A 109,459-nucleotide genomic window follows, 5' to 3' on the forward strand; every position below is an offset into this window, starting at 1 on the left:
TCCCGTCCCGGCCGCGCAGGGGAAAGGTCATCTCGAACGGCTCCCCCGTCGCGAGGGAGCGGTTCCAGCGGCTCAGCACCTCCGGCAGGATCGCCGGGTCGTGCGCGATGGTCCAGCCCCACCCGAGGAGGGAGCCCGGCTCCGCGCCTGTGTAGTCGTACCAGCGGCGGCTACACCAATGGACGTGCCCGTCCGCCCGGCTCATCCAGCACAGGATCGGGATGTTGTCGGCCAGGACCTCGAACTCGAAGGCCTGCTCGCGCAGGGCCGCGCGCACCCGGTCGCGCTCCTGCACGAGGGTGCGGCGCTCATCGAGGTCGATCAGGACGCCGGGGAAGGCGAGGGGCTTGCCGTCCGGCGCGCAATCGACCCGGCCGTTGGCCTCCAGCCAGTAGTAGTTCCCGTCGGCGCGGCGGACGCGATACTGGTGCGCGTAGCTGCCGCCCCGCGCGATGGCCTCCTCGATGGCTTCGGCGAGGGCCGGCTTGTCGTCGGGATGAACGGTGTCGATCACCTGCGCGAGGCTCAGGCCGGTGCGGCCCAAGGCCGGGTCGAGCCCGAAGCTGCGGGCGAAGCCCTCGTCCACGGTGAAGCGGTCGGCGCTCAGGTCCCAGAACCACGTCCCGATGATCGCCCCCGCCGAGAGGGCGATCTGGATACGGTCGGCATTCTCCCGCGCCAGGGCCTCGCTCGCCCGTAGACGCTCCTGCTGCGCCACGCGGGCGGTGATGTCGCGGTAGAACAGGGCGAGCCCGTCGCCCACCGGATAGGCGCGGATGTCGATCCAGGTGATGCGCCCGTCCCCGGCCGGGGCGGCGTGCTCCATCGTGAACGGCTTCCCGTCGCTGAGCGCCTTGCGGTAGGCCGCTTCGAGGACGGGGTCGGCGTCCGGATAGGCCTCGCGGTAGGGTCGCCCGACGATCTCGTCGGGGCCGCGCCCGTCCATGCGCAGGCCCTCGGCGTTGATATCCGCGATCGTCATGTCGCGGCCGAGGAGGGCGAAGGCCTCGCCCATGTTGTCGAGCACGTCGTGCGCCCGGTCGCGCTCGGCGCGCAGGGCATCCTCGAAGTCGCGCTGGCGGCGCTCCGCCTTCACGCGCTCCGTGGTCTCGTTGGTGAGGATGAACAGGCCGGCGATCTGCCCGTCCGCGTCGAGGATGCGCGAGTACGAGAAGCTCCACCACGTCATCGCGTCGCCGCGATCCGTGTCGAGGGTCCAGGGCAGGTCGTTGAAGCGCGTGGAGCGTCCGGCGAAGGCGTCGTCGATGATCGGCTTCGCCTGATCCCAGCCGTCCGCCCAGACCTTGTCGAACCGCTCGCCCATCGCCCAGGGCAGGCGCGGCCCGAGCAGCGGGAAATAGGTCTCGTTGAAGAAGAAGATGAGGTCCCGCCCCCAGGCGAGGATCATGCTCTCGGGCGAATTGAGCACGAGGCTGAGCGCCGTGCGCAGTTCCGGCGGCCAGGTTTCAGGGGCCCCGAGGGGGTGGCCGGTCCAATCCCGCTCGCGGATCAACCGCGTGGCCTCGCCGCCCCCGGCGAGGAAGGCGAGGGGATCAGACAACGGATTCGTCCCGCGCGGACGGCATCCACACCGGCGGATAGACGGATCCTGGTATCGTGAGCCGCATAGGGGGGCCTATGACCAAGGCCGGAGCCGCGCGCAAGGGCGCGAAAGCCTCACACGCAGGCCGCGAATGCGACCAGCGGCTTCGCGCCTCAGGAGATACCGAGGAAGCGGATCAGCGCAAGGCTGATCGCGACCAGAACCACGAGGGAGCCCGTCACCGCCAGCGTCACCCGGCCGCCGACGCGGGCGAGGACGCGGACATCCACGCCGAGCCCGAGGGCAGCCATCGAGAGCACGGTGAGGAAGCCCGCGAACTGGGTCAGCGGCTTCACCGCCGCATCCGGGATGAGACCGAGGGAGCGCAGGGAGGCGAGGACGAGGAAGCCGAGGATGAACCACGGCACCAGCTTGGTGAAGCCGAGCCGCCCGCCCTTGCGCGGCAGCGCGCCGCCATCCTCGGCGGGCAGGCGCGGGGCGATGAGCGAGAAGGCGACGACCACCGGGCCGAGCATCAGCACGCGCACCAGCTTCACCAGGGTGCCGACCTGGGTGGCGAGCAGGCTCACCGGCACGGTGGCGGCCAGCACCTGCGGCACCGCGTAGACGGTGAGGCCGGCGAGCACGCCGTACTGGTTGTCGCTCATGCCGGCGAGCGGCACGAAGAGCGGCAGGCCGAGAACCATCAGCACGCCGAGCACGGCGGTGAAGGCGATGGAGGCGGCGATGTCCTTCGGCTCGGCGCCGATCACCGGGGCCACGGCGGCGATGGCCGAGTTGCCGCAGATGGCGTTGCCGCAGGCGACGAGGATCGCCATCCGCGCGGGCAGGCCGAGGAGCCGGCAGATGCCGTAGCTGGCGGTGATGCCGATGGCGACGGTGCCGACGATGCCGGCGATCAGCGCCGGGCCGGAGGCGAGGATCGCCCCGAGGCTCAGCGAGGCGCCGAGCAGGGTGACGGCCACTTCCAGCAATTGCTTGGCCGAGAAGGCGATGCCGGTGCGGAAGCGCGCGCCGGGCGTCCAGACCGTGCGCACGGCGATGCCGAGGAGGATCGCGAGGACCAGGGCCTCGACGTAGGGATGGGAGAAGATCCTTTCCTCGATCGTCTGCCCCGACACGGCGATGAGGGTGATGGCGAGGCATACCCCGATGCCGGGAAGGATCGAGGGGGACCGGACGGCCTCGCCCCGCGCGGGCGCCTGTGAGGATGCTTGCGAACTCACGATCTGCCTTCCCAGCCCCCGGAAAAGAAAATGTTCGTCGGGCGCCCGCTGGAGAGAAGGACACTCTCTCAAGCGCCGCAAGTTCGGAATACGCCTCCATTGCACGAAAGGGGTCCGAGCGCGACATTTCCCAACATGCGCAACACGTCCGCCATGGCGACTTCCTCTCAGGCCGAGACCGCCTTCGACCCGTTCGGTGAGCCCGTCACCGAGGGCGTCGCGTCCGCATGCACGAGCAATGCCGGCGACCGGACCGCGCGGCGGATCGGCGGGGCGGTGTTCTGGAGCCTCGCCCTCGCGATCCTCGCGGGTCGCGTCTACGCCTACGACCTGCCGGTGTCGCAGACCGTCGTGGCCTACGCGACGCAGCTGGTCTCGATCCACTAAGCGCGCTTTTCCGGTCAACGCCGCGCGCGATGCCGTAAGGCTGTCGCGAGCCAGCGGTGAGCCATGTGCAATCTCTATAGTCTCGGGCGGCAGGGTCCCGCAGCCCTGCGCGCGTATTTCGGCGCCGAGCGCGATGAGACCGGCAACATGCCGGAACTGCCCGCGATCTTCCCCGACCAGATGGCGCCGGTCGTCGTGGCGGGGGAGGGGGGCCGCACCCTCACGATGATGCGGTGGGGCATTCCCGGCCCGAAGGCATTCGGTGAACGGCCCGTCACGAACGTGCGCAACGTGGCCTCGCCGCATTGGCGGCCCTGGCTGAAGCCGGCCTATCGTTGCCTCGTGCCCGTGACCGCCTTCTCGGAATACGCCGACACCAAGCCGCGCAAGACGCCCGTCTGGTTCGCTCTCAACGAGGAACGCCCGCCCTTCGCCTTCGCCGGCATCTGGCGCCCCTGGACGGGGGTGCGCGGCACAAAGGCCGAGAACCCCGACCGGGTGGAGGAGGAGCACCGGCTCTTCTCCTTCCTCACCACCGAGGCGAACGGCGTCGTCGGCCCGGTGCATCCGAAGGCGATGCCGGTCCTGCTGACGAAGCCGGAGGAATGGGCGGCCTGGCTCGAAGCGCCGACCGCCGAGGCGATGACGCTTCAGCGTCCGCTGCCCGACGACGAGATGGTCGAGGTGGCGAGGGGTGCGCGCAAGGACCCCTGATCTGCGAGATCAGGGGTCGCGTCCGCGTCAGGACGCCAGGCGCGTGGCGCTCGGCGAGCCGAGCCCGTTCGCCTTGGCGAGGCTCGAACGCCGCTCGCTATAGGCCGCAGCCACCATCGGATAATCGGCCGGGAGGCCGAATCGCTCGCGGTAGGTTTCCGGGGTCAGACCGTTCGCCGTGAGATGGCGCTTGAGGGTCTTGTACGACCGGCCGTCGATGAAGCTGATGAGCCGGTCATGCTGCACCGACTTGCGGATCTGCGCCGCGGTGATCGTGGGCGCGGGCTCCTCCACCGAGGAGGCGCGGCCCTCGGCCAAGGCCACGAGGGCTGCGTGAACCTTGTCGATCAGGGCCGGCAAGTCGGCGATGGCGACATGGTTGTGTGCGACGTATGCGACGACGACGTCGCTGGCCATATCAATGTAAGCGGAGCCCTGCTCCATCGCGTCCTCGGTCGTTTGTTGATGTTCGGCGTTCCCCTTACATGATGTGTCAGAGCGCCGCACAACTCAAGTTGGATTTATTGTGCATGGGGACATCGCATAAAAGGCAACTCCACTTGCCAGTGTTTCCCGTTCAGCAGCCGTTGCAGATCGGCGAGCCCGCTGACTTGCCTCCCTTGATCAGGTTTTGCATGGCGGCCTCGCGGTCGTAGTTCGCGCCTGAGGCGGGCGCTGCGGCCGAGGCGGCGGCCGGGGTGCTCGGCCCCCCGACGCCCTTGGACCCGGAACCGATAGCCGGCACATTCGCCTTGGCCATGCCGGGCTTCAGCTTCTCCCAGTGATCGCGCGCCCGCGCCGATTCGCTCAACGCGGAGAGGGGGTTCACATGCGCGGCGGCGCCCTCGGAGATCGAGCGCGTGGGATCGCCCGGCATCCGGGCGGGGACCTCTTCGAAATCCGGAGGGATCGCGGCGACGCGCGCCACCTCGGGTGCACCGACCGGGGCGGCGGTCACATCCGGCTGAAGGGAGCTGTAGGTGCTGGAGCCTGTCGGCGAGCGCAGCGAACAGCCCCCGGTCGCCAAGGCAAGACCGGCGACGGCGATAAGCGTCATTCTCATGGCTTTGCGCGTGTGCCCCTTGCAGCGGAAAACTACTGAGCTTGGCCTTAACACTTCGGTAGGGATCGGTGCAATTTCCGCTCCAGGCATCATCCCGGACCTAAACCGTGGGGATGATTGGCGAACCGATCCGGGGCTACCGTCCTGCTGTCTGGCCAGCCGTGACGGGCACAACCGCTAGCGTCGAAATGCGACAGTTATGAGCCCAGTGCGGCACGCACGCCGCGCCGGTTTGTCCGAACCGGAACCGGTACTATTGTACCAGTGACAACGAATAACTTTGCGGTGACGGCAAGCAGGTATAAGTTCTGCCAGTGACGCTATCGGAAGGTTTGGCCGTGGCAAACCGAGAAAGCTGCGCATTGGCCGAGTTGCCGCCGACCACAACACTTCAGAAGATTGCGGACGTGCTTGGCTGCACGATCGACGAGTTCGCGGGGGACCGGGGCGCGTCGCGTCCGCCGTCCGGTGCCGAGTTGCTTAAATTGTGGGACCGTCTGCCCGACGAGGCCGCGCGGCGGCGGGTGCTGGCCGTCGCGCGCGCCCTGGCGAAGTAGCGGCCGGTCAGACCGGCAGGCGGCCGTCCGGCGAGTAGCGGTCGATAGCCGTGGGCAATTCCCGCGAGAGCCGGGAGAGCAGCGCGGCGCGGCTCAGGCCGGTCTGGCGGGTCAGATGGTCCAGCGTCTCCGGGCCGATGACGCGCTCCAATTCCGCTTCGGGGATGTCGCGATTCGGGCCGTGGTTGACCCAGGAATGGGCGGCCTCGCCGTGGCCGCTCTTGGTGAAATGGTCCACCAGTTCGCTGAGGCCGCTGGCGATCAGCCCGCCGACACCCGCCGATCCCACGCCGCCGAGGATGCTCGACAGGTTGGAGGGGGCATGGGAGTCGCGCACCGCGGGCGGAACCTGACGCTGCGGCTCGGTCGAATGATGGCCGAGCCATTCCGCGATCTTGTCGCGGTTCTGGAAGCCTGCCACGGCCAAAAGGCCCAGCAGAGCGGTCATCGAGGGATATCCCTTGCTCATCCTATGCTCCTTCGCCCGGGGAGAATGACGGCGCGGCGGAGCCGGTGGGCCCCGCCGCCTGTCCGAACGCTCAGCGGCCGGTGATCTTGTCCGCGACGTTCTTGGCGCCGTCCTTGACGTCGCCGACGGTCTTCTGCGCTTCGCCCTTCAGCTCCTGCGCCTTGCCCTCGGCCACGAGCTTGTCGTTGCCGGTCACGTTGCCCACGCCCTGCTTGACGTTGCCGACGGCCTCGTTGGCCAGGCCCTTGAGCTTGTCGGTGGTGCTGCTCATCGTGTGCGCTCCTGCTTGGTGGGGAAGGCCGGAGGTTCCGGCCGGGGATGACCCCCGCCCTGCGGCGGGGGCCGGTGGAAGGGGATCAGACGCGGCGGGCGTCGTAGGTCGAGAGCAGCGTCGCGGGCTTCGGGGCGCCGAGGCGGCCGCCGAGGAACGCGGCCAGCGCGCCGAGGACCAGGGCGATGGCGGCGTAGAAGGCGCCCTGCGTGGCGGCCGACTTCGCCGTGACGGCAGCGGCCTCGGCCTTCTGCTTGGCGGTGGCGACGGCCTGATCGTACTGCTTCTCGTAGTCGTTGATCTGCGTTTTGGCCTGATCGGGGGAGATGCCCTGGGCCTTGGCCAGCGCGTCGGCGGCGCGGTTCTTGGCCTGCTCCTTCTGGGCCGGATCGCCGGTCAGCACGGCGCGCACGGCCGCCACGGCGGCGTCCTTGGCGGCCTGCGGGTCCTGGCCGGCGGCCTGCTGGCGAACCGTCTGCTCGATGCCGTCGATCGGGTTCGAGATCTTCGACAGCGAGGGCGCAGCGGCCTGCGCGGCGGTCTGGACGGTGCCGCCGACGAGGTTGCCCGCGCCGCCCAGCGCGCCCGAGACGGTGCTCAGGGTGCCGCCGACGAGGCCGCTGGCGGCGGAGGTGAGGAGGTAGAGGACGACCAGCGTCGTCACCGCCCAGGAGACGAGGCCGTGCAGTGCGGCGGTGCCCGGCAGGGGCTTGCCGGAGAGACGGCCGGCGATGAGGCCGCCGATCAGCGAGGCGACGATACCCGAGGCCACGAACCAGATCCCGGCGCCGGCCGAGACGGTCGAGGCGGCCGGGTTGTCGGTGGCGTTGACCCCGACACTGGCGAGACCCACCCCGACGCCGACGAGGTTGATGACGGCCTGCGACACGAGGGCGATGGCGGCGCCGGCGAAGATGGCCCCCCAGGACACTTGGTTGAGGAGGACGGCACGCGTATCTGCGTGGGCCTCCGTACCGAGGGGGGAAACGCTCGTCTGAATGGTCACGCTGTCACTCCGGGTCGTTCGTGTGGTCGGCAATCGGGGTTTGGGGGATCAGTCGCGGGTCGCGTTGACGAGCAGGCCCAGGCCGAAGCCGACGGCACCCGCGATCAGCAGCGAGGCGAGGGGGTACTCGGCGACCTGATGGCTTACCTCGCGGGAGCCCCGGCGCAGGTAATGGCCACCGCGCTCGTAGGCGTCCTCGGCGTACTCGTAGGCGTCGTCGGCGAAGTCGCGGGCGGTGTCCTTGGCCTGGCCGTAGAGGTTCTCGGCCCGGCCGCCGGCCTCGCGCAGGCGGCCCTCGGCGGACTCGCGGTGAGAGCCGGTGACGTCGCCGATGGCGCCTTGAACCTTGCCGCCGAGTTCCTTCGCGGCGCCGGTGATCCGATCGGTATCCACCATGTCGATCTCCTTATTCTGTTGGGTGTTCGGCCTTTGCCGCCCGGCATTCACGGTGCCGGGCCAAAGACAATCTCGTGATTTTACCAAGCAGCGTTGCAGTCCCCCGCACCGCCACCGGGACAGGGGGCAGATGATCGTTGCGCCCCGCGGTTCAATGGTAGAAAAATACCGGTATCCTGAAATTCATGTACCGGAGAGGTGGACGGGGAAACCGTTCTCGCGGCCCCAGACCACGGCCTCGGTGCGCTTGTGAACGCCGAGCTTGCGATAGAGGGCGGCACCGTGATTGCGCACGGTGTTGCGGGACAGGCCGAGCTTGCGGGCGATCGCCCCGTCATCCAGGCCCGAGCAGATGAGGTTGAGGATCTGCCGCTCGCGGGCCGTGAGGTCGGGAACGGAGGGATCGAAATCCGGCCGGCTCGGTCGGCGCAGGTTGGCGAGCTTTTCGATCAGCCCCCGGCTGAACCAGGACGTGTCGGCCATCACCGTCTCGATGGCCTCGAACAGCTCCCGCTCCGTATGCTTCCGGTCGGTGATGTCCTGCATCACCAGCAGCACGAAGGCCGTGTCGTTGATCTCGACCCGCTCCGCCGAGACGAGACAATCGAGATTGTGCCCGGTCTCGTGGTGCAGGCATACCTCGACGCCGAGGACGTAACCCTGGCGTTCGAGGGCGGTCTCAAAGTTCACGCGCTGGGTGTCGTTCACCCACAGCCCGGTCTCGACGAGGGTGCGGCCGAGCATCCGGTCCTCGCCTAAGCCGAACACCCGGCTGAACGCCTCGTTGATGCTCGTGACCTGCAGGTCGTTCGCCCGCGCCAGCACCGTCGGGACAGGCGTGAGGCGGAACGCCTTGGCGAAGCGCTCCTCGCTCTGGCGGAGCGCCGTCTCCGCCTTCCGGCGCAGTTCGAGGTCGGCGAAGGTGAAGAGCATGCACGGCTCGTCGCCCATCTCGATGGGCTGGCCGGCGACGATGACGAAGCGGTTGCCCCCATCGGGCAGATCGAGGCACGCCTCCATCTGCGGAACGGTCACGCCCTCGTTCAGCCGGGAGACTGCGAGGTCGCGGTTGCGGGCGCCCGCCAGCACGTCGATTTCGTAGACGCTGCGTCCGATCACGTCTTCGCGGGTATGCCCGGTCATCTCCAGGAAACCGTGGTTCACCTTCACGTGACGCAGATCCGACAATCGCGTGATCACGGCCGGGGCCGGATTGGCGGCGAACGTCTTCTCGAACCGGTCCTCCGCCTCGAACTGATCGGTGACATCCTTCAGGATCAGCGCGAGGCAGCTCGGCTTGCCCTCGTGGTCGGTGGCCACGAGGCTGCGCAGGGAGTGCACGAAATCGAGGTCGGGCTTGTCCGTCCGCGTCACCTCCACGATCACGTCGTGGAAGCGCTCGCCCGCCACGACCCGCTCGATCGGGTAGCTCTCGGGAGCCCGCTTGTTGCGGTACCGTAAGGCGAATTTCTCGCGGTAGGCGTCGATGGTCTCGCCGAGTTCGTCCAGGCTCTCGGCGCCGTGCATCGCGAGCGCGGCCTCGTTGGCATAGGCGATGGTCTGGTCTGGCTCGACCAGGATCACGCCCTCGCTGAGGCCGGCGATGATCTGCCGAAGTTCATGCCTGTCGACGCCCGACGTCACGGTTCGCCACGCCCTTCTTCGCTTCCGACTGCCATTTCGGCAGCGGGGCAAAAACGGGTTGCGCACGACCCGGTTCCATTAAAATGTGCTTGTTCACTGGTATCGCCGTATCATTGACGGCGGGAAGAGCGATCAAAAATAAGTCGTCTCCCGGCCACCCCCGCCCTGTAGCGGTGCAGGCGGCTGTCCCTCGACACAACGAGTGGTGCATCCTTGCAGCCAACAGTCGAAGATCACGATCCGGTGTCAGCATCGGACGACGTGCTAACGTTCGTTCACGCGCAGTTGGGCCGTCGCCTCCGCGAATACTACCCACAGGTTGTGGCAATCGAACCAGATTCGCGTCTTGGGCGAGTTCTGGGAAGGCTCACCGAGGTCCTGCTCAAGGCCGATGGCGGCCGCATCCCGACGGCGTTCCGGGACGACCTGATCGCCATGGTGCCGCGCCTGCGCCGCTATGCCATCTCGCTCACACACGATGCCATCGAGGCGGACGACCTCGTGCAGCTGACGCTGCTCAAGGCGTGGGAATTCCGTGACCGGTTCGAGCCGGGCAGCAACCTCGTGGCGTGGCTGTTCACGATCCTGCGCAACGGCCACATCAACAGCCGGCGCAAATACTGGCGCGAGGTGGCGGACCCGGACGGCGCCCATGCCGGCACATTGTCCGAACCGGCGGCGCAGGAACACACGATCGGCCTGCGCGATCTGCAACTCGCCCTCGACCGGCTCGATGCCGCCCACCGCGAGGCGCTGACGCTTGTGGCGGTGGAAGGGCTGACCTACGAGGCGGCCGCCGCGATCATCGGGTGCCCGCCGGGCACCGTGAAGAGCCGGGTCAGCCGCGCCCGCGATCGTCTTTCGCAAGATCTCGGGCAGGTGTGATTCCGTACTTGCCCTAAATCGCGTCGGTGGAAATCGTCTCGTACCAGTAGATCTGTCTCAGGCGGGTCGTCCGGACGCACCCACATAGCGTCCGACACAGTTCACGAGGTTGTGCCGGGCCCTCGACCCCTTCGGGGCCCGGCACGGCCGCGGAGCCGGGCGCTTGAGCCGCTCCGGGTGTGCGCCCGGCCCGTTGCCTTTTCCGCCGCACCGCGTTCAAGCGGCGCGGATCATTACGAGGAGCTTATGAAGACCATTCGGCTCGCGGCCTTGGCGCCGCTCGCATTCATCGCCACCGCCACCCTCCCAGCGGAAGCGGCCGGGCGTTTCGACGGCGCATGGTCCGTCGTGGCGACGAGCAGCGAGTCGTCCTGCACGGGACCGTACAATTACCCGATCGTGATCCGCGACGGGCAGGTGGACGATGCCGGCAGCAACGACGTGGACGCGAGCGGCCGGGCCGGAGCCGATGGCGGGATCACCGGCACCATCCGCAAGGGCCTCGCGGTGGTGACGGTGAGCGGCAGGCTGAAGGGCAAGGCCGGCAGCGGGCGCTGGACGCTCAGCGGCCTCGCGTCCTGCTCCGGCCGCTGGACGGCCCGCCGGACGGGCTGACGCCCTCCGCTACTTCTTGCCGGCGCGGCCGAAGCCGAGTTCCTTGGCGAGCGCCGAGCGGCGCTGCGCGTAGCTCGGGGCCACCATCGGATAATCCGCCGGCAGCGAGAAGCGCTCGCGGTAGCTGTCCGGCGTGAAGCCGTGCTTCGTCAGGTGGCGCTTCAGGGTCTTGTAGGTCCGGCCGTCGAGGAAGCTCACGAGCCCCGCCGCCTGGATCGACTGGCGGATCTCCGAGGCGGACACCTTCTCCCGCGCCGGCTTCGGCTCAGTTTGGCGCGGCCCGTGAAGGGCGCGGACAGCCTTGTGCATCGTGGCGATGAGGCTCGGCAGGTCGCCCGGGCGGACGGCGTTGTTGCTCACATAGGCGGCCACCATTTCGGCTGTGCGGCCGATGGAGGCGATGGCGGTGTCGTCGGTCGTCATGGGTCTGCCATGGGGTTTTGACAGCCTCCGAAACCGGTCAGGCGGGTTTGCCCGGCCGGCGATGAAGGGCTGTGGTTCACTACCCACGACTGTATGAATCGGCGCGCTACGCGCTTGCCTATAAGCGCGGTATCGTTTGTCTTACCGCGCGGTAGGCCGATTCGGGACAGATGAATCCATGCGAACGGTGTTCTCGACCGATGGAATTGCAGAAAGTAGGAAGTTCGACCGGTGGAGTGAAACCATTCACGATCGGCTAGTGCCGGTTGAGCAGTCACAAATAGGTGATGAACCTTTTCGAGGCATCATCGAAGCCGCCGACGTCGGGCCCCTGGCGATCTCGCGGATCACGCAGGGCGCGCTGCGGACGGAGGCGACGCCGGACACGATCCGGCGGCACACCAAGCACGACACGCTCTCGGTGGCGATCAAGCTGGAAGGTGTTTCGAGCGTGACCCAGGATGGGCGCCACGCCGTCCAGCGGCCCGGCGACCTCGTGGTGATCGAGCGCCGCCCGACCGTCCTTCATTCCAGCGCCGGCAGCTGCTGCTACCTCCTCGAAGTGCCCCGGCGGCGCCTCGAAGGCGCGCTGGGCTCCGCCCGGCTCTACACCGCCATGACCGTGGACGGTGCCCTGCCGGGTGCATCCCTGGTGCGGACCTTCATCGAGGAACTGGTGCGGGTCCACGCGACGCTGACCCCGGACATGGCCGAGCGCATGGCCTCGATCGGCATCGACCTGATCGCCGCGAGCCTCGCCGAGGGGCTGGCGCGGGAGACGCCGAAGCCCCTCCAGGGCGACGTGCTCGTGCAGCGGGCCAAGGCGCATATCGAGAGCCGCTTCGGCGATCCGGATCTCGACCCCGCCGCCGTCGCCGCCGGAATCGGCGTCTCCCTCAGGCGGCTTCAGGAGGTGTTCCAGGGGCGGGAGCGCTGCGTCTCGGAATGGATCTGGGACCGGCGCCTCGACAGCGCGGCCAAGCAACTCGCCGACCCGGCCTGCGCCCATATCCCCATCGGGACGCTGGCCTACGATTGCGGCTTCTCGAACCAAGCCCATTTCTCGCGCCGCTTCCGCGCGCAGTTCGGCCGCTCGCCGAGCGAGTTCCGTCGGGAGAGCCTTGTCGGATCGGCCGGGGCGATCTAGCCGGGGCGGGCCGTCCGGCCCCCCGCTCACCGTACCGCTCCCATGTCCGCGTCCCCGGCCCCCATCCCCGATTCACCGCGCCGCGCGCCGAGCACCCTCGGCAACGCCGCCCTCGGCCTGACGCAGATCATCCTGTGGGGCGGCTCTTTCTTCCTCGTCGCGGTGATCGTCGCGCCGGTGGTGGACTCGACCGGATGGCCGCAGGGGGCGGTGATCGGTGCGCTCTCGCTGGCCATCCTCATCTCCGGCCTGCTCTCGCCCTGGGTCGGCCGGCAGATCCGGCGGATCGGGGGCCGCCCGGTCCTCGTCGCCGGCACCCTCATCATGGCCGCCGGCCTCGTGCTGATGGCGGTGGCCGGAAGCCTGCCGGTCTTCCTCGCCGCCTGGGCGGTGATGGGCGTGGGCATGGCGGGCGCGCTCTACGACCCGCTCTTCGCGGCGATCGGACAGGCTTACGGCGCCTCCGCACGGGGTGCGATGACCCAGATCGCCATCGCCTCCGGTTTCGCCATCACCCTCTGCTGGCCGGCGTCGAGCTTCCTCGTGGCACATGTCGGCTGGCGGGGGGCCTGCCTCGCCTACGCGGCGCTGGCGGCCTTCGTGGTGGCGCCGATCTTCGCCCTCGCGCTGCCGGGCGGGAAGGTCGCCGCGTCGGCCAGGATCGCGGTCGCGCCCGGCATCAAGGCGCCGCGCCTGCCGGGGGAGGGGATCCTGGCGCTCACCTTCACCACCGCCGCCATCCTCATGACGGCGATGTCGGTGGAATTGCTGCTGCTCCTGCAATCCCACGGCATCCCGGCCGCCTCCGCCGTGGCGCTCGCCGCCCTCATCGGCCCGTCTCAGGTCGGCGCCCGCGTGCTCGAACTGGCCTTCGGCCAGCGCGCCCACCCGATCCACCTGCTGCTGATCTCGGCGGGGAGCGTGGCCCTCGGGCTGTTCCTCCTCGTGGTGGCGCCAAGCTTCGCGTGGCTCGCGATCCTGCTCTACGGCGCCGGCAACGGGATGCGCACGGTGGTTCGGGGGACGCTGCCCCTGGCCCTGTACGGACAGGGCGAATACGCGGCGGTGATCGGTCGCCTCGCGCGGCCGCCGCTTCTCGGGCAGGCGGCGACGCCGCTCGCCTGCGGCTACGCGATGGAATGGTTCGGCATCGAGACGCTGGCCGTCATCATGGTGGCGGTCGCCATCCTGAACCTCGGTTTATCACTTCTCGTCGCCCGACAGGTCGCGCAACAGACGAACAAAAGTGCTTAGCAATCACGCGGATGCCGCGTTTCCGCTCACTAGAGCCACTAAAGTAGGATAGATTCCGCATGTTTTCTTAAAGCGGCTCGGCGAAATTGCGGGACCGATACCGCGAGAGATCGCCAAGTCCCAAGCACCCGCGACGAGGTGGTGACTTGCTCAGTATCGGCTTTCCGATCGCCCCGGGCTCTCCGGTGCCGAGCGGCGCAAAAGGCCGGAAGACTGAGACCATGGATGCGCTGCTCGTCGACGACAGTTCCACGATCCTGATGCGCTTCCAGCTGCTGCTTGAGCGGCAGCACGGTGTGAACGTCGCCGCCTTCTCGCATCCCGGCGCGGCCCTTCTCCGGGCGCAGATGCAAGCGTTCGATCTCGTGCTGGTGGACCAGCACATGCCGGGCATGGACGGCACGGAGTTCATCCGCTGCCTCTGCGAGATCCCGCATTATGCGCAGGTGCCGGTGGTGATGATCACCTCCGACACCTCGGAGCGGGTCAAGCTCGCGGCCCTGGAAGCGGGGGCCACGGACTTCCTCGACAAACAGACGGACGGCATGGAATTCCATGTGCGCCTGCGCAACCAGATCCGCCTCGCCGCGGCCATGCGCCGGCTGGACGATCAGGCGGCGGAACTCGCCGGAAAGGTGCGGACCGCCGAGTTCCACGTCCACGAGCGCGAGGAGGAGATCATCTTCCGCCTCGCCCTGGCGGTGGAATATCGCGACAACGACACCGGCCACCATACGTGGCGCGTCGCCCGCTACAGTCAGATCATGGCGCAGGCGTTCGGCCTCGATGCCGACCTGTGCCACCGCATCTACCTCGCCTCGCCCCTGCACGATGTCGGCAAGGTCGCCATTCCCGACGAGGTCCTGCTCAAGAAGGAGCGGCTGACCGACGAGGAGATGGCGACGGTGCGCACCCACGCCGCCATCGGCGAGCGGATCCTGGGCGAGAGCTCGTCCGAGCTGATCCGCCTCGCCGCCGAGATCGCGGGTGGGCATCACGAGCGCTGGGACGGCACCGGTTATCCGCGCGGCATCGCCGGGCTCGCCATCCCGCTTGCGGCGCGGATCGTGGCGGTGGCCGACGTATTCGACGCCCTGACCACCGTGCGCCCCTACAAGGACGCGATGCCGCCCGAGGACGCCCTGCGCCTGATCGAAGGCGAAGCCGGCCGGCATTTCGACCCGGCCTGCGTCGCGGCCTTCATCTCCCGCTGGGACGAAATCCTCGACATCTGCGCGACCAGCGCACGGGGCCAGGGCTTCCGGGGCGAACCGCGCCTCCACGACCGGGACGTGCCGCTGCCGGCGGCGGCCCAGTAAGGCCCATCCTCGGCCGGAATGCCCTCGGCGGTGTCGATGGCCTGCGGGCGGAGCGGAGGCTCCGGCCCGGCGAGCCCCGCCGAGAGTACTCCGCCCAGAACGGCCTGCCTGGCGAGCGCATGCTCCGGCTAAGGTCGCCCCGGCGGGGAGGTCAAGAAGCCTGAGGCGGCGCGCGGACCTTTTTCGAACGCTGTGGCCTTGCCGCCCCCCACGACGCCCATGAAGGCGGTGCGCGCAGGGCAGCCATGACGTGACACGACGCACGCCTCGTATGGGAATAAAAATAGTTCTCCCTCGTCATGAAGAGAGTAGGCGGGTAAATCCGCCTAAATGCGAGAACGAGGGGCCATGGAATTAGAGGAAAGCGAAGGACACAATTGGTTTGTGACCCATATGGTCGACATCATTCAACGGATCAGGGATCTGTATGTCGTCTGCCAGGGAAACGACATGGTGGGCGACAATCCGGACCTGGACGATAACTGGATCAGGATCCATGACCTGCTCATCCAGCTTCACGAGCACGTGAACGCGGATGCCGGCCGGGAAATCCTGTCGCCTTTGGTCCTGCGGCTCGGCGTGGAACTCTCGGCGATCGAAGGGCTGGTCGGAGCCTTGTCGTCGTCCCGGCGCTGCCGATCTCTGCATTGAGGTCGCGGCCGTCATGCCGCGACGGGACAGCAGGCGAGAAAGCAATGATCCGCAAGGCGACGCGTAGCACCGAGGACGCCATCGAGTCCGGCCGGTTCACCGCCAGGGCCTACTTCCCCGGGCACCTCCTGCCGGGCCATGCGGACCATGGGCTCGGCCCCCTCGCGACGATCATGGAATCGTTTCTGGCGCCGGGCACGCACATCAAGCTGCACGAGCATGTGCAGGACGAGATCGTGTCCTGGGTGCCGGCCGGCGTGATGCGCCACGACGATCCCCAGGGCGAGCATCTGGTCATCGACGGCGACCACCTGATGGTCATGAACGCCGGGTCCGGTTTCCAACACGAGGAGCGGACGCGCGACGACGACCCACCCCTTCGGATGCTGCAGATCTTCGTCCGCCCCCATTCCCGCGATCTGGAGCCCGGTATCCAGTTCGGCCGCCTGCCGGCCCCCGTGCCGAATACGTGGCGGCCCGTGTTCGGGCCGCCTGGCGGCGACGCACCGTTCCATGTGCGCAATGCGGTCTCCTGCTACGACCTCCGCCTCGGGGCAGGGGAGGAGGCGGCGCTGCCGACGCGACCTGACCGGCACACGTACTTCTTCGTGTTCACGGGTTGCGTCACGGCCGGCGGAGAGCGGTTCGGCGAGGCCGAGACCGGATTGGTCTCGGGCGAGGCCGACGTCACGCTGCGCGCCACCGAGGCCTCCCTCGTGGTGGCCTTCGTGGTGGACCGCGACGCGGCGGTCTGCCGTGAGGGCTCCGTGGGCGACGGCGAGACCGTGCACCGGATGGCCGCCCGCACGCGGACGGCGTGACGGACGATGATCGGAACGGCCTGGCGGAAGGGGTGAGATTCGAACTCACGGTGGAGTTGCCCCCACGGCGGTTTTCAAGACCGCTGCCTTAAACCACTCGGCCACCCTTCCCGGCGCAGGCGTGCTGATCTACGGCCGCGCCGGAAGCGCCGTCAACCGGGACGAGGCCGGACAAGATTCTTGAAACGGCGCTTGCCAAGTTCGGCGCGACCCACTAGAAGCGCGTCAACCCCGGCGCGCACCGCTCGCTGCCGCGGTTTAGGCGCCCGTAGCTCAGCTGGATAGAGCACCAGACTACGAATCTGGGGGTCAGAGGTTCGAATCCTTTCGGGCGCGCCAACATACTTCTTCCAAATCTTCAGCCGATAGCCGCAAGAGCTTCACTGCTCTTGGTCGCGGCGCGTCTGAGCTTCGCTACAGATGCTTCAGGCCGAAGCTCTCCAGCAGCGGCAGCAACTCGTCCCGTGCCCTGAGCCGGTGATCGTGTAGCCGGTCGTGGGCCGCCGCCGGGTCGCCCCGGTGGATCGCGTCGATGAGGGCGCGGTGCTCGGCGACCGAGGCACCCAGTTCGCGACGCAACTTCAGCGTCAGCATTCGAGCCCGGTGCGATTGGTCGTTGATGGTCTGGATGATCCGGGTCATCCGGCCGTTCCCCGCACGCTCCACCAGCGTCCGGTGGAACAGCGCGTCGGCCTGCCCCCAGGCGGGGAGGTCCCCCGCGCACCACGCCGCCTCCATCGCGTCCGTATGCACCGCGAGGTCGCCCGCCACGGCGTTGCGGTCGGCAGCGGGGAGGGCAGCCAGCAGCTCGGCGGCACGGCCCTCGATGGCGACGATCACGTCGTAGATCTCGCGCATGTCCGCAGGCGCGAGGGCGCAGATCAGCACGCCCTTCCGGGATAGCACCCGGACCAGACCCTCCTCCTGCAAGCGAATCACCGCCTCGTGGACGGGGGTGCGGCTCATGCCGAGCCGGTCGGCGATCTCCTGCTCGGAAGCTTGGTAGCCGGGCGCGAAGCTCGAATCCTGGATCGCCCGCTTCATCGCGGCATAGGCGTCGTCCACCATCGAGGGACGGCGATCAACCTCCTGCACCGGCGCCGCTTTCGCGGCTCTGCGCCTCGTCGCCATCTCATCCCCCGACCGATCGAAACGTCGTACCAACTTCCATGCAAGGTGCAATGCAGGATTGACACGGCGACCCGCCCCAATGCAGAAAACGCCATCTTGCATGCAAGCTGGCGCACAAAGACCGGCGCATCGGGTTCTTGGAGGAAACGATGGATCACTCGCTTGAGCGGGCGACCATGCGCAGGGTCGCGTGGCGCCTGATCCCTTTCATATGCCTTCTGTACTTCATCGCCTTCATCGACCGCGTGAATATCGGCTTCGCGGCGTTGACGATGAACAAGGACCTCGGCTTCTCCTCGGCCGTGTTCGGCTTCGGGGCCGGCGTCTTCTTCTTCGGCTACTTCCTGTTCGAGGTGCCGTCGAACATCATCCTCGACAAGGTCGGCGCGCGGATCTGGATCGCGCGGGTGATGATCACCTGGGGGCTGATCTCGGCGGCCTTCGCCTTCATCAAGGGCGAGTACAGCTTCTACGCCCTGCGCTTCCTGCTCGGCGCCGCCGAGGCGGGGTTCTTCCCCGGCATCATCCTCTACCTCACCTTCTGGTTTCCGGCGCGGTACCGGGCGGGGGTCGTCTCGCTGTTCATGGCGGCGGCGCCCATCTCGGTGGTGCTGGGTTCGCCGCTCTCCGGCGCGCTCCTCGAACTGGAGGGCGTGATGGGCCTGCACGGCTGGCAGTGGATGTTCCTCGTGGAGGCGGTGCCCGCCGTGCTGCTCGGCATCGTCGTGCTGTTCTACCTGACCGACCGGCCGGAAAAGGCGACGTGGCTCGCCCCCGACCAGCGCGACTGGCTCATCGCCGAGATGGAGGCCGAGCGCGCCGCGCGGGGGAGTGTCGCCAAGCACGGCATCCTCGCCGGCATGGCGGATCCGCGCGTGCTGGCCCTGGCGCTCGTGTATTTCGGGACCTCGGCGGGGCTCTACACCCTCGGCATCTGGGCGCCGCAGATCATCCGCGGCTTCGGCCTCTCGCCGATGGCGGTGGGCTTCCTCAATGCGATCCCGCCGACCATCGCGGTGGTGGCGATGATCCTGTGGGCCCGCCATTCCGACCGGACGGGCGAGCGCACATGGCATGTGGTCATCGCGTGCCTCGTCGCGTCGGCGGGGCTGATGCTCGCCGGGGCGGCCTCCTCCGTCGTCGCGGTGATCGCCGCCCTCAGCCTCGTCAACATCGGGATCAGCGCGGCCAAGCCTCCGCTCTGGGCCATGCCGACGATGTTCCTCTCGGGCCCGGCCGCCGCCGTCGGCATCGCCACCATCAACGCCATCGGCAATCTCGGCGGCTTCGTCGGGCCCTGGGTGATCGGCTGGATCAAGGACAGCACCGGCAGCTTCGCCGGCGGGCTCGTCTTCGTCGCCGCGCTCCTCGTCCTGTCGGCGGTGCTGAGCCTCGTCGTCGCCCGGGTCGGGCGGCGCCCCGAACCGGCCGGCGCCGTCGCCCGCTGATTCTTCTCACGTCATTCGGAGACACACCATGAAGACCTACAGGATCGCCGCCATCCCCGCCGACGGCATCGGCATCGAAGTTATCGCCGCCGGCGTCGAAGTGCTGAACGTCCTCGCCGAGAAGACCGGCAGCTTCGGCTTCCACTTCGATCACTTCGATTGGGGCTCGGACTACTACAAGACGCACGGCGTGATGATGCCCGCCGACGGGCGCGAGCAGATCCGCCACCACGATGCGATCTTCTTCGGCGCGGTCGGTGCGCCGGACGTGCCGGACCACATCAGCCTGTGGGGCCTGCGCCTCGCGATCTGCCAGCCCTTCGACCAATACGCGAACGTGCGCCCGACGCGGATCCTGCCCGGCATCACCAGCCCGCTGCGTCACGTCTCGGGGCCTGAGCTCGATTGGGTGATCGTGCGCGAGAACTCCGAGGGCGAGTATGCCGGCGTCGGCGGGCGCGTGCACCAGGGCCATCCGAACGAGGTCGCCACCGATGTCTCGATGATGACCCGCTCCGGCGTCGAGCGGATCATCCGCTACGCGTTCGAGCTGGCGCGCTCGCGCCCGCGCAAGCTCCTCACCGTCGTCACCAAGTCGAACGCCCAGCGCCACGCCATGGTGATGTGGGACGAGATCGCCGCCGAGGTCGCCGCCGGCTTCCCCGACGTGACCTGGGACAAGATGCTGGTCGATGCGATGACGATGCGCATGACGATGAAGCCGCAGACGCTGGACACCATCGTCGCCACGAACCTGCACGCGGACATCCTGTCGGACCTCGCGGCGGCGCTCGCCGGCTCGCTCGGCATCGCGCCGACCGCCAACATCAACCCGGAGCGGACCTATCCCTCGATGTTCGAGCCGATCCACGGCTCGGCCTTCGACATCGCCGGCAAGGGCATCGCCAACCCGGTGGCGACCTTCTGGACCGCCTGCCAGATGCTGGAACATCTCGGCGAGACACCCGCCGCCGACCGGCTGATGCACGCGGTGGAGCGCGTCACCGCCGATCCGAGCCTGCACACGCCGGACCTCGGCGGCAAGGCGACGACCCGGCAGGTGACGGATGCGGTGATCGCCGCGATCCAGGGCGACAACGAGTAGGACCGGCCTCAAAGGTTTCCCTGCGGCGCCGGGCGGTGCCATCATCGCCCGGCGGAACATCCGCTCCGACGGGCGATTCTCCGCGCGATCCGATCCCTCCTGCCGAGGTTGCCATGCGCCGACACCGCTATGCCAAGATCGTCGCCACCGTCGGGCCGGCGAGCCATTCGCCGGAGATGCTGAAGGCCCTGTTCCTGGCGGGTGTCGACACGTTTCGGCTGAACTTCAGCCACGGCACGCAGGACGACCACGCCAAGGTCCACGCCGCCATCCGCGCGCTGGAGGAGGAGGTCGGGCGGCCCATCGGCATCCTGCAGGATCTGCAGGGACCGAAGATCCGCGTCGGCACGGTACGGGACGGGCGCCTCGATCTCGCGGCTGGGGAGCGCGTGCGCTTCGTCCTCGAAGGGGCCGAGGGCGGCAAGGACGCGATTCCCCTGCACCACCCGGAGATCTTCGCTGCCGTGGTGCCGGGGCAGGACCTCCTGATCGATGACGGCCGCGTGCGGGTGCGCGTCGTCGGATTGGAGGCCGACAGCATCGAGGCCGAGGTGATCACGGCGGGGGTGATCTCGAACCGCAAGGGCGTGAACCTGCCGGGCACGCTCCTCGACCTCTCGCCGCTCACGGCCAAGGACCGCGCCGACCTCGCCTTCGGGCTGGAACTCGGCGTCGATTGGGTGGCGCTGTCCTTCGTGCAGAAGCCCTCGGACGTGATCGAGGCGCGCGGCCTCATCGGCGAGCGCGCCGGGCTCATGACCAAGGTCGAGAAGCCCCAGGCCCTGGAGCGGATCGACGACATCATCCGCCTGTCGGACGCCGTGATGGTGGCGCGGGGCGATCTCGGCGTCGAGATCCCGCACGAGGACGTGCCCGGCCGCCAGAAGGAGCTGATCCGCGCCTGCCGGCTTCAGGTGAAGCCGGTCGTGGTGGCGACGCAGATGCTCGATTCGATGGTGAACGCCCCGGCGCCCACCCGCGCCGAAGCCTCCGACGTCGCCACCGCGATCTACGACGGCGCCGACGCGGTGATGCTTTCGGCGGAATCCGCGACGGGGCGCTATCCCGTCGAGGCCGTGGGGATGATGGACCGCATCATCCGCTCGGTGGAGCGGCACAAGCTCTACCACTCGATCATCGCCGCCTCGGAGCCGGGGGAGGAGGAGACCCCGCCCCACGCCGTGGCCACCGCCACCGCGACCCTCGCGGAGGCGGTCCACGCCGCCGCCATCGTGGCCTTCACGTCGAGCGGCACCACCGCCGCCCGCGTGGCGCGCAAGCGGCCCGCCGTGCCGATCCTGGCGTTGACGCCCGATCTCAACACGTCGCGCCGCCTGAGCCTGCTCTGGGGCGCCCACAGCGTGCGGACGGACGATGTCGATTCCTACGAGGAGATGACCACCGCCGCCTGCCGGCACGCGCGGGACGAGGGCTTCGCCAAGCCCCACGACATCATCGTCACCGCCGCCGGCATCCCGTTCCACACCACGGGCAACACCAACAACATCCGGGTCATTCAGGTCTGAGTGCGCCCGGCGGGCAGGGGCGTCTGCCGTCCGCGCCGGTAGATCGCCAGCGTCGCGCCGAGGCCGCAGAGCCCGCCGAAGGCCATCCACATGCCCGGCGCCGCCTTGTTGCCGGTGGTCTCGATCAGCCAGGTCGAGACCAGGGGCGTGAAGCCGCCGAGCAGGGCGGTCGCCAGCGAATAGGCCAGCGAGAAGCCCGACGTGCGCACGTTCGCCGGCACGATCTCCGTCAGCGCCACCACCATCGCGCCGTTGTAGCTGCCGTAGAGGAACGACAGCCACAGCAGCACGGCGAGCATGTTGCCGAAGCTCGCATTCACCACCAGCCACGCCAGCGCCGGATAGGCGGTCAGCACGGTCAGGGCGGAGAAAGTCAGCAGGATCGGCCGGCGCCCGACCCGGTCGGACAGGGCTCCCATCACCGGCAGCCAGAACAGGTTCGACAGGGCCGTACAGAAGGTGACGAGCAGGCTGTCCCGGTCGGAGAGCTTCAGCACGCTCTTGCCGAAGGTCGGGGTGTAGACGGTGATCGTGTAGAACGAGATCGTCGTCATGCCGACGAGGAGCATGCCGAGCAGGACGATGGACCAGTTCTGCGTCAGCGAGCCGAAGACCTCTTTCATGTTCGGCCGGTGCTTGCGCTTCAGGAACTCCTCCGTCTCCTCAAGCGAGCGCCGGATGTAGAACAGGAACGGGACGATGGCGCAGCCGATGAAGAACGGGATGCGCCAGCCCCATGCGTTCATGTCGGCGGGGGTCAGCACGCTGTTGAGGACGAAGCCGATCAGCGCCGCGACCATGATCGCGACCTGCTGGCTGCCCGATTGCCAGGAGACGTAGAAGCCCTTGTTGCCCGGCGTCGCCATCTCCGCGAGGTAGACCGACACGCCGCCGAGTTCGACGCCCGCCGAGAAGCCCTGCAGCAGCCGCCCGACGAGCACGAGGAAGGGGGCGAGCAGGCCGATGGACGCGTAGCCCGGCACGAAGGCGATGAGGATCGTGCCCGTCGCCATGATGCCGAGGGTGACGATGAGGCCCTTCCGCCGGCCGATGCTGTCGACATAGGCGCCGAGCAGAACGGCGCCCAAGGGCCGCATGAGGAAGCCGGCGCCGAAGGTCATGAAGGTCAGCATCAGCGAGGCGAACTCGTTGCCGACCGGGAAGAACGTCTTTGAAATGTAGGTCGCGTAGAAACCGAACAGAAAGAAATCGAACATTTCGAGAAAGTTGCCGCTGGTCACGCGCAGGACCGTGGCGACTTTAGAACCTTGGGGCGTCGTCGGACTCATTCTGTCCTCCCTTGTCGCGCTTCTCGTTAGGCGCCCATTGGGCAAAACGGAAGCGCGGCCGGAACACAGTCTGGAATGGCGTAAGCGTGCGAATCCGCACGGGAAATAGGCGATGGCTGTTGGCGAAAGAGGCAGCGCTGCCCACTTGAGGTTCATAATGAGCGCTTGCCATGCGGCGACGCCGGAACCTACCTCGGGATGCCCGCCATGTCCGTCCGTCTTCTCGCTGGGGCCGCCCTCGGCGTCCTCGTCTCGTCCACCGCTTTCGCGCAGAGCTACACCGCCCCCGCCGGTACCCCGGCCGTCACCGCTCCCGGCGGTCTCGAAGGCCGCGCCGCCGGCCAAAACCTCTACGACGGGCGCAATGTCGGCCGGGCCGGCGTGCTGTTCGGCGACCAGGACGGCGTGGCGACCACCGGCTCGATCCACCACCAGGCGGCGCCCTACGGCGCCTACCGCCTGCGCTAAGGAACGGTTGCCCCGAGGAGCCGCGAGACCGTCGCGGCGCCCCGGCGCACATGCTCGCCGATCTCGCGCACCCTGTCGTCGGACAGCCGGTGCGTGGGACCGGAGACCGAAATGCCCGCCACCGCCTCACCGTGGACGTTGAGGATCGGCGCGGCCACGCAGCGCATCCCCGTCGTGCGCTCCTCGTCGTCGATGGCGTAGCCCCGCGCGCGGGTGGCCTCGATGTCCTGGCCGAGTTCGGCCAGCGATCCGATCGTCTTGGTCGTGAAGCGCTCGAACGCCCGGCCCCGGAACAGGTGCTCGATCCGTTTCGGCTCGAAGGTGCTGAGCAGGGCTTTGCCGATCCCCGACGCGTGCAGCGGCGAGAGCGAGCCCGGCGGGAAGAACGCGCGGATCGTTTCGTGCGTCTCGACCTGGCTGACGAACAGCACGCTCCCGTCCTTCTCGACGCCGAGATTCGACGTCTCGCCAGTCTCCTGCATCAGCGTCCACATAGCCGAGCGGCTGCGCTCCACCACGTTGCCCCGCCGCAGGAAGGCCGCGCCCAGGCGGTAAGCCTCCGCGCCCACGTGCCATTCCTGCTTGTCGGCGCTGATCTCCACGAAGGCGCGGCGTTCCAGGGTCGCCAGAACCCGGTGCATCGTCGCCACCGATTGCCCGAGCTTGCCCGACAGTTCCGAGAGCGTGAGCCCGTCCGCATCCGCCAGTACTTCGAGCACGTCGAGGGCGCGGTCGAGGGCCTGGATCGTGCCCGCCGGCTTCGCCCCGCCGAACCCCTTCGGCCGCCCGCGCCGACGATTCCCCGCCTCCATGCGCGCCTCCCACCCCTACACCGCGCACCGGCTTAGGGTGAAAAAATTTTTCGTTCAACGGAAAAACATAACGTGCTGCTGGCACGTGGCTTTCGTCGTCGAACGCCTAAATGAAAAACTTTTTCAAAAAAATATCAAACGGTGGGCCGCGGTGCTAGCCTCTCCGGCAGCGGAGGAGATCGCCCGACCATGTTTACGCAGAACCCTGTCTTCATCCCCGGCCCCACCAACATGCCGGAAGTGCTCCGCCGGGCGGCGGACATGCCGACCCTCGATCACCGCTCATCGCTGTTCGGGCAGATCCTCCAGCCGGCGCTGGCCGGCGTGAAGGCGGTGCTGAAGACGGCCGACGCGCAGGTCTTCGTGTTTCCCTCCACCGCGACCGGCGGCTGGGAGACTACCCTGGCGAATACCCTGAGCGAGGGCGATGCGGTGCTTGCCGCCCGCTACGGCATGTTCAGCCATCGCTGGATCGACATGGCCCGACGCCACCGGCTCGATGTCCGCGTGATCGAGGCGCCGTGGGGCGAGGGCCTGCCGGCCGAAGGCTTCGCCGAAGCGCTGGCCGCCGACAGGGAGCGTGCGATCAAGGCGGTGCTCGTCACCCACAACGAGACCGCGACGGGGGTGAAGTCGGATGTCGCCGCCGTGCGCCGCGCCCTCGACGCCACCGGCCATCCTGCGCTGCTGCTCGTGGACGGGGTCAGCTCCATCGCCTCCATGGATTTCCGCATGGACGAGTGGGGGGTCGATGTCGCCGTCACGGGCTCGCAGAAGGGCTTCATGCTCCCCGCCGGCCTCGCCATCGTCGGCTTCTCGCCGAAGGCCATGGAGGCCACGGCCCGTGCCGACCTGCCCCGGACCTATTTCGACATCCGCGACATGGCGAAGGGCTACGCGAACAACGCCTATCCCTACACGCCGGCCGTCGGCCTGCTGAACGGGCTTAAGCTCTCCACGGAGTTGCTGCTGGCCGAGGGCCTTGAGAACGTCTTCGCCCGTCACCGGCGCATCGCGGAGGGCATCCGCGCGGCCGTCGCCGCCTGGGGGATGCCCCTCTGCGCTGCCCGGCCGGACCTCTACTCCGACACCGTGAGCGCCATCCGCACGCCGGAGGGGTTCGACGCGACGCAGATCGTCACGCACGCAGCCCGGAAGTACGACGTCGCCTTCGGCGTCGGCTTGGGTGAGGTCGCGGGCAAGGTCTTCCGCATCGGCCATCTCGGCAGCCTCACGGACGTGATGGCACTCTCCGGGATCGCCGCCGCCGAGATGGCGATGGCCGATTGCGGCCTGCGCATCGAGCTCGGCTCCGGCGTGGCGGCGGCCCAGGCGATCTATCGCGGCGAGGCCTCGGCCTCCCTGCGGGCGGCGGCGTGAGGGGGGCGGACAGGATGCTCGCTCCCTCCCTCGACGATGTGCTCGCCGCGCACGAGCGCATCCGGCCGCATATTCATCTCACCCCGGTCCTGACCTCGCGGATCATCGACGAGGCAGCCGGCGCCCGGCTCTTCTTCAAGTGCGAGAACCTGCAGAAGGCCGGGGCCTTCAAGGCGCGGGGCGCCTCCAACGCCGTGTTCAGCCTCACCGAGGCGCAGGCGGCCAAGGGCGTGGCGACCCATTCCTCCGGCAACCACGGCACCTGCCTGTCCTATGCGGCGAGCCGGCGGGGCATTCCCTGCACGGTGGTGATGCCCCGCACCGCCCCTCAGGCGAAGAAGGACGCCGTGCGCGGCTATGGCGGGCGCGTGGTGGAATGCGAGCCCTCCACCTCCTCCCGTGAGGCGGTGTTCGCGGAAATCGTCGCGCAGACCGGGGCCGAGTTCGTCCATCCCTACAACGACCCGCGCGTCATCGCGGGCCAAGCGACCTGCGCGCGGGAATTGATCGAGCAGGTGGACGACCTCGACGCGGTCATCGCCCCCATCGGCGGCGGCGGCATGGTGTCGGGCACCTGCCTGACGCTGGCGGGCCTCGCGCCGCACATCGCAGTCTACGCCGCCGAGCCGGAGCAGGCCGACGACGCCCATCGCAGCCTGAAGGCGGGCCGCATCATCGCCGACGACGCCCCCGTCACCGTGGCGGACGGGCTGAAGGTGCCGCTCAAGGACCTGACGTGGCACTTCGTGCGCAACCACGTCGCGGACATCCTCACCGTGTCGGAGGCCGAGATCGTCGCGGCCATGCAGCTGATCTGGAAGCGACTGAAGATCGTCATGGAGCCGTCGAGCGCGGTGGCGCTGGCGGCGGTGCTCAGGAACCGACCCGTCTTCGCCGGCAAGCGCGTCGGCGTGATCATCACCGGCGGCAACGTCGATCTCGACAAACTGCCTTGGCAATAAGAGGAGAGACACCATGAACGCCCACGCCCGGATCGCCGACCTCGAAGTCGGCTACGATGTGCCCGCGCTGCCCGGCATGCGCGAGGACGAGATCCAGACCCCGTGCCTGATCCTCGATCTCGACGCCCTCGAATCCAACATCCGCAAGATGGGCGATTACGCCCGGGCGCACGGGATGCGCCACCGCGCCCACGGCAAGATGCACAAGTCCATCGATGTGCTGAAGCTTCAGCAGGAACTGGGCGGCGCCTGCGGCGTCTGCTGCCAGAAGGTCTCGGAGGCGGAAGTCTTCGCCCGCGCCGGCATCACGGACATCTTGGTCTCGAACCAAGTGCGCGATCCGGCCAAGATCGACCGGCTCGCCCGGCTGCCGCGCTTCGGCGCGCGGATCATCGTCTGCCTCGATGACGTCGCCAACGTCGTCGACCTTTCGGCCGCCGCGCAGAGGCACGGCACGCAACTCGATTGCTTCGTGGAGATCGATTGCGGCGCGGGCCGCTGCGGCGTGAAGACGACGCCGGAGGTCGTGGCCATCGCCAAGGCGGTCGCGGCCGCGCCGAACCTGCGCTTTGCCGGCATCCAGGCCTATCAGGGCGCCATGCAGCACATCGACGGGTTCGCCGAGCGCCGCGCCAAGCTCGACGCCGCCATCGCCCAGGTGAAGGACGCCGTCGAGGGGCTGACACGCGAGGGGCTGGAGCCCGAACTCGTGAGCGGCGGCGGCACCGGCAGCTACCCCTTCGAGAGCGGATCGGGCGTCTACAACGAGCTGCAATGCGGCAGCTACGCCTTCATGGACGCCGATTACGGCCGGATCCTCGATGAGGAGGGCAAGCGCATCGATGCCGGCGAGTGGAAGAACGCGCTGTTCATCCTCACCAGCGTGATGAGCCACGCCAAGGCCGACAAGGCGATCTGCGATGCCGGCCTGAAGGCGCAATCTGTCGATTCCGGCCTGCCCTTCGTCTATGGGCGCGACGACGTGAAATACATCAAGTGCTCCGACGAGCATGGGGTGATCGAGGATGTGCAGGGCAAGTTGAAGGTCAACGACAAGCTTCGCCTCGTGCCGGGCCATTGCGACCCGACCTGCAACGTCCACGATTGGTACGTCGGCGTGCGCAACGGCAAGGTCGAGGCGCTGTGGCCGGTCTCGGCGCGCGGCAAGGCCTATTGAGGCGGGTGAGGCAGCAATGATCATCGTCCCCGAGAACCGGATCGACGGCCTCCTCACCGAAGCGGATTGCTTCGACGCGGTGGAGAAGGTCTTCGCATCGATGGCCCGGCGCAAAGCCGGCAACTTCCCCGTGGTGCGCGAGGCCATCGGCCATGCCGACGCGCTCTACGGCTTCAAGTCCGGCTTCGACCGGGAGAGCTTGGCGCTCGGCCTCAAGGCCGGCGGCTTCTGGCCGGGCAACGCCGCGAAGGGGCTCACGAACCACCAATCGACGGTGTTCCTGTTCGACGCGGATACCGGCCGCTGCCGGGCGGTGGTGGGGGGCAACCTCCTCACCGCGCTGCGCACGGCGGCGGCCTCCGCGATCTCGATCCGCCATCTCGCGCGGACGGATACGCGGGTGCTCGGCATGATCGGCGCCGGCCACCAATCGGCGTTCCAGCTGCGCGCCGCCCTGGCTCAGCGCCCGTTCGAGCGGGTGCTGGCCTGGAACCTCCATCCCGGCATGTTCGGCCGGATGGAGGCGGTGGCCAGGGAACACGGCGTGCCGTTCGAGGCGGTGGAACTCGACCGGCTCGGGGCCGAGGCGGACGTGATCGTGACGATCACCTCCTCCTTCGCGCCGATCCTGAAGGCGTCGCAGGTGAAGCCGGGCACCCATGTGGCGTGCATGGGCACCGACACGAAGGGCAAGCAGGAGGTCGAGGCCGAACTCCTCGCCGCCGCCACGATCTTCACCGACGAGGTCGCGCAATCGACCGGCATCGGCGAGGCGCAGCATGCGGTCGCGCGGGGCCTGATCGCCCCGGAGGCCATCGTGGAGATCGGCGCGGTGATCAACGGCGACCATCCCGGCCGCACCTCGGACACGGAGATCACCCTGTTCGACGGCACGGGCGTCGGCCTTCAGGACCTCGCGGTCGCCTCGGCGGCGGTGGAGCTTGCCGTGGCGAAGGGTTTGGCGATCGAGGTGGAGTTCTGAGAGAGGACGCGCCGTCCTCTCTCAGAAGACGTGGAAGGCGAAGTTCAGGCCGCCGACCACGTCGCGCTTCTTCGAGCCGAAGGCGTCGTTCTGCGCGTTGGCGTCGAAGCCGAAGGCCAGCGACACGTCCTTGACGAGGCCGGGGATGGCGAACGCCTTCGTGTTGGTGAGTGCGTTCAGGCTGAGCGTGCCGCGATAGAGACCGTAGGCTTCGGTGTTGCCGTAATCGGCGAAGAACGGGTTGGCGATGGTGCCGGGCGGGTTGGTGGTGCCGGCGGGGAATTGCGAGCCGGATTTTAGGATGTCGAGGGAGAAGAAGTTGGTGCCGTAGGCCCAGGCGTCGGCGTGGGAGATGTTGAGGATCTGCTTCGGGGCCTCGCGGGAGACGAAGCTGCCGTCGCCGCGCTGGATCTGCACGCCGGGGGAGACCGTCGGGAACTGGTAGCGATAGCCGACCTGCGTGTCCGCGAAGAGGAAGAACGGCGCCTCCGTCTTCACTGTGGCGATGTCGGCGGCCTGCGCCCCGCACGCCATCCCGAGCGGCAGCAGAGCCGCCGCGACCCGACCGAGTGTCTTCATGTCCGCCCCCAATCCCGATTTGTGCTCGATCCGCTCGTTGTCGGGGAAGCGCTGCGCCGGCAGCCCGTGCAGCGTCGCCCGGATCAGGTCGCTCGTGCCGGAGACGCGCATCGGCGCGTTGCTGCGGAGAGGCACCGACACGTGGGGTGGGTGCGGCCGGGGGCGGCCAAGGCCGGTCCGTCCGAGGGTCCGACCTTGAGGACGTTGCGCCGCGAGAGCGGGGCGTGATGCGAAGCGGGCATGGATGTCCCCTCAGGCGCGGTCGAGGGCGGCGTGCGGGAAGGCGGGTTCCGGGTCGGCCGGATGGGGCTCGACCCCTTCGCCGAGGCGATCCGAGTTGAGCAGCAGGTTGAGGACGATGGCGCCGATGGCGCCCAGCGTGATCCCGCTGTGCAGGATGGGCCCGGCCCAAGCGGGTGCGGTGGCGGCGAACAGCTTCGGCGCGGCCATGGGGATGAGGCTCAGCCCGATGCTCACCGCCACGACGATCTGGTTGCGCCGGTCGCCGAGGTCGGCGCCACCGACGATCTTGAGGCCCGCCGCCGCGACCATGCCGAATATCACGATGCCGGCGCCGCCGAGGACGGCGGGCGGGATCGAGGCGACCACGAAGGCCACCTTCGGCAGCAGGCTGACGGCGAGGATGATGCACCCCGCCGCGACGGTGACGTAGCGGCTGCGGACCCGCGTCATGTTCACGAGGCCGACGTTCTGGGAGAACGAGGTGTGCGGGAAGGTGTTGAGGCAGCCCGCGATCAGCGTGGAGAGCGAATCCGCCATCAGGCCGCGCGTCAGGGTGCGCTTGTCCACCGGCTTGCCGACGATGTCGCCGACCGCGAGGAACATGCCGGTCGACTCGACCAGCGTGACCATCATCACGATGCACATGGCGGCCACCGCCGTGACGTGGAAGGTCGGCCAGCCGAAGTGGAACGGCGTGACGAGGGCGATGAGCGGGCGGTCGCCGAGGCCGTCGAGGCGGAACAGGCCCAGCGGCCATGCGAGGCACAGCCCGGCGATCAGGCCGATCAGCACCGCGATGTTGGCCACGAACCCGGTAGCGAAGCGGCTGATCACGAGGATCACCGCCAGCACGAAGGCCGCGACGCCGAGATGAACCGGGGCGCCGAAATCGGGGGCGCCGAAGCCGCCGCCGGCCCAATTGATGCCGACCGGCAGAAGCGTCACCCCGATGATGAGGATCACCGTGCCGGTCACGAGCGGCGGGAAGAAGTTCGCGAGCCGCGCGAAGAACGGCCGCAGCAGCAGGCCGAAGATCCCGGCGCCGATCGTGGCGCCGAAGATGCCGGGCAGGCCGATGGTCGGGTCCTGCGCCATCGCCACCATCGGGCCCACCGCCGCGAAGCTGACGCCCATGATGACCGGAAGGCGGACACCGAACATGCCGATGCCCAGCGACTGGATGAGGATCGCGAGGCCCGTCACCAGCAGGTCGCAATTGATGAGGTAGGCGACCGTCTCGGCCGGCAGGTTCATCGCCGCGCCGAGGATCAGCGGCGGCGCCACCGCGCCCGCGCTCATCACCAGCACATGCTGCATCCCGTAGGCGAGGAGCTTCGGAAGCGGCGGAATGGCATCGACCGCGTCGACCTCGCGCGGTGTCCTCAAGGGATCGGTCATCGGCGTAACCTCCGGGGGGGCCGCGCCGGGCCGGACCTCTGGCGGGTCCGTGTCGTCCGGTGCGGGATCGCGGCCCGCCGGGGTGGGGCGAGGCCAAGCATGCGCCGCCGAAATGGCTGGCCCCTGAAAGTTGCATGACGGCTAAGGAATGCTACGCGCGAATTTCGGAAGCACTTTGCGAAAAATCGCCAAGGTCCCGCCGGGCCCGCTCCCGTATGCTCGGCCCCGCTGACGGCCCCGAGAGGGCGCGCCCGGAGAGTGACGCGATGACTTCCCTGCTCCTGAGGAACGCCGACATCCTCGTGACGATGGACGAGGCCCGGCGCGAGATTCGCGGCGGCGCGGTCTATGTCGAGGACAACCGCATCGTCGCGGTGGGTCCCGCAGCCGAGGTGCCGGCCCAGGCCGACACGGTGCTCGACTTGGCGGGCCACGTGGTCATGCCCGGCCTCGTGAACACCCACCACCACATGTACCAGTCGCTCACCCGCGCGGTGCCCGCCGCGCAGGATGCCGAATTGTTCGGCTGGCTGAAGGCGCTCTACCCGATCTGGGCGCGGCTGACGCCGGAGATGGTCCGCGTCTCGACGCAGACCGCCATGGCCGAACTGATCCTGTCCGGCTGCACCACGTCGAGCGACCACCTCTACATCTACCCGAACGGCTGCCGCCTCGACGATTCCATCGAGGGCGCCGAGGAGATCGGGATGCGCTTCCACGCCGCCCGGGGCGCCATGAGCGTCGGCGAGAGCGACGGCGGCCTGCCGCCCGATGCGGTGGTGGAGAACGAGGCCGCGATCCTGAAGGACACGCAGCGCCTCATCGAGCGCTGGCACGACCCGTGCCGCCTCGCCATGCGGCGGATCGTGGTGGCGCCGTGCTCGCCCTTCACGGTGAGCCGGGGGCTGATGCGCGAATCGGCCGAACTCGCCCGCCGCTACGGCGTCTCGCTCCACACCCACTTGGCCGAGAACGACAACGACGTCAGCTACAGCCTCGAAAAGTTCGGGATGACGCCGGCCGAATACGCCGCCGACCTCGGCTGGACCGGCCCCGACGTCTGGCACGCCCACTGCGTGAAGCTCGACGCGGCGGGCATCGCCCTGTTCGGCCGCACCGGCACGGGCGTCGCCCATTGCCCTTGTTCGAACATGCGCCTCGCCTCCGGCATCGCGTCGATCCGGCAGATGCGCTGCGAGGGCGTGCCGGTGGGCCTCGGCGTCGATGGCTCGGCCTCGAACGACGGCTCGCACATGCTGGGCGAGGCCCGTCAGGCCATGCTCCTCGCCCGCGTCGGCTTCGGCCCGGCGGCGATGACCGCGCGGGAGGCCCTGGAGATCGGCACCCTCGGCGGCGCCAAGGTGCTGAACCGGGACGACATCGGCGCGCTCGCGCCCGGCATGGCCGCCGACATCGTGGCCTTCGACCTGCGCGGCCTCGACATGGCCGGCGCCCTGCACGATCCGGTGGCGGCTTTGGCCTTCTGCGCGCCGCAGAAGGTGGCGTGGAGCATCATCAACGGCCGGATCGTGGTGCGCGAGGGCCGGCTCACGACCCTCGACACGCGGACGCTCGCCGCCCGCCACAACGCGCTCGCCGCCAAGCTGGTGAACGGCGAGGCGTGAGACGTCTCAGGCGGTCGCCTCCGGCGGGGCGACCGTCCAAGGTTCCGGGAAGGTGAACTCTTCGAGGTTCACCCCGGCGCCGGCGCGGTCCACGACCACGAAGTCCTGCGCCTGCCCGAAGGGCGTCAGCAGCCCGTGCCACGTGTTCCGGGCGTAGCAGACGCCCTGCCATGGGGTCGTGACGAAGGCCTGCGGACGGCCCGGCCGTCCGTCCTCGTTGGGGCAGACGATGACGAGGAACGGCGCGTCGGTGAGCGGGATGAAGGCTTGGGCGCCGAACGGGTGCCGCTCCACCAGCCGGAACACCAGCGGCAGCGGATAAGCCTCCGCCTCCACGAGCCCAACCACTACGCGGGACGCCTCGCCGGAGACGAGGATATCCGCGAGGTCGTGGAAGCGCCGGGCCTTGCCGGCATTCATCGGGCGCGGCTGCGTCACCGCCTTGTCGATGACCTGCCCGAACGGCGCGAAGGCCTCGGCCGTCAGGGGCCGGGCGACGAGGGTCCGCTCGCTCACCGGCCGCCTCCCAAGGCGCGGAGGGACGGATGACGGTTCACGTCCTTGTACAGGAGGTAGCGGAAGGGGCCGGGCCCGCCCGCGTAGCAGGCCTGCGGGCAGAAGGCGCGCAGCCATAGGAAGTCGCCGGCCTCGACCTCGACCCAGTCGCGGTTGAGCCGGTAGACCGCCTTGCCTTCCAGCACGAACAGGCCGTGCTCCATCACATGGGTCTCCTCGAAGGGGATCGAGGCGCCCGGCCGAAGGGTCACGATGTTCACGTGCATGTCGTGGCGCAGGTCGTCGGGGGAGACGAACCGCGTCGTCGCCCAGGCGCCGTCCGTGCCGGGCATGCTCGCGGGCTCCACGGCGGATTCGTGCGTGACGAAGGAGGTCGGCCGGTCGAGGCCTTGCACCGGCTCGAACGCCTTGCGCACCCAATGGAAGCGCACGCTCTCGCCGGCCTCGTTGCGCAGCGACCACGCGGCGCCGGGGGCGAGATAGGCGTAGCTGCCCGGCCGCAGGGCATGGGTGTCGCCGTCGAGGGTGAGGCGGGCCTGCCCCTCGACCACGAAGAGGACGCCCTGCGCCTGCGGGTCCGGCTCCGGCTGCTCGCTGCCGCCACCGGGGGCGACCTCCATCAGGTATTGCGCGAAGGTCTCGGCAAAGCCCGAGAGCGGGCGGGCGACGATCCAGGCGCGGGTGCCGTCCCAGAAGGGCAGGGCGCTCGTCACGATGTCCCGCATCACCCCGTGCGGGATCACCGCATAGGCTTCCGTGAAGACGGCGCGGCCGGTCATCAGCGCGGTCTGGCCGGGATGACCGCCGCTCGGTGGGTTGTAATGGGAATGCGTCATCGCCCGATCCGACACTGGTTCCGGCCGCCCCGAACGGGAGGCGCCCTCGGCGGCAGCTTAGCGGGCTCGCCCCAGGAGAGCCCGGGGGAAATTTCGTTGACAGTTTCAAACGGCTTCTGAAGATCCCACCGCATGATCTCGCTCGAGAGCATCCGCATCTTCATGCGCTCAGCGGAGAGCGGCAGCTTCTCGGCGGCGGGGCGCTCGCTGCGCCTCTCGCCCTCGGTCATCAACTACCGCATCCAGACGCTGGAGGAGCATCTCGGCTGTCTCCTCCTCACGCGCACCACACGGCGCATGAGCCTGACGGAAGCGGGGCGCCTGTTCTACGACCGCTGCCTCGACATCACCGCCGCCGTCGAGCAGGCCGAGAAGAGCGTCGAGCAGGCGGGCGCCGCGCCGCGTGGTGCCTTGAAGATCACGGCGCCGATCGGCCTCGGCCGGCGGGTGATTGCGCCGCTGGTGCCGCACTTCCGCGCCCGCCACGGCGAGACGGACGTGCGGCTGCGCCTGTCGGAACACCTGCTCGACCTCGTGCAAGAGGCGGTGGACGTGGCGATCCGCCTGTCGCAGATGCGCGATTCCACCTTCACCCTGCGCAAGGTGGCCGAGATCGAGCGGGTGCTCTGCGCCGCGCCGTCCTATCTCGACCGCAACCCGGCGCCCACCGAGCCGGCCGACCTGCTGACGCACGATTGCCTGCTGCTGCGCTTCCCCGGCTCCGAGCAGTTCCGCTGGACGCTGGTGGACGGCGAGGAAACGGTGACGCTGCCCGTCACCGGGCACATGGATTCGGACGACGGCGACACCCTCACCGATTGGGCGCTCGCCGGGGAGGGGATCGTCCTGAAGCCGCTGTTCGAGGTGGCGGCGCCTATCGCCGAAGGGCGGCTCGTTCCCATCCTCGAACACACGCCGCCGACCTCGGCGACGCTCGGCCTGCTCTATCCCTCGCGAAAAATGCTCTCGGCCCGCACCAAGACCTTCGTGGACATGGCCCACGAGGCCCTGCGCGCCCATGTCGGCGAAGGCCTCGCGCGCCTCGGCAAGCAGGTGGCCTAATCGGCGATCAGGGCTTCGAGCCTGAGCGCCCCGATGCGGCCGACCTGCCGCAGGGCTTCCTGCCGCTCGGCCTCGGGTGTGTTGCCGAGGCGCGCTTCGAGCCGGGCGAAGATCGTATCGCGGTCGAGGCCCTTCACGGCGATGATGAAGGGGAAGCCAAATTTCTCGGAATAGGCGGCGTTCAGCGCCTGCATCCGCTCGACGGAGGAGGCGGGCGCCTCCAACAGGCCGCTGCCGCCCTGCTCGCTCATCGAATGGGCGGTCAGCTCGCCCCGGAGGGCGGCGCGACTCGCGAGTTCCGGGTGGGCGCGCAGCAGGGCGAGGCGATGCCCCTCATCGGCGCCCGCCACCGCCGCCTCCATCGCCGCGTGCAGGGCGGCGCGGGAGGCGAAGGGGCGATGCGCATACGCTGCTTCCGCGACCCAGGGCGAGTGCTCGTAGATCTCGGCGAGGCGGGCGACGAACTCGCCCCGAGGCAGGTCGTTCAGCGCGGCGATGGCGATCACGGCGTTTCGTCCTTCTCAGGCCCCGGCGGGGTGGTGCTCGGCCCAGTGGCGGGCGATGTCGATCCGCCGCGTCACCCACACGTCGGGGTGGCTCAGCACGTGGTCGAGGAAGCGGGCCAGGGACGGAAGCCGCGCCGGCCGCCCGACGAGGCGGCAATGCAGCCCGATGGAGAGCATCTTCGGCGCGGTGGCGCCTTCCGCGTAGAGGCAATCGAAGGCGTCGCGCAGGTGCGCGAAGAACTGCTCGCCCGTGGGGAAGCCGCCCGGCACCGAGAAGCGCATGTCGTTGGTGTCGAGGGTGTAGGGCACCACGAGGTGTTCCTTGCCGCCGATGCGCACCCAGTAGGGCAGATCGTCGGCGTAGCTGTCCGAATCGTAGAGGAAGCCGCCCTGGTCCACGACGAGCCGCCGCGTGTTCGGGCTGTCGCGGCCGGTGTACCAGCCGAGCAGCTTCTGGCCGGTCAGGCCCTGGATCGTCTCCACCGCGCGGGCCAGATGCTCGCGCTCGATCTCCTCCGGCACGTCCTGGTAGGACAGCCAGCGCCAGCCATGGCCGGCGATCTCGTGGTCGTCGCGCAGGAAGGCTTCCACCACGGCCGGGTTGCGGGCCAGCGCCTGCGCCACGCCGAAGATCGTGAGCGGCACGCCCCGCTCGCGGAACAGCCGCAGGATGCGCCACACCCCCGCGCGGGCGCCGTACTCGTACAGGCTCTCCATGCTCATATGGCGGTTGGGGAAGGGCAGGGCGCCCGCGATCTCCGAGAGGAAGACCTCCGCATGGGGGTCGCCGTCGAGCACGGAGCGTTCGCCGCCCTCCTCGTAGTTCAGCACGAACTGCACCGCGACGCGGGCGCCGTTGGGCCAGCGCGGGTCGGGCGGGGTCGGGCCGTAGCCGATGAAGTCGCGGGGGGCGTCGTCGCCGGGGAGGGGAGCGGTCACGGGAGAGGATCCTGCGAAGGGTGCGGAAAAGTTAGCGCGCGGCGAGCCAGCGTGCGAGTTCCGCCCGCTCCTCGGGCTGCATGTCGGTGATGTTGTTCGGCGGCATGGCGTGGGTCAGCACCGCCTGCATGCGGATCGCCGAGGCGAAGCGCGCCACATGCTCGGGGGTGTCGAGGAGCACGCCCTTGGGCGGGCTCGCCATGTCCGGCCATTGCGGCTCGGCGGCGTGGCACATGGCGCAGCGGGTGCCGATGACGTTCATCACGCTCTCGTCCACGGGCGGGTGCGCGGCCAAGGCGAGGCTCACCGGCTGGACCGGGGCGGCCTCGGCGGCGGCGGTCCAGCCGATCCGCTCGCGGGCGACGGGGGAGGAGGCGATGCTGATCGCCGCCGCGATGGCGACGCAGGCGGTGGCCACGCCCCAGGTCCACCAGCGGTCGCCGCCCCCGGCGTTGCGGACGTTGAAGAAGTGGCGGACCACGCCGCCCGCGATCACCACGAGTCCGACGATCATCCAGCTATAGGGTGAGGACCACGCCAGCGGGTAATGGCCCGACAGCATGAAGAACAGCACCGGCAGGGTGAGGTAGTTGTTGTGCGAGGAGCGGTTCTTCGCCTGCTTGCCCCAGGCGGAGTTCGGCACGCGGCCCGCGACCAGTTCCGCGATGGCCTTGCGCTGGTTCGGCATGATGACGAAGAACACGTTGCCGGTCATCCAGGTGGCGATCACGGCGCCCGTGTGCAGCATCGCCGCCCGGCCGGAGAAGACCTGCTGGAAGCCGAAGGCGAAGGCGACGACCGTCAGGAACACCGCCGTGGCCAAGAGCGGCGGCCGGTTGGCCAGGGGCGAGCGGTTCAGCCCGTCATAGATCAGCCAGCCGAGCGCCAGGGCGCCGATGCCGATGAACGCGCCGGTCATCGGCGCGATGACCCGCACCGCCGGGTCGATCAGGTAGAGGTCGGCCTGCCCGTAATAGACCCAGCACAGCAGGAAGAAGCCCGACAGCCACGTCGAGTAGGATTGCCATTTGTGCCAGATCAGGTGCTCCGGCATCCGGTCGGGCGCGACGAGATACTTGCGCACCTGATAGAAGCCGCCGCCATGCACCTCCCAGGCCTCGCCGCCCTTGCCGGCGGGGATCGCGGGGATGGCGCGCAGGCTGGCGTCGAGGTGCATGAAGTAGAACGAGGCGCCGATCCAGGCGATCGCCGCAACGACATGGGTCCAGCGAATGAGGAAGCCGCCCCATTCATGCAGGATCGGGTACATGGGACGGGTCCCTCTCAGGCGGGTGATGCCGGCCGGTCTCGGCGCGGGATCGCAGCAAGAGGTGTGCCCCGAAGCCGGGCCGGCGGCGACCCGTCCGGCGGGTAAGGTCTTTCAAAACGCTTCGAAAGATGGCGGGCGGTTTTCGGGTTGCGCCGCCGCCGCGCCGCGTGCTCGTCTCGCGCATCCTCCGCGAGACCTTCCCCATGGGCCACCTGTCCACCCACGTCCTCGACACCACCGCAGGCCGCCCGGCCGCCGGGGTCGCCATCGAATTGCGCCGCCTCGGCGACGACGGATCGAGCGAGCGCGTCGCCGCCACGATCACCAACACGGACGGACGCACGGACGGGCCGCTCCTCGAAGGCGCGTCCCTGCGGGCGGGCACCTACGAGCTGCTGTTCCATGTCGGCGCGTATTTCGCCCGGACGGGGGCGGGGCCGGAACAGCCGTTCCTCGATGTGGTGCCCGTCCGGTTCGGCGTGACCGATCCGGCGGCGCGCTATCACGTCCCCCTCGTCGTCACCCCGTGGAGCTATTCAACCTATCGGGGAAGCTGACGCCTCGATTGCGCGACGGGGCGTTTCGCGCGAGACTCGGGTCAGCCGCAGGAGACGCGACCATGCGCGCCCTCACATCCGCAGCCGTCCCGTCCGCCGAGATCCGGCCGGTGCGGACGATCCTCGTCCTGGCGACGATCCTCGCGCTCCTGGTCGCGGGCGCGGCGGCGTTGCGGGCTCCCGCCGCGATCCCCGACCCCGACCTCGCGCGGCTTCTCCGCTTCATGGCGGCGATGAAGGGCGTCTTCGCCCTCGCGGCGTTCGCCGCCTGCCAATGGCGCCTCGCACGGCCCGCCTCCGCGTGGCGGGTCGCCGTCTACGTCGCCGGGCCGCCGGCCATGGCGGGCGGGGCGCTCGCCCTGTTCACCTTCCAGAATGTCGCCCTGGCGGCGGCGGGCCTGCATCTCGGCCTGTTCGCGGTGCTGGCCGCCGCGCTCACCGACCGCGACTTTCTGCCCAACTTCCCCCGCCGCTGAAAGCGGCCCGTCGATTTGGAATAAATCGACTTTTAGTGCACGTTCCGCGCGTACCGAGCTGCTGCCATGCCTCCCTAAGAAGGCACGACGCTCGGGCGCGGAGGAAACATGAACGAAATCGTCAAGCCGGACTCGCTGATCGTCGCCCAGGCCGAGAGCCTGACGGAGACCTTCTTCGGAGGCTGCCCGCACGATTGCCCCGACACCTGCTCCATGCTGTTCGACGTCAAGGACGGCCAATTGCAGGGCGTCCGCGGCAACCCCGACCACCCGATGACTCGCGGTGGCCTCTGCGTGAAGCTCAAGGATTACGAGAAGCGCCACTATCACCCGGATCGGCTGCTCTACCCGATGAAGCGGGTCGGCCCGAAGGGCTCGAAGCAGTTCGAGCGGATCTCCTGGGACGAGGCGCTGGACACCATCGTCACCCGCTGGAAGGCGATCATCGACAGCCACGGTCCGCAGGCCATCGCGCCCTACAGCTACCTCGGCAACCAGGGCCTCGTGCACGGGCTGAACGGCGGCGACGCCTTCTTCAACCGCATGGGCGCCACCGTCACCGAGCGGACCTTCTGCGGCGAGGGCTCCTGCACCGCGTGGCTGCTCACGGTCGGCCCGACCGCCGGCCTCGACCCGGACAGCTACATCCACTCCAAGTACATCGTGATCTGGGCCTGCAACTCGGTCAGCACGAACCTTCACCATTGGGCCATCGTGAAGGACGCCCAGAAGAAGGGCGCCAAGGTCGTCGTCATAGACGCCTACGCCTCCCGCACCGCCAAGGCCGCCGACTGGCACATCGCCCCGAAGCCGGGCACGGACGGCGCGCTCGCCATGGCGCTGATCAACTCGATCATCGAACAGGGCCTCGTCGATCAGGATTACGTCGACAACTACACCGTCGGCTTCGAGGAGTTGAAGGAGCGCGCCGCCGAGCGCACGCCGGACTGGGCCGCCGAGATCACCGGGGTCTCCGCCGACGACATCCGCAAGCTCGCCCGGGAGATGGCGACCGAACAGCCGGTGGGCATCCGCATCGGTGTGGCCCTGGAGCGGCATTACGGCGGCGGCCAGACCATCCGGGCGGTCGCCTGCATCCCGGCGCTGACCGGCGCGTGGCGCCATGTCGGCGGCGGCATCACGCAGTTCGGCGTCTGGGAGCACCCCTACAAGTTCGACGTCATCTGCCGCCCCGACTTGATCCCGGAGGGCACCCGCGTCGTCTCGAACCTGCAGATCGGCCGGGCGCTCACCGGCGAGATGAGGCTCGATCCGCCCATCATGTCCATGATGTGCTGGAACTCGAACCCCGTGACGCAGGCCCCCGAGACCGACAAGATCGTCGAGGGGCTGATGCGCGAGGACCTGTTCATGGTCTCGGCCGAGCACTTCATCTCGGACACGGCCTCCTACGCCGACATCCTGCTGCCCGCCACGATGGGCGCCGAGATGGAGGACATGATCCTCTCCTGGGGCCACCTCTACCTGACCTACAACACCAAGTGCGCCGAGGCGCCGGGCGAGGCGATCCCGAACAACGAGATCTTCCGCCGCCTTGCCGCCCGGCTCGGCTTCGAGGAGGAGAACTTCAAGTGGACCGACGCCGAGTGCCTTGAGCACTACGTCGATTGGAACGCCCCGGCCTGCGAGGGCATCGACCTCGCCTACATGCGCGAGCACGGCTTCGCCCGCCTGAAGGTCGGCACCCCCGACGACCGCGCCCCCCACCGCGAGGGCAACTTCCCGACGCCGACCGGCAAGTGCATGCTGAAGGTCGAGGGCGCCACGAACTTCGTCGCGCCGCCGTTCCGCCAGATGTACGAGGGGTTCCAGCCCGGCGAAGCCCTCGATCCGCTGCCGGATTACCTCGGCCCGCGTGAATCCCACACGAACGACCCGGAACTCGCCAAGCGTTTCCCGCTCAACATCGTCTCGCCCAAGAGCCACTACTTCCTGAACTCCTGCTACGCGAACATGGAGGACAAGCAAAAGGGCCAGGGCGAGCAGTTCGTGATGATCAGCGCCGAGGATGCGCGGGCGCGGGGCATCCTGGACGGGGACCGGGTGAAGGTCGCCAACGACCGCGGCGCCTTCAAGGGCGTGGCGCGGATCACCGACGACGTGAAGTCCGGCATCGTCGTGGCGACGCTGGGCTACTGGCGCCAGCTCAACGAGGGCACGGTGAACAGCATCTCGTCGGGCGCCTTCACCGACATGGGCCACGCGCCGTCCTTCTCGGACAACCTCGTCGAGGTCTCGCGCGCCAACTGAGGGGCAGTGACGGGCAGGAAACCGCCCGTCAGCCCGCCGGCACGCTCATCTCGAAGCGCAGCCCGTCGCCGTCGATCGTGCGCGAGAAACGGCCCCGCAGGCTGCGTTCGATGGTCTGCTTCAGCAGCCGCGAGCCGAAGCCCGTTCCCTCGCCCTTCACCGCCCCCGGCTCGGCCCCGCCCTCGCGCCATGCGAGCCGGATCGTGTCGCCGGTCATGCTGCCCTCGACCCGCACCGCACCGGAGCCGGACAGCGCCCCGTACTTCGCCGAGTTGGTCGCGAGTTCGTGGAAGATCATCGCGTAGTCGTTGGTGTATTCGGACCCGACCACGACGCCCTCGTCGATGGCGACGGCGATGTTGTGGCCCTGGTGGTAGGGCGACAGGATCCGCTGCGCGAGGTCCTTCAGGTGCACGTGGCCCTGGTCGAACTTCTGTGAGCGCGTCGCCAGGGTCGTGGCCTCGTGGAGCACGCCGAAGCGGCGGGCGAGGTCTTCCGCGAAGGCGGGCATCGAGGTCGCCTCCCGCGCCACGATGGAGGTCAGGGCGCGGGCCACGCTGAACATGTTCGAGACCCGGTGCGCCAGTTCGGCGGTGAGGAGCCGTTCGGCCTCCTCCGCGCGCTTGTGCTCGGTCACGTCCATGAAGATGGCCTGGAGCCATTCGCCGACGCGCCCGGCCTCGCCGCCGACGCCCCGCGCGGAGATCCACCGCGCCTCCGGCCCCACGCCGACACGGAAATCGAAGCTGTAGGGCTGCGGGTCGGTGGCGCTGGCCTCCCATTCCCGGATCATCCCCAGGCGGTCTTCGAGGTTCACCTTCGCGAACAGCTCATCGATGCCGATGACCGTCTGCGTGGTGCCCCAGAATTCCTGGCAGAGGCTGTCGAGCCGCGCGAGGCGCCGCACGGGCGACCACGCCCACAGGGCGACCCCGCCGCGATGGATCGTGTCGCTGAAGCTCGCCAGCGTCCACACCTCGTCGGCCGTTCCACCCCGCTCGGTCATGGCTGTCCGGGTTTGCTCTGTCAGGTCGGAGGGATCGAGACCCATGGGCGGGATTCTGTCTCCATGGCCCCCCGCGAGATGGAGGGAGCCGGGGCTTCGGCAAGGGGATCACGGTGATGCCTCACCGGGCGCCCGTGTCAAACACGGCGGATTGCCGCCCGCCGGCCGGTTAGTCACTTTCGTTCACGCTGTGGCGAAGAAACCGCTAGTTGCGCAGAATCTCGCAATGCTCGCGTCTTAAACCATGTGCCATACGAACGTCGACAACCAGTCGTCGCATCTTGCCGTTGGCACGAATGAAGATCATCACCCTTGCATCCGCCCTGATCCTGGCGGGCATAGGCCTCATCACCGGCCGGGCGACGGCCGAGACCGGCCCGAGCGATCTGGGAAACCTGATTTGGCGGGCGGGAGCGACCTCCCGCCGGGACGTGCAGGGCAGGGACGTCTCGCCCGGCGACCTCCGGGACCGCCTGACCGTCGTGTCCTTCGCGAGTTCGGGCTGCGCCATCCTCTGCGTCACCCGCACGATGGACCTCGACAAGCTCGCCCGCGACCTGCCCGCGTCGCTGCGGGAGCGTGTCCGCTTCCTCGTGATCGGCACCGACCCCGCCGCCGACGACGCCGCCCGGTTCCGGACCTTCGCGGACGGGCTCCTCGGGCCCGACCGGCGCCTGCGCTTCCTGGCCTCCGATGCCGAGGAGACCCGGGCGCTCGCCGAGCGGCTGCGCTACCCGGCCGACCGCCTGCCGGAGCCGCCCCCGACGATCCTGCTGTTCGACCGCCGGGGCGGTCTCGCCATGACCTATGGCGGCGACCCCGTGGACGCGCCCCGCCTGCAGCGGGACCTCGCGATCCTCGACACCTTCACCCAGGGAATTGGCCAGCCGGCCGCGCCCGCCTCTCGCTGACCCCGAACCCCCGCCTCGGCGACGGTTGGCTGGACTGGCAACGGCGCGGCCGACCAGCTCTTCACCTCAACTGCCTCGAAGCTCTGAGATCGTCAGCGCCGCGCGGATCGCGGCGCAGGCGGGATGATCGGCGCCGGGCGTGGCGGACAGGGCCACGCCCGGTTGCCAGACGAGGAAGTCGGTCCCTGTCCGGGTGCCGCCGAGGGCATAGACCCCGACACGCCCGGCCCGCGCCGTCCCCTGCGCGAGGGTGACGGACATGCGGAAATACTGGCGCGGGGAGGGGGTGCGCCTCCCATCCTGCGGCGGCACCGGGCCCGAAGGCTGCAACCGCCGCACCAGGGACGCGAGGTCGAACGACCCCGCCTCGTTGTAGACCGTGAGCGCCGGCTGGAGCCGCGCCGCGATCTCCGGCGTCATCGACGGGAGCCGCCCGATCTCATCGACGCTGAGAAAGGGCCCGTTGCGCGGGCCGTAGGAGAGACCCCTGGCGCGGTATTGCGCCAGTTCGGCGCCGCCATTGGGCTCCGGCACGTCGTCTGCGTCACGATAATCGGCGATCTCCGCGCCGAGGGCGAGGGCGGTGGAATCGGGAACGCCGAGAATCCGGAAGGCCTCTTCCATCGCCGGGCGCGGCGTGCGGTTCAGGTCGATCAGGCGGCCCTGATCCTCCAGGGACAGCACAGCCACACGGCCGGAGGGGAGGGCGCAGGCGACAGGGCGGCCGTCCTCCGGGAGGCCGAGCCCGGCGAGGCGGTAGGTCCGGGCCACGGCGAGGTCGTGGGCGAGGAGGCGGGTGATGCCGTCCGCCATGCCCTGCAGGTTCACGAGGTCGGCGCGGGTGCGGGCGAGGGCGGCGTTGGCCCGCGTCTGCAGGATCGCCGTGGCGAGGACCGCGCTGACGGCGGCGAGCACCATCACCACCGAGACGAGGACGAAGCCGTCCTCGTTGTCCCGCCGGGCGCCGCCGCTCACCGCACGTCTCCCGTGGCGATGATGAGCGGCGGCCAGCGCCGCGCGTCCGCCGGGGCGAAGGCGATCCGCACCTCGATGAGATCGGGCTGACGGTCCCGGCGCGCCCAGGCCGCCGCCCAGGTGGCGGGCATCCCCTTGGCCGGCGCTCCGTAATAGCGGAGCCCTAATCCGGCCACCCGTTCCAGCAGCACCTCCGAGCGCGCCGTCGCTGCCGTGCCCTGGAGGGTTTTGAGGGGGATGCGCCGCTCCACGAGATCGAAGCCGCCATCCCCGCGCGGGACGCCGACGAGGGTCGCGACGAGTTCCGCCGGGCGCTCGACGGCGCGGTCCGGGGCGATGGCCGCCGAGAGGCCATCCGGCCCGCCCTGCAGGACCGGCTGGGTGCCGTCCATATGGCGGCTGGCGAGGCTCCCGAAGGTGCGGGTCAGGTGGTCGCGTACCGCGCGGACCTGTCCCGATCCCTCGGCGGCGGCGACGGCGGCGGAGGTCCGCCCCGCGACGCGCACGGTCTCGATCAGCAGCACGCCGACGAGGGCGGCGAGCGCCAGGGAGACCAACACCTCGACCAGCGCGAAGCCGTCCTGCGAGCCGGGCTTGTTTTCACGCATCGGGCTTGCCCGGCACGAGGGTGGTGTAGACCGGTCGCCCCTCCGGCCCGCCGAGGGTGAGGACGAGGCGCCAGATCGCCGGGCCGCGCCGCGCGGGCAGGGCAGCGCGCACGTCGCTCACCGTGAGCGTCCAGGGGCGCCCATCCGCGAAGCGCCCCTCGCCGATCCCCACCGCGAGAGGTCCCGCCGCGATCCGTTGCAGGCAGATCGATTCGGCCTCGTCGGCTTCCGTCTGCCACAGGGCCGCCCGGCGCAGGCCCGTCACCGTCTCCCCCGCGATCTGCAGGGCGAGGATCATGCCGATGGCGGCGATGGCGAAGGCCACCAGCACCTCGACCACGGTGAAGCCGTCCTCCCCGCCGGATCGGGATGCGCTCACGGCAGCGTCCCCCGCGTGACGCGGCCGAGCAGCATGCCGACCGTCAGCACCCGCCCACCGATGACGATGCGCCCGCCGCTCGATCCGCCATCGGGCAGGAAGCGGATTTCCCCAGGCGTCGCGGTCGCGGCCTCCTCGACCTGCACGACGACCGGCAGGGGCGCCGTCGCGATGGGCACCGCGCCGGGCCTTGAGGAGAGGAACCGCCCCGAATCGGGCTCGAACACGAGATGCGCGGTCTCGCCGGAACGCAGCGCCTGCACCCGCAACAGGGCCATCTCCGCGCCGAGGGTGGCGGCGATCCGGTCGGCCCGGCGCACGGTGCCGCTGCCGGCGAACTGCGTCGCGACCGCCGCCGCGAGGCCGAGAATCACCAGGGTCACGAGCATCTCCACCAGGGTGAAGCCCGCGTTCTCGCCTGCCTCCTCCGGGGCTGCTCGGGCCGACACGTTCGCGAAATCTCCCAACCCCAGCGCGAGGTTGCACGCGCGTGAGACAACCGGAGCGTGGTGAAGATTCGGTTTCGCGGCTTGGCCGCTGCCAATGGCCCGGCCCATGCTACGCTCGCGTGCCTTCCACAACGGAGCGTGTGATCGTGCTGAACAGACGACGTTTCATGGCCGTGTCCGGGGCCGCGCTGGCCGCGCCGGCCCTCGCGCAGGGTGCGAACTCGCGGGTGCTCAAGTTCATCCCGCAGGCCGACCTGACGGTCCTCGACCCGATCTGGACGACCGCCTACGTCACCCGCAACCACGGGCTGGCGGTCTTCGACACGCTCTACGGCCTCGACAGCAGCTTCCGCGCCCAGCCGCAGATGGCGGCGGGCCATGTGACGGAGGACGACGGCAAGCGCTGGAAGATCACCCTGCGGCCGGGCCTGAAGTTCCACGACGGCACGCCGGTCCTGGCGCGGGATTGCGTGGCGAGCATCGGCCGGTGGGGCAAGCGCGACGCCATGGGGCAGTCGCTCCTGAGCTACACGGACGAACTCACCGCGCTGGACGACACGACCATCCAGTTCCGGCTGAAGAAGCCCTTCGTCCTCCTGCCGGATGCGCTGGGCAAGGTCGGCTCCAACATCTGCGCGATCATGCCGGAGCGGCTGGCCAAGACCGACGCCTTCACGCAGGTGACGGAGATGGTCGGCAGCGGCCCGTTCCGCTTCAAGGCGGACGAGCGCATCGTCGGCGCCCGCGTCGTCTATGAGAAGTTCGCCGATTACGTCCCCCGCGAGGGCGGCGAGCCGCAATGGACCTCCGGCCCGAAGCGCGCCTACATCGACCGGGTGGAGTGGACGATCATCCCCGATCAGGCCACCGCCGCCTCGGCCATGCAGACCGGCGAGATGGATTGGTGGGAGCAGCCCCCGGCCGACCTCGTGCCGACGCTGCGGGGCCTCACCACCACCATCAAGGACCCGACCGGCCTCATCGGCACGCTGCGGCTGAACCAGCTCCTGCCGCCCTTCGACAACCCGGCGATCCGCAAGGTCCTGCTCAAGGTCGTGGACCAGACCGACTTCATGCAGGCGGTGACGGGCACCGACCCGAAGCTGATGCACGCGCCGGTCGGCTATTTCTGCCCGAAGCTGCCGATGGCGAACGATGCCGGCCTCGATGCCCTGACCTCCACCCGCGACTTCGCGGCGGCCAAGAAGGAACTCGCCGCCGCAGGCTACAAGGGCGAGAAGATCGTGCTCATGGGCGCGTCCGACTTCCCGACGCTCAAGGCGCTGGCCGACGTCGCCGCCGACATGCTCTCCCGCGCCGGCTTCAACGTCGATTATCAGGTGATGGATTGGGGCACCGTCGTGCAGCGGCGGGCGAAGAAGGACCCGATCGCGCAGGGCGGCTGGAACGCGTTCTGCACCTTCTGGGCGGGACTCGATCAGGCGAACCCGGCGGTCAGCTCCTTCCTGCGCGGCAACGGCGCGGGCGCGGCCATCGGCTGGCCGACCAGCGAGAAGATCGAGGCCCTGCGCTCGCAATGGCTCGATTCGCCCGATGTCGCCAGCCAGAAGACGGTGGCCGCCGAGATCCAGAAGCAGGCTTTCGTGGACCTGCCCTACCTGCCCCTCGGCCAGTACTTCGTGCAGACCTCGTACCGGCCCAACATCTCGGGCGTCCTCGAAGGCGTGCCGGTGTTCTGGAACGTCAAGAAGGGCTGAATCCTGCGGCGTCCCGCCGGGCCTGCTGGCGGGGCGCCCTCCCGATCCTATCTCGGGGGCGGGAGGAGCACCGATGCAGACGATCGACCACGGCAGCCATGGCGAGATCCGCGATGCGGTGCGGGCGCTCTGCGCCGACTTCCCGGCGGAGTATCACCGCCGCATCGACGAGGCACGGGGCTACCCGGAGGCGTTTGTCGAGGCCCTGACCAAGGCCGGCTGGATGGCCGCGCTGATCCCCGAGGAATACGGCGGCTCCGGCCTCGGCCTGACGGAGGCTTCCGTCATCATGGAGGAGATCAACCGCTCGGGCGGCAATTCCGGCGCCTGCCACGGCCAGATGTACAACATGAACACCCTCGTCCGGCACGGCTCGGAGGAGCAGCGCCGGCATTACCTGCCGCGCATCGCGGCGGGGGAGTTGCGGCTGCAATCCATGGGCGTCACCGAGCCCGGCGCCGGAACCGACACCACCAAGATCAAGACGACGGCTGTGCGCCGGGGCGACCGCTACGTCATCAACGGGCAGAAGGTGTGGATCTCGCGGGTCCAGCATTCGGACCTGATGATCCTGCTCGCCCGCACCACGCCCCTCGACCAGGTGAAGAAGAAATCCGAGGGGATGTCGATCTTCCTCGTGGACCTGCACGAGGCCGTCAAGACGGGCCTGACGGTGCGGCCGATCCTCAACATGGTCAACCACGAGACCAACGAGCTGTTCTTCGACGAGCTCGAAATCCCCGCCGAGAACCTGATCGGCGAGGAGGGCCAGGGCTTCAAGTACATCATGACCGGGCTCAACGCCGAGCGGGCATTGATCGCCGCCGAATGCATCGGCGACGGCTACTGGTTCATCGACAAGGTCACGGCCTACACGAAGGAGCGCGTGGTGTTCGGCCGCCCCATCGGCCAGAACCAGGGCGTGCAGTTCCCCATCGCGGAAAGCTTCATCGAGGTCGAGGCGGCCAACCTCATGCGCTACGAGGCCTGCCGCCTCTACGATGCCGGCGAGCCCTGCGGCGCCCAGGCCAACATGGCGAAGTATCTCGCCGCCAAGGCAAGCTGGGAGGCGGCCAATGCCTGCATCCAGTTCCACGGCGGCTTCGGTTTCGCCGCCGAATACGACGTGGAGCGCAAGTTCCGCGAGACGCGCCTCTATCAGGTCGCGCCGATCTCCACGAACCTGATCCTGTCCTACGTCGCCGAGCATATCCTCGGGCTGCCGCGCTCGTTCTGACCCGCCCGGCCCGATTGCGCTTGAACCGGTGCCCCAACCTTGGCACCCCCTGGGGGCCATGCATGCACCCCGCACGATCCGTCGCCCGGCCTCCGCCCTCAGACGCCTGCTGACCAGCGAGGCCGGCGGCGGGCTCGTGCTGATGGCGAGCGCCGCGCTGGCCCTGGTCGTGGCGAACTCGTCCCTGGCGGAGGTCTATTTCGCGGCGCTCAAGGCCCATCTCGGGCCGCTCAGCGTGCTGCACTGGATCAACGACGCGCTGATGGCCGCGTTCTTCCTGCTCGTCGGGCTGGAGATCAAGCGCGAGATGCTCGACGGACGCCTGCGCACATGGCCCGACCGCGTCCTGCCGGGCGTCGCCGCGCTGGGCGGGATGATGGCCCCGGCCCTGGTCTACATTGCCGTGAATCGGCACTCGCCCGAGACCCTGCGCGGCTGGGCGATTCCCGCCGCCACGGACATCGCCTTCGCCCTCGGGGTGCTGGCCCTCATCGGGTCGCGGGTGCCGGTGTCGCTGAAGGTGTTCCTGACGGCGCTCGCCATCATCGACGACCTCGGCGCCGTGGTCATCATCGCGGCCTTCTACACCGCCGACCTCTCCCTGCCGATGCTCGGCGGGGCGGCCGCGACCCTCGCGGTCCTCTACGGGCTGAACAAGGCCGGGGTCTCGCGCCTCTCGCCCTACCTCGTCCTCGGCGTCGTGCTGTGGCTGTTCGTGCTGAAATCCGGCGTGCACGCCACCATCGCCGGGGTGCTGCTGGCCCTCACGATCCCCCTGCGCCTCAGCCGGGGCACGCCCGACGACCCGGCCTCGCCCCTGCACCGGCTGGAACACGCGATCCACCCCTGGTCGGCCTATCTCGTGCTGCCGATCTTCGGCTTCGCCAATGCCGGCGTGTCCCTCGTCGGGTTCGAACCGCGGATGCTCCTCGATCCCGTGACCCTCGGCGTGGCGCTCGGCCTCTTCCTCGGCAAGCAACTCGGCGTGTTCGGCTTCGTGCTCGCCTGCGTGAAGACGGGGCTGGCGCCGCGACCGGCCCACGCGAGCTGGGCGCAGGTCTACGGCGTCGCGCTGCTCTGCGGCGTCGGATTCACCATGAGCCTGTTCATCGGCCTCCTGGCCTTCGCCGACGCCCCCGCGCTCGAATCGGAGGTGAAGGTCGGCGTGCTCGCGGGCTCCATCGCCTGCATCGTCGCGGGCGCCCTCGTGTTGCTCGTCGCCCCGGCCCGGCCGGGCGCGCGCTAACCCCCGTCCGCCGCGTCCGCACCGTTTCACGCTCGCGTGAGGGATGTTGCATTTGCGCCGCAGCGCCTGCGGTCGCGAAGGGTCTCCCTGCGACAATTAACGTCTCGTTAACCATTGTAAACATAATATTTATTCAGTCACGAGACAGACTTTCTCGTGAATTCGATTGATCAGCATGAGTCAAAACCGAGACTTTTGCGGATCGGACCCCCAAGAACCCAGATACAACCGCAAGCTGCCATTCTGGACGTACTCGCGACTTGCGCGGGGCGACGGCACCGACTTGCGCCTTGAGGACGCCGCAGGATGTTCATCGTCATCGACGAGCGGGAAAGCGTGACCTCCCAGTACGTGGCCGGTTTCGGCGAAGAGGGCGTCAGCGCCCGTGCCCTCCCCACGGACGGTTTTGAGATCTGGCTCAACGGGGTTCCCGCGAAAGACCTGGACAGCGTGCAGGGCTTCGTCCTCGGCGACTTCACCGAGCGGCCGGGATACACGGCGGCGATCCGCACGCTGTCGCGGGCGCCGATCATCGCCCTGAACGAGACGCGCTCCCTCGAACAAACCCTCGCCCTGTTCACGGCCGGCATCGACGACGTGGTGCGCAAGCCGGCCGGCATCGTGCGCCCGCGCGACATCTCGCGGAAGAACACGATCGACTACGACAAGATTGCCGAGGCGCGCATCTCCTACGGCGGGCGCGGGCGCATCACCGACGTGCAGAACCCGACCGTCGGCCAGCAGATCTTCGAAACGGTCTCGCCGTTCTAGTGCATCAATTCAGACGAAGGCGTCAGCCGCGTCGGAAAAATTGATGCAAAAACAAAGAGCTAGGGCAGAGACGCATGAACAGAGTGAGTGCGTCTCTGCACGAGCGCGCGGACGGGGGGACACATCATGGCGGATGCCGAAAAGAAGAAGGGCGGCAAGGGCTGGGTCGGGGGGCTTCTCCTCTCCACCCTGGTCGCGGTCGGCACGGGCGGGATGCTCGGCGTCTACCTGCTCTCGACGGTCGAGAAGGCGGTGGACCAGAAGGTCCGCGACGAGCAGGCCAAGGCCGCCCCCGCGCTGAACTATGCCGGCGACCTCTCCCTGCGCAGCGTCGGCTCCGTGGTGACGAACCTCGCCGAACCGACCGAATCCTGGGTGCGCGTCGAATCCTCGGTGGTGCTGAAGGGCGTCGTGCCGAACGCCGACGTGACGCTCGCCGAGATCCGCGCCGACCTGCTCGCCTACCTGCGCACCCTCTCCCTGGCACAGATCGAGGGCGCGAGCGGGCTCCAGCACCTGCGGGAAGACCTCAACGAACGGGTGGCGCTCCGCAGCAAGGGCACGATCCGCGAACTCATCGTCGAATCCCTGGTGGTGCAATGACCTCTCGTCGGCATGCCCTGCGGCTCGCCGCGATCCTCGGCCTGACGCTGGCGGCCGGCGCCGCGCAGGCACAGGGCGTCACGGGCGTTCCTGCCCTCGACCAGTTGCTGCCGGCGGGGAACGGGGCGGCCTCGGGCCGGATCCTGCAACTCGTCGCGCTTCTCACCGTCCTGTCGCTGGCGCCCGGCCTCCTCGTGATGGTCACGAGCTTCACGCGCTTCTCGGTGGCGCTGTCCTTCCTGCGCTCGGGGCTCGGGCTCCAGAACACGCCCGCGAACCTGTTCCTCGTCTCGCTCTCGCTGTTCATGACCTTCTACGTCATGGCCCCGACCTTCGACCGGGCCTGGGGCGAGGGCGTGAAGCCCCTGCAGGAAAACCGGATCACCGAGGAGGAGGCCTACGGCAGGATCGTGGAGCCGTTCCGCGAGTTCATGACCGCGCAGGTGCGGCCGAAGGATCTGCAGACGTTCTCCGATCTCGCCAGCCGCAACTTCCCCAAGGCCGAGGCCGGCGAGAAGATCGACCTGCGCATCCTGATCCCGGCCTTCATGATCTCCGAACTGCGCCGGGGATTCGAGATCGGCTTCCTGATCGCGCTGCCCTTCCTCGTCATCGACATCATCGTCTCCACCATCGTCATGTCGATGGGCATGATGATGTTGCCGCCGACAGTGATCTCCCTGCCGTTCAAGGTGTTGTTCTTCATCCTCATAGACGGCTGGAATCTGTTGGTGACAGGTCTCGTGCGCTCGTTCTTCTGAAGAGCAGCTTCGCGCAAGGCTGACCCGTCACACAGGCTGACGACGCAAGTCAGGTCGCCAGCAGGGTTGGTCCAGGGATGTTCGGACGCGAGCAAGCCGAGAGGCTGTGGAGCAACATCATCGAACTCGGGGCACGCCGGCTCGTGGCGCTCGGCCTCGTGGGTCTCTTCGTCTTCACCGGCGTCGGGCTCGGCGCCTATTACCTCAGCCGCCCGGCGCAGGAAGCGCTCTATACCGGCCTGTCCCGCGAGGATGTCGGGCGCATCGGCGGGGTCCTGAAGGACAACGGCATCCCGTTCGACGTCAGCGCCGACGGCACCGCCGTGATGGTCCGCTACGGCAACACCGCCCAGGCCCGCATGCTGCTCGCGGAGAAGGGCCTGCCGCAGAGCTCGAAGTCCGGCTACGAGCTGTTCAACGATCTCGGGTCCCTCGGCATGACCTCGTTCATGCAGGAGGTGACGCGGGTGCGGGCGCTGGAAGGCGAACTCGCCCGCACCATCCAGGGCATGAAGGGCGTGCGCGCCGCCCGCGTCCACATCGTGCTGCCCGACCGCGCCTCGTTCCGCCGGGACCAGCAGCCGCCCTCGGCCTCCGTGGTGGTGCGCACCGAGCCCGCCGACGACGTGAGCGGCGCCCAGGCGATCCGCCAGCTCGTCGCCGCCGCGATTACCGCCCCCAGTTGCACGGCCGAGCGCGTGATGCGCTTGATCTCGTCGGGCTCGAAATACTTCAGCAGGCGGCCCGCCGCCGGCTTGCCCATGGCCAGCAGCAGGGTCGCGACCTGATCGACCGGCGCGAGCGCACGGCCCGGCCCGCGCAGGGCCGGGGGCGGGGTCGCCGGGGATGGTGCCAGGGGTGCAGCTGCCACGAACTCGGCCTCAGGCGGCCGCGTCGGTTTCGGACGGCCCGACCACCTCGGTCAGCGAGACGCCGAAGCGGGAATTGTCCTCCTCGACGATGACGATCTCCCCCCGGGCGACGACCCGCCCGTTGACCATGACGTCGACGGGCTCGCCCACCCGGTGGTCCAGCGGCACCACGGCGCCGCGCCCGAGCTTCATCAGGTTGGCGACCGGCATGGTCGCCGAGCCCAGCACCACCTGCACGAGGACGGGGATGCGCAATATCGAATCGAGGTTGCGCCCGTCGCCGAGGCGCGGCTCCTCGGCGGCCTGGGGGGTCTCGGCGTCGGGGAAGGGGCTGTTGCTCATCGCGGACTCGGGGCGTTCAGCCGTGCGGCGGGGGATTCTCTAGCAGGTCTGGCTGATGCGAGGCTGTCCCGCGCGGCCTCCAGCGCGGCGAGGGTGGCGCGGGCCTCGTCGATCCGGCGGCCCAGCGCGTCGAGCACTTCGCGGCCCTCGCCCGCGAAGCTGCGCACCGCCTCCCCGGCGCTCGCCAGGGCGTGGCCGGAGGCGGCCATGGCGCGCCCGTACTCCGCCTGGGTGCGGTCGAGGCGCTTCAGCTTCAGGTACATCGGCACCACGCAGGCGCAGGTGCCGAGGAGGGCGGCGAGAAGCACGCCGTCAACCAGCGAGGTCATGAAGCTTGTCCTTGTCCTGAGCGATGACCTCGTCGATCCGCAGCACGTAGGCCCCCTGCGCCTGTCCGGCATGGGCCCAGAACAGCGGCCGTTGGTTGCCTTCGAGCTTGATGCGGGTGGTCGGCGTGGCGTCGAGGCCGATGACCTGCCCGACCTTCAGCCCGGCGATCTCGCCGAGCGTCAGGTGGCGCTCCTCCAGCACGGCGCGCAGCGTCACCTCGGCCTTCTGGACCTGGGCGGCGATCTGCTGCGACCAGCGCGGATCGCGGGCGGTGGATTCGCCGGTGAGCACCTTGGCGAGGCTCGCCCGCAGGGGATTCAGCAGGGCCTGCGGGATGATGAGGAACATCTCGCCGCTGCGGCTGAGGCCCTGGAACAGGAACTTCGCCTGCACCGCGTGGTTCGTGCGCCGCCCGATGATCGCGAACTCCATCCGCGTCTCGGTGCGCTCCAGCCTGAAGGCCGTCTGCGAGACGAGGCCGAACGAGCTCTCCAGCGCCTTGCCGACCTGCTCGAACACCATCTGCGCCACCCGCAGTTCGATGGCGGAGAAGGCGCGCTCCTCCTCGACCGGGGGCTCCGATCCGTCGGCGCCGAACAGCACCTCGACCATCGTGTAGATGAAGTCGCGGTCGAGCCCGACGAGGACGTGCCCGTCCCAGCCCGGCGCGTGGAAGATGCCGACCACGGCGTTGTTGTCGTAGGCGTCGAGGAAGTCGCCGAAGCGCCCGCTCTCCACGCCGGAGAGGGCGTAGAAGATGGTCGAGGAAACCCGGTGCTTCAGGGCGTCGCCACAGCCGGTGGCGAGGCGGTCGAAGATGAGCTGCAGCATCGGCAGCCGGTCGAGGGACAGCCCCGCCGCCTGCTGGATGCGCGACCGGATGTCGGCCGGCTCGCGCCGGATCGGCGGCGCCTCGATGGGGGCGGCCTCCATCTCAGGCGGCCTCGGCGCGGGCGCCCGGCACGGTGGCGGCCTCGACCTCGTCGATGGTGGGCCGGTCCGCCGAGGCGATGCCCTTGCGGCCGTGCTCGATGGCGATCTGCGGCAGCGCGCCGTTCATGTAGGCGATGAGGCTCTGCTTCGCGATCGTGTAGACGGAGGTCTGCTTCTCGCGCACGCCCTTGATCTTCATGGCCAGCGGCGCGAGCACCCCATAGGAGGCGAACACGCCGAAGAAGGTGCCGACCAGCGCCGCGCCGATCAGGCCGCCGAGGATCTGGGGCGACTGGTCGAGGGCGCCCATGGCCTTCACGATGCCGAGGACGGCGACCACGATGCCGAGGGCCGGGAGGGCTTCGGCCACGGTGTTGATGGCGTTGTAGGGCTTGAGGGCGGCCTTCTTCTGCGTGCCGATCTCCTCCTCCATCAGCGACTCGATCTCGTGCGAGCGGGCGCCGCCGATGAGGATGAGCCGGCAATAGTCGCAGATGAACATCACCAGATCCTGGTTCTTGGTGACGTCGGGATAGTTCTTGAAGATCTCGGAATTGGCCGGATCGTCGAAATGGGTCTCGACCTCGTTGCGCGGCTTGGTCTTCAACTCGCGCAGCAGGGCGTGGAGCAGGCCGAGCAGGGACAGGTAATCCTTGCGCTTCGGCGCCGTGTCGAGGACCGCCTCCATGGTGGCCTTCCCGGAATCGATGACCGTCTTCATCGGGTTGGCCATGACGAGGCCGCCGATGGCCATGCCGCCGATGATGACGAACTCCCAGGGTTGCCAGATGACGATCAGGTGCCCGCCCATGGCGACGAACCCGCCGAGCATGCAGCCGATCGCGATGAGCAGCCCGATCCCGATCCCCATAGCGTCCGGCCCTCCCGATGCGCCCTCATGGCGCCGCCGTGGCAGGCAGGACTAATCGGCCTCGCTTGCACGAGGCTGTGAGGCCCGGTTCCCCGGCGGGACAGGGGAACCGGCCCCAGCCTTGGGCATTGCACAACTCAGGCTTTCAGAAGAGATGTGTGAAGGGTTGTGCTCGTGCCGAATTCCCGGCAACCGCTACAGTCTGAACCCGCCGCGATCAGGCCGCTGCCGACGCTGCGCCATGCGGGCCAGCTGTTTGAGACCGAGCGCCGGCTCAACGCGGTCCTCAACAACGCCTCGGTGTCCATCTTCCTGATGGATGACCGCCAGCATTGCATCTACATGAACCGCGCCGCCGAAGAATTGACTGGCTGGACGCTGGACGAGGTGCTGGCGCGGGATTGCCCCCTGCACGACATCGTCCACCACACCTATCCCGACGGGCGTCCGTTCCCGCTGCACGAATGCGCCATCGACCGCGCCTTCCCGGAGAACAACCAGGAGCGCGGCGAGGAGGTGTTCGTCCACCGCGACGGGCATTTTTACCCGGTTGGGTTCACGGCGAGCCCGATCCGCGACGATTCCGCCAACATCATCGGCACGATCATCGAGGTGCGGAACATCAGCGACGAGAAGGCCGCCGCCGAGCGCCAGCGCCTGCTGATCAACGAGTTGAACCACCGGGTGAAGAACACCCTCGCGACGGTGCAATCCATCGCCGCGCAGACCTTCCGGGGCCGCACCGACCTCGCCGTGCGCGCCGTGTTCGACGCGCGCATGACCGCCCTCTCCACCGCCCACAACGTGCTGGTCGAGGACAATTGGGAGAGCGCCAGCTTGGTCAGCGTGATCGAGCGGTCGCTTGCCCCCCACCTTCTGGCGGAGGTCGACGTTAACCGCTTCCAGCTAGACGGCCCGGATGCACGGCTTCACCCGAAAGTCGCGGTGACACTGGCGATGGCGCTGCACGAGCTGATGACGAACGCCGCCAAGTACGGCGCCCTCTCGACCGGCGAGGGCAAGGTCTCCGTCACCTGGGCGTTGTCGGACCTTGGCGGCGGGCAGCAGCAGCTCGACCTGACGTGGCAGGAGCAGGATGGACCGCCCGTCACGCCGCCCACACGGAAAGGGTTCGGCTCCCGGCTGATCGAGCGGCAATTGCCGCTGGAGTTCGACGGTAGCGCCGTCATCACCTACGCGCCGGCCGGCGTCGTGTGCGCCATGCGCATCCCGCTGACGCAACTGGGCTGGATCGGGCAGGAGACGGTCGAAGGGTCCCTGGCTTCATGACCATGCTGACCGGACGCCGGGTGCTGCTGGTCGAGGACGAGAGCCTCGTGGCCATGTTCGCCGAAGACATGCTCCTCGATCTCGGCTGCGAGGTCGTGATCGCGATGCGGCTCGAACAGGGCCTGACCCTCGCGCGCGACGAGGATTTCGATTTCGCGGTGCTGGACGTGAACCTCGGCAACACGCGCAGCTACCCGATCGCGGATCTGCTGTTCGAGCGCTGCATCCCGTTCCTGTTCGCCACGGGCTACGGGCGCCAGGGCCTGGAGGCCGCCTATCAGGCCGTGCCGGTGCTGCAGAAGCCCTATCAGGCGGACCCGCTGGAGCATCTGCTCACCCGCCTGCTCACCTGCGAGGCTCCGGCGCACAAGGGCGCCTCATCCGTGCCGTCGACCTGCCGGTGCCAGCCCGCCGAATTGGAGCAGGGCCGCTTCCGGGCCGATCCGATCAGGTAGGGGTCGGCGCGGCCGCGCGATAGCGCGTCCGCTGCGTGCGCCCGTCGCGATCCGTGACAGCGACGTGGCCGGATTCCTCCAACTCCGAGAGGGCGCGCAGGACGAGGGCGTGCTCCACCGCGAAGGTGCGGGCGAAGGCGCGGCTGTCCCCCGGCAAGCCGAGGGCCAGGGCGGCGAGCAGCCCCGCTTCGAGCGGGGGCAGTTCGGGGTGGGCCACCGTCACTCGGCCGAGGGCGGCGACGAACGCCGCCTCGTCCAGGACTTCGCTCACGCCGCCGCGCGCGGCTGAAGGGTCACGAGGACCGATTTGGAGGTCGGCGTGTCGCTCTTCTCGCCGAACGTCGAGAGCGGCACGAGCACGTTCAACTCCGGGTAGTAGCCCGCCAGCGAACCGCGCGGCATGTCGAAGGGCACGAGGCGGAAATCCTCCGCCCGGCGCGTGATGCCATCATCATGCGTCCCGAGGATGTCGACGCGCTCGCCGAGCCGGTCGCGGATCTCCGCGAGGTCGTCGGGATGGGCGAAGATCACCCGGCGCTCGCCATACACGCCCCGGTAGCGGTCATCGAGACCGTAGATCGTCGTGTTGTACTGGTCGTGGCTGCGGAAGGTCTGCAGCACGAACGTGTCCCGCGTCTTCGTCGCAGCCTGATGCTCCGTCTCGGCAGGCAGAGGCACGGCCGCGAAGTTGGCGCGTCCGGTGCCGGTGTCGAAGACCCGCTCGGCGGCAAGGTTGCGCAGCATGAAGCCGCGCGGCTTGCGCACCCGCGCGTTGTACCCGGTGAACCCGGGAATCGTCGCGGCGATGGCCTCGCGGATCCGGTCGTAATCGGCGGCGAAGCCCGCCCAGTCGATGGCGGCGGACCCCACGGTCGCCTGCGCCATGCCGGCGATGATGCCGATCTCGGAGCGCAGTTCCTTCGAGGCCGGCTTGTTGATGCCGCCGGAGCCGTGGACCATGCTCATCGAATCCTCGACGGTCACGATCTGGATCTTGCCCTCGGCGTTCCGGTCGATCTCCGTGCGGCCGAGGCAGGGCAGCAGGTAGCCGACTGCGCCGGGCACGAGATGGGCGTGGTTGAGCTTCGTGGCGATGTGCACGGTGAGCCGGCACGAGGCCAGCGCCTTGGCCACCACCGGCGTATCCGGCGTCGCCCGCAGGAAGTTGCCGCCGAGCCCGATGAAGGCCTTCGACGTGCCGTCGCGCATCGCGCGGATGGCGGCGAGCACGTTGTGCCCGTGCCGGCGCGGCATCGGCAGGCCGAAATGCTGTTCCTGCGAGTCGAGGAAGGCGTCGGCGGGGCGCTCGTTGATGCCCACCGTCCGGTCGCCCTGCACGTTGGAATGGCCGCGCACCGGGCAGAGGCCCGCGCCCGGACGGCCGATATGGCCGCGCAGGAACAGGAGGTTGGCGATCTCCCGGATGGTCGCCACCGAATGCCGGTGCTGGGTCACGCCCATCGCCCAGGTGGCGATGACGCGCTGCGCCCCGAGATAGACCTCCGCCATCGCGTCGATCTCGTCCCGGGTCAGGCCGGACTGGTCGAGGATCGCCTCCCAGGAGGTCGCCTCGACGGCGGCGCGATAGGCGTCGAGGCCGGCCGTGTGGTGTTCGAGGAAGGCGCGGTCGAGGATCGACGGGCGGCCCGCCGCCCGGGCCTCGGCATCGCGGGCGAACACGATCTTGGCGATGCCCCGGAAGGCGGCCATGTCGCCGCCGGAGCGCGGCTGGAGGTAGTGGCTGGCGATGGGCTGGCTCGCGCCGCGCAGCATCTCGACGGTGTTCTGCGGGTCGGCGAAGCGCTCGAGCCCACGCTCGCGCACCGGGTTCAGCACCACGACCTTCGCGCCGCGCTCGGCCGCCCGGCGCAGGTCGCCGAGCATGCGCGGATGGTTGGTGCCGGGGTTCTGCCCGACGCAGAAGATCGCGTCCGCCTTCTCGAAATCCTCGAGGAGCACGGTGCCCTTGCCGACGCCGATCGCGTCGATCAGGGCGACCCCGCTCGCCTCGTGGCACATGTTTGAACAATCGGGGAAGTTGTTGGTCCCGTAGGCGCGGGCGAACAACTGGTAGAGGTAGGCGGCCTCGTTCGAGGCGCGGCCGGACGTGTAGAACTCGGCCTGATCGGGGGAATCGAGCCCGCGCAGGCTCTCGCCGATCTCCGCGAACGCCGTCTCCCAGCTCACCGGCAGGTAGCGGTCGCTCGCCGCGTCGTAGCGCATCGGGTGGGTCAGGCGGCCCTGGCCTTCCAAGGCATAGTCGCTCCAGCCCCGCAGCTCGGTGAGCGTGTGGCGGGCGAAGAAGGACGGCTTCGTGCGCTTGTCGGTGGCCTCCCATGAGACCGCCTTCACGCCGTTCTCGCAGAACTCGAACGACGAACCGTGCTCCGGGTCGCCCCAGGCGCAGCCTGGACAATCGAACCCATCGGGCTGGTTGGCCTTCAGCAGGGCACGGGCTCCCGTCAGCGGCGCACGGCTGCCGAACAGGTGCTTGCCGCAGCTCTTCAGCGCACCCCACCCGCCAGCGGCCGATGAGCGCTTGGAAGACCCTTCAGACTGGGCCATGAACCATCCTGATTGGCTGACACGAGCAATCTCGCAGACGCGAGATAATCTTGCACAGGCTCACGTCACAATGGCGGGCGCGCGCAGGCCCCTCATGCACAGAACACAGGCTAAGCTCCCGCTTCGCAAAGTCTTTCTAAACTGAACCGCGTTCGCGGGCGCTCGAATGATCAGGAGATCACCACCGTGACACGGATCGGTTACCACGTCTCGCACGAGCAGCATGCTCCCTCGGCGCTGCTGCGGGACGTCCAGGCGGCCGAGGCGGCGGGCTTCACCTGCGCCATGTCCTCCGAGCATTTCCGCCCCTGGAGCGTGAAGCAGGGTCACGCGGGCCACGCGTGGTCCTGGCTCGGCGCCGCCCTCGCGACGACGCGCCTGCCGTTCGGGATCATCACCGCGCCGGGCTACCGCCACCACCCGGCGGTGCTGGCGCAATCGGCCGCGACCTTGTCCGAGATGTTCCCGGAGCGCCTCTGGCTCGCCCTCGGCTCCGGCCAGCGCCTCAACGAGGACGTCACCGGCCTGCCCTGGCCGGACAAGGCCGAGCGCACGGCCCGGCTGGCCGAATGCGCCGCCGTGATCCGCGCGCTGTTCGAGGGCGAGACCGTCACCCACCGGGGGCGCGTCACCGTCATCGACGCGAAGCTGTACTCCCGGCCGGAGCGCCCACCCCTGCTGATCGCCGGCGCGGTGACGCCGGAGACCGCCCGCCAGGTCGCCACCTGGGCGGACGGACTCGTCACCGTGGGCATCGACCCGGCCAAGCTGCGCCCGGTCTTCGAGGCGTTCCGCGAGGGCGGCGGCGCGGGCAAGCCGATCTTCATGCAGACGAAGGTGTGCTGGGATCCCGACCCCGCCAAGGCGCTCGCGCAGGCCCACGCCCAATGGGCGAGCAACATGCTCGAAGGCGACGCGAACTGGGACCTGCGAAGGCCGGAGGATTTCGACACGGCCTCGCGCTTCGTGCGGCCCGAGGACGTGCCGGGCTACGTGCGGGTCTCGGAGGATTTCGGGCGCCACGCCGCGTGGCTCGCCGAACTCATGGAGTTGGGCCCGGCCGAAATCATCGTCCATCAGGTCGCCGGCGACCAGACCGCCTTCGTAGAGGCGTTCGGCCGGCATGTCCTGCCGGCCCTCGGCCACGCGGGATGATCAAGGAACGACTGCACAGGCCTTCGGTTGTTCAGTCATACCGGAATGACCCGGCAGAAAGATTTGAGCACGCCATGATCAGCCGTACCCTTCAATCGTCGGTCCTCGCGCTCGCCGTTCTCGCCGGCACGGTCGGGATGGCCGCCGCGCAGAGCACGCCGAACGGCAACACCTCGACGTCGGGTGCCGCCGCCGGTTCGGGCAGCACCGGCAACGGCGCCACCGGCAGCGGCGCGGCCCCCAGCGGCAAGTGACGGCGGCGGGGCCGCCCTCAAGTGGCCCCGTACACCCAGGCGGCGATCCGCCGCCTCGACAAGACCAGCCTCGGGCTGAGTCTTGTCGAGCCATGATGCACGGGCATCGCAGACTTCGATGGCCTGGGGACTGACCTTCGCGGAAACACCGCCTATAAAGGATTGGCGTGCCACTCATTGACCGACTTGGTCGGAAAGATCACACGATCTCCGATCATCCCAAGCCGGTCGACTGCTTCGCCAGACGGTCCGGTCGCTGACGCGAGGTCGTCTCGATGCGGTTGCGGACGCTCCTTGCCCTCGTCTTTGCCGGTGGGGCGCTGCTCCTCACCGTCGCCGCCACGCTCGTCGTGTCCCAGTTCATCGCCCAGCGGGTGCAGATCCGCGCCGAGGCGCACACGGCGGAACTCGCGGAACACCTGCGCCAGATCATCGACGCGAACATCACCGAGCGCCTCGGCGACATGACCGTGCTGTCGTCCGTGGCCCGGACCAACGCGACCACGCCCGAGGCCCGCCGCACCTGGGTCGATGCCCTGCGCGAGAGCTATCCCGCCTATGCCTGGATCGGCTTCGCCGACAGCAGCGGCATCGTCCTCGCGAGCAGCGGGGGCATGCTGGAGGGCGAGAGCGTCGCGGCGCGTCCGTGGTTCCAGCAGGGCATCCAGGCCCCGACCGTCATCGACATCCACGAAGCGAAGCTGCTCGCCACCCGCCTGCCGGCGCTGCCCTACGGCGAGCCGCACCGCTTCGTGGACGTTGCCATGCCGTTCCGCGACGCGTCGGGGGCGAAGGTCGGTGTCGTCGGCGGCCATCTGAGCGTCAGCTGGATGCGGGAGATGAGCCAGGCGGCCATCGCCACGGCGCTGAAGCGGGAGCCGAGCGTCGAGGTGATGATCCTCGCCGGCGACGGGACGGTCGTCCTCGGCCCCGGCGATCAGACCGGCCGCCGGATCGACACCGATCTGCCGGCCCTCTCGGCGCTCGCCGCCGGGGCCGAACTGGCCAGCGCGCGGGGACGCTGGCCCGATGGCGGCGATTACTTCACCGGCGCGAGCCGTGGCCAGCCCTCTCTGCAAAAGCCGTCGCTGCCATGGACCATCCTGGTCCGGCAGCCGGTCGAGTTCGCGCGGTCGATCTCCGATCCGATCATCAACCGGCTGGTGCTTGGCGGCGTCGCCTTCGCGCTGCTGTTCGCGCTCCTCGGCTGGTGGGCCGCCGAGCGTCTGGCCGATCCCCTCCGCGCTCTCGCACGGTCGGCCGGCGTCATCGGCAACGCCCCCGCCCATGCCCGGCTGCCCAAACCACGCGGGTATCTCGAGATTTCCGAACTGACGCATGCGCTGACGAGGCTGCTCGCGCGCCTCAGCGAGCGCGACCGCGCCCTCGAACAGGCCAACGCGGACCTTGAGGTGCGCGTCGCCGCGCGGACGACGGAACTGGCCGAGGCCTGCGACCGGGCCGAGGCGGCGCAGTCCCGCGCCGAGGCCGGCGAGCGCGCCAAGAGCGACTTCCTCGCCACGATGAGCCACGAGGTGCGCACGCCCCTCAACGCCATCGTCGGCTTCGGCGACCTCCTGCGCGACGATGCGAGCCTCACCCCGGAGCAGCGGCGCTGCATCGATCAGATGCGGGTTGGCTGCGAGGTCCTGACCACGGTGGTCAACGACATCCTGGATTATGCCCGCATCGAAGCGGATGGCGTCACCCTGGAAGCCACCCCCTTCTCGCCCTTCGGCCTCGTGGAGGAAACCGTGGCGCTGGTCGCCGGCGCGGCCGAGCGCAAGGGCCTCGCCCTGGTGATGGAGGGCGATGCGGCAGGCGATCACGCCGTCATCGGCGACAAGACCCGCCTGCGGCAGGTTCTGCTCAACCTAGTCAACAACGCGGTGAAGTTCACGCAGGCCGGCTCCGTCACCACCACGATCACGCAGACGGCGACGCCGGAGGGCATCGCGCTGCGCGTCACCGTGCGCGACACCGGCATCGGCATTCCCGAGGACGCCCAGGCCCGGCTCTTCGCCCGCTTCGTCCAGGCCGACAGCAGCACGACGCGGCGGTTCGGCGGCACGGGATTGGGCCTCGCCATCGCCAAGGGCCTCATCGAGGCGATGGGCGGTACCATAGGCCTGGAAAGCCGCGACGGCGAAGGCTCGACCTTCTGGTTCGAACTCGTCCTGCCCGCAGCACCGGCCGAGCAGCGGCGGCCCGACCCGCCATCGCCCAGCGCCTCGGTTCCCCCATCGGGAGCATCGAAGGCGCGGCCGGCGCATCTCCTTCTCGTGGAGGATGGCGCGATCAACCGCGAGATCGCGCAGATGGTGCTGGTGGCCATGGGCTACCGGGTCTCCACCGCCTGCGACGGACAGGAGGCCGTCGCCCTGGTCGAGGCCGAGCCCTTCGACCTGATCCTGATGGATATCGAGATGCCGGTGATGGACGGCATCACCGCGACGCGCCTGATCCGTGGCTTTCGCAGCGAAATCCGCGACGTGCCGATCCTTGCCATGACCGCGCATGTCCTGCCGGAACAGGTCCGCGCCCTGATCGCCGCCGGCCTGGACGACCATGTCGGCAAGCCCTTCGACCGGACCCATCTGCAGACCCTGATCGAACGCCACCTCGCCCGGGCCCGCGAGCGGGCGATGTCGGCGGCGTGACGGGGACGGATCGAGCGTATAAGCTAACTTATACTAAACATAGAAAACATTGGTCCGGATGTCAGAGTTGCGGGTGGCACTATATAAGAGGATCTATAGAATCGGCACCGAGCTGGGGCGTCAAAACCATGTCGATGACAGAGCGGACTGGGGGCGAGGCCGTCGTCGCTGACGACGATCCGTTCTTTCGTCTCGCCCTGGCGAGCGTGCTGACCGATCATTTCGGCATTGCGCATGTGCATCAGGCCGCCTCGTACGACGACGCCCTGGAAATCCTGGCGGAGAGGCCGGCAGTCCGCCTCGCCCTGTTCGACCTCGCCATGCCCGGCATGGGAGGCCCCGCGAATCTCGCCGCCGTCCGGGAATGCCATCCGGACGTGATCACCATCGTGGTATCGGGCTCCGTCCGGCGCGAGGATGTCTTCCTCTCCCTGCGGGCCGGCGTCCACGGCTTCGTGCCCAAGGGCACGAGCGTCGAGGCCCTGGTCAAGGCCCTGCGCATGATTCTCGACGGCTTCGTCTTCGTCCCCTCCTTCATCACGCGGATCGAGGCGGTGCCCGCGAATGGATCGGGGGGCCATGCGGCCGGGCGCGAGACCGGCGGAAGCTCCGTCGGGACGCTGACGCTCCGGCAGCGTCAGGTGCTCGACCTGATCGTGGCGGGCCGGTCCAACAAGGAGATCGCCCGCTCGCTCTCGCTGGGCGAGGGGACGGTGAAGATCCACGTGACGGCGGTGCTGCGGACGCTCGGCGTGCCGAATCGCTCCGCGGCGGCGGCCTGGGCGGCGGTGAACAGGGCGTCCTCCCTACGGGCGACCTGAACGGGATCGCCCCCCGTCGCGATCCGTTCGGGCCGGCGACGGCTTCAGTTCTCGTTGAATGCCCGCGCGACCTGATCCTGCAACGGCTTGATCAGGTAGGACATCGCCGTGCGGGACGACGTCTGGAAATGGACCTCGGCCGGCATGCCGGGGAGGAGGGTGAAGCTCTTGCGCTTCATCGCTCCGGTCTCGGCGATGGCGATCCGCGCCACGTAGAACGAGGGGCCCGCCTGCCCGGCGGGATTGTCGCCCTCCTTGCGGACGTCGGCGGAGACGCGCGTCACCCGGCCCTCGATCTCGGGCGTCGTGCGCTGGTTGAAGGCCGGGAAGCGGATGAAGGCGATCTGGCCGGCTTTGACATGATCGATGTCCTGCGGCGCGACCTTCGCCTCCACCACGAGCATGTCGTTGTCCGGGACGATCAGCATCATCGGCTCGGAGGGTGAGATCACGCCGCCGACGGTGTGGATGACCGATTGATGCACGAAGCCGCTCATCGGCGCCCGGATGTCGATGCGCTTGAGCGTGTCCTCGGCGGAAATCCGCCGTTCCATCAGCTCCGCGATCTTCCCCTCGGTCTCGCGCAGATCCTTGGCGACCTCGGTCTTCATGTCCTGATCGACCTGGAGGATCTGCAATTCGGTCTCGGCGATCTTGCCCTTGGATTGCGCGATCGAGGCGATGATCTGCGCGCGCTCTCCGGCGATCCGCGTCGCCTCGCGGCGCAACTGGGTCATCTTGGAGGCGGGAACCAGCTTCTGCGTCTCCAGCGGGGCGAGGTCGTCGCGCTCGGCCATCAGCCTCGCCTGCCGCATGGCCATTTCGTCCAATTGGTTGACGATGACCATCAGGTTCGCCCGCGTGACCGTCTCGTCGAGCCGGACAAGGACGAGGATCGTCGCGAAGCCGATGATCGTGTCGCGCCGGATCGTGTCGGCCTAGACCGCTGGCTCGCCCTCGGCCTCGAGGTTCGAGTTCGGCTCGTCGAGGATTACGAGGAACGGGTTGCCGTAGAGGGCGCGGGCGAGGCCGATCCGCTGGCACTGGCCCGCTGAGAGGGTATGCCCGTCCGCGCCGATGGGGGTGCTGAAGCCCTGCGTGAGGTGGAACACGAGGTCGTGCACGCCCGCCTCGTGCGCGGCCTCCAGGATCGCGTCGGGGTAGGCGTCCGGATCGAAGCGCGCGATATTCTACGCCACGGTGCCGTCGAACAGCTCGACATCCTGCGGCAGGTAGCCGACCGTCGAGCCGCCCGGTCGGCCATTGGTCGAGGGACGCCTAATCGATCCGGATGCAGCCCTGGCCCTGCGCCTGCCAGATCCCGGCGAGCCCCCGCGCCAGGGTCGACTTGCCGGAGGCGCTCGGCCCGATGATGCCGAGCCCCTGTCCCGCTTCGAGGGAGAAGGACACGTTGCGCAGGATGGGCTACGGCACGCTCGCGCCACCGTGTCATCTCGGACAGAAGGCCGAGGCTATTTGGTTCCACACCCCATGCGGCCTATGCCGCGCCGAACGGACGCGTCGCCCCGTCCCGTCCAATGAATGGAAACCGGACGACCGACCGTTCCACAGCGTTCCCCGCACCCGGTCTTAAGGAACCAGTTTCGCGCTTGTCGGGCAGCCCGGACGGCGCTCGCCCCTTACCGTGGCAGATAATGTTTCAGAAGTCTCGCGGACACTCGGCCGGATGGCCTAGTCCATATCGACAGTGAACGCTTTCGCGAGTAATCATAACTACCGCCCCCGATCACTTAATATCCTGACCGTGAATAGTGTTTAAAGTACGCAGGCATGAAAGAAATGCTTGATGGCGGGGGCACGGCGCGCATCTGCTGGCGGCAAATTCGCCGCCGCCGCCTCAACCGCAGGGCGAATCGCTATGGAGATCACGCGACCATCGATTGAGAAAACCAGCCGGAACCGGGCGACGCTCGCGCCCGGAGGATCGCGGCGGTGACGGCGCTCCGGCCCCTGCGGATGCTCGGCGATGAAATCCGCGGCCCGCGCGGCGCCCGCAACGCCATGCTGATCACCGTTGCCGTCCTCCTCATCGGGCTGGGTCTCACCGCCTGCGTGGCGAGGTTGACCCGGTTGCGCAACGACCATCTGGTCGAGGCGCGATACGGCCACATGCTGGACGACGCGATCACCGCCATCGAGGGGCGGATGGCGCTCTACGAGAAGGCGCTGCGCGGGTTGCGCGGGGCGATTGCCGCCGTCGGCGTCGATGTCGTCACCGGCGAGGCGTTCCATCGCTACGTCGAGACACGGGATCTCAACGCCGAGTTCCCGGGCATGAGGGGGTACGGGTTCATCCGGCGCTCGGCCCGGAGGGCCGAGGCGGGCATCCTCGACAGGGCGCGGGCGGATTGCGATCCGGACGTCACCCTGTGCCAATCGCCCCCGCAGGACGGCGGCCGCTACGTCGTGGAGTTCGTGGCCCCGGTCGACCGCAATGCGGCGGCCCTCGGCTTCGACGTCGCGTCCGAGGCGCATCGGCGCGTGGCCGCCGACCTGTCCATGGAGACGGGGCAGGCGACCCTGACGGCGCCGATCACCCTCGTCCAGACACCCGGCCTCGACGGTCGCGGGTTTCTGCTGCTCCTTCCGGTCGTCAGGCCCGGCGCCCCGACCGACACGCCGGAGGACCGTCGCTCCGCCACGATCGGGTGGACCTACGCCGCGCTGGTGATCGACGAGATCCTGGCGGGGGTGAACCTCGCCGAGGCCAACCTCATCGTCGGCATCCGCGATGAGGGGTCGGGCGCCGCCGAGTTCTACGCGTCCAAGGATACGGACGAGACGGAGCCGGCGGCGTCCCGGACGCGGGTGCTGCGCGTCTATGGACGGGAATGGATCGTCACCACGCGGGCGAAGCCCGCCCTCGTCGCGGAACTCGGCCTTCCCAGCCCCGCGCACGCGGCCCTCGTCGTCGCCGCGCTGTCGGGGCTCCTCGCGGCCCTCACCGCCATGAGCGCGTCCAGCCAGCGCACGCAACTGGCGGCGGCCGCCGAGAACAGCCGGCTGGCCGCCATCGTCGCGAGCGCGCAGGACGCCATCATCGGCAAGACGCTCGACGGGATCATCACCGACTTCAACCCGGCGGCGGAGTGGCTGATCGGCTACTCGGCGGCGGAGGCCGTGGGACGAAGGGCGGCCGATCTGATGATCCCCGACGAATTCCGCGTCGAGGAGCAATGGTGCCTGATGCGGGCGGGGCGGGGGGAGGCGACGCCGCCCCATGCCTCGTGGCGCAAGAGGCGCGATGGCAGCCTGTTCCCCGTGCAGGTGAGCATGGCGCCCATCCGTTCGCGGGAGGGGCAGGTCGTGGGTGCCGCGACGGTCATCCGCGACAGCACCGAGCAGGTGGCCGCCAACGAGCGCATCCGGGCCCTCAACGCCACGCTCGAAGGCCAGGTGACGGAGCGCACCGCCGCCCTCCAGGCCAGTTCCGCCCTGCAGCGCGCGGTGATCGCCAATGCCGGCAACTCCGTCATCGCGACGGATCTCGACGGGACGATCACGCTGTTCAACCCGGCCGCCGAGCGGCTGCTGGGCTACCGGGCCGAGGATGTCGTCGGCCGAGTGTCGCCCGCGATCTTCCACGATCCCGACGAGATCGCCCGCCGCGCCGAGAGCCTCTCCGCCGAGATCGGCCGGCCCGTCGCGCCAAGCATCGACGTGTTCATCGCCCGGCCGAGGCTCGGGCGGGTGGAGACCGCCGAGTGGACCTACCTCACGAAGTCGGGCGATCGCCGGCCGGTGCTGCTCACCATTAACATCCTCCACTCCGACGAGGGGCGCGAACTCGGCTATCTCGGCATCGCCATCGACCTGAGCGAGCGCTACCGGCACCAGGCCGAGATGCGGGCGGCCGAGGCCGGCACATGGAGCTACGACGTGGCGACGGGCCGTGCCCTGTTCTCCGCCGAGTGCGCACGCCAGCACGGCTTGCCCGATCGCGAGGTCGAACTCGATGTCGAGCGCGAGTGGACGCCCCTCGCCCATCCGGACGACGTGCCCCACGTCCTGGACGGTCTCGCCCGCGCCGTCGCGCGCGGCGGCAGCTACACGACCGACTTCAGGGTGCCGCTGCCGGACGGCACCGTTCGCTGGATCAATGCGCGGGGGCGCGTCGAGCGGGGCGCCGACGGCCGCGCTTTGCGGGTCATGGGCCTCACCCTGGACACCACCGCGCGCAAGGAGGCCGAGATCGCCCTCTCGCTGGCGAAGGCCGAGGCCGAGCGGGCGAACCGGGCCAAGACGGATTTCCTGGCCACGATGAGCCACGAGATCCGCACGCCGCTCAACGCGGTCATCGGCTTCACCGACCTGATGCTCGCCTCCGGCCGGCTCGATCCCGGCACGCGGCGTCAGGCGAATCTGGTGCGCTCCTCGGGCTCGGCCCTGCTCACCGTGGTCAACGACATCCTCGACTTCTCGAAGGTCGAGGCCGGCGCGGTGGAGCTGAGCGAGCGCCCCTTCGCCCTGCACACCCTTCTAGAGAATTGCGTCGCCATCGTCCGGGTGGCCGCCGACGCGAAGGATCTGGACCTGCGGTTGCGGCTCGATCCCGCGCTGCCGCGATGGGTGCGGGGCGACGAGAACCGCCTGCGGCAGGCGCTCCTCAACCTGCTCAACAACGCGGTGAAGTTCACGGCGGCCGGCTCGGTGGCGCTCGACGTCGCGCCGTGCCACGGGCCCTTGGGCGACGACGTGAGGATGCAGGTCATCGACACCGGGATCGGCATCCCGGCGGACAAGATCGACCGGCTGTTCCGCAACTTCAGTCAGGTCGACGGCTCGATCCAGCGCGATTACGGCGGCACGGGGCTCGGCCTCGCCATCTGCCAGCGGCTCATCGGCCTCATGGGCGGCACGGTGGAGGTCTCCTCCGAGGCCGGCATCGGATCGACCTTCGCCTTCACGATCCGCCTGCCGGAGACCGCCCCCGAGGACGGCGCATCGCCCATCCCGCCGGCCAGGCCGGACGGCCGGGGGCGCATTCTCCTCGTCGACGATTCGGGCGTGAACCGCGAGCTCGCCGAAGCCGTGCTGACCGGCGCCGGGCATTCCGTGCGCACCGTCGCCGACGGACAGGCGGCGGTCGAAGCGGTGAAGGCAGGGGGCTTCGACCTCGTGCTGATGGACGTCCAGATGCCGGGCCTGGACGGAATGGCGGCCACGCGCGCGATCCGCGCACTGGAGACGGCGGTGGCCGCGATCCCGGTGATCGCGATGACGGCCAACGTCCTCCCCGAGCAGGTCGAGGCGTACCGCGCGGCGGGGATGGACGGCCATCTCGGGAAGCCCTTCGACCACGACACGCTGCTGGATGCCGTCGCGCGCCGGCTACCGACCGCCGAGGGGACACCACATCCCGGCTTCGACGGGACCGCGTACCGCGAGACCAAACGGGCGCTGTCTCCCGCGCGCCTGCGCGAGGTGCTGGGGATCTTCACGACGGAGCTCGACGCGAGCTTCCGGACAGACCCCGGCGACCCGGATGCCCGAAAAGAGCATCGGCACCAGGCCCACACGCTGTGCGCCTCCTCGGCGATGCTCGGCTTCACCACCCTGTCAGTCGCCTGCCGCGCGGTCGAGGAGTTCAATGAAGCGCAGATCGACCGGGAGGGCGTCGACGCCTACGCGGCGGTGCTTGCGACGGCGCAAGATCTAGCCATGGAGGCGCGGGCGACGGTCGGTGATCTGTTTTGCGAAGCGCGGACGGAACAGAGCGTTGGCGACACGGCCTAAACGCTGCGCCGTAGAGACTACGATTCGGGTGGGCGTCTAAATCGGACGCTTCCGAAGGAGGGAATGGTGGGCCCGGTAGGACTCGAACCTACAACCAGACCGTTATGAGCGGTCGGCTCTAACCATTGAGCTACAGGCCCAAGCTATTCATAAAGAACAGCTATTCGGCTTCTGCATCCTCTCAGCGCTTGCGCGGCAAACCGTCACGACGACAGAAGCGTCCGATTCACTAGCCGTCGGGGCAGGGAGGAGCAAGGGGTTGCGCCCCCTGTCGAAGCCGGGGGCGCTCACTCTCGCGGACGAACCGGAATGATCCGATGTCGCGCTAAGGCAGAGGCCCGTCAGCGATGCTGATTTTGCCTGCGCATCCGGGCTTCGCTGGCAAGCTTCTCGGTGCGCAAGTCTGAGATGTGCTTCTGGCTCGCTTCCTTCTGAATCCGAAGCTCGCTCACCTCTTTCTCGGACCGCAGCTTCGCGACGCGCGCCTCACTGGCGGCTTTCTCCGAACGCAAGCGGGCCACTCGCGCCTCGCTGGCCTGCTTCTCGGCGCTCAACCTCTCCGCCCGATTCTCACTGGCGGCTCTGCCATCCTGAGCATGGCTCACGGACTGTCCCATCGCGGAAACGACGGCAGCCGCCAGGACATACTTGGCGAAAGTCAGCTTTGTCCGGGTCGAAACATTCATATCGGCCACTTTCCCCTTACAGCACACATCTCAAACCTGGGATCTGTGTAGATTAAGGGCTAATTGCCAATTGTGTCGGCGTGAGGCTCGGCGGACGCGTGAACGCCCGCACTCACGGAGTTGTGCGGGCGGGGCGTCACGTCTGCAAGCGGATCTCGCGGACGAGCACCTGACCGTCGGCGAGCACCGTCTCGGGCCTGATCTCCTTGCCGTCGGGGAGTTTCGTGACCGGCTTGATCGTTGTCGTGGACAGGCCTTTCTCCGAAAAAAAGGTAGCAGAAGGCAGATTGCTCCTTGCTCTCTCACCGTAAGAGATTGGACGAGTTAGATTCGGAAAACACCGATTTCGCGATCGCCGCGCCACACGATCTCGACGGCAAACATCTCTGCGGTTGATGGAATTTGCAGGACGAACTGATCCGGGACGCCGGTGAGGCTAGCGAGATGAAGGAGCGCACCGCTCTCGGAACGGTTCCTCACCTTACAATCGAGGACGCCGCCGTTCGGAAGCACGATCTTGCCGGCCTGCAGGACTTTTCGAAACCGCGTTTCCGAACGCCGATCGGACGAGGGTCCTTCCGCCGCCGTGGGCCTTCGCGGATCGGGGGATTTCGCCTCGCCGCGTTCGTCCGGCCTGGCAACACCCTCGGTGCGGCCGACGAGGATGCGCGCGAGGTCATGCAGATCGAGATTGTCCGCGGCGAGCGCCCGGCGGATGGCCCTGGCAGCCCCGGCGACTTCGCCGTCCTGATCGCTCGCGAGCAACGGCAGCAGCTTCACGAGTTTACGAGTCGATTCCGACGAAAGCACTGTGGCTCCCTACCGTTCTTTTGCTTGCCTCCACTTCTGATAGCGGCCGGTTTTAAGGGCGTTAATAGGTCAAACCGGCTTGCCTTGAGGGTTGATAGACTCTTCAAATTTCTGGTTATTTTTACAATCCGTTGTCGATTTGGTGCTCACGCCACGGCGCGCTCGTCCTCCTGCACGGCGTCGTCACCGTCGGCGTCCTCGCACAGGGCCGTCGCCAGCACACGGGAGCGGTAGCGCCAGAGGTCGCGCTGCTCGCGCAGGTGATCGAGCCGGCCTTCGGCCTCCGCCAGGGCGACGCGCAGGGCGTCGAGTTCGCGGCGCAGCGCCGTCGTGCGGGTGCGCTCCTCCGCCAGGGCCGCCTTCAGGATGGCGATGGCGGCGGCATCGCCCGCGATCCGCATAGGGTTGGGGTTGGAGTTGGGCTCGGGCGCGGGCATGACCTGCGGGCGGGGGAGCGGGGCGATCTCCTCGCGCAGGCGGGCGGTGTCGAGGGCAGGCGGGGCGGGGGGCGGGGCGGCCATGCCCTCTTCCTCCAGGACGAGACCGTGCAGCATGGAGAAGACCTCGTCACCGTCGAGGCGGCGCAGGTCGAAGCCGCTCTCGGTGGCAAGGCGGCTCCAGGCAGCCTGTCCGCCGGTCGAGCGGCCGACGAAGGCCATCGACCATTCCGAGAAGCTACGCTCTGTCACCGGGCGGCATTCGAGCACCGTCACGTCGCCGTGGCGCAGGTCGCGCTGGATGCGCTCGAACGTGTCCTCGACGCCCTTCTGCGGGCCTTCCAGCACCTGGGCGAAGGCGCCGTCGTTGAACATCAGCGCCCCCGTCACCCCGACGCGGGGATTGTTGCGGCGTGAGGCGTCGAGGATCGTCTCCACGGCCGCCCGGGCCTCCGGCTCCGAGCCGTTGAGCAGGTTCTTGCTGGCGTAGACGAGGCGGTAGAGGTCGCTCATGGGTGAACTTCCGGGGCGTACGGGCTGTCGTTCGGATCGCGGGGCAGCAGGCGCAACAGGTCGTCGAGGGGCACCGGCCGGCTGATGAGATAGCCCTGCACGTCGGTGCAGCCCTCGGCCTGGATGCGGCGCATCTGCTCCTCGGTCTCCACCCCTTCCGCCACCGTCGTCATGCCGAGGCTGCGGCCGAGTCCGGCGATGGCGCGGATGATCGCGTCGCCATCCGGCGCGGTGGCGATGTCCTTCACGAAGGAGCGGTCGATCTTGATCTTGTCGAAGGGGAAGCTGCGCAGGTAGCTCAAGCTGGAATAGCCCGTGCCGAAATCGTCCATGGAGACGCGCACGCCGAGCTTGCGCAGCCGGTGCAGCGTGTCGAGCGTGTGCTCGTTGTTCTGCAGCAGCACGCCCTCGGTGATCTCGATCTCCAGGCGGCGCGGGGGCAGGCCCGACGTGGCGAGGGCGGAGACGATCATGTCCACCAGCCGCTCGCTCTTGAACTGCGCGGGCGAGACGTTCACCGCCACGGACACCGAAGCCGGCCACAGGGCCGCGTCCCGGCAGGCCTGCCGCACCACCCATTCGCCGATCGGGACGATCAGGCCGACCTCCTCCGCCAGCGGGATGAAATCCGCCGGGGAGACTGTCCCGCGCTCGGGATGCTTCCAGCGCAGCAGCGCCTCGCAGCCGGTGACGCTCTGGTTCTTCAGGTTCAATTGCGGCTGGTAGTGCAGCACGAATTCCCGCCGGGCGAGGGCCTGCCGGATATCGAGTTCCAGCCGGCGGCGGGCCTGCATCCGCACGTCCATCTCCGGCTCGAAGAACCGGAACGTGCCGCGCCCGTCGAGCTTGGCGCGGTAGAGGGCGAGGTCGGCATGCTTGAGCAGCCGCTCGGCGTCGGTGCCGTCCTTGGGCGCGAGGGCCGCGCCGACGCTGACGCCGATCGTCAGCAACTGCCCGTCGATGATGTAGGTACGGCCGATCAGGTCCACGAGCCGCCGGGCGAGGATCGTCACGTCCTCCTGCCGCGCGGCGCCGGCCTGGATCACCACGAACTCGTCGCCGCCGATCCGCGCCACCGTGTCGGCGCTGCGCACGGCCGAGCGCAGGCGGTCGGCCACCTTTTCCAGCAGCGCGTCGCCCACGGCATGGCCGAGGGTGTCGTTGATCGGCTTGAACCGGTCGAGGTCGAGGAGGAGCACGGCGCAGGGCTCGCCGTAGCGGTTCAGACGGTCGAGGGAGGCGCTGAGGCGCTCGCGCAGCATCAGCCGGTTGGCGAGGCCGGTGAGCGGATCGATCCGCGCCAGCTCGGCCGAGTTCGCCTCCTTCGCGCGGACCTCGGTCATGTCCTCCAGGGCGACGGTCCAGCCCTCGTCCATGGGGTGGATGCGTAGCGCGATGGTGCGCCCGGCCGTCACCGCCTCGAAGGCTTGCGGGCCTTCCTCCGTGCGGGCGCGGCGCAGCATCGCGAAGCCGTCGCGCAGGCCGGAGCCGGTGATCGCCGCCAGGATGCGCAGCAGGTGCCGCCCGGAGGAGCCGGCGGTCGCGGTGAAACCGAGGCCCGTCAGGATGGCGCGGGCGGGGGCGGTGGCGAGGACGACGCGGCCCCGCCGGTCGATGGCGATCACCCCCTGGTCGAGCCCGTCGAAATAGGAGGCGAACCGGCGCACGGGGTCGGCCTCGACGGCGGGGTTCGTGGCGACGACGCGGAGCGGTTGGGAGGCGGGCATCGGGGACCGATCGGGCGTGACGGCACGCCGGGACGCACCGCTTCACGACCAGAAGGACAGGCAAGCGTCACCAATTCGTGACCAAACGGGGGAAGTCGGTGCAACGACTGCAAGAATTGGCCGCGGCACCTGCCCGCAATGTCTTATGTTTGCCTACGGCCACGCGGTTTGCCGTTCGCCGGCAAGGAAAGCGCTCCGCGCCACGCCCTATCGGCCGCGCCGCCTCGCGAGAGACGGCACGACCGGCGCACGGGGCGGTGATGGCCGCCTCAGGCGTTACCAGCGGCGCCAGCCGTGGTGCCAGCCACCGCGCCAGCCGACATGGCGGTGCCAGCCCCAGTGGCGATGCCAGCCGTAATGGCGACGCCATCCATAGCCGTAGGCCGGACGGAACGCGTAGGGGCGGTAGAAGCCGTTCGGACGGCAAAAGCCGTAGACATTGCGGTGGAAGCCGAGGCCGCACCCATCGCGGGCTTCCGCGCTCCCCGCCGTGGCGGTGATGGTGCCGAGCGCGAGAAGGGCCGCGCCAATCAACTTCATTCGCATGGAAGTCTTCCTCCTTCGTAAGGGCCTATAAACACCGGATGCTGAAGGAGAGTTGCAACTGTGCTTTGAAGGTTGTGTATCAATTTGTTTCAAGCGGCGAGTAGCCTGACATCTTTGTTCGGAGACTGTAGACGCGCCTCGCGAGCGCCCGAAAAGCTTGGGCGCCCCGCCACCGACCCGCGCGCTCGTTCGGCGCAGCATTCAGCGTCCTCGACGATCTGAACGAGGCGAAAAGCTACATTAGATCTCTTATAATCAAGCAAAGTTCGGGCGCTCTACGCTCGCAATGCTTGCGCGCGGCGCTTGATCGGGCCTGCGTCATCACCTACCCGGTGCGACATGCTGCCGTCCCGGCGGACAGCCCGGAGCCCTTTCGATGCCGAGCCCCCGCGCGATCCTCTTCCGCCTGCACTGGGCGCTCGGCCTCACGGCCGGGCTGATCCTGGCGGTGATGGGCGCGACCGGCGCACTCCTCAGCTACGAGGAGGCTCTTACCGAATGGGCGAACCATGATCGCCTAACGGTCGCGACGCGGGAGGCGCCGCCGCTCGCCCTGTCGGATCTCACGACGCGCATTGAGGCGCAGAGGCCCGGCCAGCGCGTCGCGCGGCTGACCCTGCAGGACGACCCAACCGCCAGCGCCACCATCCGCTTCGCCCGCGATCCGGCGACGCGACAGCGGCCGGGCTCGGTCTTCGCCGACCCCTATGACGGCGCGTTGCTCGGGCCGGTGCGGGGCGAGGCCCTGTTCGACACGGCGCTCGCCCTCCACCGCTTCCTGCTCCTGCCCGGCGAGGGCAACGGGTGGGGACGGCAGATCACGGGCGCCTGCGCCATCGCCCTCCTCGTGTTCCTCGTCACGGGGATCGTGCTGCGCTGGCCGCAGGTGCACCGCCTCAGGATCTGGCTGCGCCCGAGCCTGTCCCGGCCGGGGCGGGCGCGGTGGTGGTCGCTGCACGCGGTGGCCGGGACATGGCTGCTGCCGGTCTACCTGATCATCGCCCTGTCCGGGCTCACATGGTCCTATGGCTGGTTCAAGGACGGGGCGAACGCCCTGCTCGTCGGCGGGGCCAAGCCGGCCGCGATGGGCAAGCGCCCCAAGGCCGCGCCGGAGGGGCCGCCCTCCCTCGATGCGGTCTGGGCCGCGTTCCACGAGGGCGAGGGGCGGAACGCCGCCCGCGCGCAGATCCTGCTGCCGGAGGAGGGGCGCCAGCCGATCCGCATCCGCTGGTTCTCCCGCGACGACGACCGGCCCGCCGCCCGCAACGAGGCGCGATACGAGGCCGCCACCGGCGCTCTCATTTCGGCCGAGCGCGCGGCCGATCAGCCGCTGGGCAAGCGGATCGCCGGCAACATGCTGGAAGTGCATCGCGGCCGTTTCTTCGGCGCAGGCTTCGCCCTGCTGTTCTGCCTCGCCGCCCTGGCGATGCCGGGCTTCGCGGCGACGGGAATCGCGCTCTACGTCCTGCGCCGCCGGGCCGCCGGGCGGCGGGCCGCGCGCAAGCCGCTGCTGCCCGCGCCCGCCGAGTGAGACGCGCTACAGCTTCACGCGGATCGCGGCGATGGCCGAGAACGGCGCCCCCGGCGTGTTGTTGAACTGGTTGAACGGCTGCTCGATGTAGCGCGCGTCCGTTAGGTTGCGCAGGTTGACCGAGAGACGCCAGCGCTCGTCGAAATCGTACCAGAGGGCGGCGTCCACGCGGGCATAGGCGCCGACCGAATAGCTGTTGTTCAAATCGCCGGTCCGCTGGCCGACATAGGTGACGCCCGCACCGAGGCCGAGGCCGCGCAGCCAGCCCTCGTGGAACTCGTAGGTCGTCCAGACGCTGCCGCTGAAGGTCGGCACGCCGGCGAGGCGGTTGCCGATGGCGAAGGTGGTGTCGCGGGTGATCTTCGCGTCGAGGAAGCCGACGCCGCCGATCACGTTCCAGCCCGGCAGGATCTCCCCCGCGAGATCCGCTTCGAACCCCTGCGATTGCTGCTGCCCGGTGATGACCGAGAAGCCGGTGTTCACCGGATCGGTGGCGGCGACGTTGTCGCGGGTGATGCGGAAGGCCGAGCCGGAGAGGGTCAGGGTCGGCAGGATGTCGATGCGGGTGCCGATCTCGACCTGCTCGCCGGTCTCCGGCGCGGGGTTGGCGACGTTCAGGACATTGGCCGTCTGCGGCGCGAACGAGGTGGCGTAGCTCGCGTAGAAGGTCAGCGGCTCGAACGGCCGGTAGATTAGGCCGACCCGGGGCGAGGCGCCGAACAGCTCCTGATCCGGCGGGATGGTCCGCGAGGCCGTGGTGCGGCTGAAATAGAACTGCGATCCGAGGTCGAATCGGGCGCCGATCACGAGCTGCAATTGCGGCGTGAGGGCGATCTGATCCTGCAAATAGAAGCCGAACAATTCGAGCTTCTGCTTCAGGTCCGATTGCAGGCTGAGGCGCACCGGGGAGACGTTGGTGAGGATCGGGTTCAGGAAGCTGGTCGAGGGCAGCACGCCCTGGAGCGAGTACGGGTGGCGGAACCCGTTCGTGTATTCGAAGCCGAAGAGCGCCGTGTGGCCGAGGCCGAACGTGTCGAACTTCAGCACCGCCTCGCTCTGGGTATCCACCGCCGCGAAGGTCGAATCGACCGTTGCTTCCCGGCGGGCGACCGTCGTGCCGGCGGCGTTCACCCCCGTGGCGCGGGACGCGAAGACGTGGAACACGCCCCATTGCCCGTTCACGATCTGGCGTAGGGTCAGGTTCTCGTTGACGTCGTGCTCGATGCGCAGCGTCGTGGAATTGACCTCGCCGTAATAGCGGGACCACGGCGTGCCGTAATACCGGCCGACATCGTCCAGCGGCACCCGTCCCCGAAAGGCGATGAGCCCCTCGTCGTACTGGCTGTGCTGCTTCGTGAACTCGGAGTTGAGGTAGACCCGCGTGTCGGGCGTCGGCGTCCAGCTGATCGCCGGGGCGATGAAGTACCTGGAATTGGTGTTGTCGCCGATGTTGCGGAAGGTCGGGTCTTCCTGCGCGGCGAAGCTGATCCGGCCGGCGAGGGTATCGGATTCGAGCAGCGCGCTCGACACGGAGCCCTGCACCCGGCGCAGGCCGAAGCCGCCGCCGAGCACCGAGAGTTCGCCAGAGGGCTCCAGCGTCGGGCGCCGCGTGACGATGTTGACGACGCCGCCGGGGTCGCCCCGGCCGAACAGCACCGAGGCCGGCCCCTTGATGACCTCCACCCGCTCGGCATTCGCGAGGTCGCGCTCGACCGGATAGAAGGCGATGGCCGGATTGATGAGCACGCCGTCGACGGCGAAGATCTGCGTGCTGAAGCCGCGGATGATGTAGTTCTGCGAGCGCCCCTGGACGGTGCTGCCCGGCACGACGTTGCTGACATTCGTCACCGCATCGGTGAGCCGCAGATCCTGCTGATCGCCGATCACCTGCCGGGGCACGACGTTGATGGTCTGCGGCGAGTCGCGCAAAGCCGTATCGGTCTTGGTGCTCGTGGCGGAGCGGGTGGCGCGGTAGCCGCTGACCGGGCCGGTGGCGCTCTCAGGGACGGGGCTGCCCTGGCCGACGACGCTCAGTTCCTCAAGGACGACCTCGCCCGGCATCGGTTGCGCCCGTACCGGGCCGAGGCTCGCCGCCGCCAGGGCGAGGCCGAGGGGAAGCCGGACCCGGGAGGGGGAACGGCGCTGACACGGGCGGGACATGGCTCATCGACTCGAAGCGGCGCGGCACGCGCGCCCTGTCGCCTCTTCTGCGGCCAAGCTTCTCGGATCAACTGAGTAACGGCGTTTAGTTCTGGGTTTCCGTTTATTGCCGTCGCCTGTTCCTCAAACACAACAAAGGTGAATTAGATCAATTCCAGACAAGATACACGTAGCAGTCGCCGAGATCATCGTTAGACACCTTCCCAATAAGATCGTGCGCGATGAAAAACGAGCCATGCGGCGCCGGCCCTTGAGCGCGGCAGGCGCAACCGCTACCTCTCCGGACGGGGGGCCCCGCCACCCTTGGGCCGGGTTCCCCGGTAGCCTGCGGCCGAGAGGGCAGTCGTGGCGTCGAGTCTTCCCCCGATCCCGTCCCCGGACATCGATCCGGCCGCGCCGAAACGGCGGGTGAGCGCCCGAGGGCGGCTGCGGACCTACTTCCTGACCGGCGTGATCGTCGCGGGGCCCCTGGCCATCACCGCCTACATCACGTGGTGGATCATCGCGCTCATCGATTCCTTCGTGAAGCCGTTGATCCCGGCGAGCTACCTGCCGGACCATTACCTGCCGTTCTCGATTCCCGGCATCGGCCTCGTCATCGCCTTCCTGGCGGTGACGTTGCTCGGCTTCCTCACAGCCAACCTCGTCGGCCGGTCGATCATCGAGTTCGGGGAGGTGCTGCTCGCCCGCACCCCGGTCATCTCCGGCCTCTACAAGGGGCTGCGCCAGATCTTCGAGACGCTGTTCTCGGCGAACGGCACCTCGTTCCGCACCGTGGGGCTGGTGGAGTTCCCCGTGAAGGGCACGTGGTCCGTGGTGTTCCTCTCCGCGCCGGCCGCGCCGGAGGTGGAGAACGCCCTGCAGGGGAGGGGCGTCTCGGGGGGCGACCTCGTGGGCGTGTTCCTGCCCTGCGCCCCGAACCCGACCACGGGGTTCTTCTTCTACCTGCCGCGCTCGGAGGTGGTGGAGGTGCCGATCAGCGTGGACGACGCGGCCAAGCTCGTGATGTCGGCGGGCGTCATCCAGCCGGAGGATCCGCAGGCGCGGCTCAACGCCATGGCGGCGACCCTGCGCTCGACCCACGCCCCGGGCCCACACCCTGCCGAGACGCGGCACGCGGCGCCGGAGGATGCCTGATACGCGAAGGGCCGCCCCATCCGGCGGATGGGGCGGCCCTTCATGAAACGTCGTCTTGAACCCGCGTGATCCGATCAGCGCTGCAGGGAAGCCTGCTGGGGCGCGATGGTCGGCGGGGTCGCCTGAGCCACCGAGACGGTGGCGCGCTGTGCGGGGGCCATCCAGCCCGTGCTCGCCTGAACGGTGAGCGCAAGCCCGAGGGCCACCACGAGGCCATTGGCAGCGATCCAGAACGGGCGAGACGCCCGCTTCACGGCGGCCTGAAGCTCGTCCGCAGTCCGGTTCGCGACGGACTCCCGATCCGAGATGGGCATCAACCACGGCTCATTGGGGAGCGCGAAGTGGCCGGCCATCTCGTTGGAGCCCGGCAGGTGCTGGAACAGTCCGTTCGACATGTCCGTCCTCCAGATTCGTCCGTGACGACCCGGCGTACCGGGCCTTTCGTTCATCTGGAGTTAAGGGACGATTGTGTCGGATGCAAGGTCTTAGCCTACCTGAAGCTCGCCTGAACGACCGGACCCGCCGGGCGAGAAATTTCTAAGACCTTGTTATCGCACGCATATCGCGGAGCGGCTGCGGCGCTCTGACCGACTATGCAGTAATTTTCCGCACTTTTCGATCCTGTCGGTTTTCTGAACGAACTTGTTCAGCCAGCCCCGATCAGGCGGATCGCGGCCTCCCGTTCGAACAGGTAGAGCAGCACCCGGAGGGCCTGACCGCGCGGACTTTCGAGTCGCGGATCACGCTCCACCACGAGCCTCGCATCGTCACGGGCGGTCTCCAAGAGGTCGCCGTCGCTCTCGATCCGGGCGAGGCGGAAGGCGGCCATGCCCGATTGGCGGGTGCCGAGCACCTCGCCCTCGCCGCGCAGCTTCAGGTCGGCCTCGGCGATGCGGAAGCCGTCCTCGGTCTCGCGCATCATCTCCAGCCGCGCCCGCGAGACCTGCCCGAGCGGCCCCCGGTAGAGCAGCAGGCAGGACGACGCCTTGGCGCCCCGCCCGACGCGGCCCCGCAACTGGTGCAGCTGGGCGAGGCCGAAGCGCTCGGCGTGCTCCACGACCATGATCGTCGCCTGGGGGACATCGACGCCGACCTCGACCACGGTGGTCGAGACCAGCAGCGTCGTCTCGCCCGCCGCGAATCGGGCCATGGCGGCGTCCTTCTCCGGCCCCGGCATCTTGCCGTGGATCAGCCCGACCACACCGCCGAAATGCTGCTTCAGGTCCTCGAACCGCTCGGCCGCCGCCGCGAGGTCCACGAACTCGGATTCCTCCACGAGGGGACAGATCCAGTAGACGCGCTCGCCCTGCGCCATGGCCCGGCCGAGCCCGGCCACCACCTCGTCCAGGCGCTCGGTCGACATCGTGACCGTGCGGATCGGCTGGCGGCCGGCGGGCTTCTCGTCGAGGACCGAGACGTCCATGTCGCCGAAGAAGGTCAGCGCCAGGGTGCGCGGGATCGGCGTGGCGGTCATCACAAGGAAGTCCACCGCCTCGCCCTTGGCGCCGAGGGCGAGGCGCTGGTGGACGCCGAAGCGGTGCTGCTCATCGACCACGGCGAGGCCGAGATCGCGGAAGGTCACCGCCTCCTGGAACAGGGCATGGGTGCCGACGAGGATGTCGATCTCCCCCGCCGCGAGGTCGGCCAAGGTCGTCCGGCGCTCGGCAGCCTTGTCGCGGCCGGTCATCAGGCGCAGGCGCAGGGCGCCGGCCATGGGCACCAGACGCTCGAAATGCTGCCGGGCCAGGATCTCGGTCGGCGCCATCAGGGCGGCCTGCCGCCCGGCCTCCACCGCCGAGGCCATGGCGAGCAACGCCACCGCCGTCTTGCCCGAGCCGACATCGCCCTGAAGCAGGCGCAGCATCCGGCGGGGCTCAGTGAGGTCGGTTCGGATCTCGTCCACCGCCCGCTTCTGCGCCCCGGTGAGGGCGAAGGGCAGATCGGCCGTGAGCCGCGCGACGAGGCGTCCGTCCCCCGCGTTCACCCGGCCCGCCTTCCGCCGCTGGCGGGCGCGGGTGAGGGCGAGCGCCAGTTGCGAGGCCAGGAGTTCGTCGTAGGCGAGGCGCCGCCGGGCGGGGGTCACGGGCGCCGGCTGGAGCGGATCGGCCGGGCGGGGCGGCACGTCCTCCGGGCGGTGCTCGGCGCGCAGGGCGTCGGCGAAGGGCGGATAGCGGTTCTTGGCGAGCCAAGCCGGGTCCTGCCATTCCGGCAGTGGGGCCAGCTTGTCGAGGGCGGCGACGGCGAGCTTGTTGATCGCCCGCGAGGTCAGCCCCTCGGTGGCGCCGTAGACCGGCTCGACGGCGGGCAGGTCCGCGAGCCCGGCCTCGTCCATGATGCGGGACGGATGCACCATCTGGCGCATCCCCTCCCACACGTCGATCTTGCCGGAGACGTAGCGATGCGAGCCGAGGGGCAGCATCTTCTCGATCCGCGCCCGGGGCATCCCGAAGAAGACGAGCGTGACCTCGCCGGTCGCATCCTCCGTCACCACCCGGTGCGGGCGCCGGCCCGCGCCGACCGTGGGCGGCCGGTGCGCCACCACCGTCACGCCGATGGTGACGGGCTCGCCGGCCGGCGCCTCGGCCACGGAGCCGACGAGCCGGCGCGACACCCCGCCCTGCGGCAGGTGGAACAGCAGATCGACGATGCGCGCCTCGCGCTCGGGCGAGCCGAGGAGCTTCTCGATCAACGGCGCGACCTTCGGCCCGACGCCCGGCAGGGTGCGGGCCGGGGCGAAGAGCGGATCGAGGAGGCTCGGGCGGAGGCTGGGTTCGGACATCGCTTTCGGCGAGGCTAGACCGGAGGGGCTTACCGGAGCCTTCCCCGCCATGCCACTCATGACGCGGACCGCCTGCTCGTCGCACGCCCTTGGCAGGAACCGGCGGGGAGGACAGATAGGACCCGAGCGGAGGCCGAAGGCGGTGCGGGACGTGTCAGCGGGAACAGCGAAGCCGCAGGTCGAGGTGGCCGTGGTCGGGGCCGGAGCGGCGGGTCTCGCCGCCGCCCTGGCCTGCGCGCAGGCGGGCGTGCCGACGGCCCTCGTCGGCCGCCACGCCCCGGTGGCGGATGGGCGCACCGTCGCCCTGCTCGACGGCTCCGTGCGCTTCCTGAAGGCCCTCGGCGCCTGGGACGAGGTCGGCGCGAAGGCGAGCCCCCTCTGCACCCTGCAGATCGTGGACGACACCGGCAGCCTGTTCCGCCCGCCGCCCGCCCGGTTCAACTCCTCCGAGATCGGCCTCGACGCCTTCGGCTGGAACGTGGAGTCGTCCCATCTCGTGGCGGCCCTGCGCCGCTGCGCCCGCAGCCAGCCCAACCTCACCCTGGTCGAGAGCGACGCCGTGGGAGCCGCGCCCGGCGAGGCGTCCTCGCGCATCGCCCTCGCCGACGGCGGCACGGCCGAGGCGCGGCTCGTCATCGGGGCGGATGGCAGCCGCTCGCCCCTGCGCGCCGCCAGCGGCGTCTCCGTCCGCGAATGGAACTACCCGCAATCGGCGATCACCACGATCCTCGCCCACACCAAGCCGCACGGCGACGTCTCGACGGAGTTCCACACCCGGTCCGGGCCCTTCACCCTGGTGCCGATGAGCGGCGGGTTCCGCTCCAGCCTCGTCTGGGTGGCGGGGAAGGGTCAGGCCGAACGGCTGGCCGCGATGGACGATGCCGGCCTCGGCGCGGCCGTCGAGCGGCAGGCGCGGGGGATGCTCGGCACGATGCGCATCGACGGGCCGCGCGGCCTCGTGCCGATGCGCGGGCTTCTCGTCGCGACCCCGGTGGCGGCGCGGCTCGCGCTGATCGGCGAGGCGGCGCATGTCTTCCCGCCCATCGGCGCGCAGGGCTTGAACCTCGGCCTGCGCGATGCGGCCTCGCTGCGGGACATGGTGGCGCGGGCCCATCGGGACGGGCGCGATCCGGGGAGCCGCGCCGTGCTCTCGGCCTACGCGGGCGGGCGCCGGATCGATGCCGCCGCGCGCACGGCCGCCGTCGATGCGCTGAACCGTTCGCTGCTCACGGAATTGCTGCCGCTCGATCTGGCGCGGGGGCTCGGCCTGCTGGCCATGGCCCATCTCGGGCCGCTGCGGCGGATGGTGATGCGGGAAGGGGTGCTGCCGCGATTCGGCGCGCCCGAACTGATGCGGGCGGACAGGCGGACGGCGTCGGCCTGAAGGCTGCCGCGTCCGCCGATTTTAAAAGTCGGGCTTGGCCGCGACGCAGGCACCCAGCCGTGTCGCGAGGTCGACCGGCGCGCCGCTGCGGGTCTCGCCGTTCTCGCCGATCAGGATGACGGGGATGCCGCGTTCGCGCATCCGTGCCCGGAGACGGGCCGCCCGCCGCGCATAGGTCGGATCGCGCCGGGCGGGCGCCTGGACCAGGACTGCGGCGGGAGGAGCGATGACGGCCAGCACATCGTCCGCCGCCTCGAGGGAGGCGGTGACGCTGGCGTAACCCAGCCCGGCAAGCTCGCCGGAGAGCGAGTGGTCCACGGCCCGAACGCCGTCATCCACCACGAGGACTTGCTGCAGCGCAACCATAAGCTTGAGCGATACCCCATCGGTTGCGGGCTGAAAAGATAGCCACGCCCGGAAACCTAAGCCAAACCCGCGAAAAGGCTGTTGGATCCACCCTTCGCGCTCTGTGGCGAAGGTGAATCGTACAGTCTGACCGGGGGCTGAACCGATCCCGGAATGGGGTTCAGGGGGTGGGGACGACGGTCAGAACGCCCTTGGCCTGATGGGCGCAATAGGCGGTTTCCTGCCAGATCGCGTCGCCGGACGCCTCCTCCGTATCGCGGTGCGAAGGGGCGGCGCGGCACAGCAGCCGCCCGTCCCGTGGCCGGCGAACGAGCGGGTGGGGAACGTCCGACGCGCGTGATTCGTCGAGGGTCGGGATCTCCCACCGGCCGCGCGGGCGGGTGAGGATCGCGTCCTCATCGAGGACGAGCACGTCGAGGCAGGGCGGGCCCGCCACGTCGCGGGCGCTGGGCACGGGCATCCGCGCGGGCGCCCGGTGGACGATGTCGATGGCCCGCACCGTCCAGGGCAGGGTCGTCTCGGCCATGGCCGCCTCGAAGGCGGCGGGCACGACGAGGCGCGTCGGGACCGGGCGCATGAGGGCGACCCGGAAGGCGGCCGAATTGAAGGGGATTAGCGTTTCGAGGCTCGCCCCGGAGGCCACGGCCATGCCGAGGCCGGTGACGAGCCCGCGCAGGTCGTGCGGCGGCAGGAGGGTGAGCACGCGCTCCGGGGAGGGCAGGCGTTCCCGGTGGGCGGCGACCGCCGCGCCGAACAGGGCGGCATCCCGCCGGACGGGGCGGCGCGGATCGCCGCCGGCGAAGGTGAGGAGGCCGAGGCCGGGCGCGGGGGCGACGATGCCGCGTTCCAACGCCATGGCGTCGAGGCTGATCACGCCGTCCGGCAGCCCCGGCCCGAAGGCGGCGAGGAAGCGCAGCCCGAAATGGCGCAGGGCCGTGAAGGCGAGTTCCTCCGCCGGGCGCCGCGTTCCGCGCCGTCCCTCGGTGAGGACGGCGACGAGCCCGGCCGATTCGATGGCGGCGGACAGGGCCTCCCCCTCCCAGAGCGGCGAGAGCGGGCAGGGCAGGTGGCCTGCGGCCTCGACGGCGAGATGGGCGAGGGAGGATTCGGCGCCGCCCGCGAAGAAGAGGCCGATTCGGCTGCCGGGGGCGAGGCGCCATGCGGCGATCCCCCGCGCCAGCCGCCCGACGATCTCGGCGGCGGCCTCGTAGGTCCAGGTGATCGCGGGACGGCCGCACCACGCGCGGCGGTCTCCGGCATCGCGCAGAAATGTCCGCTGCGGGGCGAGGCGCGCCGCCGCCATCAGGGCCGTGGCCAGCCCCTGCCGCAGCGGCTCGTCGGCCGGCTGTGACGGAAAATGCGCCGCGTGCGCGCTCACTCGGCCCCCTGACGGACAGCGTTCGGGGGCACCATTCCCCCATCATGGTTAACTCCGCGTTGACGCTCGCCGGGTCGCGCCACTTGCGGCGGGGCGGCATGCGGCCTACGGAGGCCCGCGTCCGCACGCGGATTCCCAAGAGACGACAGCGTCATGCCTTCGCCTCATTCGGAGGGAAAGCAGCCGCCCGGCCCTCCGGGTGGATCCATCCGGTTCGCAGCGGCCGACGGCCAAACCGTTCCGACCGGGTTTCGAGTGGCGATCGTCATCGCGGCACGCTCCCCGGAGGCTTCGGCAAGCCGCCGCGCAGGTTCCACGTCCAGGTAACGAACGCCCTAAGGAATAAGAGCCGATGTCCTTCACCCGCTCCGCGCCGTTCGCGCGCGCCGCCTTCCTCGGCCTCGCGGGCCTCGCGCTGGCGACGGTTCCGGCCTCGGCTCAGCCGAAGAAGCCCGCCGCCCCGACGGCCCAGGCCCCCGCTCCCGCTGCTCCCGCCCCCGGCCAGACCCCGGCCGCGCAAACCCCCGCCGCCCAGACCGGCCCGCAGATCGTCACGCTGAAGTCCGAGCCGAGCCAGGCCGACTGGACCAAGGTGTGCGGCAAGGACCAGGGTTCGGGCACCGACATCTGCTACACGACCCGCGACTTCGTGTCGGACCAGGGCCAGCCGGTGCTCGCCGCCGCCGTCTACGACATGAAGAACCCGGCGCAGAAGCAGGAAATCCGCGTCGTCCGCTTCCTGCTGCCCCTCGGCCTGCTGCTGCAGCCGGGCATCCGCTTCAGCGTCGACGGTCAGGGCGCCACCGCCGGCCGCTTCGCCGTGTGCTTCCCGAACGGCTGCTTCGCCGAGGTCGGCGGCGTCGATGCGGCCGTGATCGCCGCCCTCAAGAAGGGCACGACCCTCAACGTCTCGGTGCAGAACCAGACTCAGCGCGAAGTGACCTTCGCCGTGCCGCTGGCCGGCTTCGGCAAGGCCTTCGACGGCCCGGCCATGGACCCGAAGGTGCTCGAGGAGCAGCAGAAGAAGCTTCAGTCCGAGCTGGAGAAGCGCAGCGAAGAGATGCGCAAGAAGCTCGAGACGCAGCAGGGCGCCGCTCCGGCCGCCCCCGCCGCCAAGTAAGCCGACACAACAAAAGGGGCGCCCCAGGGCGCCCCGATACGACCGGAGAGGGTCGGGCAGGAATGCCCGGCCCTTTTTCAGTTGGTCGCCCGGTCACGCATCCGATAGGTGCCGGAGGCGTCGCGCTCGAAGATCTCCTTGATCCCGGCATGACGCAGGGCCTCCCCCGACGTGTCGGGCAGGAGATTCTGCTCGGAGACGTAGGCGACGTATTCGGTCTCCGCGTTCTCGGCGAGCAGATGGTAAAAGGGCTGGTCCTTGCGCGGCCGGACTTCCTCCGGGATCGCGAGCCACCATTCCTCCGTGTTGTCGAACACGGGATCGACGTCGAACACGATGCCGCGGAAAGGATAGATCTTGTGCCGCACGATGGCACCGATGCCGAATTTTGCGGTCTTGAGTGTCACGTCCGTCATCAGTCGTTCCGTCCTCCGCGTGAGATAAGCGCGATGGACGGTTCTGTCACCGTGGACGCGGTGAGCTTCACGCGCCTGTCACGATCCCGAACTCGTGGGCGATGGCGCGGGCCGTGGCCTCCCGGCGGGCGATGAGGGCGGCGGAGGCCGCCCGCACCGCCGCCACGGTCTCCGGCGAGGCGGTGTGCGGCGAGCCGCTGTCGAAGGGCGGCTCGGGCGCGTATTGCATCATCAATTGGATCGCGCGGGCAGTCTCCTCGCCGCGTAGGATCGCCGCGAGGCGCAGGGCCCCGTCGATGCCGGCGGTGACGCCCGCCGCGAAGATCCAGTCCCCGTCGATCACCACGCGCTCATCGACGGGCGTCGCGCCGAAATGCGGAAGCAGGTCGACGGCGCTCCAATAGGTCGTCGCGCGCCGCCCCCGGAGCAAGCCGGCCGCGCCGAGGATCAGCGCCCCGGTGCAGACCGAGAGCACCATCCTGGCCCCCGCCGCCTGATCCCGCAGCCAGCCGAGGACGGCCTCGTTGCGCATCAGCGCCTCCTGCCCGGCGCCGCCGGGGACGTGGAGCACGTCGAGTTGCGGCGCCTCCGCGATGGCCCCGTCGGGCACGAGGCGCAGGCCCCGCACGTCGCGCACCGGAGCCCCGTCCGGCGAGTAGAGCCGCACGGTGGAGTTCGGCAGTCGCCCGAACACCTCGAACGGCCCGGTGAGGTCGATTTGGTCGATGCCCTCGAAGAGGAGCGAGCCGATGGCGAGCGGCTGGTCGTGGGGGATCATGGGAGCCTCCTGTCTTGTCCGTGCGACCCGAGGGGTCAGGCCGGCAGGGTGAGGACCCCGGCCTTGCCGTCGCCGCAGCCGAAGAGCAGGCGGGCGCCGCGCCCGTCCCAGGCCAGAGCGGTGATGCCGCTACCCGCGACCGCCGGGCGGACCAGCAGTTCCGCCGCGTCGGTGAAGCGCACCAGCAGGATGCAGCCGTCCTCGTAGCCCATCGCCAGCACGGGTGCCTTCGGATGGAAGGCGACGCGGGAGACGCGGGCCGGGCGCACGCCGCATTCGCGCGGCGGCTTGCCGGTCGGGCCTTCCTTGGAATCGAACGGCCAGACGATGGTCGCCTCGGCGCCGCTGGTGGCGAGCCAGTTCCCGTCCGACGACCACGACAGGGAGCGGACCTTGCCGGGGTAGCCCGACATCCGCATGTGGCCCTTGTCGGGCAGGAGGCGCCAGCCGTGCAGGGAGTTCTCCTGCATGGTGGTGACGACGAAGCGCCCGTCCGGCGACCACGACACGTCGATATGCGAGCCCTTCCACGACAGGTCCTCGGGCGCCGTCTCCAGGTTCGGGTACCAAAGGCTGGCGCCGTTGTAGTGCGACACCGCGAGGCGGTAGCCCTTGGGGGCGAAGGCGAGGCCGCGCGCGGAGGAGGGGGCCTGGAAGGTCTTCTCGCGGCCCTTGGCATCGAGGGCCACGACGTTGCGCCCCGCCGAGAAGGCCAGCGCGCCGTCCCCGTGCAGGGCGATGGCGTCGATCCAGGCATTGTTCTTGGCGGTGGCGACCTCGCGGGTGGTGCCGTCGGCGCGGGTCTCGACCACGCGGCCGTCGTCACCCCCCGTCACGAGGCGCGTCGGCCCCCCCGCCGCCACGAGCACGCCCGCTTCGGGATGGGACGCGACGCGGGACACGTCACCGTCGCGGATCAGGGCGACGTGGCCATCGGCCAGCGCGAGGCAGGGGACGTCGCCGAGCCAGTGGGCGGCGACCGCATGGGCGCCGGGTTCGAGATCGGCGACGTGGCTCGTGAGCGAGGCGGTGGAAATGGAAGAGCTCATGAGGAAACCTTTGCGGCCGGACCGGCGCGGGCGACGATCAGGGTGGTGATCAAGGCCAGGAGCCCCGCGACGAGCGCCGGCGGGACCAGGGCGTAGAGGTTGACGGCCCGATAGGCCAGGGCGCCGCACAGGGCACCCACGAGAAGCGACAGCCAGACGACGCCGTCGCCGGCCCAGCCGAACGGCGAACCGGTGCGGGTCAGCGCCTCGGCGATCTTCTGGCCGAAGCTGAACAGGGCGCCGGTCACGAAGGTCGTGCCGGCGCGGAACCCCTTCACCCGGGCGAGCACCGCGTTCTGCGCCCCCATCGCGGCGGCGATGGAGAGGCTCGCACCGCTTGGCTCCGGGGAGGACAGGCCGATGGCCAGGGCGGCGGCGATGAGGATCGTCTCGAAGGCCAGCACGGACGGCGTCGCCCAGCGGTCGGGCACGCGGATCGCCACCACGCTGCCGAGGATGGCGCCCGCCAGGAAGGCGGCGACGAGCCCGAGGGGCAGCAGCGTCCGGTTCCACTCGGCCTCGCCGACATAGACCGCGAATTGAGTCGTGTTGCCGCTCATGAACGACGTGTAGAGGCCACCGAGCCGCAGGAAGCCGAGGGCATCGACGTAGCCGGCCAGCGCGGTCAGCACCAAACCCGCGCCCAACTGCCACCTGCGGTTCACGAAGCGCGTTCCCACACGCAGCGCGTCAACCCTTCGTTAACCAAACCGGCGCCTCCGTTTACCACCCCGCCGACGCGGTTAACGCAACGCTCACCTAACCTCTGCAATTCGATGCAAATCCGGCGAACGCCGAGCCGCGGGGCTCCGTTTCCCCTGCGATCTGACACCGGGGCCGTATGCCCTGGCCAGGTGAGTTGGAGTTGCGTCATGATCCCGTTCGCGTTCGCCGTACCGGCTGTCCCGCACCTCGCCCCCGCCGCCACCACGGTGCTGGTCGTGGAGGATGAGCCCACCGTCTGCGAGCTCGCCGCCGAGGCGCTGCTGGACGAGGGCTACCGGGTGCTCACCGCCGCCGACGCCTGGGAGGCCGAAGCCATCCTCTCCCGCGAGAGCGTGGATCTGCTCTTCACCGATATCGACTTGGCCCGCAACACGAACGGCATCGTGCTGGCCCGCCACGCGCGGGAGCAATGCCCGCACTTGGCCGTTGTCTACACCTCCGGCGGCCGCGCCTGCCTCGCCACCGGCGAAGCGGTGCCGGAATCGCTTTTCGTCCCGAAGCCCTACCGTCCGAGCCAGCTCGTCGCGCTGACGAACGAGATCCTGCGCCCGGCGGATTCCCACCACGCCTGAGAGGACACACGATCCATGCGGCCCCGCCTCACCGCCCTGTTGTGCCTGACGCTCGGCACGCTGACACTGCCAGGGGCTGCCTTCGCCGCCTGTGACGTTCAGGGCGCGAAGATCGAGGAACAGATCGCCGCCAAGGCGGAACTGCAGAAGGACGCCAACGCCCAGACGGTGCGCGACCTGCGCACGCTGCGCGACGCGGCCATCGTGCTGGAGACCTACAAGTATCCCGGCGAATGCGAGGTGCTGCTCGGCATAGCCCGCTCGCTCCTGTCCGACCCCGCCAAGACCATCGAGCAGGGCGGCGACACCGACGAGGACAAGGCCGAGACCCTGGTGGAGGCCCGCAAGCCCAAGGGCGGCGCCGAGAAGGCCCCCGAGAAGGCGCCGAAGTCCGAGTAGCCCGGCCGCTACTTCGCCCCGCCGCCCGCGTTGATCCTCGCCTTGGCGAGGGCGCGGGCGAGCTTCGCGGCGATCTCGCCCCGCAGGGCGTCGGCCATCTCGATATCGGAGAGGCGCCATGCGAAGCCGCGCAGGCGCAGGCGGATCCGGGTCCGCTGCGCCCGCGGCCCCTCCGGCGGGATCGGGATCACCACCGCCCGGAAGCCCCGCATCTCGGCCGCCGCGTAATAGGACATCAGCCGGCCCGCGTTGCGGATCGACAGGCCGGTCGTCCTCGCGCCCTCCGGCTTCTTCAGGTCGAGCTTTTCCGGCCAGCCGTCATCCAGCAGGTCGATCACCGTGTCCGGCGTCACGAGGCTCTCGGCCAGGGCGAGGGCGAGGCCGTAGGCCACCTCGTTCAGCCGCTGCCGGTCCTTCGGATCGAGATCCTCGTCGGCGTCCGTCGCCACGCGCACGGCGGCGACGATCTGGCGGACCAGCGACAACCGCAGGGTGCGGAAATTGACGTGCGTCTCGACATAGGCGGCATCGTGCCGCCGCACCGCGTCCGCGAGGCTGTAGAGCGACCACAGGGGGCTCAACGTGAACAGGAGCCACGCGACCGCGATCGCGAGGGGGATCGCGAGCCAGCGCCGCATGGCTCAGACCGGACCGGGCCGGATCATACCCGCTCCGCCCAGGCGGACAGGCCGGCGAAGGCCTCCACGACCCGCTCGTAGACCGGACGCTTGAACGGGACGATCAGCCCCGGCAACTCCTCGAACCGCGCCCAGCGCCACGCGTCGAATTCTGGCTTGTGCGCCCCGCCGCCGGGATTGAGCACGTCGATGACATCCTCGGTGCCGACGAACCCGTAGGCGAACCATTTCTGCGTCTGGCCCCGGTAGCGGCCCTTCCAGGCCTGCTTCATCACCGCGGGCGGCAGGTCGTAGGCGAGCCAATCCGGCACCTCGCCGATCAGCCGCAGAGCCTCGGGCGGGACATTGGTCTCCTCGAACAGCTCGCGCCGGGCCGCCGCCTCGGGATCCTCGCCGGGATCGATGCCGCCTTGGGGCATCTGCCAGCAATGCGGACCGTCGACATGCTCGGGGCCCGCATCCCGCCGCCGCCGGCCGACGAGGACGCCGCCCTCGGGGCCGATCAGGGTGATCCCGACGCAGGGCCGGTAGGGCAGGTCGTTCGAGTCGCTGTTGTGAGCCATCGCGGGCGACCATAGGCCGGCGCCCCGAGGCGCGGCAACGCGCTTTCATTCCCGCGCGACGATCAATCGGCCTTGGAGACGCGTTTCGGCGCCCCGCGCAGGGCGACGCTGGCGGGCACGAGGCGGATCCCCCGCGCGTCGAGGTCGCGCGCCCAGCGCACGATGCGGTCCACCGCCATCAGCGAGCCGCCCGTCGAGACGAGAACGAAGCCGTTGCTGCGGGCCAGCGCCTCGGCGCGGGCGAGTTCGGCGTCGATGGCGTCGGGGCGCGGCGTCGCGTCGAGGACGATCTCGGCGCGGGCCGAAGGCGTGCGCGACTTGTTGGACAGGGCAGGGCCCTTCGGCACCGTGCCGTCGTCCACGAAGCCGAGGCCCCGCGCGCCGATCTCCCGCAGGATCGGCTCGAAGGCGGAATCGCCCATCAGCTTGCCGCCCATCATGTTGACGAGGCCGACATAGCCGGAAAACCGCGCCAGGACCCAGGCGAGGCGATCCGCGTTCTCCGGCCCCTTCAGGGCGGTGAGCAGGGCCTGCGGGCCGGGATCGCTGTCCGGATAGTCGAAGGGCTCCATCGGCAATTGGAGGAACACCTCGTGCCCGGCATCGCGGGCGCGAGCGGCGGCGCGATCCACCTCGTTGCCGTAGGGCGCGAAGGCGAGGCTCACCGCCTGCGGCAGGCGGGCGGTGGCGGCCGCCGTGGCCGATTGGCCGATGCCGAGCCCCGTCACGAGGATCGCGATGCGGGGGCCGGTGCCGGGCTCGTCGGGGCGGGCATAGACATCGAGGGCGCGCAGACGGCCCTCGCCGATGCGGGGCATGAGGCCGTGGCGGCCCTGCTCCGTCAGGCGCGGATCGGGCGCCGCCGCGAGGCGCGGCGCGTTGGCGGGCGGCACCCGGATCACCACGGCCTCGCTCGGGGCCGAGCCGGGCGGACGCACCACCGTCACGCCGGAGGCGGTCTCGACCTCCTCGGCGCTGCGCTGCGCCGGGGGCGCGGGCGTATCCGGGGCAGGCATGGCGGCGACCGCCTGGGGCGCGGGCTTCGCCGGAGGGGGATCGCGCAGCTCGATCATCGCCCGCGCGCCGGGCTCGCCGGCCTGCGGATCACCGAAGGCCAGGATAAGACCGAAGGCGACGACGAGACAGCCCGCGCCGACGCCCGCCACGACGCGCGGCTGGCGGGCGCGGGCCATCAGCCCGGCGGCGCGACCGGTCGGCGGCGCCTTGGCGCCGGCTTCGGCGACCCCGAGGGGCCGGGTCAGGATATCGTCTGCGGGCTCGGTCACACGGAACTCGTCGCAGGAGCCATCCCGCAACCGAGAGCAGCGGGCGATCCTCGTCCATATCTGCCGGTCGTTGTAGTTAACGTTCCGCTAATGCCGCCCGACCGAACAGTTCGGTGACGCTCCGGGGCCACGCCCGATCAGTCATGGCGGCTTCTTCCGCCGCCCGATTATCATAGATCAGCCCGCGCTGACTTATGTTGTTCCGATCATGCTTGGCAATATTCCCAAGCATCTGCGGCGATAAGCTCTACCGGGAACTTTCCCTTGGCAAAAGCATCGACGGAACGACGCCGCGATTGACGATCGCAGGCCCGGAGCGGAGCTATACAATGTCCACCAGCGCCAAAGAGATCTACGTCACTGCCCTCAAGAATACCCACGCCCTGGAAATGCAGGCGCTTCAAATCATGGAGCGGCAGGTCGAGCGGCTGGAACGCTACCCCGAGATGGTCGACGCCCTGCGCAAGCACATCGACGAGACCCACGGGCAGCGCAGCCGACTCGAGGAGGCGCTGCACAGCCTCAACGAGACTCCCTCGATCATCAAGGAGGGGTTTCTCGGCTTCGTCGGCAACATGATGGCCCTCGGCCACACGCCCGCGCAGGACGAGATCCTGAAGAACACCTACGCGAACCACGCCTTCGAAAATTTCGAGATCGCGGCCTACACCTCGCTCCTGGCGATCGGTGACGCGGCGGGCCTCTCGGCGCATCGGGCCGGGCTCACCCAGTCCCTGGACGAAGAAAAGGCCATGGCGCAGCGCGTTCATGACCTCATCGTGCCGACCACGCAGCGCTACGTCCAACTGACCACCAGCGGCCAGAAGGCCGACCGGTAGTCGATGGACAGCCGGTGCCCGCGCGAGGCGGGCACCGGCCGTGACGGGTCTTAGTTCGGCAGGCTGGGCTTCGGCTGCGGCGCCTGGGTGCCGTTGGCGGCGCCCTTCTGGATGCCGTGCAGGAAGTCCACCGCCGAGATCAGCTGCTTGTCCTTGGCCGGATCCGGCGGGACGTAGGCGGACGATCCACCACGCTCGTCGGTATCCTTCTGCTTCAGGTGGCCCTTCAGCCCGGCCTCGCCCTTGGTCTCGTCCTTGCCCTTCAGCTCGTCCGGCACGTCCTGCAGCACCTCGACGTCGGGCTCGATGCCCTTCGCCTGGATCGAGCGGCCGGACGGCGTGTAGTAACGCGCCGTGGTCAGGCGCAGGGCGCCCGAGCCGCCGAGCGGGATGATCGACTGCACGGAACCCTTGCCGAAGGAGCGGGTGCCCATGATGGTCGCCCGCTTGTGGTCCTGCAGGGCGCCGGCCACGATCTCCGAGGCCGAGGCCGAGCCGCCGTTCACCAGCACCACGATCGGCTTGCCCTTGGTCAGGTCGCCGGACTTCGCGGAGAAGCGCTGCGTCTCGTCCGGGTTGCGGCCACGGGTGGAGACGATCTCGCCGCGATCCAGGAAGGCGTCGGAGATCATCACCGCCTGATCGAGCAGGCCGCCGGGATTGTTGCGCAGATCGAGGACGAAGCCCTTGATCTTGTCGTTGCCGATATCGGTCGTCAGCTTGTCGATGGCGGCGCGCATTCCGTCGAAGGATTGCTCGTTGAACTGCGTCAGGCGGATGTAGCCGACATCCGCGCCCTCGACCTTCGAGCGCACCGGCTTGATCTTGATGGTGTCGCGGGTGAGCGTGACTTCGATCGGGTCCTTGGACTCCTTGCGGGAGATCTTCAGCTTCACCTGCGAGTTGACCGGGCCGCGCATCTTGTCGACCGCCTGGTTCAGGGAGAGGCCCTGCACCTGATCGTCGTCGATCTGCGTGATCACGTCGTTGGCGAGCAGCCCGGCCTTCGAGGCGGGGGTGTCGTCGATGGGCGTCACGACCTTGATGAGGCCGTCCTCCATCGTGACCTCGATGCCGAGGCCGCCGAACTCGCCGCGGGTCGTGGTCTGCATGTCACGGAACGCCTTGGCGTCCATGTAGCTCGAATGCGGATCGAGCGAGGTGAGCATGCCGTTGACGGCCGCCTCGATCATCTTCGACTCGTCGGGCTTCTCGACGTAGTCCGTCCGCACCTTCTCGAACACGTCACCGAACAGGCTGAGCTGGCGGTAGGTCTCGGCGGAGGCCGCGACCGCACGGGGACCGGAGAGGAACTCCGTCTGCGTGGCCACCATCGAGGTGCCCGCGCCCAGGAAGGCGCCGAGCATAATCAGGGATGTCTTGCGCATCAGCCGCGAACCTTCTCGCCAAGAACCTTGTCATTGGGGCTTTTCGCCCAGAACGGCTCCGGATCGATGGAGCCGCCGTCTTTCTTGAACTCGACGTACAGGGTCGGATCCCCCTCGGGTCCGGGCGTCCCCTCGCCCATAGAGCCCAACGGTTCGCCGGCCAACACGAACTGGCCGACCTCGACGCTGATCTGGTCCATTCCTGCCAGCAAAAGATAGTAGCCGTCGCCAGCGTTGATGATCAAGAGTCGGCCATAAGAGCGGAACGGACCGGCAAACTGGACCCAGCCGTCGGCCGGGGAGGCCACGGTGGCCCTGGGCCGCGTAGCGAAGGAAACGCCCCGCGTCGAGCCGCCATTGCCATCAGGCTGGTTGAAGGCCCGCACCAGCCGCCCCGCGACGGGGCGCGGCACTTCGCCCCGCGCCTCGGCGAACTTCATCTTCGGGGCTAGCCGTGCCGGATCGCGGAAACCCGCTGCGGCAAAGCGCTCCTGCGTCACGCGGGCCTCGCGCTCGGCCGCCGCCCTGGCCTCCTCGGCCGTGCGCCTGGCGGCGTTCACCTCGCCCTCGACCCGTTCCAGCAGGTCCTTCAGGCTCTTGGCCTGGACACCAAGTTCGGCCGACCGCTTGCGCTCGGCGGCGAGCCCGCTCTCCACCTCGGCCTGCCGCGCCCGCCGGGCGGTCACGAGGGCCTTCAGGCGCTGCTGCTCCCGCGCCCAGCCGGCGAGGTCGGCGGACAGGCCCTCCTTGTCGCGGGCGATGGCATCACGCAGGCGCACCATCTCGGTGAGGTCGGCGGCGAGCGTATCGAGTTCGCCGCGCAGTTCCGGCACCACCGCGCCGAGGAGCATCGAGGTGCGGATCGCCGCCAGCACGTCCTCGGGGCTGCTCAAAACCGCCGGGGGCGGGCGCCGCCCCATCCGCTGGAGGGCGGCCAGGATCTCGGCCACCGTGCCACGCCGCGCCTGGAGGGAGCGACGGATCGCCGCCTCGCTGTCGGTCATCGCCTTCAGGCGCTCCTCCAGGCGGGTCATCCGCTCCTCGGTGGCCTGCGCCTGACGCCCGGCATCGAGCAGGGCCGCGTCGAGCTTAGCGCGATCCGTGCCGATGGACGCGATCTCCTTCTCGAACTGCGCCCGCTGGCCCTCGCTCGCCGAGAGGGCATCCTGCACGCGCTTCAGGTTCTCGACGCGCCGGTCGCGCTCCTCGGTCGCCTGCCGGATCTTGTCCTGATCGGGCGCGTCCTGGGGGAGGGCGGGGGCCGGCGCGAGAACGAGAAGGGCCGTGTAGGCGAGCCACGCCAGCCGTGAACGATGCGCCACGCTCACCCCGGCTCGCCGCGGTGATAGGGATGGCCGGCCAGGATGGTGAGGCTGCGATAGATCTGTTCGAGGGCGAGCACGCGCACGAGTCCGTGGGGCAAGGTGGCGGCCCCGAAGGACAGGATCAGGTCCGCCCGCGTCCGAAATGAGGCGTCGAGCCCGTCCGGCCCGCCGATCACCACCGCCAGGGCGGGCTTGGCGGCATCGCGCCATGCGGCGATCCGCCGGGCCAGATCCTCGCTCGGCATGTCGGCCCGGCCGCGCTCATCGTAGGTGAGGAGGGCGCTTCCCGGCGGCAGGAGCGGTATCAGGGCGGCCGCCTCCTCGGCGGCGCGGTCGGCGCCCCGCCGGGCGCGCGATTCGGCGATCTCGATCAGGTCGCAGGCGGGGAAGCCGAGGCCGCGGCCGAGTTGCCCGGCCCGCTCGCGATATCGTGACGCCAAATCCCGTTCGGGACCGGCCTTCAGCCGGCCCACCGTGGCGACGACGAGACGCAACGGGGGTGTCGATCAGCCGGCGGCGACACCGAGGGGACGGTCGGCGCCCCACATCTTTTCGAGGTTGTAGAAGCCCCGAACCTCCGGCCGGAAGATGTGAACCAGGATGTCGCCGGCATCGATCAGCACCCAGTCGCAGGCCGGCAGGCCCTCGACGCGGGCGGTGCCGAAGCCCTGGTTCTTCATCTCCTGGATGATCTTGTCGGCGATGGAGCCGACATGGCGCTGCGAGCGCCCCGAGGTGATAATCATCGTGTCGGCCAGCGATGTCTTGCCGGCGAGGTCGATCTCGACCGTCTCCTCGGCCTTCATCTCGTCGAGGCAGCCGAGCGCGAGGTCCCTCAGGGCCCCCACGCGGGCAAGGCCGTCATCCTCGGCGCCGGGGCGGGAAGGGGCATCGGTGCGCACGGTCTCTGTGCGAAGGGTCTCGGGCAGCGTCCTGATTCCTCATGGGGCCGTCACACGGCCTTACCGCCTGAAAGTGGCGGCTTCGCACCACGATTGCAACAGGTCTGTGCGATGGATGCACCGGATCGGGGCATCGGGCGGCTACCGGCCGCGCCGTTTCTCGCGGATCGCGGTCGAGGACAGCTTCGAGCGCGGCCCGTGCAGGAACACCCAGGCGGGGGGCCTGTGTCCGGCGAGCGTCGTCGCCGCCGCCTCGGGGATCCGCGCCCCGGCGAGCCGCCGCGCGGCCTTGGCCGAGACGGGTGTGAGGGTCGAGCCCGGCCGGTCGATCACCGCGATGGGCATCAGCCGGGCGATCTCGGCCGCCCCCTTCCAGCGGTGGAACGTCGCCAGCGAATCGGCCCCCATGATCCAGACGAACCGTACCCCCGGCCGCCGCCGGGCGAGATAGCGCAGGGTCTGCACGGTGAAGCGCACGCCGAGCGCCGCCTCGAACCCCGTCACCGCGATTCGCGGATGCGCGGCCACCCGCGCGGCCTGGGCGCAGCGGTCCGCCAGGGGGGCGAGGCGGCTGCGGTCCTTCAGCGGGTTGCCGGGGCTCACGAGCCACCACACCCGGTCGAGGCGTAGGCGCCGCAGGGCGGTGGCGGAAACGTGGAGGTGCCCCTCATGGGCGGGGTCGAACGACCCGCCATAGAGGCCGATCCGCATGCCGGGCGCGCTCGGCGGCAGGATCAGCCGCACGAGGCACAGCCGGAGATGGCGTGGATCACGGACGCGTCTGGCCGCGACCGTGGACCCGGTACTTGAAGGTGGTCAGTTGCTCGACGCCCACCGGGCCGCGCGCGTGCATCCGCCCGGTGGCGATGCCGATCTCCGCGCCGAAGCCGAACTCGCCGCCATCGGCGAACTGCGTCGAGGCGTTGTGCGTGACGATGGCGGAATCGACCTCCGCGAGGAAGCGGCGGGCGGCCTCCTCGTCCTCGGTGATGATCGCGTCGGTGTGGTGCGAACCGTAGCGCTCGATATGCGCGATGGCCTCGTCGAGCCCATCGACCACCCGCGCGGCGATCACCGCGTCGAGGTATTCGGTGCCCCAATCGGCCTCGCTGGCCTCCGTGACGCGCGGATCGACGGCGCGGGTCGCCGCGTCGCCGCGCACGGCGCAGCCGGCCTCCAGCAGGGCCGTCACGAGGGGCTTGAGATGCGTCTCGGCGCAGGCCCGGTCCACGAGCAGCGTCTCGGCGGCGCCGCAGACGCCGACCCGGCGCATCTTGCTGTTGAGCAGCACCGTGCGCGCCATGTCGAGGTCGGCGGCGCGGTCGACATAGACGTGGTTGATGCCGTCGAGATGGGCGAAGACCGGCACTTTCGCCTCGGCCTGGACCCGCTCCACGAGGCTGCGTCCGCCGCGCGGGACGATGACGTCGACGCAGCCGTCGAGGCCCGCGAGCATCAGCCCCACCGCCGCGCGGTCGCGGGTGGGGACGATCTGGATCGCGTCGGCCGGCAGCCCGGCGTCTTCGAGCCCCTGGCTCATGGCGCGGGCGATGGCCTGGGAGGTGCGGAAGCTGTCCGAGCCCGCGCGCAGGATCGCGGCGTTGCCGGCCTTCAGGCACAGGGCGCCGGCATCGGCCGTGACGTTGGGCCGGCTCTCGAAGATGACGCCGATGACGCCGAGGGGCACGGCCACGCGCTCGATCAGCAGCCCGTTCGGGCGCTCGATGGCCGCGAGCTGCCGCCCGACCGGGTCGGCCAGCGCGCCCACCTTCTCCACCGCCTCGGCGATGGATTCGAGCCGCCTGCCGTCGAGCTTCAGCCGGTCGATCAGCGCCGCGCTCTGTCCGGCCTCCTGGGCGGCGGTGACGTCGCGCTCGTTCTCGCGAAGGATCGCGTCCCGGTCGGCGCGCAGGCGCTCGGCGATGCGCTGGAGGGCGATGTCCTTGGTCTGGGCCGAGGCCAGGGCCATTCTGCGCCCGGCCTGCCGCGCCCGGCGGCCGATGGCGGCCATCTGCTCCGGCAGCGAATCCGCGCCCGCGAAATCGGATCTGAGATTCAGGACGGGCACGGCGGGGCCTCCGGGTTCCGGAGCTAAGGGGGTCATCGTCTTGACACATCGCGGCGAGCCCCGACAAGGCCCGCCCCGTGCGCTAGAACATGGCGAGATCGTCCCGGTGCACCATCCAGGCGCGGCCGGGATAGTTCAGCAATACCGGAATCCGCGCGCTCGGATGGCCGATGATCAGCTTGGCCTCCCCGCTGTCGTAGCCAACGAGGCCGCGCCCGATGGCCCGCCCCTCGGCATCGCGGATCAGCACCGCGTCGCCCCGCGAGAAATTGCCCTCCACCGCGCGCACGCCCACCGGCAGGAGGCTCGCGCCGCCGGCCAGGGCCTTCGCGGCGCCCTCGTCGATGGTGAGGCTCCCACGCGGTTCCAGGGAGCCGGCGATCCAGGTCTTGCGCGCCGCGTTGGGCGTCGAGCCCGAGAGGAACCACGTGCAGCGCGCCCCGTCCTGCACCGCCTTCAGCGGGTTCTTGGCCCGTCCGTCCGCGATGACGAGATGCGTGCCGCCGGCCACCGCGATCTTGGCGGCCTCCACCTTGGTGCGCATGCCGCCCCGCGACAGTTCCGAGGCCGGGCCGCCGGCCATGGCCTCGATCTCCGGCGTGATGCGCTCCACCACCGGCAGGTGCTGCGCCGTCGGGTCCATGTTCGGCGGCGCCGTATAGAGGCCGTCGATGTCGGAGAACAGCACCAGCACGTCGGCGTCGATCATCGTGGCCACGCGGGCGGCCAAGCGGTCGTTGTCGCCGTAGCGGATCTCGGCGGTGGCCACCGTGTCGTTCTCGTTGACGACCGGCACCGCGCGCAATTCGAGCAGCTTCTGCACCGTGGAGCGGGCGTTCAGGTAGCGGCGGCGCTCCTCCGTGTCCTGCGGCGTCACGAGGATCTGGCCGGCGACGATGCCGTGATGGCCCAGGGCCTCCGCCCAGTGGCGCGCGAGGGCGATCTGTCCCACCGAGGCCGCGCCCTGGCTTTCCTCCAAGCGCAGTGCGCCGGGCGGCAGGCCGAGCACCGTGCGCCCGAGGGCGATGCTCCCCGAGGACACGACCAGTACGTCCACGCCGCGCGCGTGCAGGTCGGCGATGTCCTCGGCCAGCGCCGCCAGCCACGCATGGCGCAGGCGGCCGCGGGCACGGTCGACCAGCAGGGCCGACCCGACCTTGATGACGACGCGGCGGAAGGTGTCGAGGGCGGGGATCATGGGACTCGTCTACGAAAGCGCGGCCGAGATGTGGCCGAAGACGGCGCCTTTGAACAGCGCTTACAGCGCCGGATCGTAGGCCAGTCGCGCCTCGACGATCGTGGGCGCGCCGACCACGGCGGCGCGGCCGGCAATGATCCTACCGAATGCCTCGCCCTCCGGCTCGTTCAGGAACACAGCCAGAATCGACGAGGTATCGAGCGCGATCACGGCCGATCCTCCGATCGGGAGGCCATTCTCGTCATACAAATAGGAATGGTCCGACGTCGCCCCCGGAACGATGTGCTTCTGGGCCTCGCGGACGAGCGCACGAAGATCCTCGTAATCGGCGCGCTGCTCGGGCGTCAGTTGCTGCAGTGTCGGGATCGGGAGGGTTGCGGTGAGGGCGGAGGATGTCGGCGGTGCGCTCTCGAGCGAAGCGCGGAGCGAGGCGATGACAGCTTCACCGTTCGAGGTGCCCTTGCGATCCGCAAGTTCGCGAGCAAGACCGGCCGCCTCACCATCCTCGATGATCAACGCGTCCACTGCTGCCCCTTCCGCGGCCCTATCGCTGCTGTTCGGAATTTAAACCTTCCCGAGAGGCCTGTCACTCACGGCTGCCACTCCGCCGCGACCGGCGCCTCGTCGGCGCGGCCCGTCTCGATGGCGTCCTGCAGCGCCCGCAGCGCCTCCGGCACGCCCTTCCGGCTAGCCGAGGAGAGCAACAGAGGCGCCTTGCCCGCCGCCCGCTTCAGCTTCGCGGCCTGGCTCTTCAGCGTCTCCGGGTCGAGGGCGTCGACCTTCGACAGGGCGACGATCTCCGGCTTGTCCGCGAGGCCGTGGCCGTAGGCCTCGATCTCGCCGCGCACCAGCTTGTAGGCCTTGCCGGCATGCTCGCTCGTGCCGTCCACGAGGTGCAGCAGCACCCGGCAGCGCTCCACATGGGCGAGGAACTTGTCGCCGAGGCCGACACCCTCATGGGCGCCTTCGATCAGGCCGGGAATGTCGGCCAGCACGAATTCGCGCTGGTCGTTGCGCACCACGCCGAGGCCGGGATGGAGCGTCGTGAACGGGTAATCGGCGATCTTCGGCTTGGCCGCCGTGACGCTCGCGAGGAAGGTGGACTTGCCGGCATTGGGCAGGCCCACGAGCCCGGCATCGGCGATGAGCTTCAGGCGCAGCCAGATCCACATCTCCTGGCCTTCCAGGCCGGGATTGGCATGCTTCGGCGCGCGGTTGGTGGAGGTGGTGAAGTAGGCGTTGCCGAAGCCGCCGTTGCCGCCCTTGGCGAGGCGCACCCGCTGCCCGATCTCGGTCATGTCGGCGATCAGCGTCTCGCCGTCCTCGGCCAGGACCTGCGTCCCGGCGGGCACCTTCAGCACGGCATCGGCCCCGGACGCGCCGTGGCAGTTCGAGCCCATGCCGTGCTCGCCCTTCTTGGCCTTGAAGTGCTGCTGGTAGCGGTAGTCGATCAGGGTGTTCAGCCCCTGGACGCACTCGATCCAGACGTCGCCGCCCCGGCCGCCGTCGCCGCCGTTCGGGCCGCCGAACTCGATGAACTTCTCGCGCCGGAACGACACGCAGCCTGCTCCGCCGTCACCGGAGCGGATGTAGACCTTGGCTTCATCGAGAAATTTCACGGCACCGTCTCGTTGTCGCGGGCGGGCCGCCCGCGGCGGCCCTGCCTCCATACCTCATTCCGCCGCCGCCAGGGCAGGGCGTTCGTCCGCCGCCCCGGACAGCCAGCGGCCCCGGTCCAGTCGAAGCCGGTCGGCCTCGGCGGGCACGAAGCCGGCCTTCTCCAGAACGCGCCGGGCGGCGGGAGCGTCGCATCCCACCTGCGCGTCGAGCCGCGCCCCGCCGGCCCAGGCGAACCACGCCTGGACGACGGCGCCCGCCGCCTCGCTCATCAACCCGTCGCCCCGGAAGGGACGACCGAGCCAGCCGAAGAGCCGGCCGGCCTCGTCTCCGGGGGAGGGGCCGATGCCGACGAGCCCGAGGGGGCGCGCCGGCCGCGCCCGCTCGCACAGGGCAAGCGTCAGGCCGGTGCCGGCGGCGTTTGCGGCGCGGAGCGCCACGATGAACGCATCCTCGTTCGCCCGGTCCGGCAGGCCGGGGGTACCCGCCATCGTCGCGCCCACCTCCGGGTCGGCGGCGAGGCGCCGAAGGGTCTCGGCGTCGCGGGCGGTCGGCCAGCGCAGCCACAGGCGGCGGGTCTCGATCCGGAAGACGTCGTCGCGGAACAGATCTGGGAACATGGCGCCCTCACCGGCGCCGCTCCCCTCGGGATGACGGCGCCCAGAGACGACGAAGGGGAGGATGGTGTCCCATCCTCCCCGGCGTTCCGTCAAACCCATCCCGGTGAAGGGCGGCTCACGTCTCCGGTCCGGTGTGGGACACCGTCGCGGGACGCTCGCTTCGCCTTTCGGGCGCCCGCCTGTTACTCCGCGGCCTCGGCCAGCGGCACCACCGCTACGAAAGCGCGCCCGCGGCGCGTCTGGAACTCGACGGTGCCGGGTTTCAGCGCGAACAGGGTGTGATCCTTGCCCATGCCGACATTGGCGCCGGGGTGCCACTTGGTGCCGCGCTGGCGCACGATAATGTTGCCCGGAATCACGGATTCCGAACCGAACTTCTTGACGCCGAGGCGCCGGCCTTCCGAGTCGCGGCCGTTGCGGGAGGAACCGCCTGCCTTCTTGTGTGCCATCTCTCGAACTCCGAATCTGTCAGGGGGATCGCGCGGATCGCAGGCTTCCGGTCAGGAAAGCCCGCGCTCGATCACGCAGAAATGCCGGTGATGCGGACCACGGTGTGGTCCTGGCGGTGGCCGCGCTTGCGGCGCGAGTTCTGGCGGCGGCGCTTCTTGAAGGCGATGACCTTCTTGTCCCGGCCGTGACGGACGATCTCGCCCGTGACGTTGATGCCCGACAGGGTCGGCGCGCCGACCTGGGTGGCGCCTGCGCCGTCGGCGAACAGGAGGACCTCGCCGAAGGTCACGGCTTCGCCGGCCTCGCCCGGCAGGGTGGCGATGGTGATGGTGTCGTTAGCGGCGACGCGGTACTGCTTACCGCCCGTCTTGATGACTGCGAACATCGTTCTCTCGTGCTCTCGAACGGCCTCCGGGAGCCTTGCGGCGACCCTGGACCGGCTTCTTGTTTGAGTCATTGGCCGGGCCAAGCCGGACAACGCGAAGACGCGCGAAAACCTGCGAGAGGCCGCGCGTGCTGCGGGCTCTGTAGTGCGCGGAGCGGACGGCTGTCAATCCGGGGCTCAGCGGGTCAGCACGTCCCTGGCCACGGTCCCCGCCGGCCCGAACGCGTCGTAGGCGGCGTCGCACCACGTCGCCTGCCCGTCCGCCGCGAGGCGCTGCCGCAATTCGGTGGCCCGGCTGCGGAGCTTGGCTTCGAGGGCGGCCTCCTGCGCCGGCACGACCTTGGCGGCGAGGCGCAGGGTGGTGAGACGCCCCGCCTTGAGATGCGTGCGCGGGCAGTTCTGCTCGGCGAGGATCGTGGTCGCCGCCGCCTCGGCATAGGCGTCGAGGGGGCTGAGGGCCGCCGGCTGCTCGGCGGCGGAGGCGCCCGCGACGCCGAGGGACGAGAGCAGGACGAGGAGGATTCTCCGTGTCATCACGGCGCCGCCTTGAACTCGCCTGCGATGCGCAATGTCACCTCGTCGCCGACCATGGGCAGGAACGCGCTCACCCCGAAATCGGAGCGCTTGATGATCGTGCGCCCCTCGAAGCCGACCGTGTAGCGGCGGTCGACCGGGTTGGTGCCGGCCTGGGTGAAGGTGGCGTCCACCGAGACGGGCTTCGTCACGCCGCGCAGGGAGAGGTTGCCGGTGATGCGGGCCGTGGTGGGGCTCGTCGGCTCGACGCCCGTGCCCACGAAGGTCGCCTCGGGGAATTTCGCCGTGTCGAAGAAGTCCGGCCCGGCGAGGTGCTGGTCGAGGCGCTGGCTGCCGGTCAGCACGCCGCTCAGGGGCACCGTGGCGGTCAGGCGGCTCTTGGCCGGCGCCTTGGGGTCGAGGTCGAGGCGGGCGCTCACCCCGGTGAACTGGCCGTAATAGGTCGAGTAGCCGAGGTGGTTGACCGACCATGTGATCTTCCCGTGGTCGGGATCGAGCACGTAGGCGCCCGCCCGGACCTGATTCGGATCCTGGGTCGGGTCGGCGGCCTGATCCTGCGCGAGGGCTCCGGTCGCGTGCAGGAGAAGGGCCGCGAGGGCGAGGGCGGTGGCGCGCATCTGGGCTCGTCGATCGGTCTGGCCTGGACGGGCTCTTTCCACGAAGCCGCCCGCCACTCAAGGTTCACCCGTCCGTTCCCCTTTCGGCCGCCGTGCTCTATCCCCCCGGGATCGGACGGATGGGCAGGGCATGATCGGCAAGCTGAAGGGCGTGGTCGATTCCTACGGCGAGGATTTCGTGATCCTCGACGTGCAGGGGGTGGGCTACGTGGTGCATTGCTCGGCGCGCACGCTCCAGCGCCTGCCGGAGGCGGGGGAGGCGACCGCCCTGTCGATCGAGACCTTCGTCCGCGAGGACATGATCCGCCTCTACGGCTTCCGCTCGGATGCGGAGCGGGAGTGGTTCCGCCTGCTGCAGACGGTGCAGGGCGTCGGCGCCAAGGTCGCCCTCGCGGTGCTGTCGGTGCTGGAGCCGCCGGCCCTGGCGAGCGCCATCGCCACGGGGGACAAGGGCGCTGTCGCCCGCGCGCCCGGCGTCGGGCCTCGCCTCGCCGCGCGCCTCGTGGCGGAACTGAAGGACAAGACGCCGGCCTTCGCCCCCATCGATCCGGCCCTCGTCGCCCTTTCCGGCGCGGTGGAGGAGGGCCATGCGCCCCAGCCGGTGAGCGACGCGATCTCGGCCCTCGTCAACCTCGGCTACCAGCAGGCCCAGGCTTCGGCCGCCATCGCCACCGTCATGAAGGGCGCGGGCGAGGGGGCGGAGGCCAAGGTGCTGATCCGCCTCGCCCTGCGGGAACTCGCCCGCTAGTTGCGCGCGGAGGCCGCCCGAACGCTCATCGGCACAGCGAGAATGCGCTGACACCGGGGCGTCATGCACCCGTGCGATCCCTTCGGCCGAGGCGCCGGATGGACCGTTCATCGGGGGGGGCGTGAAGAGGTCGCGCTTGACCTGACGGCCGCGCGCTGCCATCTCCCTCTCGCGCTAAGGGATTGAAACTCCTGTAGTTTTTAAGAATTCCAAACTGCGCACGACCGGAAGATGGATTTAACGATCGCATGATCGTCTGCTCCTGCAACGTCCTGTCGGACGGCGCCGTCCGCGATTGCCTCGGCCCCGGACCCGGCTGTCCGCGCACCCCCGCGCAGGTCTATGCCTGCCTGGGTTGCAGCCCGAAATGCGGACGCTGCGCCCGCACGATCCGCGAGATCATGCGCAGTGCCCTCGGGGGCGTCGTGGGCGAAGACATCGCCGCCGCGGAACCCGCCCATGCCTGCACGACCGCTTGCGCTAGCGCTTGTACTCTGGTGAAGGTCCAAAAAGCGGAGGAGCGGGTCGGCGCCTGATGGGGCGCGTCGTCCTCCGAGGACAGTCTCGGGGAGTACGGGGATGAAGGGCGACACCAAGGTCATCGAGTATCTCAATCGCGGCCTGCGCAGCGAATTGACCGCGGTGAGCCAGTATTGGCTGCATTTCCGCATGCTCAACGACTGGGGCTACGTCGAACTGGCGAAGTTCTGGCGCAAGGAATCCATCGAGGAGATGAACCACGCCGACCGGTTCATCGACCGGATCCTGTTCCTCGACGGCTTCCCGAACCTGCAGGAACTGGATCCGCTGCGCATCGGCCAGAACGTCGAGGAGATCCTGCACAGCGATCTCGCCGCCGAGAACGAGGCGCGCTCGCTCTACCTCGAAGCCGCCAAGTACTGCGATTCTATCAACGACCGCGTGTCGAAGCGCCTGTTCGAGGATCTGGCCGAGGACGAGGAAGGCCATATCGACTTCCTCGAGACCCAGCTGGAGCTGATCAAACAGATCGGCCTGCCGCTCTACGCACAGAAGCACATCGGCGGCCTGGAGCAGATCGCGCCCGAGAAGGAGTGAGGCCGCAAGGCTTTCTCCGCGCGAACGGGTTCCGCCTCCGGGCGGAGCCCATGGCAATTTCCTAGACGGACAGGTTCGACATGCGGCTCGTCGTGGTCGGCGCCGACGGGCGCATGGGGCGGATGCTGATCCGCGCGGTGGCGCAGGCCGAGGGGTGCAGCCTCGCGGCCGCCATCGAGCGGGAAGGCTCGGCCACGATCGGGCAGGATGCCGGCACCCTGGCGGGCCTGCCGGCTTTGGGCGTCCCGGTGACGGACGATCCGCTGCGGGCCTTCGCCGCCGCCGACGGCGTGCTCGACTTCACCGCGCCGGCCGCGACGGTGCATTTCGCCGAACTCGCGGCGCAGGCGCGCATCGTCCACGTCGTGGGCACGACTGGCCTGTCGGAGAACGACCTCGCCAAGCTGAAGGCCGCCTCGTATCACGCCCGCATCGTGCGCTCCGGCAACATGTCCCTCGGTGTGAACCTGATGGCGGCTTTGGTCCGCAAGGTCGCGGCGACGCTCGGCGCGGAGTTCGACATCGAGATCCTGGAAATGCACCACCGGATGAAGGTGGATGCCCCCTCCGGCACGGCGCTCCTGCTGGGCGAGGCCGCCGCCGAGGGACGGGGCGTCGACCTGCCGGCCGTGCGCGTCTCCACGCGGGACGGCCATACAGGCGCGCGCAAGCCCGGCGACATCGGATTCGCGACCCTGCGCGGCGGCTCGGTGGTGGGCGACCACAGCGTGCTCTTCGCGGGCGCCGGCGAGACCCTGACGATCACCCACCACGCCGCCGACCGGGGCCTGTTCGCGAACGGCGCGGTGAAGGCCGCGCTCTGGGCGCAGCCGAAGCCACCGGGCCTGTATTCGATGGCGGACGTGCTCGACCTGTAAACGGCCACGCTCTTTTATAACCGTAAGCGGATCACCACCCTTTGGGCTCCGGCCTGGGGCTGTTACGAGCCCCTCGCAACAGCGGCATATCCGCCGCCGATCAGAGACCGAAGAGACCCGATTATGGAGCGCCTGCTCGTCCTCGCTCGCCACGGCCAGAGCGAGTGGAACCTCAAGAACCTGTTCACGGGCTGGCGCGACCCCGGTCTCACCGACCGCGGCGTCGAGGAGGCGGTGAAGGCCGGGCGCTGGCTCAAGGGCGAGGGCTACGGCTTCGACGTCGCCTTCACCTCGAACCTCGGCCGCGCGCAGCGCACCTGCGCCCTGATGCTGGAAGAGATGGGCCTGTCGAACATCGAGGTGCTGCGCTCGCAGGCCCTCAACGAGCGCGATTACGGCGATCTCTCCGGCCTGAACAAGGACGACGCCCGCGCCAAGTGGGGCGCGGAGCAGGTCCATAACTGGCGCCGCTCCTACGACGTGGCGCCCCCCGGCGGCGAGAGCCTGAAGGACACCGCCGCCCGCGTGCTGCCCTACTACATCGAGACCATCCTGCCGCGCGTCATGGACGGGCAGCGGGTGCTCGTGGCCGCCCACGGCAACTCCCTGCGCGCCCTGGTGATGGTGCTCGACCATCTCGGCCCGGCGACCATCGCCGGCCTGGAGATCGCCACCGGCGTGCCGCTGGTCTACCGCCTCAACGCCGACACGACGGTGGCCTCGAAGTCCGTCCTGGAACGCGACATCGACGACGCGTGAGCGTCGAACTCCGCCCCGGCCTGATCCATCATCCAGGCTTCCTCGACGAGGCGGCCCGGATGCGGCTGGCCGGGGAGGTGGCGGCGGTGCTGGGGGCGTCGCCGCCCTTCACCCCCCGGATGCCGCGCACGGGCAAGCCGTTCTCCGTGCGCATGGGCAATGCCGGGCCGCTCGGCTGGGTCTCGGACGAGCGCGGCTACCGCTATCAGCCGACCCACCCGGAGACGGGCGAGCCCTGGCCGGCGATCCCGCCGACGGCGCTCGCGGCCTGGGACAACTTGGCGGGCGACGCAGCCCCGCCGGAAGCCTGCCTCATCAACCTCTACGGGCCGCAGGCGCGGATGGGCCTGCATCAGGACCGGGACGAGGAGGATTTCTCCGCCCCCGTCCTCTCCCTGTCCCTCGGGGCGCCGGCCCTGTTCCGCTACGGCGGACTCGCGCGCTCCGATCCGACCCGCTCCGTGCGGCTCCTGCCCGGCGACGCGGTGGTGATCGGCGGGGCCTCGCGGCTGGCCTTCCACGGAATCGACCGCCTTTATCCCGAACCCGGCCTGCTGGCGCAGGATCTCCTCCCCGGTCTCCTGCCCGCCGGCGGGCGCTGCAACCTCACCCTCCGGCGGGTGAGGCCGAGCCATGCGGTAACGTGAACCGCCGGAACCGGAATCGGTCGCTTGACTCCGGGCACGCGGCGTCGGACCCATCGTTCCCGTCCGTCCCCCCGTGGACGGCAGGTGGAGAGCGTTGAGTTCCATGCCGGTGCGCGATCTCAGGTGGTCTCTCGCGGCGCTCGTCGTCGCCGCCGGGCTGATCCCGGCATCGGCGGCGGACAGGGTGTTTCCAGCGGGCTCCCGCTTCGGCTTCGAGCCCCCCTCGGACATGGTGCTCTCGAAGCGCTTCGCCGGCTTCGAGCGCGAGGGCGGCGGGGCGACCGTCTCGGTGGTGGAACTGCCGCCGAACGCCTTCCCGGAACTCGTGAGCGGCTTCACCGACGCCAACCTGCGCAACCAGGGCTTCGCCGTCTCCAAGAAGGAGCCGATCAAGGTCGGCGACAACGAGGCGATGCTCTACACGGGCGAGCAGCCGAGCGATCCGGCCAACCCAGGCCAGACGATCC

Annotated in this window: 113 protein-coding genes, 3 tRNA genes and 3 pseudogenes (2 of these 119 only partly in view); 53 read left to right on the forward strand and 66 right to left on the reverse strand. The window is 69.4% G+C overall.

Annotated features, from left to right (window positions below):
- Both ACXJ1Y_RS01675 and ACXJ1Y_RS01680 read right to left on the reverse strand, forming a co-directional pair.
- Positions 1–1,561, reverse strand: partial view of a PAS domain-containing protein gene (locus ACXJ1Y_RS01675; RefSeq protein WP_463848459.1) — the beginning only. Its footprint begins 1,679 nt before the window's first position; only the first 1,561 of its 3,240 coding nucleotides appear in the window; it begins with the start codon at positions 1,559–1,561; its stop codon lies beyond the left edge, outside the window.
- Between the two features lie 155 nt (positions 1,562–1,716).
- Positions 1,717–2,790 carry a YeiH family protein gene (locus ACXJ1Y_RS01680; RefSeq protein WP_463848460.1) on the reverse strand — a complete coding sequence of 358 codons (1,074 nt, stop codon included), beginning with the start codon at positions 2,788–2,790 and terminating at the stop codon, positions 1,717–1,719.
- A gap of 135 nt (positions 2,791–2,925) precedes the next feature.
- Here ACXJ1Y_RS01680 and ACXJ1Y_RS01685 point away from each other — a divergent pair, with 135 nt between their 5' ends.
- Both ACXJ1Y_RS01685 and ACXJ1Y_RS01690 read left to right on the forward strand, forming a co-directional pair.
- Positions 2,926–3,177 (forward strand): hypothetical protein, encoded by a 252-nt coding sequence (locus tag ACXJ1Y_RS01685; RefSeq protein ID WP_463848461.1) that lies wholly within the window; start codon positions 2,926–2,928, stop codon positions 3,175–3,177.
- Between the two features lie 63 nt (positions 3,178–3,240).
- Positions 3,241–3,891, forward strand: coding sequence for an SOS response-associated peptidase (locus ACXJ1Y_RS01690; RefSeq protein ID WP_463848462.1), 651 nt, complete (start codon positions 3,241–3,243; stop codon positions 3,889–3,891).
- 27 nt (positions 3,892–3,918) lie between these two features.
- On the opposite strand, the gene ACXJ1Y_RS01695 is transcribed toward ACXJ1Y_RS01690, so the two are convergent.
- A complete protein-coding gene (locus ACXJ1Y_RS01695; protein WP_463848463.1) occupies positions 3,919–4,335 on the reverse strand; it encodes a Ros/MucR family transcriptional regulator in 417 nt (138 codons plus the stop codon).
- A gap of 133 nt (positions 4,336–4,468) precedes the next feature.
- On the reverse strand, positions 4,469–4,948 hold the full coding sequence (locus ACXJ1Y_RS01700) for a hypothetical protein (RefSeq protein ID WP_463848464.1): 480 nt from the start codon (positions 4,946–4,948) through the stop codon (positions 4,469–4,471).
- Between the two features lie 368 nt (positions 4,949–5,316).
- Between ACXJ1Y_RS01700 and ACXJ1Y_RS01705 the strand changes: the two genes are divergently transcribed.
- Positions 5,317–5,511: a hypothetical protein gene (locus ACXJ1Y_RS01705; protein WP_463848465.1), complete on the forward strand. Its 195-nt coding sequence runs from the start codon at positions 5,317–5,319 to the stop codon at positions 5,509–5,511.
- A 7-nt stretch (positions 5,512–5,518) separates the two neighbouring features.
- Here ACXJ1Y_RS01705 and ACXJ1Y_RS01710 read toward each other — a convergent pair whose 3' ends face one another.
- The 5 genes from ACXJ1Y_RS01710 to ACXJ1Y_RS01730 form a co-directional block, all read right to left on the reverse strand.
- Positions 5,519–5,980 carry a YidB family protein gene (locus ACXJ1Y_RS01710; RefSeq protein ID WP_463848466.1) on the reverse strand — a complete coding sequence of 154 codons (462 nt, stop codon included), beginning with the start codon at positions 5,978–5,980 and terminating at the stop codon, positions 5,519–5,521.
- 70 nt (positions 5,981–6,050) lie between these two features.
- Positions 6,051–6,251, reverse strand: a complete 201-nt coding sequence (locus ACXJ1Y_RS01715; protein ID WP_463848467.1) for a CsbD family protein — start codon at positions 6,249–6,251, stop codon at positions 6,051–6,053.
- A gap of 85 nt (positions 6,252–6,336) precedes the next feature.
- Positions 6,337–7,257, reverse strand: coding sequence for a PhnA-like protein (locus tag ACXJ1Y_RS01720; RefSeq protein WP_463848468.1), 921 nt, complete (start codon positions 7,255–7,257; stop codon positions 6,337–6,339).
- A 48-nt stretch (positions 7,258–7,305) separates the two neighbouring features.
- A complete protein-coding gene (locus ACXJ1Y_RS01725) occupies positions 7,306–7,653 on the reverse strand; it encodes a CsbD family protein (protein ID WP_463848469.1) in 348 nt (115 codons plus the stop codon).
- A gap of 183 nt (positions 7,654–7,836) precedes the next feature.
- Positions 7,837–9,297, reverse strand: coding sequence for a PAS domain S-box protein (locus tag ACXJ1Y_RS01730; protein ID WP_463848470.1), 1,461 nt, complete (start codon positions 9,295–9,297; stop codon positions 7,837–7,839).
- 321 nt (positions 9,298–9,618) lie between these two features.
- On the opposite strand from ACXJ1Y_RS01730, the gene ACXJ1Y_RS01735 reads away from it, so the two are divergent.
- Positions 9,619–10,182 (forward strand): sigma-70 family RNA polymerase sigma factor, encoded by a 564-nt coding sequence (locus ACXJ1Y_RS01735; RefSeq protein WP_463848471.1) that lies wholly within the window; start codon positions 9,619–9,621, stop codon positions 10,180–10,182.
- A gap of 246 nt (positions 10,183–10,428) precedes the next feature.
- Positions 10,429–10,797, forward strand: a complete 369-nt coding sequence (locus ACXJ1Y_RS01740; protein ID WP_463848472.1) for a hypothetical protein — start codon at positions 10,429–10,431, stop codon at positions 10,795–10,797.
- Positions 10,798–10,806: 9 nt separating this feature from the next.
- On the opposite strand, the gene ACXJ1Y_RS01745 is transcribed toward ACXJ1Y_RS01740, so the two are convergent.
- Positions 10,807–11,220 (reverse strand): Ros/MucR family transcriptional regulator, encoded by a 414-nt coding sequence (locus tag ACXJ1Y_RS01745; RefSeq protein ID WP_463848473.1) that lies wholly within the window; start codon positions 11,218–11,220, stop codon positions 10,807–10,809.
- Positions 11,221–11,398: 178 nt separating this feature from the next.
- Between ACXJ1Y_RS01745 and ACXJ1Y_RS01750 the strand changes: the two genes are divergently transcribed.
- The 5 genes from ACXJ1Y_RS01750 (at position 11,399) to ACXJ1Y_RS01770 (ending at position 16,412) form a co-directional block, all read left to right on the forward strand.
- Positions 11,399–12,367, forward strand: coding sequence for a helix-turn-helix domain-containing protein (locus ACXJ1Y_RS01750; RefSeq protein ID WP_463848474.1), 969 nt, complete (start codon positions 11,399–11,401; stop codon positions 12,365–12,367).
- Positions 12,368–12,409: 42 nt separating this feature from the next.
- Positions 12,410–13,621 (forward strand): MFS transporter, encoded by a 1,212-nt coding sequence (locus ACXJ1Y_RS01755; protein WP_463848475.1) that lies wholly within the window; start codon positions 12,410–12,412, stop codon positions 13,619–13,621.
- A 221-nt stretch (positions 13,622–13,842) separates the two neighbouring features.
- Entirely contained in the window at positions 13,843–14,940 is a 1,098-nt protein-coding gene (locus tag ACXJ1Y_RS01760; protein WP_463848476.1) for an HD-GYP domain-containing protein, read from the forward strand.
- 348 nt (positions 14,941–15,288) lie between these two features.
- Complete coding sequence (locus tag ACXJ1Y_RS01765; RefSeq protein WP_463848477.1) at positions 15,289–15,591, forward strand: hypothetical protein; 303 nt, start codon at positions 15,289–15,291, stop codon at positions 15,589–15,591.
- A gap of 44 nt (positions 15,592–15,635) precedes the next feature.
- Positions 15,636–16,412, forward strand: coding sequence for a pirin family protein (locus ACXJ1Y_RS01770; RefSeq protein WP_463848478.1), 777 nt, complete (start codon positions 15,636–15,638; stop codon positions 16,410–16,412).
- A gap of 21 nt (positions 16,413–16,433) precedes the next feature.
- Here ACXJ1Y_RS01770 and ACXJ1Y_RS01775 read toward each other — a convergent pair.
- Positions 16,434–16,523, reverse strand: a tRNA-Ser gene (locus ACXJ1Y_RS01775).
- Between the two features lie 151 nt (positions 16,524–16,674).
- Here ACXJ1Y_RS01775 and ACXJ1Y_RS01780 point away from each other — a divergent pair.
- A tRNA-Arg gene (locus tag ACXJ1Y_RS01780) sits at positions 16,675–16,751 on the forward strand.
- A gap of 75 nt (positions 16,752–16,826) precedes the next feature.
- Here the strand turns inward: ACXJ1Y_RS01780 and ACXJ1Y_RS01785 are convergent.
- A complete protein-coding gene (locus ACXJ1Y_RS01785; RefSeq protein WP_463850008.1) occupies positions 16,827–17,480 on the reverse strand; it encodes a GntR family transcriptional regulator in 654 nt (217 codons plus the stop codon).
- A gap of 212 nt (positions 17,481–17,692) precedes the next feature.
- On the opposite strand from ACXJ1Y_RS01785, the gene ACXJ1Y_RS01790 reads away from it, so the two are divergent.
- The 3 genes from ACXJ1Y_RS01790 to pyk all read left to right on the forward strand — a co-directional run bounded on the left by ACXJ1Y_RS01790 (position 17,693) and on the right by pyk (position 21,622).
- Positions 17,693–18,991: an MFS transporter gene (locus ACXJ1Y_RS01790; RefSeq protein ID WP_463848479.1), complete on the forward strand. Its 1,299-nt coding sequence runs from the start codon at positions 17,693–17,695 to the stop codon at positions 18,989–18,991.
- 28 nt (positions 18,992–19,019) lie between these two features.
- Positions 19,020–20,096, forward strand: coding sequence for a tartrate dehydrogenase (locus ACXJ1Y_RS01795; RefSeq protein ID WP_463848480.1), 1,077 nt, complete (start codon positions 19,020–19,022; stop codon positions 20,094–20,096).
- A gap of 113 nt (positions 20,097–20,209) precedes the next feature.
- Complete coding sequence (gene pyk / locus ACXJ1Y_RS01800; RefSeq protein WP_463848481.1) at positions 20,210–21,622, forward strand: pyruvate kinase; 1,413 nt, start codon at positions 20,210–20,212, stop codon at positions 21,620–21,622.
- Here pyk and ACXJ1Y_RS01805 read toward each other — a convergent pair.
- The gene (locus ACXJ1Y_RS01805; protein ID WP_463848482.1) at positions 21,613–22,911 is read right to left on the reverse strand and encodes an MFS transporter; all 1,299 of its coding nucleotides are present in this window, start codon (positions 22,909–22,911) and stop codon (positions 21,613–21,615) included. The genes pyk and ACXJ1Y_RS01805 overlap by 10 nt on opposite strands.
- A 207-nt stretch (positions 22,912–23,118) precedes the next feature.
- Here ACXJ1Y_RS01805 and ACXJ1Y_RS01810 point away from each other — a divergent pair, with 207 nt between their 5' ends.
- Complete coding sequence (locus ACXJ1Y_RS01810) at positions 23,119–23,379, forward strand: hypothetical protein (RefSeq protein ID WP_463848483.1); 261 nt, start codon at positions 23,119–23,121, stop codon at positions 23,377–23,379.
- On the opposite strand, the gene bhcR is transcribed toward ACXJ1Y_RS01810, so the two are convergent.
- Positions 23,376–24,191, reverse strand: a complete 816-nt coding sequence (gene bhcR, locus ACXJ1Y_RS01815) for an HTH-type transcriptional regulator BhcR (protein ID WP_463848484.1) — start codon at positions 24,189–24,191, stop codon at positions 23,376–23,378. The two genes, ACXJ1Y_RS01810 and bhcR, sit on opposite strands and share 4 nt — an antisense overlap.
- 189 nt (positions 24,192–24,380) lie before the next feature.
- Here bhcR and bhcA point away from each other — a divergent pair, with 189 nt between their 5' ends.
- The 4 genes from bhcA to bhcD are packed head-to-tail and all read left to right on the forward strand — an operon-like array spanning position 24,381 to position 28,692.
- Positions 24,381–25,571 carry an L-aspartate--glyoxylate aminotransferase BhcA gene (gene bhcA, locus ACXJ1Y_RS01820; RefSeq protein WP_463848485.1) on the forward strand — a complete coding sequence of 397 codons (1,191 nt, stop codon included), beginning with the start codon at positions 24,381–24,383 and terminating at the stop codon, positions 25,569–25,571.
- A gap of 14 nt (positions 25,572–25,585) precedes the next feature.
- Positions 25,586–26,533: a beta-hydroxyaspartate dehydratase BhcB gene (gene bhcB / locus ACXJ1Y_RS01825; RefSeq protein WP_463848486.1), complete on the forward strand. Its 948-nt coding sequence runs from the start codon at positions 25,586–25,588 to the stop codon at positions 26,531–26,533.
- A gap of 13 nt (positions 26,534–26,546) precedes the next feature.
- Positions 26,547–27,710 (forward strand): 3-hydroxy-D-aspartate aldolase BhcC, encoded by a 1,164-nt coding sequence (bhcC, locus tag ACXJ1Y_RS01830; RefSeq protein ID WP_463848487.1) that lies wholly within the window; start codon positions 26,547–26,549, stop codon positions 27,708–27,710.
- A gap of 16 nt (positions 27,711–27,726) precedes the next feature.
- Complete coding sequence (gene bhcD, locus ACXJ1Y_RS01835; RefSeq protein ID WP_463848488.1) at positions 27,727–28,692, forward strand: iminosuccinate reductase BhcD; 966 nt, start codon at positions 27,727–27,729, stop codon at positions 28,690–28,692.
- Positions 28,693–28,719: 27 nt separating this feature from the next.
- On the opposite strand, the pseudogene ACXJ1Y_RS01840 reads toward bhcD, so the two are convergent.
- Positions 28,720–29,226: pseudogene (locus ACXJ1Y_RS01840) on the reverse strand (hypothetical protein); the annotation flags it as partial.
- A 297-nt stretch (positions 29,227–29,523) separates the two neighbouring features.
- Entirely contained in the window at positions 29,524–30,912 is a 1,389-nt protein-coding gene (locus ACXJ1Y_RS01845) for a nucleobase:cation symporter-2 family protein (protein WP_463848489.1), read from the reverse strand.
- Between the two features lie 266 nt (positions 30,913–31,178).
- On the opposite strand from ACXJ1Y_RS01845, the gene ACXJ1Y_RS01850 reads away from it, so the two are divergent.
- The gene (locus ACXJ1Y_RS01850) at positions 31,179–32,537 is read left to right on the forward strand and encodes an 8-oxoguanine deaminase (RefSeq protein ID WP_463848490.1); all 1,359 of its coding nucleotides are present in this window, start codon (positions 31,179–31,181) and stop codon (positions 32,535–32,537) included.
- A 6-nt stretch (positions 32,538–32,543) separates the two neighbouring features.
- On the opposite strand, the gene ACXJ1Y_RS01855 is transcribed toward ACXJ1Y_RS01850, so the two are convergent.
- Both ACXJ1Y_RS01855 and ACXJ1Y_RS01860 read right to left on the reverse strand, forming a co-directional pair.
- Positions 32,544–33,053 (reverse strand): ureidoglycolate lyase, encoded by a 510-nt coding sequence (locus tag ACXJ1Y_RS01855; protein WP_463848491.1) that lies wholly within the window; start codon positions 33,051–33,053, stop codon positions 32,544–32,546.
- Positions 33,050–33,889 (reverse strand): bifunctional allantoicase/(S)-ureidoglycine aminohydrolase, encoded by an 840-nt coding sequence (locus ACXJ1Y_RS01860; protein ID WP_463848492.1) that lies wholly within the window; start codon positions 33,887–33,889, stop codon positions 33,050–33,052. The genes ACXJ1Y_RS01855 and ACXJ1Y_RS01860 overlap by 4 nt, the downstream gene beginning before the upstream one ends.
- A gap of 132 nt (positions 33,890–34,021) precedes the next feature.
- Between ACXJ1Y_RS01860 and ACXJ1Y_RS01865 the strand changes: the two genes are divergently transcribed.
- Positions 34,022–34,951, forward strand: a complete 930-nt coding sequence (locus ACXJ1Y_RS01865) for a LysR family transcriptional regulator (protein WP_463848493.1) — start codon at positions 34,022–34,024, stop codon at positions 34,949–34,951.
- Here ACXJ1Y_RS01865 and uraD read toward each other — a convergent pair.
- From uraD to ACXJ1Y_RS01880, 3 genes are read right to left on the reverse strand one after another with little or no spacing between them, the layout of a single operon-like run.
- The gene (gene uraD, locus ACXJ1Y_RS01870) at positions 34,948–35,457 is read right to left on the reverse strand and encodes a 2-oxo-4-hydroxy-4-carboxy-5-ureidoimidazoline decarboxylase (RefSeq protein ID WP_463848494.1); all 510 of its coding nucleotides are present in this window, start codon (positions 35,455–35,457) and stop codon (positions 34,948–34,950) included. The two genes, ACXJ1Y_RS01865 and uraD, sit on opposite strands and share 4 nt — an antisense overlap.
- A 15-nt stretch (positions 35,458–35,472) precedes the next feature.
- On the reverse strand, positions 35,473–36,396 hold the full coding sequence (gene puuE, locus ACXJ1Y_RS01875; protein WP_463848495.1) for an allantoinase PuuE: 924 nt from the start codon (positions 36,394–36,396) through the stop codon (positions 35,473–35,475).
- 31 nt (positions 36,397–36,427) lie between these two features.
- Positions 36,428–37,666, reverse strand: a complete 1,239-nt coding sequence (locus tag ACXJ1Y_RS01880; protein ID WP_463848496.1) for a urate hydroxylase PuuD — start codon at positions 37,664–37,666, stop codon at positions 36,428–36,430.
- A gap of 203 nt (positions 37,667–37,869) precedes the next feature.
- On the opposite strand from ACXJ1Y_RS01880, the gene uraH reads away from it, so the two are divergent.
- The 3 genes from uraH (at position 37,870) to ACXJ1Y_RS01895 (ending at position 40,970) form a co-directional block, all read left to right on the forward strand.
- Complete coding sequence (gene uraH, locus ACXJ1Y_RS01885; protein ID WP_463850009.1) at positions 37,870–38,223, forward strand: hydroxyisourate hydrolase; 354 nt, start codon at positions 37,870–37,872, stop codon at positions 38,221–38,223.
- Between the two features lie 62 nt (positions 38,224–38,285).
- Positions 38,286–38,699: a hypothetical protein gene (locus ACXJ1Y_RS01890; RefSeq protein ID WP_463848497.1), complete on the forward strand. Its 414-nt coding sequence runs from the start codon at positions 38,286–38,288 to the stop codon at positions 38,697–38,699.
- 108 nt (positions 38,700–38,807) lie between these two features.
- On the forward strand, positions 38,808–40,970 hold the full coding sequence (locus tag ACXJ1Y_RS01895; RefSeq protein ID WP_463848498.1) for a molybdopterin-containing oxidoreductase family protein: 2,163 nt from the start codon (positions 38,808–38,810) through the stop codon (positions 40,968–40,970).
- A gap of 28 nt (positions 40,971–40,998) precedes the next feature.
- On the opposite strand, the gene ACXJ1Y_RS01900 is transcribed toward ACXJ1Y_RS01895, so the two are convergent.
- Positions 40,999–41,976 (reverse strand): sensor histidine kinase, encoded by a 978-nt coding sequence (locus tag ACXJ1Y_RS01900; protein ID WP_463848499.1) that lies wholly within the window; start codon positions 41,974–41,976, stop codon positions 40,999–41,001.
- 296 nt (positions 41,977–42,272) lie between these two features.
- On the opposite strand from ACXJ1Y_RS01900, the gene ACXJ1Y_RS01905 reads away from it, so the two are divergent.
- The gene (locus ACXJ1Y_RS01905; RefSeq protein ID WP_463848500.1) at positions 42,273–42,887 is read left to right on the forward strand and encodes an SCO family protein; all 615 of its coding nucleotides are present in this window, start codon (positions 42,273–42,275) and stop codon (positions 42,885–42,887) included.
- A 66-nt stretch (positions 42,888–42,953) separates the two neighbouring features.
- Here ACXJ1Y_RS01905 and ACXJ1Y_RS01910 read toward each other — a convergent pair whose 3' ends face one another.
- Genes ACXJ1Y_RS01910 through ACXJ1Y_RS01925 form a run of 4 tightly spaced genes read right to left on the reverse strand, consistent with a single transcriptional unit; the run spans position 42,954 to position 45,298 of the window.
- Entirely contained in the window at positions 42,954–43,862 is a 909-nt protein-coding gene (locus ACXJ1Y_RS01910) for a type II secretion system minor pseudopilin (protein WP_463848501.1), read from the reverse strand.
- Positions 43,859–44,470: a PulJ/GspJ family protein gene (locus ACXJ1Y_RS01915; RefSeq protein WP_463848502.1), complete on the reverse strand. Its 612-nt coding sequence runs from the start codon at positions 44,468–44,470 to the stop codon at positions 43,859–43,861. The genes ACXJ1Y_RS01910 and ACXJ1Y_RS01915 overlap by 4 nt, the downstream gene beginning before the upstream one ends.
- A complete protein-coding gene (locus ACXJ1Y_RS01920; protein ID WP_463848503.1) occupies positions 44,463–44,849 on the reverse strand; it encodes a type IV pilus modification PilV family protein in 387 nt (128 codons plus the stop codon). The genes ACXJ1Y_RS01915 and ACXJ1Y_RS01920 overlap by 8 nt, the downstream gene beginning before the upstream one ends.
- Positions 44,846–45,298: a pilus assembly FimT family protein gene (locus ACXJ1Y_RS01925; protein ID WP_463848504.1), complete on the reverse strand. Its 453-nt coding sequence runs from the start codon at positions 45,296–45,298 to the stop codon at positions 44,846–44,848. The genes ACXJ1Y_RS01920 and ACXJ1Y_RS01925 overlap by 4 nt, the downstream gene beginning before the upstream one ends.
- Positions 45,299–45,465: 167 nt before the next feature.
- Here ACXJ1Y_RS01925 and ACXJ1Y_RS01930 point away from each other — a divergent pair, with 167 nt between their 5' ends.
- The 7 genes and pseudogenes from ACXJ1Y_RS01930 to ACXJ1Y_RS01960 all read left to right on the forward strand — a co-directional run.
- Positions 45,466–47,016 carry an ABC transporter substrate-binding protein gene (locus ACXJ1Y_RS01930; protein ID WP_463848505.1) on the forward strand — a complete coding sequence of 517 codons (1,551 nt, stop codon included), beginning with the start codon at positions 45,466–45,468 and terminating at the stop codon, positions 47,014–47,016.
- Between the two features lie 73 nt (positions 47,017–47,089).
- Entirely contained in the window at positions 47,090–48,253 is a 1,164-nt protein-coding gene (locus ACXJ1Y_RS01935; RefSeq protein WP_463848506.1) for an acyl-CoA dehydrogenase family protein, read from the forward strand.
- A 58-nt stretch (positions 48,254–48,311) separates the two neighbouring features.
- The gene (gene nhaA / locus ACXJ1Y_RS01940; protein WP_463848507.1) at positions 48,312–49,499 is read left to right on the forward strand and encodes a Na+/H+ antiporter NhaA; all 1,188 of its coding nucleotides are present in this window, start codon (positions 48,312–48,314) and stop codon (positions 49,497–49,499) included.
- A gap of 306 nt (positions 49,500–49,805) precedes the next feature.
- A complete protein-coding gene (locus tag ACXJ1Y_RS01945; protein ID WP_463848508.1) occupies positions 49,806–50,270 on the forward strand; it encodes a flagellar basal body L-ring protein FlgH in 465 nt (154 codons plus the stop codon).
- Between the two features lie 126 nt (positions 50,271–50,396).
- Entirely contained in the window at positions 50,397–50,873 is a 477-nt protein-coding gene (locus ACXJ1Y_RS01950) for a flagellar basal body-associated FliL family protein (RefSeq protein ID WP_463848509.1), read from the forward strand.
- Positions 50,870–51,634: a flagellar type III secretion system pore protein FliP gene (fliP, locus tag ACXJ1Y_RS01955; RefSeq protein WP_463848510.1), complete on the forward strand. Its 765-nt coding sequence runs from the start codon at positions 50,870–50,872 to the stop codon at positions 51,632–51,634. The genes ACXJ1Y_RS01950 and fliP overlap by 4 nt, the downstream gene beginning before the upstream one ends.
- Positions 51,635–51,711: 77 nt before the next feature.
- Positions 51,712–52,315: pseudogene (locus tag ACXJ1Y_RS01960) on the forward strand (flagellar basal-body MS-ring/collar protein FliF); the annotation flags it as partial.
- Between the two features lie 200 nt (positions 52,316–52,515).
- Here ACXJ1Y_RS01960 and fliN read toward each other — a convergent pair.
- Genes fliN through motA form a run of 4 tightly spaced genes read right to left on the reverse strand, consistent with a single transcriptional unit; the run spans position 52,516 to position 54,982 of the window.
- A complete protein-coding gene (gene fliN, locus ACXJ1Y_RS01965) occupies positions 52,516–52,848 on the reverse strand; it encodes a flagellar motor switch protein FliN (protein ID WP_463848511.1) in 333 nt (110 codons plus the stop codon).
- Positions 52,845–53,177, reverse strand: coding sequence for a hypothetical protein (locus ACXJ1Y_RS01970; RefSeq protein WP_463848512.1), 333 nt, complete (start codon positions 53,175–53,177; stop codon positions 52,845–52,847). Before ACXJ1Y_RS01970 ends, fliN begins: the two co-directional genes overlap by 4 nt.
- A complete protein-coding gene (locus ACXJ1Y_RS01975) occupies positions 53,161–54,111 on the reverse strand; it encodes a flagellar motor switch protein FliM (protein ID WP_463848513.1) in 951 nt (316 codons plus the stop codon). Before ACXJ1Y_RS01975 ends, ACXJ1Y_RS01970 begins: the two co-directional genes overlap by 17 nt.
- Before the next feature lies 1 nt (position 54,112).
- Positions 54,113–54,982: a flagellar motor stator protein MotA gene (gene motA / locus ACXJ1Y_RS01980; protein WP_463848514.1), complete on the reverse strand. Its 870-nt coding sequence runs from the start codon at positions 54,980–54,982 to the stop codon at positions 54,113–54,115.
- Between the two features lie 174 nt (positions 54,983–55,156).
- On the opposite strand from motA, the gene ACXJ1Y_RS01985 reads away from it, so the two are divergent.
- On the forward strand, positions 55,157–56,272 hold the full coding sequence (locus ACXJ1Y_RS01985; protein ID WP_463848515.1) for a sensor histidine kinase: 1,116 nt from the start codon (positions 55,157–55,159) through the stop codon (positions 56,270–56,272).
- Positions 56,269–56,727: a response regulator gene (locus ACXJ1Y_RS01990; protein WP_463848516.1), complete on the forward strand. Its 459-nt coding sequence runs from the start codon at positions 56,269–56,271 to the stop codon at positions 56,725–56,727. The genes ACXJ1Y_RS01985 and ACXJ1Y_RS01990 overlap by 4 nt, the downstream gene beginning before the upstream one ends.
- On the opposite strand, the gene ACXJ1Y_RS01995 is transcribed toward ACXJ1Y_RS01990, so the two are convergent.
- Complete coding sequence (locus tag ACXJ1Y_RS01995) at positions 56,720–56,998, reverse strand: hypothetical protein (RefSeq protein ID WP_463848517.1); 279 nt, start codon at positions 56,996–56,998, stop codon at positions 56,720–56,722. The genes ACXJ1Y_RS01990 and ACXJ1Y_RS01995 overlap by 8 nt on opposite strands.
- Entirely contained in the window at positions 56,995–59,292 is a 2,298-nt protein-coding gene (locus ACXJ1Y_RS02000) for an FdhF/YdeP family oxidoreductase (protein WP_463848518.1), read from the reverse strand. The genes ACXJ1Y_RS01995 and ACXJ1Y_RS02000 overlap by 4 nt, the downstream gene beginning before the upstream one ends.
- A gap of 186 nt (positions 59,293–59,478) precedes the next feature.
- Here ACXJ1Y_RS02000 and ACXJ1Y_RS02005 point away from each other — a divergent pair, with 186 nt between their 5' ends.
- From ACXJ1Y_RS02005 to ACXJ1Y_RS02020, 4 genes are all read left to right on the forward strand, one after another.
- Positions 59,479–60,447, forward strand: a complete 969-nt coding sequence (locus tag ACXJ1Y_RS02005) for a TIGR03885 family FMN-dependent LLM class oxidoreductase (protein WP_463848519.1) — start codon at positions 59,479–59,481, stop codon at positions 60,445–60,447.
- A gap of 74 nt (positions 60,448–60,521) precedes the next feature.
- Positions 60,522–60,701: a hypothetical protein gene (locus ACXJ1Y_RS02010; protein ID WP_463848520.1), complete on the forward strand. Its 180-nt coding sequence runs from the start codon at positions 60,522–60,524 to the stop codon at positions 60,699–60,701.
- A gap of 275 nt (positions 60,702–60,976) precedes the next feature.
- Positions 60,977–63,361, forward strand: coding sequence for a hybrid sensor histidine kinase/response regulator (locus ACXJ1Y_RS02015; RefSeq protein ID WP_463848521.1), 2,385 nt, complete (start codon positions 60,977–60,979; stop codon positions 63,359–63,361).
- A 134-nt stretch (positions 63,362–63,495) separates the two neighbouring features.
- On the forward strand, positions 63,496–64,182 hold the full coding sequence (locus ACXJ1Y_RS02020; RefSeq protein ID WP_463848522.1) for a LuxR C-terminal-related transcriptional regulator: 687 nt from the start codon (positions 63,496–63,498) through the stop codon (positions 64,180–64,182).
- Positions 64,183–64,226: 44 nt separating this feature from the next.
- Here ACXJ1Y_RS02020 and ACXJ1Y_RS02025 read toward each other — a convergent pair whose 3' ends face one another.
- Entirely contained in the window at positions 64,227–65,030 is an 804-nt protein-coding gene (locus tag ACXJ1Y_RS02025) for an HlyD family type I secretion periplasmic adaptor subunit (protein ID WP_463848523.1), read from the reverse strand.
- Positions 65,031–65,123: 93 nt separating this feature from the next.
- Positions 65,124–65,604, reverse strand: a pseudogene (locus ACXJ1Y_RS02030) (ATP-binding cassette domain-containing protein); the annotation flags it as partial.
- A 531-nt stretch (positions 65,605–66,135) separates the two neighbouring features.
- On the opposite strand from ACXJ1Y_RS02030, the gene ACXJ1Y_RS02035 reads away from it, so the two are divergent.
- Positions 66,136–69,939 carry a PAS domain S-box protein gene (locus ACXJ1Y_RS02035; protein WP_463848524.1) on the forward strand — a complete coding sequence of 1,268 codons (3,804 nt, stop codon included), beginning with the start codon at positions 66,136–66,138 and terminating at the stop codon, positions 69,937–69,939.
- Between the two features lie 64 nt (positions 69,940–70,003).
- Here the strand turns inward: ACXJ1Y_RS02035 and ACXJ1Y_RS02040 are convergent.
- The 6 genes from ACXJ1Y_RS02040 to ACXJ1Y_RS02065 all read right to left on the reverse strand — a co-directional run bounded on the left by ACXJ1Y_RS02040 (position 70,004) and on the right by ACXJ1Y_RS02065 (position 74,658).
- A tRNA-Ile gene (locus ACXJ1Y_RS02040) sits at positions 70,004–70,079 on the reverse strand.
- 201 nt (positions 70,080–70,280) lie between these two features.
- On the reverse strand, positions 70,281–70,493 hold the full coding sequence (locus tag ACXJ1Y_RS02045) for a hypothetical protein (RefSeq protein ID WP_463848525.1): 213 nt from the start codon (positions 70,491–70,493) through the stop codon (positions 70,281–70,283).
- Between the two features lie 456 nt (positions 70,494–70,949).
- Positions 70,950–71,405 (reverse strand): hypothetical protein, encoded by a 456-nt coding sequence (locus tag ACXJ1Y_RS02050; protein ID WP_463848526.1) that lies wholly within the window; start codon positions 71,403–71,405, stop codon positions 70,950–70,952.
- Between the two features lie 176 nt (positions 71,406–71,581).
- Positions 71,582–72,385, reverse strand: coding sequence for a BLUF domain-containing protein (locus tag ACXJ1Y_RS02055; protein WP_463848527.1), 804 nt, complete (start codon positions 72,383–72,385; stop codon positions 71,582–71,584).
- On the reverse strand, positions 72,382–74,112 hold the full coding sequence (locus ACXJ1Y_RS02060) for a putative bifunctional diguanylate cyclase/phosphodiesterase (protein WP_463848528.1): 1,731 nt from the start codon (positions 74,110–74,112) through the stop codon (positions 72,382–72,384). The genes ACXJ1Y_RS02055 and ACXJ1Y_RS02060 overlap by 4 nt, the downstream gene beginning before the upstream one ends.
- A 276-nt stretch (positions 74,113–74,388) precedes the next feature.
- Positions 74,389–74,658: a GCG_CRPN prefix-to-repeats domain-containing protein gene (locus tag ACXJ1Y_RS02065; protein WP_463848529.1), complete on the reverse strand. Its 270-nt coding sequence runs from the start codon at positions 74,656–74,658 to the stop codon at positions 74,389–74,391.
- A gap of 376 nt (positions 74,659–75,034) precedes the next feature.
- Between ACXJ1Y_RS02065 and ACXJ1Y_RS02070 the strand changes: the two genes are divergently transcribed.
- Positions 75,035–76,189, forward strand: a complete 1,155-nt coding sequence (locus tag ACXJ1Y_RS02070; RefSeq protein WP_463848530.1) for a PepSY-associated TM helix domain-containing protein — start codon at positions 75,035–75,037, stop codon at positions 76,187–76,189.
- 6 nt (positions 76,190–76,195) lie between these two features.
- Here ACXJ1Y_RS02070 and ACXJ1Y_RS02075 read toward each other — a convergent pair whose 3' ends face one another.
- A complete protein-coding gene (locus tag ACXJ1Y_RS02075) occupies positions 76,196–78,349 on the reverse strand; it encodes a TonB-dependent receptor (protein ID WP_463848531.1) in 2,154 nt (717 codons plus the stop codon).
- 345 nt (positions 78,350–78,694) lie between these two features.
- Here ACXJ1Y_RS02075 and ACXJ1Y_RS02080 point away from each other — a divergent pair, with 345 nt between their 5' ends.
- A complete protein-coding gene (locus tag ACXJ1Y_RS02080; protein WP_243953288.1) occupies positions 78,695–79,486 on the forward strand; it encodes a DUF502 domain-containing protein in 792 nt (263 codons plus the stop codon).
- A gap of 74 nt (positions 79,487–79,560) precedes the next feature.
- Here ACXJ1Y_RS02080 and ACXJ1Y_RS02085 read toward each other — a convergent pair whose 3' ends face one another.
- Complete coding sequence (locus tag ACXJ1Y_RS02085; protein WP_463848532.1) at positions 79,561–79,881, reverse strand: hypothetical protein; 321 nt, start codon at positions 79,879–79,881, stop codon at positions 79,561–79,563.
- 251 nt (positions 79,882–80,132) lie between these two features.
- Positions 80,133–82,265, reverse strand: a complete 2,133-nt coding sequence (recG, locus tag ACXJ1Y_RS02090; protein ID WP_463848533.1) for an ATP-dependent DNA helicase RecG — start codon at positions 82,263–82,265, stop codon at positions 80,133–80,135.
- A 151-nt stretch (positions 82,266–82,416) separates the two neighbouring features.
- Here recG and ACXJ1Y_RS02095 point away from each other — a divergent pair, with 151 nt between their 5' ends.
- On the forward strand, positions 82,417–83,649 hold the full coding sequence (locus tag ACXJ1Y_RS02095; RefSeq protein ID WP_463848534.1) for an FAD-dependent monooxygenase: 1,233 nt from the start codon (positions 82,417–82,419) through the stop codon (positions 83,647–83,649).
- 21 nt (positions 83,650–83,670) lie between these two features.
- On the opposite strand, the gene ACXJ1Y_RS02100 is transcribed toward ACXJ1Y_RS02095, so the two are convergent.
- Entirely contained in the window at positions 83,671–84,015 is a 345-nt protein-coding gene (locus tag ACXJ1Y_RS02100; protein WP_243953292.1) for a hypothetical protein, read from the reverse strand.
- Positions 84,016–84,175: 160 nt separating this feature from the next.
- Positions 84,176–85,393 (reverse strand): AMP-binding protein, encoded by a 1,218-nt coding sequence (locus ACXJ1Y_RS02105; protein ID WP_463848535.1) that lies wholly within the window; start codon positions 85,391–85,393, stop codon positions 84,176–84,178.
- A 352-nt stretch (positions 85,394–85,745) separates the two neighbouring features.
- On the opposite strand from ACXJ1Y_RS02105, the gene ACXJ1Y_RS02110 reads away from it, so the two are divergent.
- Positions 85,746–86,513 carry an invasion associated locus B family protein gene (locus ACXJ1Y_RS02110; RefSeq protein WP_463848536.1) on the forward strand — a complete coding sequence of 256 codons (768 nt, stop codon included), beginning with the start codon at positions 85,746–85,748 and terminating at the stop codon, positions 86,511–86,513.
- Positions 86,514–86,590: 77 nt separating this feature from the next.
- Here the strand turns inward: ACXJ1Y_RS02110 and hspQ are convergent, their stop codons facing one another.
- From hspQ to ACXJ1Y_RS02130, 4 genes are all read right to left on the reverse strand, one after another.
- Positions 86,591–86,929 (reverse strand): heat shock protein HspQ, encoded by a 339-nt coding sequence (gene hspQ, locus ACXJ1Y_RS02115; RefSeq protein WP_463848537.1) that lies wholly within the window; start codon positions 86,927–86,929, stop codon positions 86,591–86,593.
- Between the two features lie 67 nt (positions 86,930–86,996).
- Positions 86,997–87,707 carry a DJ-1/PfpI family protein gene (locus ACXJ1Y_RS02120; RefSeq protein WP_463848538.1) on the reverse strand — a complete coding sequence of 237 codons (711 nt, stop codon included), beginning with the start codon at positions 87,705–87,707 and terminating at the stop codon, positions 86,997–86,999.
- A gap of 35 nt (positions 87,708–87,742) precedes the next feature.
- Positions 87,743–88,756, reverse strand: coding sequence for a WD40 repeat domain-containing protein (locus tag ACXJ1Y_RS02125; protein WP_463848539.1), 1,014 nt, complete (start codon positions 88,754–88,756; stop codon positions 87,743–87,745).
- Entirely contained in the window at positions 88,753–89,421 is a 669-nt protein-coding gene (locus ACXJ1Y_RS02130; RefSeq protein ID WP_463848540.1) for a YoaK family protein, read from the reverse strand. The genes ACXJ1Y_RS02125 and ACXJ1Y_RS02130 overlap by 4 nt, the downstream gene beginning before the upstream one ends.
- Before the next feature lie 207 nt (positions 89,422–89,628).
- On the opposite strand from ACXJ1Y_RS02130, the gene ACXJ1Y_RS02135 reads away from it, so the two are divergent.
- Positions 89,629–90,054, forward strand: a complete 426-nt coding sequence (locus tag ACXJ1Y_RS02135; protein WP_243953300.1) for a response regulator — start codon at positions 89,629–89,631, stop codon at positions 90,052–90,054.
- A gap of 15 nt (positions 90,055–90,069) precedes the next feature.
- Complete coding sequence (locus ACXJ1Y_RS02140) at positions 90,070–90,453, forward strand: photosystem reaction center subunit H (RefSeq protein ID WP_463848541.1); 384 nt, start codon at positions 90,070–90,072, stop codon at positions 90,451–90,453.
- An 8-nt stretch (positions 90,454–90,461) separates the two neighbouring features.
- On the opposite strand, the gene ACXJ1Y_RS02145 is transcribed toward ACXJ1Y_RS02140, so the two are convergent.
- From ACXJ1Y_RS02145 to ACXJ1Y_RS02155, 3 genes are all read right to left on the reverse strand, one after another.
- Positions 90,462–91,091, reverse strand: a complete 630-nt coding sequence (locus ACXJ1Y_RS02145; protein WP_463848542.1) for a DUF2939 domain-containing protein — start codon at positions 91,089–91,091, stop codon at positions 90,462–90,464.
- A 23-nt stretch (positions 91,092–91,114) separates the two neighbouring features.
- A complete protein-coding gene (locus ACXJ1Y_RS02150; RefSeq protein ID WP_463848543.1) occupies positions 91,115–91,654 on the reverse strand; it encodes an RNA pyrophosphohydrolase in 540 nt (179 codons plus the stop codon).
- Positions 91,655–91,716: 62 nt separating this feature from the next.
- Positions 91,717–92,940 carry a divergent polysaccharide deacetylase family protein gene (locus ACXJ1Y_RS02155; protein ID WP_463848544.1) on the reverse strand — a complete coding sequence of 408 codons (1,224 nt, stop codon included), beginning with the start codon at positions 92,938–92,940 and terminating at the stop codon, positions 91,717–91,719.
- 329 nt (positions 92,941–93,269) lie between these two features.
- Between ACXJ1Y_RS02155 and ACXJ1Y_RS02160 the strand changes: the two genes are divergently transcribed.
- The gene (locus tag ACXJ1Y_RS02160) at positions 93,270–93,779 is read left to right on the forward strand and encodes a ferritin-like domain-containing protein (protein WP_463848545.1); all 510 of its coding nucleotides are present in this window, start codon (positions 93,270–93,272) and stop codon (positions 93,777–93,779) included.
- A gap of 50 nt (positions 93,780–93,829) precedes the next feature.
- On the opposite strand, the gene ACXJ1Y_RS02165 is transcribed toward ACXJ1Y_RS02160, so the two are convergent.
- The 14 genes from ACXJ1Y_RS02165 to ACXJ1Y_RS02230 all read right to left on the reverse strand — a co-directional run bounded on the left by ACXJ1Y_RS02165 (position 93,830) and on the right by ACXJ1Y_RS02230 (position 104,883).
- A complete protein-coding gene (locus ACXJ1Y_RS02165) occupies positions 93,830–95,167 on the reverse strand; it encodes a S41 family peptidase (RefSeq protein WP_463848546.1) in 1,338 nt (445 codons plus the stop codon).
- A complete protein-coding gene (locus tag ACXJ1Y_RS02170; protein WP_463848547.1) occupies positions 95,167–96,489 on the reverse strand; it encodes a murein hydrolase activator EnvC family protein in 1,323 nt (440 codons plus the stop codon). The genes ACXJ1Y_RS02165 and ACXJ1Y_RS02170 overlap by 1 nt, the downstream gene beginning before the upstream one ends.
- A 2-nt stretch (positions 96,490–96,491) precedes the next feature.
- Positions 96,492–96,986, reverse strand: a complete 495-nt coding sequence (gene rlmH / locus ACXJ1Y_RS02175) for a 23S rRNA (pseudouridine(1915)-N(3))-methyltransferase RlmH (RefSeq protein ID WP_463848548.1) — start codon at positions 96,984–96,986, stop codon at positions 96,492–96,494.
- A gap of 12 nt (positions 96,987–96,998) precedes the next feature.
- On the reverse strand, positions 96,999–97,394 hold the full coding sequence (rsfS, locus tag ACXJ1Y_RS02180; protein WP_463848549.1) for a ribosome silencing factor: 396 nt from the start codon (positions 97,392–97,394) through the stop codon (positions 96,999–97,001).
- A 141-nt stretch (positions 97,395–97,535) separates the two neighbouring features.
- A complete protein-coding gene (locus ACXJ1Y_RS02185) occupies positions 97,536–98,105 on the reverse strand; it encodes a nicotinate-nucleotide adenylyltransferase (RefSeq protein ID WP_463850010.1) in 570 nt (189 codons plus the stop codon).
- Between the two features lie 58 nt (positions 98,106–98,163).
- Positions 98,164–99,462 carry a glutamate-5-semialdehyde dehydrogenase gene (locus ACXJ1Y_RS02190; protein ID WP_463848550.1) on the reverse strand — a complete coding sequence of 433 codons (1,299 nt, stop codon included), beginning with the start codon at positions 99,460–99,462 and terminating at the stop codon, positions 98,164–98,166.
- A gap of 82 nt (positions 99,463–99,544) precedes the next feature.
- Positions 99,545–100,660 carry a glutamate 5-kinase gene (gene proB / locus ACXJ1Y_RS02195; protein ID WP_463848551.1) on the reverse strand — a complete coding sequence of 372 codons (1,116 nt, stop codon included), beginning with the start codon at positions 100,658–100,660 and terminating at the stop codon, positions 99,545–99,547.
- Between the two features lie 60 nt (positions 100,661–100,720).
- On the reverse strand, positions 100,721–101,185 hold the full coding sequence (locus ACXJ1Y_RS02200) for a type II toxin-antitoxin system VapB family antitoxin (RefSeq protein WP_463848552.1): 465 nt from the start codon (positions 101,183–101,185) through the stop codon (positions 100,721–100,723).
- A gap of 65 nt (positions 101,186–101,250) precedes the next feature.
- Complete coding sequence (gene obgE, locus ACXJ1Y_RS02205; protein WP_463848553.1) at positions 101,251–102,279, reverse strand: GTPase ObgE; 1,029 nt, start codon at positions 102,277–102,279, stop codon at positions 101,251–101,253.
- Between the two features lie 54 nt (positions 102,280–102,333).
- Positions 102,334–102,897 carry a GNAT family N-acetyltransferase gene (locus ACXJ1Y_RS02210; protein ID WP_463848554.1) on the reverse strand — a complete coding sequence of 188 codons (564 nt, stop codon included), beginning with the start codon at positions 102,895–102,897 and terminating at the stop codon, positions 102,334–102,336.
- A 182-nt stretch (positions 102,898–103,079) separates the two neighbouring features.
- The gene (rpmA, locus tag ACXJ1Y_RS02215; RefSeq protein ID WP_243953314.1) at positions 103,080–103,346 is read right to left on the reverse strand and encodes a 50S ribosomal protein L27; all 267 of its coding nucleotides are present in this window, start codon (positions 103,344–103,346) and stop codon (positions 103,080–103,082) included.
- Positions 103,347–103,417: 71 nt separating this feature from the next.
- Entirely contained in the window at positions 103,418–103,732 is a 315-nt protein-coding gene (gene rplU / locus ACXJ1Y_RS02220; RefSeq protein WP_243953315.1) for a 50S ribosomal protein L21, read from the reverse strand.
- A 177-nt stretch (positions 103,733–103,909) separates the two neighbouring features.
- The gene (locus ACXJ1Y_RS02225; protein WP_463848555.1) at positions 103,910–104,266 is read right to left on the reverse strand and encodes a hypothetical protein; all 357 of its coding nucleotides are present in this window, start codon (positions 104,264–104,266) and stop codon (positions 103,910–103,912) included.
- The gene (locus ACXJ1Y_RS02230; RefSeq protein WP_463848556.1) at positions 104,266–104,883 is read right to left on the reverse strand and encodes a YceI family protein; all 618 of its coding nucleotides are present in this window, start codon (positions 104,881–104,883) and stop codon (positions 104,266–104,268) included. Before ACXJ1Y_RS02230 ends, ACXJ1Y_RS02225 begins: the two co-directional genes overlap by 1 nt.
- A gap of 130 nt (positions 104,884–105,013) precedes the next feature.
- On the opposite strand from ACXJ1Y_RS02230, the gene ruvA reads away from it, so the two are divergent.
- From ruvA to ACXJ1Y_RS02265, 7 genes are all read left to right on the forward strand, one after another.
- Complete coding sequence (gene ruvA / locus ACXJ1Y_RS02235) at positions 105,014–105,631, forward strand: Holliday junction branch migration protein RuvA (protein WP_463848557.1); 618 nt, start codon at positions 105,014–105,016, stop codon at positions 105,629–105,631.
- Positions 105,632–105,879: 248 nt separating this feature from the next.
- Positions 105,880–106,167 (forward strand): (2Fe-2S)-binding protein, encoded by a 288-nt coding sequence (locus ACXJ1Y_RS02240; protein WP_463848558.1) that lies wholly within the window; start codon positions 105,880–105,882, stop codon positions 106,165–106,167.
- 43 nt (positions 106,168–106,210) lie between these two features.
- A complete protein-coding gene (gene bfr, locus ACXJ1Y_RS02245) occupies positions 106,211–106,708 on the forward strand; it encodes a bacterioferritin (RefSeq protein WP_463848559.1) in 498 nt (165 codons plus the stop codon).
- 80 nt (positions 106,709–106,788) lie between these two features.
- A complete protein-coding gene (gene dapB / locus ACXJ1Y_RS02250) occupies positions 106,789–107,586 on the forward strand; it encodes a 4-hydroxy-tetrahydrodipicolinate reductase (RefSeq protein ID WP_463848560.1) in 798 nt (265 codons plus the stop codon).
- 123 nt (positions 107,587–107,709) lie between these two features.
- A complete protein-coding gene (locus ACXJ1Y_RS02255; protein WP_463848561.1) occupies positions 107,710–108,345 on the forward strand; it encodes a 2,3-bisphosphoglycerate-dependent phosphoglycerate mutase in 636 nt (211 codons plus the stop codon).
- Entirely contained in the window at positions 108,342–108,992 is a 651-nt protein-coding gene (locus ACXJ1Y_RS02260) for an alpha-ketoglutarate-dependent dioxygenase AlkB family protein (RefSeq protein ID WP_463848562.1), read from the forward strand. The genes ACXJ1Y_RS02255 and ACXJ1Y_RS02260 overlap by 4 nt, the downstream gene beginning before the upstream one ends.
- Positions 108,993–109,095: 103 nt before the next feature.
- Positions 109,096–109,459, forward strand: the 5' end (the start) of a protein-coding gene (locus tag ACXJ1Y_RS02265; RefSeq protein WP_463848563.1) for a hypothetical protein. It continues 590 nt past the right edge of the window; 364 of the gene's 954 nt are visible here — the first part of the coding sequence; it begins with the start codon at positions 109,096–109,098; its stop codon lies off the right edge, out of view.

This window comes from Methylobacterium sp. TK26, from assembly GCF_055361565.1.

Coding starts and splice junctions, on each gene's coding strand:
- ACXJ1Y_RS01900 (WP_463848499.1), bottom strand. CDS start 41,976: ATGACCGAGCGGGGTGGAACGGCCGACGAGGTGTGGACGCTGGCGAGC.
- ACXJ1Y_RS01760 (WP_463848476.1), top strand. CDS start 13,843: ATGGATGCGCTGCTCGTCGACGACAGTTCCACGATCCTGATGCGCTTC.
- ACXJ1Y_RS02145 (WP_463848542.1), bottom strand. CDS start 91,091: ATGCGGCGCTGGCTCGCGATCCCCCTCGCGATCGCGGTCGCGTGGCTC.
- bhcD (WP_463848488.1), top strand. CDS start 27,727: ATGATCATCGTCCCCGAGAACCGGATCGACGGCCTCCTCACCGAAGCG.
- ACXJ1Y_RS01685 (WP_463848461.1), top strand. CDS start 2,926: ATGCGCAACACGTCCGCCATGGCGACTTCCTCTCAGGCCGAGACCGCC.
- ACXJ1Y_RS01915 (WP_463848502.1), bottom strand. CDS start 44,470: ATGCGTGAAAACAAGCCCGGCTCGCAGGACGGCTTCGCGCTGGTCGAG.
- ACXJ1Y_RS02020 (WP_463848522.1), top strand. CDS start 63,496: ATGACAGAGCGGACTGGGGGCGAGGCCGTCGTCGCTGACGACGATCCG.
- pyk (WP_463848481.1), top strand. CDS start 20,210: ATGCGCCGACACCGCTATGCCAAGATCGTCGCCACCGTCGGGCCGGCG.
- ACXJ1Y_RS01805 (WP_463848482.1), bottom strand. CDS start 22,911: ATGAGTCCGACGACGCCCCAAGGTTCTAAAGTCGCCACGGTCCTGCGC.
- proB (WP_463848551.1), bottom strand. CDS start 100,660: ATGATCCCCGCCCTCGACACCTTCCGCCGCGTCGTCATCAAGGTCGGG.
- ACXJ1Y_RS02110 (WP_463848536.1), top strand. CDS start 85,746: ATGTCCTTCACCCGCTCCGCGCCGTTCGCGCGCGCCGCCTTCCTCGGC.
- ACXJ1Y_RS02055 (WP_463848527.1), bottom strand. CDS start 72,385: ATGAGCGACCTCTACCGCCTCGTCTACGCCAGCAAGAACCTGCTCAAC.
- ACXJ1Y_RS01880 (WP_463848496.1), bottom strand. CDS start 37,666: ATGTACCCGATCCTGCATGAATGGGGCGGCTTCCTCATTCGCTGGACC.
- ACXJ1Y_RS01905 (WP_463848500.1), top strand. CDS start 42,273: ATGAAGATCATCACCCTTGCATCCGCCCTGATCCTGGCGGGCATAGGC.
- ACXJ1Y_RS02255 (WP_463848561.1), top strand. CDS start 107,710: ATGGAGCGCCTGCTCGTCCTCGCTCGCCACGGCCAGAGCGAGTGGAAC.
- ACXJ1Y_RS02010 (WP_463848520.1), top strand. CDS start 60,522: ATGATCAGCCGTACCCTTCAATCGTCGGTCCTCGCGCTCGCCGTTCTC.
- dapB (WP_463848560.1), top strand. CDS start 106,789: ATGCGGCTCGTCGTGGTCGGCGCCGACGGGCGCATGGGGCGGATGCTG.
- bfr (WP_463848559.1), top strand. CDS start 106,211: ATGAAGGGCGACACCAAGGTCATCGAGTATCTCAATCGCGGCCTGCGC.
- ACXJ1Y_RS01785 (WP_463850008.1), bottom strand. CDS start 17,480: ATGGTGGACGACGCCTATGCCGCGATGAAGCGGGCGATCCAGGATTCG.
- ACXJ1Y_RS01750 (WP_463848474.1), top strand. CDS start 11,399: ATGCGAACGGTGTTCTCGACCGATGGAATTGCAGAAAGTAGGAAGTTC.
- ACXJ1Y_RS01850 (WP_463848490.1), top strand. CDS start 31,179: ATGACTTCCCTGCTCCTGAGGAACGCCGACATCCTCGTGACGATGGAC.
- nhaA (WP_463848507.1), top strand. CDS start 48,312: ATGCATGCACCCCGCACGATCCGTCGCCCGGCCTCCGCCCTCAGACGC.
- uraH (WP_463850009.1), top strand. CDS start 37,870: ATGGGCCACCTGTCCACCCACGTCCTCGACACCACCGCAGGCCGCCCG.
- ACXJ1Y_RS02185 (WP_463850010.1), bottom strand. CDS start 98,105: ATGCGGATCGGCCTCTATGGCGGGTCGTTCGACCCCGCCCATGAGGGG.
- bhcC (WP_463848487.1), top strand. CDS start 26,547: ATGAACGCCCACGCCCGGATCGCCGACCTCGAAGTCGGCTACGATGTG.
- ACXJ1Y_RS01700 (WP_463848464.1), bottom strand. CDS start 4,948: ATGACGCTTATCGCCGTCGCCGGTCTTGCCTTGGCGACCGGGGGCTGT.
- ACXJ1Y_RS01745 (WP_463848473.1), bottom strand. CDS start 11,220: ATGACGACCGACGACACCGCCATCGCCTCCATCGGCCGCACAGCCGAA.
- ACXJ1Y_RS01895 (WP_463848498.1), top strand. CDS start 38,808: ATGAACGAAATCGTCAAGCCGGACTCGCTGATCGTCGCCCAGGCCGAG.
- ACXJ1Y_RS02140 (WP_463848541.1), top strand. CDS start 90,070: ATGCGGCCCCGCCTCACCGCCCTGTTGTGCCTGACGCTCGGCACGCTG.
- ruvA (WP_463848557.1), top strand. CDS start 105,014: ATGATCGGCAAGCTGAAGGGCGTGGTCGATTCCTACGGCGAGGATTTC.
- ACXJ1Y_RS02100 (WP_243953292.1), bottom strand. CDS start 84,015: ATGGTTGCGCTGCAGCAAGTCCTCGTGGTGGATGACGGCGTTCGGGCC.
- ACXJ1Y_RS02060 (WP_463848528.1), bottom strand. CDS start 74,112: ATGCCCGCCTCCCAACCGCTCCGCGTCGTCGCCACGAACCCCGCCGTC.
- ACXJ1Y_RS01810 (WP_463848483.1), top strand. CDS start 23,119: ATGTCCGTCCGTCTTCTCGCTGGGGCCGCCCTCGGCGTCCTCGTCTCG.
- ACXJ1Y_RS02150 (WP_463848543.1), bottom strand. CDS start 91,654: ATGGCTCACAACAGCGACTCGAACGACCTGCCCTACCGGCCCTGCGTC.
- ACXJ1Y_RS01930 (WP_463848505.1), top strand. CDS start 45,466: ATGGCCGTGTCCGGGGCCGCGCTGGCCGCGCCGGCCCTCGCGCAGGGT.
- ACXJ1Y_RS02070 (WP_463848530.1), top strand. CDS start 75,035: ATGCCGAGCCCCCGCGCGATCCTCTTCCGCCTGCACTGGGCGCTCGGC.
- ACXJ1Y_RS01710 (WP_463848466.1), bottom strand. CDS start 5,980: ATGAGCAAGGGATATCCCTCGATGACCGCTCTGCTGGGCCTTTTGGCC.
- ACXJ1Y_RS02125 (WP_463848539.1), bottom strand. CDS start 88,756: ATGAGCTCTTCCATTTCCACCGCCTCGCTCACGAGCCACGTCGCCGAT.
- ACXJ1Y_RS01740 (WP_463848472.1), top strand. CDS start 10,429: ATGAAGACCATTCGGCTCGCGGCCTTGGCGCCGCTCGCATTCATCGCC.
- ACXJ1Y_RS01975 (WP_463848513.1), bottom strand. CDS start 54,111: ATGGAGGCCGCCCCCATCGAGGCGCCGCCGATCCGGCGCGAGCCGGCC.
- rplU (WP_243953315.1), bottom strand. CDS start 103,732: ATGTTCGCAGTCATCAAGACGGGCGGTAAGCAGTACCGCGTCGCCGCT.
- ACXJ1Y_RS01950 (WP_463848509.1), top strand. CDS start 50,397: ATGGCGGATGCCGAAAAGAAGAAGGGCGGCAAGGGCTGGGTCGGGGGG.
- ACXJ1Y_RS02025 (WP_463848523.1), bottom strand. CDS start 65,030: ATGGTCATCGTCAACCAATTGGACGAAATGGCCATGCGGCAGGCGAGG.
- bhcB (WP_463848486.1), top strand. CDS start 25,586: ATGCTCGCTCCCTCCCTCGACGATGTGCTCGCCGCGCACGAGCGCATC.
- rpmA (WP_243953314.1), bottom strand. CDS start 103,346: ATGGCACACAAGAAGGCAGGCGGTTCCTCCCGCAACGGCCGCGACTCG.
- ACXJ1Y_RS02120 (WP_463848538.1), bottom strand. CDS start 87,707: ATGATCCCCCACGACCAGCCGCTCGCCATCGGCTCGCTCCTCTTCGAG.
- ACXJ1Y_RS01970 (WP_463848512.1), bottom strand. CDS start 53,177: ATGACCTCGCTGGTTGACGGCGTGCTTCTCGCCGCCCTCCTCGGCACC.
- ACXJ1Y_RS01695 (WP_463848463.1), bottom strand. CDS start 4,335: ATGGAGCAGGGCTCCGCTTACATTGATATGGCCAGCGACGTCGTCGTC.
- ACXJ1Y_RS02000 (WP_463848518.1), bottom strand. CDS start 59,292: ATGGCCCAGTCTGAAGGGTCTTCCAAGCGCTCATCGGCCGCTGGCGGG.
- ACXJ1Y_RS01990 (WP_463848516.1), top strand. CDS start 56,269: ATGACCATGCTGACCGGACGCCGGGTGCTGCTGGTCGAGGACGAGAGC.
- ACXJ1Y_RS02230 (WP_463848556.1), bottom strand. CDS start 104,883: ATGCGCGCCACCGCCCTCGCCCTCGCGGCCCTTCTCCTGCACGCGACC.
- ACXJ1Y_RS02075 (WP_463848531.1), bottom strand. CDS start 78,349: ATGTCCCGCCCGTGTCAGCGCCGTTCCCCCTCCCGGGTCCGGCTTCCC.
- motA (WP_463848514.1), bottom strand. CDS start 54,982: ATGGGGATCGGGATCGGGCTGCTCATCGCGATCGGCTGCATGCTCGGC.
- bhcA (WP_463848485.1), top strand. CDS start 24,381: ATGTTTACGCAGAACCCTGTCTTCATCCCCGGCCCCACCAACATGCCG.
- fliP (WP_463848510.1), top strand. CDS start 50,870: ATGACCTCTCGTCGGCATGCCCTGCGGCTCGCCGCGATCCTCGGCCTG.
- ACXJ1Y_RS01715 (WP_463848467.1), bottom strand. CDS start 6,251: ATGAGCAGCACCACCGACAAGCTCAAGGGCCTGGCCAACGAGGCCGTC.
- ACXJ1Y_RS02210 (WP_463848554.1), bottom strand. CDS start 102,897: ATGTTCCCAGATCTGTTCCGCGACGACGTCTTCCGGATCGAGACCCGC.
- bhcR (WP_463848484.1), bottom strand. CDS start 24,191: ATGGAGGCGGGGAATCGTCGGCGCGGGCGGCCGAAGGGGTTCGGCGGG.
- ACXJ1Y_RS01845 (WP_463848489.1), bottom strand. CDS start 30,912: ATGACCGATCCCTTGAGGACACCGCGCGAGGTCGACGCGGTCGATGCC.
- ACXJ1Y_RS01690 (WP_463848462.1), top strand. CDS start 3,241: ATGTGCAATCTCTATAGTCTCGGGCGGCAGGGTCCCGCAGCCCTGCGC.
- ACXJ1Y_RS02225 (WP_463848555.1), bottom strand. CDS start 104,266: ATGACACGGAGAATCCTCCTCGTCCTGCTCTCGTCCCTCGGCGTCGCG.
- ACXJ1Y_RS01765 (WP_463848477.1), top strand. CDS start 15,289: ATGGAATTAGAGGAAAGCGAAGGACACAATTGGTTTGTGACCCATATG.
- ACXJ1Y_RS02160 (WP_463848545.1), top strand. CDS start 93,270: ATGTCCACCAGCGCCAAAGAGATCTACGTCACTGCCCTCAAGAATACC.
- ACXJ1Y_RS02165 (WP_463848546.1), bottom strand. CDS start 95,167: ATGCGCAAGACATCCCTGATTATGCTCGGCGCCTTCCTGGGCGCGGGC.
- ACXJ1Y_RS01865 (WP_463848493.1), top strand. CDS start 34,022: ATGATCTCGCTCGAGAGCATCCGCATCTTCATGCGCTCAGCGGAGAGC.
- ACXJ1Y_RS01795 (WP_463848480.1), top strand. CDS start 19,020: ATGAAGACCTACAGGATCGCCGCCATCCCCGCCGACGGCATCGGCATC.
- ACXJ1Y_RS01770 (WP_463848478.1), top strand. CDS start 15,636: ATGATCCGCAAGGCGACGCGTAGCACCGAGGACGCCATCGAGTCCGGC.
- ACXJ1Y_RS01945 (WP_463848508.1), top strand. CDS start 49,806: ATGTTCATCGTCATCGACGAGCGGGAAAGCGTGACCTCCCAGTACGTG.
- ACXJ1Y_RS02015 (WP_463848521.1), top strand. CDS start 60,977: ATGCGGTTGCGGACGCTCCTTGCCCTCGTCTTTGCCGGTGGGGCGCTG.
- ACXJ1Y_RS02135 (WP_243953300.1), top strand. CDS start 89,629: ATGATCCCGTTCGCGTTCGCCGTACCGGCTGTCCCGCACCTCGCCCCC.
- ACXJ1Y_RS01935 (WP_463848506.1), top strand. CDS start 47,090: ATGCAGACGATCGACCACGGCAGCCATGGCGAGATCCGCGATGCGGTG.
- ACXJ1Y_RS02240 (WP_463848558.1), top strand. CDS start 105,880: ATGATCGTCTGCTCCTGCAACGTCCTGTCGGACGGCGCCGTCCGCGAT.
- ACXJ1Y_RS02065 (WP_463848529.1), bottom strand. CDS start 74,658: ATGCGAATGAAGTTGATTGGCGCGGCCCTTCTCGCGCTCGGCACCATC.
- recG (WP_463848533.1), bottom strand. CDS start 82,265: ATGTCCGAACCCAGCCTCCGCCCGAGCCTCCTCGATCCGCTCTTCGCC.
- ACXJ1Y_RS01790 (WP_463848479.1), top strand. CDS start 17,693: ATGGATCACTCGCTTGAGCGGGCGACCATGCGCAGGGTCGCGTGGCGC.
- ACXJ1Y_RS01755 (WP_463848475.1), top strand. CDS start 12,410: ATGTCCGCGTCCCCGGCCCCCATCCCCGATTCACCGCGCCGCGCGCCG.
- ACXJ1Y_RS02085 (WP_463848532.1), bottom strand. CDS start 79,881: ATGTCGAACGGACTGTTCCAGCACCTGCCGGGCTCCAACGAGATGGCC.
- fliN (WP_463848511.1), bottom strand. CDS start 52,848: ATGAGCAACAGCCCCTTCCCCGACGCCGAGACCCCCCAGGCCGCCGAG.
- ACXJ1Y_RS01890 (WP_463848497.1), top strand. CDS start 38,286: ATGCGCGCCCTCACATCCGCAGCCGTCCCGTCCGCCGAGATCCGGCCG.
- ACXJ1Y_RS01725 (WP_463848469.1), bottom strand. CDS start 7,653: ATGGTGGATACCGATCGGATCACCGGCGCCGCGAAGGAACTCGGCGGC.
- ACXJ1Y_RS01860 (WP_463848492.1), bottom strand. CDS start 33,889: ATGACGCATTCCCATTACAACCCACCGAGCGGCGGTCATCCCGGCCAG.
- hspQ (WP_463848537.1), bottom strand. CDS start 86,929: ATGACGGACGTGACACTCAAGACCGCAAAATTCGGCATCGGTGCCATC.